Here is an 88,084-nt window from a genome sequence, read left to right as displayed (position 1 = left end):
TAGCAATTGTTTTTCCACCTTCAGTCCCCTCTAAATATCGTCTTATCGCTCGTATTTTTTCTTTTGAAGAAAGTTTAGCCATTAAAAAGTGCACCTCCGATTGTTAGACTGTGTCTAACAATCGGGGTGCACTTCAAAATAAGATGGCTTTTACTTGTTAGTCTATCGTTTCAACTTCACGTGGATTATTCATCTCTTCAACATACACAACTCTAAATCCATGATCTTCTAAATCCTTTAGCAATGTTTCTAATTCACTATCTTCAAACTCTTCTCCCAATGTAAACATTATTCTACGTACTAATAAAGCATCATTATCAAAAGTCATTAAGCTTTGAATACCAGTGTATTTCTTTAGCACTGTCGATAATTTTTGAATGGCCCCATTATAATCTTGTGTTCCAATCATGACAGAATATTTACTAGAATGGACTCCCCATGCATCTTCTAATAACTCAAAAACTTTTTTATGCGTTAAAATCCCCAGGAAAACTCCTTTTTCATCAACTACTGATAAATAAGGTAATTTTTTTATTGTAAAAAATACTTTAAAGAACGAAGAATCTTCTCTCACATATCCTTCTTTATCATTTAATATTTGTACTACACTCTCTTCAAGTGAACCTTTATATTCTAAAATATCTACTTTATATATATTCCCTAAGTATTTCTCTTTTTTTTCATCTAAAACTGGTACACAACGATACCCAGTTTTATTTAAATGCTCCAGTGCTTCCCCTATCGTAATGGAACTTGAGCAAAATAACACTTCCCTTTTCGGCACATAATTTCCTTTAATCCTCATAAACAGCCTCCTTATGTTAAAATACTTTCTGTGCCATAACTATATTATATTTTCAGAAAAAAATAAATGATTTATTTTACTTTTCTGAAAATTATTCATTTTTTCGTCATAATTTATTCATGAATCATTCACTTGTACTCTCTTCAGCATCAAAAATCCCTTCTGAATTCTGGATCACTTTACTGCATCATTGTACGGACCTAATTGCTTTTTAGAAAAACAATGATTTGTCTCCTTACTTTTCATTAACATATTTCCTTTTATAATTAAAAAATAGGTTGCTACTAGAAAATAGATCAGCCCTAATATCCAATCCAAATTTGTAGCTAGATTGTGTAAAAGAACATATCTCATATATGCATAACCAATCGGAACATGTAGTAATACAACCGCACCTAATCCCGGATTGTATATTGTTTTAGCTTTTATATTTGCAAAAATACCATGCCATATGAATTGAAAAAACCCCATTAAAATAGGTGCCATCCCAAGCCATATTATATTTTGAAAGAAAACCGGAAGTAAATAAAAAACATACGCAATCAAAATATTTATTACCATAGCAGATTGCGTATTTAATGGATAGCGATCTGGTATATCACTTTTAAATATAACTACATTAAACAGACCAGCGAAATAACCTGGCCAACGATACTCTTCAAATTGATGCACTAAAATGGCTACAAAACTTAACGCTAACAGTACTTTTATTTCACTTATTTCTCCCAAATTCGCGACTAAACAAACAACGACAACAATAGCCACAACTAACCCTATATCATACCAATGCTTTCTAAAGAAACTAACCATCTCTATCACCCACTATCTCAATTTTTATAAAAATAGCGTTCAAATAGGAAATCAATCTGTTTTTCTATAGGCAGTACTCTTATATCTGCTCCTGATTCAAGAATTGGCATCATTAATGCTGGAAGAAAAATGGATCCAAATATTTGCACTGTCATCATCATTAAAATTTCCTGATCCGCTTCATTTGTTATTTCGCTCAAAATATTCTTCACTTTACTAAAACCTAGCCTCTTCAAAAAATCTCCATATTCGTATTGAGATGTAAATACCGTAGTTCCCATTGCAATAATCTTCCTGACTAACTCAGGATATTGCCGAATTACTAGTACATAATCAAATAAAAATATTTTTAATCTTTCTTTCGCTGGTACTGTAATATCATCTAAAATAGAAAAAGTGCCTTGGAAGCTAATTAACAAAACTTTAATCGCCTCACTAATCAACTTTTCTTTTGAACCAAAATGGTAATTTACAAGCGCAATATTTATATCTGACAATGATGCAATTTTCCTTATCGTTACCCTTTCAAAACCTTCGTTTTTAATTAACTCCAAGGTTGTATTTAAAATCTTTTCTTTCGTTGATATGTTTTCATTTCCCCCCAACTTATCTCCCCCTCTAGAATTTATCGATTAAACAATGATTTAAACGCTGTTTAACTTTATGGTATCACTTTCCAATTTAAAAAATCAATTTAATCCTTTCGACATTTACCTACATTTCTTTTCATTCATCCCATACAAAAAACGTGAAAATGCTAAACTGTTCACGTTTTTTGTATGGATGCTGTTATATACCCTCTCCTGCTTTATATCCCCACATAAAATAAATTTCTAAAAATAATTTAAAACTATCCATATACCAATAGGTAAAGAAAAATATATTGTAACTTCCCCTGAAAAAAGCTAAAATAAGAATAAGAATTTTCTGAATATTCTAAGAGTAGGTGATTGTATGTCCTTATTGCGCTCACATATATGTAAATTTATAGTCGGTGTTTTGATTATTTTTGTCATAAGTCCCCTTCCAGCATTATTCATTACACATAATTACTCCTACTTAACTGGATTTGTAAGCATTTTTCATAATTTAGCACAGCCTTCTTCCATTTCAATTCCCACAATTGATTGGATGCATGAGCCTATCCTTTTCTCAGCAAATCAGCTTGTACATACACAAAATATACTACATACCTCTAACCATTCGTCACCACTGTTCCCCTACATATGGGAAATATATTTTTTATCAATCGTTCGTTTCACATTCACTCTTGTAATCGGTTTCTTTATAAGTCTAGGAATTGGCCATCTATTTTTAAAAGCACCAAACTCATTAAAAAAGTGTAGTTCTTTATTTCGCTGGATACCGTATTCTTTTGGCACTGTGATATTACAATGTTCAGTCCTATTATCACTTCTCTACATATCTAAATTCATAAAGTTTCCTTTCTTCTCTTCTTTTATCATCGTATGTAGCACTTCTATGATAATCGTTATGCAAGCAATTAAAAAATGGCTACCGTTCTTAAATACTACTAATGAATACGAAATAAAAAATTCATCTTTCCTTGTTGATACGTTATTTATTGCGCTTACTTCCAATCATAAATCTATTTTGAGTTCCATTATTCTTTCATTCGTTTTTATGGAATGTATTTTTCATACAAACGGACTATTACAATTTATCGTCCAATTTGGTAGAAATGCACCTATAGTTGTCACAATTGGTTTATTACTACTTTATATTCCATATAGCATCTTATCGTTTCTCCAAGCTTTATGGACAACAAACCATTCTAAACAAAACACGTATACTTTAACTAGAAGTATTTCGAAACCATAACATAGAATAACCGTCTACTTAAATTAAAAGTAGACGGTTATTCCTATTATATAGAGGACAAAATAACAGCAAATTAAAAAACTACTATAGAAACCTACCATTATTTACCCATTTTCTTTGACTAATCTTTTCATTTGGATTTATTATAAAAGTATAACATAATTACAGGAGGTGACATCTTTATTCCAAATTAGGAATAAAGAACACACTTGGACATATTAAATATTTTTCTCATCTTTATACTTATCCTTATTTCTGGTTTTTTCGTTGCTTCAGAATTCGCTGTCGTAAAAGTACGAAAAAGTCGAATTGACCAGCTTGCTAATGAAGGTAATAAACAAGCATTAGCTGCAAGAAGCGTTTTATCTAACTTAGACGTTTATTTATCCGCTTGTCAGCTTGGCATTACTATCACCTCTTTAGGACTTGGTTGGCTTGGTGAACCAACTGTGGAACATTTACTGCGACCACTATTTGAAAAAATCAATATTACTGGAACAATGGCTAACACGTTATCCTTTATTATTGCTTTTAGTGTGATTACTTTTTTCCATGTTGTATTAGGCGAGTTAGTTCCTAAGTCTTTCGCAATCCAAAAAGCTGAAGCAATCACATTAAAATTTGCAAAACCGCTTATTTTATTTGATAAAATTATGTATCCGTTCATTTGGCTTCTCAATAGTGCAGCTATATTTTTCACAAAATTACTCGGTTTAGAGCCTGCGAAAGAAAATGAACTTGCCCATTCCGAAGAAGAACTACGACTCATTTTAGGTGAAAGCTATAAAAGCGGCGAAATTAATCAAACCGAATATAAATATGTAAATAATATTTTTGAATTTGATGATCGTGTTGCTAAAGAAATTATGGTACCTAGAACTGAAATGGTTTGTTTATCTACTGAAAATACGTTAGAAGAAAATATGAAAATCGTTGCAACTGAAAAGTATACACGTTATCCTATTATTGAAAAGGATAAAGATGATATTATCGGAATGATAAATACGAAAGAGATTTTTCATAATCAAACAAAAGGCATTTACAAACCACTTGATGCCTACATACATCCTGTTTTAACTGTATTTGAAACAGTTCCCATTCGTAAAACGTTAATACACCTCCAAAAGAACCGCGTACAAATGGCGATTGTTATGGATGAATACGGTGGAACTGCTGGCCTTTTAACGATGGAGGATATTCTTGAAGAAATTATCGGCGAAATTCAAGATGAATTTGACGCAGACGAATCACCGATGATTGAAAAGCGTACTCCTAAGCTTACTGTTTTAGATGGGAAAGTACTCATTTCTGAAGTAAATGATATGTTTGGCCTACATATCGATGAAAGTGACTTAGATACAATTGGTGGTTGGCTTCTCTCTCAAGCAATTGATTTAAATATTGAAGCTGGCTATTCAGTTGAATATGATGGTTTTCAATTTAAAGCATTAGAACTTGATGGGCATCAAATTAAAAAGATTGCTGTACATAAATTAGATACTACAAAGGAGTTATAAAGTGACTGTTTTACTAACAATTTGTATCATTGCTTGTTTCATTGTTTCATTTCTTGCCTTTATATACCCCATTATCCCTGGCATCCTTGCCGTATGGGCTGGCTATTTCATTTATCATTTTGGAATAAATGGCGGAGAGTTAACGACATCTTTTTGGATTATTCAAGTCATTTTTACACTCTTCATTTTCGTTGCTGACTTTATTGCAAATGGATACTTCCTAAAAAAATACGGTAGTACAAAATCGGGCGAACGTGTTGGTATGGTTTCTATCATTGTCGGATCGTTCTTCTTCCCACCATTCGGGCTTATTATCATACCGTTCTTATCTGTATTTATTACGGAACTAATGCATAAAAAGGCGCCAAAAGACGCCCTTTTAGTCGGAATTGCAACTGTAGTCGGTTTTTTAAGTAGTACAGTAGCCAAAGCCATTCTCCAAATCATTATGATTATCATCTTTGTATGCTATATCATTTTTTAGCCATCCCTATTTTGGGATGGTTTTTTAATATGAAATACCTACTCGACTTTTCTCGTATAAGCTTTTATTACGTAAACTCCATGTAAAATGAGCTGTATCACCAACTGTGATTTTCGATCCATCTGTTGGCAACATATCTTTTTCCGTTCGATATACACCAGTTACATCACCGTCTATTAAATGCGTCGGACAAACAACAGTCCAACATAGTTTACTATTATTCAACGATTCATAAGCAGCTAAGTGATCTTCCGCAGCTGTTGTCATTTTTCTTTTCGATTCTTTTGATTGGAAACGATATATACTTGGATTTGTTCGCGCTTGTAAAATACCAGCAGTTCCTATTGTAACAATTTTCTTTATGCCCTCTTCTTCCATTTGCTTTATAATAATCGGTAAACTCTTCTCTAACGTCCCATTTCGATCAGTTCCAAGAGCACTAATTACAATATCACATCCTTTAATTGCTTCCTTTATATCATCTCCGCTTAATACATTTCCCTTAATAACATGCAACCTTTCATGCTCTGTTTCCACTCTACTCAAATCACGAACTAATACCGTTACTTCATATGAATCTTGTAATGCCAATTTCATAATTTGTGATCCTACTCTACCTGTCGCTCCTAATATGCATACTTTCATATATTATCCCCTCTTCAGTTCTTTCTCTCTATTTTTCCCTAATACATACAAATATACAACAAAAAAGCTTCCTCGTTTATGTGAGGAAGCTCTATTATTTATTTCTTTTCTTTCGAATCAGAAGACTTGTCTGTTCCGCTTGTTTCTTTATCTTTCTTTTCATCTTGCTGTGAAGTTGTGTCATCCTCTTTCTTTTTATCCCCATCTTTACTACAACCTACCATTAATAAAGAACTTGCAAGTGCCATAGCAGTTAATGACTTAACCCATTTGTTCATTTGCGTTTCCTCCCTTTGATAGAATATGTACAATCCCATATTACTCTTTTTTTTTAAAGGGAAGATTTAAAAATAGTAAAGATACAGTAAACTTTTGTAAATTTTCAGATAACATAACCAATCTTTAATCCTCCCATTCTAATTAGACATAAAAAAACTAAGGCGCCTTTCATTCCACCTTAGCTTTTCACGCGAATTTTTCACTTTCATATACATGTTTAATCTTATATTCCTTCTTCACAACATATTGCCAAACACTATAAGCATAACGATTCATTTTCACAAAACAATTTTCCAGAAAAGAACGAAACTCCGGGTTCGCAACTTCTACTGCCACTTGAGCAAACTTTAATGCTAATCGTTTCAAATGTGTAATATAACAAATAGCAATCCCAATATCCCCTGTATACTCATTATCTGTTTCCCTATCCATTTCAGTAAATTCCGGCCACATTTGTTTACAAGTTATATGTTGTATATTTTCTCCTTCTTGAAAATTCACTTGTTCATTATATGCTTGTAACATATACGGCAAATGATGCTGCAAAATATCTTTTAATTCTTCATCTCGAACCTTGCTCGTGTATTCTCCAACTTTATATATAAGTGTGTAACTATATGTCATCAATTCTTTCATACAATCCATTAAAGCGCCTCCCTTCCTATTTCATCTCTATACTATAAATATGATGCGATAACATTTGATATTCTTGCTAGAAACCAATCCCATCTACTAATTTTCTCAAAATCTTCTTCAGAAAATCGTTTTGATTTATGAAAGTCTTCTTTTAATCGACTCCAGACGTCAGCAACGACTGTCTTATCATATATGAAACAGTTAGATTCGCTATTTAAGTAAAAACTTCTATTATCAAAATTTGCTGTACCAATATCAACCATTTCCTCATCGATGATTGTTACCTTCCCATGAAAAAATCCATTTCGATATTGATAAATCTCCGCTCCAGCATCTAACATGTCTTTCAAATAAGGATAGGCAGCCTGTTTTAGCAATACTGCATCACTTTTAAATGGGACGAGGATTTTTACATGGACACCACGATTTAATGCATCTTTCAGCCCCTTCACCATTTCTTTACTCGGTACAAAATATGGTGTAGCGATAATTAAAGAATGTTTTGCCTTCTTTAAAAACGCTCCATACTCCTTCCATAAACCTTTTCCATTCGAAAATACGTATTGATATTTTACATTTCCTTGTACAGGTAACTCTTGGTGTATAGGCAACTTTTCTCCCGTATCTTCTTGCCAATCTTCCGCAAACTTCCGTTCCATATCAGTAGCTCCATTCCCTTCGATGCGTACATGATAATCACGCCACGGACCAAATTTAGGATCCTGTCCAAGATATTCCTTTCCGATATTGAAGCCACCAATGTACGAAACTTTCCCATCTATAGTAACAATGCGTCTATGATTACGTTGATGCAAAGAATAAAATAAGTTTTTTAATTTAGGTTTTTTACTAAATGTAAACTTCACGCCTTTTTCTTTTAATTGATTAATTATTTTTTTCTTAAGCTTATATCCGCCAATGCGGTCTACTGACAATTTCACATCTACTCCGCTAGATGCTTTTTTCTCTAATAACTGTAAGAATTCTTTACTTACCTCATCTTTACCCACAATATAAAAATGAATATATACATTCTTTTCTGCACGATTTATATCCTCAAATAAGCTTCTATATAACTCATCACCGTTCGTATATACTTGAAAATCCCCTGATCGGATTTTTTCTAATTCATATCCACTAGCCATTTTCTTCCCCATTTCCACATCAACGTTCATCCATATGAATACACCTATAAAACAAATTATTACAATTAAAAAGTGCTTCATGGATACGTTCCTTTCTCTAACTACTGTTATTCCTATATCTTTCCTTTTTTAAAACATTATCATACAAAAAATATGTCATTGCATGATATACGTCCATATCAAACAGGAGCTCATCTGCATATTGTATGTTGTATCTTAAAATAAAAGGAGGAAATAACAATGGGCTTCGCACATGGTAATGGATTTGCGCTACTAGTCGTATTATTTATCCTCTTAATTATCGTCGGTGCTGCTTGCTTCTGCTAAGCAGTTATTGTAGTACGATATGGGGATGAAAAAACTATAAAAGCGGACACCTATTTTTAGGTGTCCGCTTTTCATTTCAAAAATCTCCTAACCTATTACAAAATAGTACCACTAGGAAAGTATTTTACATCAAAAAGTTAGCAGTGTAGCTACCTTCTTACTCTCTGCCTTACGAATATGGCGCTGTTCTGCACGTAACACAGCAATTCGATGCAATTCTTTCTCCTCTTCTGTCTCAGGGATAACACGCGGTACAGGGACTGGATTATTCTCCTTGCTAAGCGCAACAAAAGTAACGAATGAAGTTGCTGCTACACGTTTTTTACCTGAAATTAAATCTTCTGCTACTACTTTCACAAATATCTCCATAGAAGTTCTTCCCGTCCAAATTACGAAAGATTCATAACTAACACAATCTGAAGAACGTACTGGATGTAAGAAATCTACCCAATCCATAGACGCTGTGACACATTCCATTCTCGAGTGTCTCGTTGCTGAAATTGAAGCAACCATATCCATCTCCGCCAATATCTTTCCACCAAATAGCGTGTTATGATCATTTAAATCCGTTGGAAATACTCGACTCGTTTTAAACACCCTTGATTCATTAGCTGTTTTACCCTTTACTTCAGTCATTGTTATCACCCCTTTAATTATTTATCCCTAATATCCCAATATACACTACAACTCATGAACTACACGTTTAATATTAACAATTTTTAGAACTTTTAGTCCATAAAAAAGAACCGATTTTATCAATCGGCTCCTCTAAATACATATTGTTCTTTCGGCTGTTCAACTTTATTCCATTTCGTTACCTCTAAAACAGGAATATTTGCATGGAACGGCTGATAAAATTCAGTTGAAATTTCTCCCTCTATCTGAATCCAATCATCATTTTTCCACTCTACACCTTCTGGTTTTTTAACTAACATACCATATACACCCGAATCCGCTACACAATGTATAATACCGAAACGGAATAAGAAATATTGTTCCTTTTTAGAAGAATCATCTCGGAAAACAAATCCTTTATAAGACAGGGTTTTACCAGTAAATTCACCAGGATAATTATAAATTGTCTCCATACCCTTTAAGAAATCTTCATCTTTTAAAGTGATATTATCTTTCGTAACAAACTCTTTCTTCCCTTTTTCCATTACACCACGGTATCCTTCTTTCCCGTAATAAATGCTCGTGTCAGGTCTTAGAAATTGCCTTGTCATAAATGGATCTTTACTTTCTGCTTGCGCTACTGGAAAATGGAATCCCTTCGCCTTAACAATATCGGAATCTAATGTTGCAATTGGGAAAAACAATCCTGTAATGATTGGAAAACAGAATAACGTGTAAGAAAACACTTTTTTCCACCATGTATTCTCATCTTTCGAATGATCATGCCCACAATGACTATGATCACAACTACAATCATGTTTCTCTTTTTCCTTTTGGTGCTCTTTTTGGAAAACGATAATAATTTGTACAATCGTTAAGAAACCTAAAATAATAGCAGCAGTTTTTGATAAATAGGCGTACTTCATATTTATATACTTCGTAATGTTACCGGAAATATGAAGCTGTCCAATTAAAATTGTAAAGCCTAATAATATATATGCTCGAAACATAACCTACCACCCCATCGCATAAATGAGTAGTGAGCTTGCATAAACAACAAGTGTAACTGTAACCGTCACAACAATTACAAATTTTGTTTTAAATGTCGCAAGCATCATAAACATATTTTTAATATCCACCATCGGTCCATATACGAGAAACGCGACAAGTGACGCTGTTGAAAATGTACTTTGGAACGAAGAAGCAATAAATGCATCCGCCTCTGAACAAAGTGATAAAATGAAAGCAAGTCCCATCATTACAGCTGATGAAGAAAACGGACCTTGTCCAATAGCAAGCAATGTTGAAGTTTGTACAAACGTTTGAACTGCAGCAGCAATTAACGCTCCTAACACTAAGTATTTTCCCATTGAGAAAAATTCCTCAACAGCATGTGTACATACATCCCACATTTTTGTACGTAACGGACGCTTATGATTCACTTCTGGGAAGTGATCATCTCTTAATTGATGTTCTTTAAACATAAATGATAATATAATTCCAACGATAATTGCTACGATAATCGCTACAATAGAACGATACCATACCATGTGCATACTACTTCCAAAAGCAACATATGTTGCAAATAATACAACTGGATTAATAATCGGTCCAGTTAACATAAATGCAATTCCTGCATAGGGTGGAACCCCTTTTCCGATTAATCGTCTTACAATCGGAACAATTCCACATTCACATCCAGGAAACATCATACCTAAAAAAGTAGCTAATAAAACAGACAGAAATCGGTTTTTAGGCATCCATTTTGCCACCATATCTTCTGTCACAAACATTTGAATGAATCCTGAAATAAATACACCAATTAGCACAAAAGGAAGTGCTTCGATTAATATTGAGATAAAGATTGTATTCATTTGCAGGAATGCTTTCGGTAATTGAAACAATTCCATGATGTATTTCCTCCAACTTTTCATTAACAATATGTAATTTTAACCCCATTTCATTATTTGAACAAGAGTTATATGGAATTCATAACCTTCATACACATTACATTTCACAAGTTATATTCTGTTCCAAAATTGAGATTTCATAGCAAAAAAAGCTGCGCTAGCAAAGTTTTATAACTATGCTAGCGCAGCTTTCCTATCATTAAAAGTAACGTTTCTTCCAAAAAACAAATGCTAAAGTGAAAGATAATGTTACACATATTATAAGTACAATTACAAAACCATGTGCTTCCCCTTCAAACGGAACCTTTACATTCATTCCAAAGAAACTAGAAACCATCGTTGGTAATGATAAAATGATTGTAATAGAAGTCAACAGTTTCATAACACTATTTAAATTGTTAGAAATAACCGAACTAAATGTATTCATCATTCCACTTAAAATGTGACTATATATTTCCGCCATTTCAATAGCCTGCTTATTTTCAATTAATACATCTTCTAGTAAATCTTGATCGTCTTCATACATTTTCAAAAATGTACTGTTTCGCATTAATTTTTGAATTACAATTTTATTTGCCTTTAATGATGTTGTAAAATAAACTAAACTTTTTTCAAGGCCGAGCAATGTGAAAATTTCTTTATTTTTCATCGACTTATTTAATTGGTGCTCTAAATCGATTGTTTTCCGATTAATTTGCTTTAAGTATCTTAAATAATAAGTAGAAATTGTATATAAGAGCTGAAGTGCGAAGCGCGTCTTTTTAAACGTATAAAATTCTTTAATACGTTGATTAATAAAGCGTTCAAAAATTGGATTTTCTTCTAAACAAATAGTAACAAAACAATCTGGCATTACAATCATACCTATTGGAATCGTGTCATAAATTGAATTTCCTTCTTCATCATGTCTGACTGTCGGAATATCCACGATAATTAAAGTATTATTGTCTTCCTTTTCAATACGAGAGCGTTCTTCATCATCCAAAGGGTCTTTAATGAAATCTAAGTCTACATTTAAAGTTTGTACTAGATACTGAATTTCTTCTTCTGTTGGATGAAGTACATTAATCCAGCAGCCCTTTTGCATTTCCTCAACCTCTTGTAGTTTTCCGTTTCGGTCTGTTAAATAAATATTTAACATACTATCACCCCGATTCTTTTTACATGTGGGAATCTACCTCACTTAAACAACAGTTTTTGAACCGCTATTTTCAGCATATGAAACAAACGATTAAATTTCAATAGAAAAATTATTTTGAAAACGTTTTTTTAAGAAAAATCTTGTAAACATAGAAAAAGACAGAGTGTTCTCTGCCTTTAAAAAAGCTTATGTTGCTTTTATAACATATTTAGAAAGCATCCACAAGTTAAAGCCGACTGAAATCGTATAGCCAGCGTATGTTGAAATGATAAAACTTACATAATCAAAATACGGTAGCAATACAATATTTAAAACTATCTTCACAGTTATTCCGATTACTAATCCTAGCACTGTTTTCTGTTGTTGATTAATTCCTTGTAACATGGCAGCGGTTACTGTAAATAGTGAGAATAGTATACAAGCAGGAGCATAATACTGCAAAATAATACTGCCCATCTCCGGATCATTTCCAGCACCAAATAAAAGAGTATACACTGGTTTTGCTAAAATCATCATTCCAATCGCCGCCGGTACGGTAATTCCTACCACTAATAAATTTGTCCTTGTAAAGTGTTTATACAGTAGTTTCTCATTTCCCGCTGTATAAGCTTTCGTCATCTCAGGTACAAGGGACATACTAAAAGCTGTTGCAACAGAAACCGGGATAAGTACAACCATCTGAACAAGGCCAATAATCGCATTAATCTTTTCTGCTTCTCCTTGCATATATCCTACTTGTATAAGTAGCTTATTAATTGTAAATGTATCAATCGTCTGATATAACGGAATCGCTAATCCAACTACAACGAAAGGAATAGAATATGTAAACAGTTCTCTATACAACGAAAAAAAAGTTTTCGTCGTTTGTGGTATACTGGCAATCTCTTTTTTCTTTAAATGTTTTCTCCTTCTTATATAATACGCACTTAAAACACTTAATCCACCTAGTGCTCCCATAAATGCTCCAAACGTTGAAATACCAACTGCCAACGAAACAGAAGCTTTTATAACATATAAAACGACAAAGCTTCCTATCAAAATAGTTAAGACCCGAAAAAATTGCTCTACAACTACACTGAGCGCAGAAGGTCCCATAGATTGAAAACCTTGAAAGAAACCACGTAACAAGCTCATTACAGGAACGAGTATTAACGCAAAACTTACAATTTGAATATTGTGCGTGACAGCTACCACACTATTCCCCGACTGATCATTTCCATCAATCACAAGTTTAGCTAAATGTGGTGCTAACATATATAATGCTAAACAAGAAATAACGCCCATAATGACCATGAAAACGATACCACTCTTTAGCACTCTCTTAACAGTGTGATAATCATTGAGTTGATCATATTTTGAAACCATTTTTGAAACGGCAAGTGGCAATCCCATCGTTGCAATACTAAGCATAATTGTATAAGGACGGTATGCATACGTATATAATACGTACCCACTCGTACCCACCATTGCTGTAAATGGTATAACATATATAAACCCTAACATTTTAGATATCATCGTTGCTATCGTTAAAAATATCGTTCCACGTAAAAACGGTGATCCTTTCATCACATTCCCCCGCTACGCTTTATTATTACACATTATGGACAACTCCTTTTTTTTAGAACCCAAACAATTAAAAAAGCCAATGAAAAATCATTGACTTTAACGCGCTGCTTTTTTCTTTTTTAAATACTTTAAACCGAAGTATAGAGCAACAAAGAGAACAGCTCCTATAATTATGTAATGTGTGTAATCAGATGCATACTCTTTAATGTGTCGCCAATTTCCACCAAGCTTTTCACCTAAGTATATAAATAGTATTGACCATGGAATAATCGCAACTACTGTATATAGTGTAAATAGTTTTAACGGCATTTTAGCTAATCCTGCTGGAATAGAGATTGCATGACGTACTACTGGGATAAAGCGTGCAGAAAAGATTACTCCTGCTCCGTAACGCTTAAACCAACCTTCCGCTATGTCTAAATGGTGTTTATTAATAAGTAGATATTTCCCATATTTCTCTACAACCGGACGCCCTCCGTAATATCCAAGCCAGTATAAAAAGATTTGGGCTAAAGTACCACCAATAGTTCCGGCGATAACTGCACCGACAAAACTAATTTTACCATCCGCTACTAAAAATCCAGCATACGAAAGTACAATTTCACTCGGGATAATTTCAATCATTAAAGCTAGTGCTACTCCAAAGTAACCTAGACTTGCAAAAAATTGCAATAACTGATCTATTATGCTTGCTAACATATTATTTTCTATCTCCTTTTTTCTTCACATACCATCCCATTATTACATAAAGGTTGCATTCTGCCAATATCTTCATTTTAACAATATGTACAATTCAAGCAGTATTAATCTATTATTTTTTCTTTCTGCGGGTCTTTCATGTAGGCAAACATTTCTTTAATTTGCTCTTCTGTATTTCTAGCAATTGATAAATCCGGCAATTTATCTTCACCAAAAAACTCTATTTCTTCTGTTTCAATACTAACTTTCTTTTCCCCACCAACAATATTACAGCCAATAAAAATCTTATATACATGCGTTGCTGAAGGCGATGGCTGATGCTTTTCTTTATCAAATATAGCTAGTAACTTAAAATGATCTACTTCATATCCTGTCTCTTCGAAAACCTCTTTTGCTGCTACTTCTGTTGGCGTATAACCAACATCAGCCCATCCACCTGGCAATGCCCATTTCCTATCACTTTTTTCTTTCACAAATAATAGTTTTTCATTTTGAAAAATAACTGCCCGTATATCAACTTTAGGTGTTTGATAGCCTGTCTCACTTGCAAATAAATTCTCTACTACTTCCCAATCTGTCTTTGTGTAATGTGACATCATTGAAACTGAAATGTCCCGTAATTGTTGGAAACGCTCTATATCATATACATCCTTAGAATACGTTAAACCCGCTTGAGCTATAGATTGTATTTGTTTTACCCAATCAATCCACTTGACCTTCATGTTTCCACATCTCCATTCTTTATTAAGTGAATATTACGTCAATTCAATTGATACATCTTTATTATACAAAAAAAGAGATTGATAATGTTCCAATCTCTTTCAAAATTAATCCAATTCATGTAAGTGGTCTTGTATATACTTCCTTCTTTTATTTATATATTCATCAATCATATCAGCTTCTTGATCAAATGTTTCTAATTTTTCTTTCATATATGGATCTTGTAGTAAATATGGACGAATCGATTCACACAAACCTTCTACTTTCGGCATCATAAACGAAACGGTAAATTGTTCTTCTAATATTTCTTCCAAAATACTTCGGTATTGTTTTCTAAATACAGGTATATCTAACAATCTTGCACTTAACGTATTATAACCTTGAATACGAATATATTCATGATTAAGTGGTCTCCCTTGTACATCTCGCCCCCAAGTCGCATCATAATCCCACGGTATCACTTCAAATAAATTTGTCTCATCGTTATGATATAGTGCATAGTTATGAACGAAGCCATCAAAGTTTTGCGTAAAAATAACTCCAGCTAACCATCGTAAATATTTATCTACATGTAGAAACTTCCCGATTTCTTTTTCATAATCTTCCCTCGACAAAGTATTTGCTTGAAATACAAATTCACTCAGTTGTTCTTCACTATTTTTATTCGAATATTTAAATTCATAACCCGCAAAGAGCTCTGTCTTAACATCTTTATCTCGCTCACTCATTAACGAAAAATTCGCATCATCATCTATCGCATAATAAATAGAACCACTCGGTAGCCCTCTATTTTTCAAAAAGTTTTCATCAACTGATTCTAACTGTAAATACACACCTTGAATTTGACCATTAATTTTTATAAATACATGTTGTGATTTTGGCGAAAGTACACCAATATCATGAAAAAAATCTAAAGATAATTTATTTCGTATGAGAGACGGATCCATAAACTCAGAATTCAAATGAAACTCTTTCGCGCCTTGAAATTTTTTCGGTTTATAAAACATAACATGATAAGATTTTTTCTCAAATTCGCGAATATGAGCCCCTCGGTATACGATATCAATGTCATACTTCTTTTTTCCATAAGTTAATTTTGCTGGCACTGGACTATCTGACCAAATGTCCTTTTTCAATTCCACTAAGTACATTGGATGAACAAAAAAATCATATGAAGGCAGCATATTTTCTCATCCCTTCTCAGTTCTCTTCATTCAATGTATGCGCCTTGTCTTGTCCATACATCCGCTATCATCTATTTATATAAAATTACACTCTTGTCCTGTTCAGAAAGAAGTCGAATCTCATATCATGTTAAGGAAAAAGAATACCTTTTCAATTTAACACTCGATAAGGAGGATTTCTATGAAACGTGATATTAGAAAAGCTGTTGAAGAAATCAAAAGTGCTGGTATGGAGGATTTCTTACACCAAGATCCAAGTACTTTTGAGTGCGATGATGATAAATTCTCTCATCATAAATGTACAACAGGGCGTAAATGTACAACAGGGCGTAAATGTCCAAGAACAAGATGTACTCGCGTAAAACATTGTACTTTCGTTACAAAATGTACTCATGTTAAAAAATGGACGTTTGTTACGAAATGCACTCGTGTGCGCGTTCAAAAATGGACGTTCGTTACAAAAGTTACTCGTAGAAAAGAATGCGTTTTAGTTACAAAACGTACTCGCAGAAAACATTGTACGTTCGTTACAAAATGCATACGCTTTGAAAAGAAATTTTTCTGGACAAAACGAAGTTTCTGTAAAAAATGCGAATTCTTCCCTCACGGACACGGTAGCTCTTGCGATGATGATTGTGATCATGGTAAAGGCTGTCACGATGACGGGCACAAATGGAATGATTGCAAAGGCGGACATAAATTCCCATCTTGCAAAAATAAGAAATTCGATCACTTCTGGTATAAAAAACGTAATTGCTAGTTTTTTATGTCCACCAAAAAAGGTCGCTTTGCGACCTTTTTTACGTTTACTGAAAATGACTTATATCTGCAAATTGTTTTACTTTACCACGGTTTTCATCAAATTCAATCACACTAAGACTCGCGCTATGCATAAATGGCTCTTCCCATACATGTTCAATTTCAAAGCCTGCAAAATGCCCTACGAGTAATTTCGCTGCTGCAGCATGAGTAACTATTAAAATATTTTCTCCTTTATGCTTTTCTAAAAGAAAGTGTATCCCTTCAATTACTCTTTTATGAACGGCCGCAAAGTTTTCCCCTGATGTTGACTGAAAAAGATGTGGTTCATTCCAAAATAAATGTACTTCTTCTGGATATTGCATTTCCAAGTCAGCAATTGTTTGCCCTTCCCATATCCCCATGTTTATTTCATAGAAACGTTCATCTTCTATAATTGGAAGATCGCGTTCCCCTTTAATCAATTCAGCAGTATGAAGCGTTCTTTCGCTTGGACTACTATATATGGCATGGAGTGGTAAATCCTTCATACGCTCCCCTAATTGTTTCGCTTGTATCATACCATTCTCTGTTAATGCTGAATTTTTCCGTCCTTGCATCCGCCCTGCTACATTCCATTCTGTTTCACCGTGCCTTGTTACATATACCGTTGTCTTCATTTCGCATGCCCCCTTACCATTTTGGCCGCGATTCCCACGGCTCTACTCTCCCTACAATCCATTCTGTGCATTTACTTTCAATTCCTTTTATAACTCCGTCAGCAATCTCTTCATGAGTAAGCCATCTTGCATATGTATCTTCTAAAATAAACCCTAATATAATTCTATAATAACTACATAATGTCCCACCTATTTTTTGTGACTTCGTACGCGATGCACTACTACTTAATATATGAAATAAACTATACTTTTCCGATGACAATTCAACTTCATTACAAATGAGTCGTAATGCATGCTTAGCACTCGAATGTACCCATGCAACTACTAATGTAATTGGACCATTCTGTTCAATTGTATTTGTAATAGATCGATTTAGACCATCGTCATTTTGATAATCTAAAGGAAGACATGTAATATTTTCTGGTGCCGAACTAGCTTGCTTAACATTTTCTAATTTCACTTCATCTCGTCCAATAACAGACACACGAAATCCTTGATCACAAAGCCACATAGAAACTTTCTTTAACATTCCTGTTCCACCAATTACAAGTGCATGCAACTTCTTCCCCCCTTAGTAAAATGTCATATGAGGTTTTTCTTCCCTATAATAATTTAGACGGTCTTGCAGTGTCCCTGAATGAAACTCGAACTTGTGACCGTCAGGATCAACAAAATATATAGACCTACAATCTCTCACATTACGTTCTCTTCCTTGTAAAATATGAACATTATTTTCTTCTAACCGATGTAACAGGCGTTCAAAATCTTTTTGTTCAACAGAAAATGCGAGGTGCGTATAAGATTGATGAATCTCCTTTCTCGGAATATGTGTTTCTTCATTAAGCGCTATCCATACTCCACATATATTAAAATATGCAAGTTTTCTCCCCTTGACTAATAATTCTCCTTCCAATACTTTCTCGTAAAATGTAATAGAGTTTTCTAAATTGGACACTGAAAAACAAAGATGATTGATTCCCTTTAACAACTCTAATTCCTCCTAAACAAATAAAAGATGAGCGAAAATTCACTCATCTTTTATTATACTATTTCTTTGTAATATATGCCCATTTATAACTAAAGTCGCCACCGAACGTATGGTTAGCAATACCATTTACATACGTCTTCTCTAAGTAAGCTGTACTTTGTTGGTACGTAGGAGAGATTGCAGCATCTTGACCAATTAAGATTTTTTCAGCTTCTGCAAGTGCTTTCCAGCGTGCTGCGTCATCTTTTAGTAGTTCTCCTTTTGATTTTGCTACTAAATCATCGTACTTCGGATTTGAATAATCCATTTCATTAAATGAGCTTCCAGTAACGAACATATCAATATATGTCATTGGGTCTGGATAATCTGGACTCCATGCAGATAATGAGAATTCATATTCAAATTTCTTTTCTAAATCTAACTTCTGCTTATATGGTTGTTGCTTCAAATTCACTTTAATACCAGGTAAGTTTTTCTCTAATTCTTCTTTAATAAAGTCGCCCACTTTTTTACGACTACCGTTATCATCATTTAGTAATTCTACTGTAATTGTATCTTGACCAAGTTCTTTCTTCGCTTCTTCCCATAGTTTTTTTGCTTTCGCAGCATTATCTTTACTGTCACGGAAATTTTTATTTACAGTACGGAAGTCTTTTCCATCTGGTCCTGTCGTAAACTTTTCAGGTACTAAGAAATACGCTGGCAATGATCCATCATTCAAAATTACATCCGCAATTCCTTTTTTATCGTACGCTAAATCAATCGCCTCACGAACCTTTTGATTTTTAAACGTTGCATTTTTTTGATTAAAACGTAGGAAATACATACGTGGGTCTAGCTTCGTTTTAAATTCATCTGGTTTATTCTTTTTATATTTGTCTACAAACTCAGAACTTAAAATGACACGGTCTGCTTGATCACTATCATATAAATTTACCCCAGTACTTGTCTCTTTTACTATACCCACATTAATTTCTTGTAATTTTACAGCATCTTTATCCCAATAATTTGGGTTTTTCTTTAACTGGTAACTTTGTTCATGTTTCCATTCACTCATTGTAAATGGTCCATTGTACAATAATTTATCTGCTTCTAATCCGTATTTATCCCCTTGTCCTTTTACATACTTTTCATTTAATGGGAAGAATGTAGGGAACGAAGTAAGCTCAAGGAAATAAGGTGCTGGTTGCTCTAATTCTACTACCAACGTTTTATCATCCTTCGCTTTAACACCTAATTGATCCGACGGTACTTCTCCTTTATTTACTTTCTGTGCATTTTTCACATCAAATAAAATAAATGCATATTCTGCTGCTATTGCTTTATCTAATGTACGTTGCCATGCATATACAAAATCTTGTGCTCGAACTGGATCACCATTTGACCATTTTGCATCACGTAATTCAAATGTATATGTCTTTTTATCTTCACTAATCTTCACGTCTTTGGCCATACCTGGAGTTGGTTTATTATCTTTATCTAGACGATATAATCCTTCCATTGCATTTACAAATACACGGAAAGATACAGAATCTGTTGATTTAGATGTATCCATTGAAGGAATTTCAGCTGTTTCTAGCAAATTTAAAACTTGTTTATCTGCCATTCCCTTACTTGATTCTTTCTTCGTTGTCGAAGCCTTCTCCCCATTCCCACATCCCGCAACCAGTACACTAGCCGATAATGCAACTGCAGCAATCGTTGTTACCTTTCTCTTCATTCTTCCTTCCCCCAATCTATATGTATAAGTTAAAACTTGTATAATATATTTTATTATACAAAAAATTCTGATTATTTTAAATATTTATTTTCATAAAAAGAAAAAAAGCGGTCAGAAATTGCTTTCCCTCCGCTTTGTTGAATAGCATTTACTTGCAATCCATCCTCTATTTCAAACGGATTTTGAACCTTGAATATTTCTTCCATCATCTTCAAAAACTCTTCTTCATTTTTAGATTCACCATTAATCGTAAGGGAATATGGTTCCACTTCTCCCAATTTATAATCAACAATAAATTGAATTGTCACCTTTTTCCTTGGCATCTCAGGACTCTCCCCCTGAAATTCTACTAATTCTAATCCTTCCGTTCCCCGATAGTATATCCATCCTGAATTTTGAAAATAATTTTCAAACGATTCACCAATCGAAAAGAACGGATATTCATAAAGCGAACTTGTACGTACTTTTTGTATAATATCTCGATCAGTCGGAAAAAAGAAATGACTGAAAAAAATACTAGCAACTGCTAAAATAGTAACGATTGTTGCTCCCATTTTACTCGTTCCACCACTATCATGGATCAGATAATTTTCAACCGATTCATCTTTAATTCCCCGTGCTTTTATTCGATATATACGCCTTTCTGCAAATTGATAATATAATCCATTTGCAAAAATCCCCATCCCAAATAGAATGAAAATGAGTAATAAAAACGTAAGAGGCACCATATTAATGATTGGCAACGCTACGTTGAACCCCATATAATAAGAAAATGCATCACATGCTACTAATAACAGTATAAATAAAGCAGCAGGTAAATAATACTTACGATATCCAAGCCAACCTACATTGAAAATAGCAGCCAAACCATTCCAGCTCCACCTAGCAATTCGCTTATTCTCAAGCTCCCATTTTCTTTTGTAATATGGATATTGTCTCCCTACATATACTTCTAATTCTTTGTCTATTAGCGAGCTTTCTTCACCTTGTTTATTATGCAAGTTCCGTTGACAATTTGCACAATTCAACTGATCATTAATACAAGGTCGCCCACAATTTATACATTTCAAAACAATCCCTCTTTCCATCCATACTTCATTTTAATATGCCTTCATGCTTCAATAACCACTCTTTCCTCCATAAACCACCTGCATACCCAACAAGTTTTCCACTCTTTCCTATTACACGATGACATGGAACGATAATTGAAATTGGATTCCGGCTATTTGCCCCTCCTATCGCTCGTACAGCTTTCGTATTCCCAACCTTATCTGCAATATCTAAATATGAAGCACTTACGCCATATGGTACGGTGTAAAGTGCTTCCCATACATTCTTTTGGAATGGTGTTCCTTCAGCAGACAATGGAACTGTAAACTCTTTTCTTTTTCCTTCAAAGTATTCATCTAATTCATTTATACATTGTTCAACAAGTTCATTTTTATGTTCTTCTTTTCTTTCTTCAACAAATATAACAGACGTAATCCCTTTCGTATTCGCTGTAATTTCCAGCAAACCTAATTCACTTTCATAATAAGCCTGATACATATGTCATCCTCCAATTCAATTCATATTAGCCATTGTAACACGAATAGACGAAATTTTTCGTATAAGCGTTTTATTAGGGAAACAAAAAAGAGGATGATACAATGTAAGAAAATTCAATCAAGGGGGATATTTGATGGAGCTTCAACTTTTTTCACCTTATACAATTAAGGACGTTACGCTAAAAAACCGTATCGTTATGTCGCCTATGTGTATGTATTCATCAGAGAATGAGGATGGCCGAGTAACCAATTTTCATCTCATTCATTATGGAACCAGGGCTGCTGGCCAAGTAGGCTTAGTTATGATTGAAGCAACAGCTGTGTTACCTGAAGGACGTATTTCTAACAAAGACTTAGGCATTTGGGATGATAATCTAATTGAAGGCTTACATAAGACGACAGCATTTATACATGATAACGGCGCAAAAGCTGCCATTCAACTCGCTCATGCCGGAAGAAAGGCTGAATTAGAAACGGACGCTTTAGCTCCTTCAGCAATTCCGTTTAACGATGGAATGAAAATACCCGTGGAAATGAGTAAGCAACAAATTAAAGACACCGTATTAGCTTTTCAAAAAGCTGCGTTACGTTCAAAACAAGCGGGATTTGACGTTATTGAATTACATGGTGCTCACGGTTATCTTATTAATGAATTTCTTTCTCCGCTTGCAAATAAGCGGACTGATGAATACGGGGGTTCACCTGAAAATCGCTATCGTTTCTTACGCGAAATCATTGACTCTGTAAATGAAGTTTGGAACGGACCGTTATTTGTTCGTATTTCAGCAAATGATTATCATCCTGACGGGTTAACAGTTCAAGATTATGTGCAGTATACAGGATGGATGAAAGAACAAGGGGTAGATTTAATCGATTGTAGCTCTGGTGCAGTTGTCCCAGCTCATATTGATGTATATCCAGGTTATCAAGTGCAATATGCCAAACACATTAAAGAGAATGCTAACATTGCAACAGGTGCAGTTGGATTAATTACGACTGGATTACAAGCGGAGCAAATTTTAAATAATAGCGAAGCAGATTTAATTTTTATCGGACGCGAGTTACTTCGTAATCCATACTTCCCAAGAATAGCTGCCAATGAACTTGGCTTTGAATTAAAAGAACCATATCAATACGGGCGAGCACCCGGAAAAATTAAAACTAATAAATAAAACCGAGAAGAATATGTAATACTGAATCTAAAATAATTAAAGATATATAAGATATACTACACGACAACACATGTTGTTTAACAATGTAGTTTTAAGGTGTATCAACACTTTGCTTGATACACCTATTTTTTATGTTTTTTATCACTCATTTATCACTACATTCATTAAGTCAACAAATATGTTATATCCTTTCTTTTAAAACTGCCCTCTTTACTTTAAGTACAATACTTCACAATTTTTTTCACCTAAATAAATTCAATCTCTTAAAAGTGTTATCCATGTAAAAAGATGCCACCTTATTAAAGAAAAGCGCTTTATAGTGGAATAATAAAATAGAGAAATAGAAACAACTTAGGTTATTTCCCTTCAAGTAACGCAACCGTTGTAGCTTAAAAATAAAGTTTGATTAAATTAGACCTTAAAAAATTGAAATTAATACATAATAAAACAACACTTGAAATTATTCATACTTGCTTTAATTGCAATATACGTTTGGACACAATTTAGACACAAAATATCCAATTCCTTGTACGCTAAGGGATCGGATATTTATTTTACTGTTTTATATAGTGTACAATTTCTCGCTTACGAGGTCTGTGTAGCAACCGAACCAAATCTTACGTTAAGTATTAGTGGACATCAAAAATAGTAATGACTAATCCAGATTAACATCCATCCGATTCACAATTAAATATACCAATATGTTAAATGGCTAAATAATACAAACGGTATGAAGAGAATTTCTACTCTTTTCATACCGTTTTAAATTTATTTATAAGTTTCATACTAAATTCGTGGAAAGATGGCAGCATCTCTTTTATAAACAAGGCTCAAAAGTTACCATACCTGACAACGGAAATATTAATGTAACTCTAGTTCCTTTATTCACTTCAGATTCAATGCCAATTTTCATTCCTAATTTTGAGCACAGTTTTTCGCATAGGTACAAACCCATTCCTGTACTTTTGCTAAATCTCCTTCCATTCTCTCCAGTAAATCCTTTTTCAAAAACTCTATTTATATCTTTAGTTATTATCCCTACTCCATTATCCTCTATAGTTAGTATTACTGAGTTAGCTTTCTTAATTGAGTATATACGTATCATTTGTTCCTTGTTATTTGAGTACTTTATGGAATTTCCTAATATTTGATTAACAATAAATTCAACCCATTTTTTATCACTATATACGATTTCATTAATATTTTTCATATCTAATTTTATTCTCTTATGAATAAAATCTCTATAATTTCTTTTAATTACAGTTCTTACTACATCATCAAGGTTGATTGGTTTTATAATATAGTCCTTACCGACATTATTGCTTCGAGAATAATACAGCACCTGTTCTACAAACCCTTCGATTCGATCCAATTGTGAGTCTATTTTATTAGTTACTTCATTTTGATTATTTTCAATTATTAGCTTTGTAGAAGCTATCGGCGTCTTAATTTCATGTACCCATGTTTCTATATATTCCCTATAATCCGATTGCATATCGCTATAATATTTTACATTTTCATGCATATCTCTACTTACTTCTTTCAGTATAGCGTTAAGCTTTTCCCCATGTATAAAGTTTGATTCCTTTACTACCTCTGGAAGTAGGTATTTTTTCTCCAAGTTTTCTAATATGCCATTAATCTCATTATAATAATTTTTACATTTTATAAATTCTATAGCCATATATATAATCAATGGAAAAAACCAAATACAAAAGACAAAAAATATTATAATGAACTGAACATTCACAGTCAGCAATATACCTGCTAGTATAATAAATACCAGTACATTAGATAGTATTACTACCATTTTATCTTTAATAAATTCACCTATATTCATGGCATTATATACCCTAAGCTTCTTCTTGTTGCAATTGGATTTTCTATACCTATCTCTTCAAGCTTTTTTCTTAATCTATTTATATTAACAGTTAAGGTGCTATCATCCACAAAATAATCAGATTTCCATAAGGTTTCTATGAGTGAATCTCTTTTTACAATATATCCGCGATTATTTATTAAGCATGAGAGTATTTTAACTTCATTTTTAGTTAACTCTACAGACTTGTCTTGATAAGTAACTGTTGCATTTGAGAGATTTAAATTAAAATCTCTATAAATTAAGATATGATTCGTCTTTAAATCTCCAGATGTCCTTCTTAAAATGTTTGTTACTCTTGCTAATAGTATTTCTGTATTATAAGGCTTTGTTATAAAATCATCTGCTCCTAAATTCATACTTATTAGTTCATCTACATCACTATCTCTGCTTGTAACCATGATGATTGGAACATCTGAAGTTTTACGTATTTCTCTGCATATATAATAGCCATCGAACACAGGAAGATTTATGTCTAGTAATATAAGGTCTACATTCTCACTTTCTATATGTTTGATAATATGATTAAAATCTGTGGGAGCCTTTACTTCATATCCATACTTTATAAAAAAATGTTGTAATTCTTCTCTGATGATTTCATCATCTTCAATCAGAATGATTTTTTTCATGACTTTTCCCTCCCTATACAGAATATAAGGCTATTACATCTTGAGAAACAAAGTGTAATAGCCCTAATAAGCATTATAAAATCAAGTATTACTTTTTACAATATTTTTATAACCGACATATGTCGTGTAGAAATATACTACATAAACTACAAGAAATACTAAGCCCGTCATCAATGCTGGTAAAATAATGTCTGTTTGTTGAAATCTGTTAATATAATAATTGACTACATAAATTCCAACTATAGAATGAATTATGGCAAGAAAAACTGGAAGACTAAAGTATACGAAAGTTTGAATGAAAATCGTTTTGTCGATCATTGTTCCGTTTGAACCAATTCGCTTCAAAGATTTATATCGATCTATGCTATCACTGGCTTCTGATAATTGTTGAAGAGCTAATACAGCCATACTCGTTATTAAAAATACAATACCTATATATATCCCAATAAACAGTACGATAGTTTTCAATCCCTTACTTCCTGCACAAACTTCATCCTTTGATTTGCCTGCTATACGATTAATATTTAATTTCGGGCCATTTTCGTCATAAAAGCCCCGTGCAACGTTATCATATTTTTTATTATATTCTTCTCTATTTCCATCTAAATAATTTACATTAAGTACGGATTCAGTAATTTTGTAGCCTGATAAAAACTCATCATTTATAACGATTGTGAAGTAATTAGTTCGCACATCATAAGTGTAAAGATTCTCTTGTATAACTTTAGCGTTTTTTACCAAATATTCTTTTTCTTTAATATTCACCTTATTGCTATTTTTTAATCTTTCATTTGTCGCATTAGCCAACCGGCTTTCATTTGATAAAAGTAAAATTTCATTGTTATTTAAAGTGATTTCCTTTTCACCTTTAAGATTTAAAATTTTATTATAATCAGATACTTTAATGAAATCTATATCGTTATTATAATCTTTACCTTCTGGTACAAAGTCCACCACTTCCATCCCTGTTCGATATACATTATAAGATACATATTTTTCGTTATTACTTATTTTAAAATTAGCTTTATTTAATACTTCTTCTATAGTGTAACTTTCATCCTTATTCTCCAACGTAATACTGGCATCAAATGGTGTTATTTCTTTCGTTGTGGCGTCCATCATTCTGTTAAAGCTGATTCCTGTAGATAAAGCCACCATTGTAAGGAATAACATTAAACAGATTACAGACATGGATATAAAATTTGTATTAACCTTACTATTTATTTGTTTGATGATAAATATATTTAAACCTTTAAAATAGACTTTTTTATTCTTCTTTACAACATATAATATAAATCCAGATAAACTAAAGAAAAACAGCAATGTACCTAATATGCCAAGAATGATTGATACCACGAGCATAGGATTAGTAAAATTCAATCCGATTTTTAGTACAGTCACATATGCATATCCAAGTGATGCTACACACATAATAAATGTGATTACATAGATAAGAGGATTTCTAAATTTTACATCTTCGCTTTTTCTACCTGCTGTTAACAAATCAATTATTTTGTATTTAGAAACAACATATACATTAAATAACATAACAAGTAAAAACATGATTCCAAAGTATAATACGCTTTTACCTATAGCACCTGTTGAAATTGCAAATTTATATTTATTGATGGGCAAGTCAAATAGCTTTAATGCAAATGTAGATAACCCCTGCGATACTCCAATACCTATTATAAGTCCACTCACTAAAGATATAACGCCAACTAGAAATGTCTCTGTTACTAATATTCTGGATATGTTTCTTCTTCCCATACCTAAAGTCATGTATATTCCTAATTCTTTTTTACGTTTTTTAATTAAGAAATTATTTGCATACAATATTAAACCACCTAATATTACGGATACAAATACTGACACATTTGAGATAGCGTTCATTACTGTAGGCACATACTTTCTATCTGAAGCGTTAATTTCCATAAGTGCCTTTTGTGATTCTATTGAGTTAAAGCTATAAAATATACAAACAGCCAGTGTTAGTGTTAAGAAATATATTGCATAATCTTTAAAACTTTTCTTTACATTCCCAATAGCAATCTTAGAGTACATTATTATCGTCACCGCCAAGAAGGGTTATAACTTCGATAATTTTAGTAAAGAATTCTTTTCTGAAATCATTCCCTCTTACCAACTCGATAAATATTTTTCCATCTTTAATAAAAAGAATTCTACGAGCATAGCTTGCTGTAAATGCATCATGAGTAACCATAAGTATTGTAGCTTTTAAATCCTTATTTAGACTTTCAAATCTTTCGAGTAATAATCTAGCTGATTTAGAATCTAACGATCCTGTTGGTTCATCTGCAAGTACTAAAGATGGATCTGTTACGATAGCTCTTGCCGAACCAACCCTTTGTTTTTGTCCGCCTGACATTTGATAAGGGTATTTGCTTAATACTTGTTCAATGTCTAAATATTTTGCAACTGCTTGTATTTTCCCATCAATTTTTGAACTTTTCTCACCTTTTATTGTTAACGCTAGGGCAATATTTTCATAAGCAGTAAGGGTATCTAATAAATTAAAGTCCTGAAATATAAACCCTAATTCATTTTTTCTAAACTTATCTAGTGACTTTGATTTTAACCGAGTAATGTCACTATTATTTATCATTATTTTTCCCGTAGTAACATTATCAATAGTTGATATACAGTTAAGTAATGTAGTTTTGCCACTTCCTGAAGGCCCCATTATCCCAACAAATTCTCCCTCATCTACCTTAAAACTAATATTATCTATAGCCTTTGTTACATTATCTTTATTACCATAATATTTTTCAATTTTTTCTACATTTAATATATTTCGCATTAATACTTCTCCTTTTTCATTATAAAAATTCTTTAACTCTCATTCATTTATGTAATTCATTTTATATAATTTCATTTATAGTATCGATGGAATTACATTTCATTAACATTACATTTTTGTTATATTGAGTGATACCTCTACATGTAAGTTATCAGAAATCGCGATGGTATAAGTAAGGATTATTCGATGCCTTACCAAAGAGGCAGATAAATGTAGGGGTATCGGTTCTGGTGCAAAAACGATAAGACTTATGTAATTATAGGTAATAAAAAACTCTAAATATTGATTAAACATACTTTATCTACGTTTTACAACCATATTAGAGAAAGAACTTTACTAATAATAAAATATCATTAATTTTCTCCCAAAAAAACATTTTAGATCAAAGGACCAATTATCCATTTCTAATCTAACCTAATCTTAAAGTTCAAATTTTATTTATTTAGAAACCCCCATCTTTTTTTGCTTTTTAAGCATAATCCCAATCCTAAACCAATTACCGCAACCACAATTGATTATAAGAAAGTGTCATTGTTCCCAGCAATAAAGGCATCTATTGAAATTGTTTTTTTCAGCTTTTGAATCGCATCAGCTGACATTCCGATTATCTCAGATTTATGTTCTTTTAACATTTCTGTACCATGAAACTGTGTACGATTCGATATCAACGTGACAATAAGACTTGAAGTTATTGCTCCAACTGTTTGCCCTAACGTACTGTTCATCGCAGTACCATGTGATACTTCTTCTTGCTTTAATGCATTGAGTGCATTTGTTTGAAGAGACATTTGAACCATCCCCACGCCAATTAAACGAATAGCATACGTTAAACAAATAACCCACGAAGCGGTTTCTAGTCCTAGATTCCCTAAAATTACAGATGCCACAATCATTAAAGGAAAACCGATTAGGATAAGTGGACGAATTCCAAAACAATCAAATAACTTACCGTTAATTGGTGCTAATAATCCCATAATCATCGCACCTGGAAGCATAATTAATCCTGATTTTAATGCTGTCATGCCTTGAATGTTCTGCAAAAATAACGGTACAGAAATCATCACCGAATACATTGCAAAGATAGTTGTAATTAGCACGAAAATAGATAATGTATATTTAGGGTTTAGGAAGATCTTAAAGTTTAAAATTGGTTTTTCTAAGAAGTTTTGACGAATGACAAAAGCTGCAATTCCTAAAACCCCTGCAATTAAACTAACAATAACTACTGTGGAATCCAAGCCTTCTTTACCCGTAGCACTAAAATACCCGAACCAGAACAAAAGCATGAATTACTAAACTATCTAGAATGGGCAGAAAAAACGAAGGGATTTTACGGGGAAAAAGGTTTTAATTTGGAAGTAATGAAAATAAAAAAAACCATAAAAATGGTTTAGAGTGTGATTACGAAAAACGAAGGATTACCTCCTTCGAACTAGGTAAAAAAGCAATAGACGCCCTTCTTGCGGAGGGCAAAGAAGTTACCTTGCACAATGTATCTAAAAAGACAAAAGAACTCGATGAACAAGGCCAAGGGATTCATTTTAATACTATAAGAAATCATGAAAAAATCTATGCGTATTATAAAGAAAAGAGTAAGAGTTATAAGAAAAAACAAAAAGAGATCGAAAAGCACCTTCCCTATCGACAAAATGAAAAACATGCTTTTCACGAGTTTGAACAATTAAAGTCTGACAGGAATTTAAAGAATGTTTACAGACAGTATATGCGTCTAACGAAGTCCGAATTAGCAACGCGTTTAATAGAAACTGAGCAGTATATCGTGAAAGGAAATCAGGCGTATTTGAAAAGGTTATTTGAGACGTATGAGGGATAAAAGTGGAATAAAATTGTCGTGATAAAAGGAGTGGATTCCCCACTCCTCTTTCATTTTAGTATAAGTGTTAAACAACGTGTATTTACTGTTAATCCAAGCCTAAAACTCTATTTCCTTTGTCTTTCAGTAAAAGTCATTCTTCTCGGTTTTATTTATTCTATCGTTGTAATTTCATTTGAATTATAAATATGAATACCAGATTCTTCACGTAGCGCTGTTATATACATTCCTTTCGCCACATCTTTAGCTGAAATTGGTTTATACTTTTTAAAAGCCCCTTTAAATATAAACGGAAGAATACGAGATAATTTCTCAGCCATTCTTTCCCCAAAACGATATTCTTGTCGATTTCCAACTAATAATGACGGCCTGAAAATATGTATGCCACCAATAACTAGCTTTTTCAGCTCCTCTTCCATTTTCCCCTTCACTTGCGAGTAAAAGAAAAATGATTTAGGTTTTGCTCCCATTGATGAAATAACAAGAAAATTTTGCACGCCTTGTTTTTCAGCTAAGCAGGCAGCTCGTAATGTATATTCATAATCTACTTTTTTAAAATTCGACTTCGACTTCGCTTTTTTTATCGTTGTTCCTAAGCAACTAAAAACATCATCTACTGCAAAAAATTCTTTGTATTCCTCTAATACTGAAAAATCCACCTGTTTCTGTTGCAATTTCTCATGCTGTAATTGTAATGGTTCCCTTACAAAAATAGTAACCGAATCGTAGTAATCTGAGTCAAGTAATAGTCGCGTTATTTCTTGTCCAACTAACCCACTTGCGCCAAGTACTAACGCTGTTCGCTTATTCATATATGTGTATACCTCTTTATTTACTATTCTCTCCTATAGCTAATCGTCGCTAACAGGAGTTTCCGTTCTCCCATTTTACCATAAGTAAAGCACTATGCGTATGCATAGTGCTTTACTTACTCTTTTTTCTCTTCTTTTTCTTCCGCTGGCAATTTTGTAATTGTTGTAGCATCCCCTAAATTACTTATTAGTCTTCTTAAAAAAATTAAAACAAAAGATAATGGCAAAACAACCGCAAGTATTAATAAGATAGCTTCCATGAAGTAACCCAAGCGCTCATCCCCTTTTTTCTGCTCCCTCCCAATATATGAAAGTAACATTGTCACATATGCACCAATCATAAAAATTAATACCTTTCTTTTTGACAGATTTATTACAAAATCAAATCGTAATGATTATTATTTATTGCAACTTTCATAAAGATGTATTATACTAGGTTCGCAAACTAAAACGTAATTATTCCGTTTTGTATTAAAACGATATTTTCTTCTTATATTTGGAGAAAATATAATTGTAAAAAAGAAAAGAGGAGAATTATATGCCTAAAAAATTAGCTCTATTTTCATTTATACTTATTTTCACACTCATCTTTGCTGGATGTTCTAACAACAAAGAAGGTGCAACGAAAAAAGATGGGAAACTTTCTGTTTATACAACCATTTTCCCACTCGCTGACTTTGCAAAAAAAATCGGTGGTGATTATGTAAATGTAGAAACAATTTACCCACCTGGTGCGGATTCTCATACATTTGAACCAAGTCAAAAGCAGACTGTACAAGTGGCGAAAGCCGATTTATTTGTTTATAACGGCGCAGAATTAGAACCATTTGCCGAAAAAATGGAAAAATCATTAAAAAAAGAAAACGTAAAAATTGTAAATGCATCTAAAGATATCGAACTTCGTGCTTCATCTGAAGAAGAGCAGCACGATCATGGAGACGGTCATAAAGAAGATGAACATCATCACGATAAAGACCCACACGTTTGGATAGATCCTACTCTTGCGATGAAACAAGCAGAAAAAATTAAAAATGCACTTGTAGAATTACAGCCTGAACATAAAAAAGAGTTCGAAAAAAACTTTGCAGCACTACAAACAAAATTCACTGATTTAGATGATCAATTTAAAGCAGTTGTTGCAAATGCAAAAACGAAAGAAATATTAGTTTCACACGCAGCTTACGGCTACTGGGAACAACGATACGGTTTGAAACAAATTCCAATCGCTGGAATTTCAGCATCTGATGAACCATCTCAAAAACAGCTTGCTGACATTACAAAAACAGTAAAAGAGCACGGTCTACAATATATTTTATTTGAAACATTCTCTACTCCAAAAGTAGCATCAGTTATTCAAAAAGAAACAGGTACAAAAATTTTACGCTTAAATCACCTTGCTACTATTTCTGAGGATGATGCAAAGAACAATAAAGATTACTTCACATTAATGGAAGAAAACGTAAATACTTTAAAAGAAGCAACAAACTAATCAACTATATTTTCTAGGCAGCTGAATATGTCATTCAGCTGCCTTTTTATGTATTTATCCTTGACTTGACCAAAATAACAAGTAAAATTATCCATATTAGCTTTTAAGCTATATTAATCTAGAAGGTGAGTTGGAATTATGACTCTTCACATTAGTGAAGTAACAGCAAAAAATTGGCGTTCAGTAGCTGCTTTAAACGTCGCAAAAGACCAGCAGCAATTTATTGAAAGCAATGCGTTTTCTTTAGCAGAATCATTATTTGAAGGAAACGGAACGTCAGTAGGTTTATATGATGGAGAAACACTTGTAGGGTATGCAATGTATGGATGGTATTGGGAAAAACGTAAAAGTGTCTGGTTAGATCGCTTTATGATTGATCAACAATATCAAGGAAAAGGATACGCAAAACGTTTCCTTCGCATACTCATTCAATTCTTACAAGAAAAATTTGAATGTAAAATAATTTATTTAAGTTTACATCCTGACAACAAACTCGCAATGGGACTATATGAATCATTTGGCTTCCGTTTAAATGGTGATATTGATGACGAAGGCCCAGTTGTAGGTGTTGTAATGGAATTACTAATAGATGAAAATACAAGCCTGTGAAAACAGGCTTTTTTATTATTTATTTATTAATGTCACATTTTCTATATTTAATTTTTTCTCCCTATGTGCTTCGCTTTTGCAATCTAGTATTATCTCCGTAAAATGCTCATTCGATTGAATTAGATGAATCATTTGATTGCTTAAACGTATTACTATTTCTTCTTCCTCATTTGTAACATCTGAAAATAGACAACTAATAATGTCTCTATCTTCATTTGTTATTTCTCCATATAATTTCACCGTATTTATCCCTGTAATTCCCTGTTCCAAACTATTTGGATACATATATTTCTCCATATATTCTCTGCTCTTTTGATCGTCCATTTGTTGTAGAAAGAATTGAAACGGCATCCCCTTCATCGGCTGTATGTATGCATTTTTCCACGGCATAGTTTTCTTAAATAAATTAAAAAACCACTTGTAGTGTAATGGTTCTGGTTTTGTAATTTCAATTCCACCTTCTATCATTTTCCCATACACTTTATCTATATTTTCAACATCAATTGCCAGTCCGATGAGTCCCCTATGGCCATCACAATATTTCTGAACCCACTCTTGTACCCAACCACCCCCATCTTTTGTTTTTACTCTTACTAATTCTAAATATTCTTTTCCAATCCATATGTTAGATACTTTAAACCCTTTCGTTCCCTTTCCACATTTCGGAACATATGGAAGCCCGATAGAATGTACATTTTTAATCGTTTCCTTATTTTCTTGTATTTCTTTATTTACATTTATAACAAGATGATCGATTTTCATATTCTTCCCACCACATTTTTAGTTTTTTAATAGTTTCTCTAACCTATGAATAAATCGAAGTTGCATCTCACATTGTTCATACATATTTTCGAAAATTAGTTTCACATACGCTGGCGCGTTATCTTTTAGTCTTTCTCCTTCCCTCATCTCTTCATAAGTAGATCGTATTTCACTTTTCTGCTCTTCTAGAGCTTCTAAAACCTCCTCTCTCATACCCTCTTCTTCTGACAGAAATGTTAACGCTGTATATAGATGTTTCGGAAACATAACTGAAGTTTTTTGAAACGACTCCTTTAATAACCTTTTAAATTCTTGACTTCCCTTTTCTGTAATACAATATATCGTTTTCGACCGTTTTCCGGTCATTTCAATTGCTTTAACTTGAATGAAATTTTCATTTTCCATTTTTTTTAATGCGTGATAAATAGAAGCTGGGAAAACTTCCGCCCATTTTTTACTTTGCACCATATTTAGCGCCTGCTGTATTTCATAACCAGATAGCGACTCCCTTTTAGTAAGCAATCCAAGAATCATTAAACGCACCTTTTTTCCCCCTACCCCTAACAAAATACTAAACGTTTAGTATTTTCAGATTATTTTAATACAAATTCCAATTTTAGTAAACAAAAAAAACAAAAATAAGCCTGCGATTTACGCAGACTTATTTCACACACTCTTGGAAATGTTCTTGGAACCATTCTTTATTAATATCTTTTCCGATGAACACTACTTCGCTTACTCGCTCTTCGCCCTCTTGCCACTCTCTATCGTACGAAGCAGCAAACAATGTATGTACACCTTGGAAAACAATTCTTTTATCTACTCCGTCAATAGATAATATCCCTTTGTAACGATATAAATACTCCCCTAGCTCTTGCACGACAGCTGACATCCACTCATTCAGTTTTTGTAAATCTAACGGACGCTCTTCACGTAGTACAAACGATTTTACACCTTCTAAATGGTTATGTTCTTTATGAGGGTAAATTTGTAACGTATCTTTCGTTTTAAACGTTTGAATTTGTAGTAACGATGGTATATCTACCTCACAGTTAGTCGTCTCGATTAATTTTGCAGTTGGATTAATTCCTTGCAGTTCATGTACGAGACTTTCTTTCTCATTTTCTTCAATTAAATCTAATTTATTTACTAACACAACATCAGCAAAGGCAATTTGTTCTTTTGCTTCTAGTCCCTTTTCAAAATGTTTATGTATATGATAGCTATCTACAACTGTTACAACACCGTTAATTTGGTATGCAGATTGAATAACTGGATCTAAAAAGAAAGTTTGAATAATCGGACCTGGATTTGCAAGACCTGTTGTTTCAATTACTAATCCATCAAAGTCCATTTTCCCTTCTGCTTTCACATCCAGTAATTGTTTTAAAGCAACAAGTAAATCTTCACGCACAGTACAGCATAAACAACCGTTTGTCATTTCCATAATTTCTTCTTCAACGTTCATAATTAATTGATTATCGATACCAATTTGCCCTATTTCATTTACAATCACTGCTAATTTCTTGCCGTGATCCTCTGATAAAATTCGATTTAATAATGTCGTTTTCCCTGATCCAAGAAAACCAGTTAGTATTGTTACTGGAATCATTCCTTACATCTCCTTATAGCTATATGTTTCTACATTATAGCATATAGAGAAAAACGTTTTTGTAGCAAAACATATTTATTGTATGTACAACCGGGTAACTATATAATAATATGTAGCAAGAAAGCCTTTTCAAAAATATTATCATTCATCAAGGGGGTACTTATAATGGAACGAGTTCAAATGGCCGAAACACTAGAATTTTCTCGTATTATTCAAGGGTTCTGGCGTTTAGCAGAATGGAATATGACAAAGCAAGAGTTACTTTCTTTTATTGAAGACTGTATGGATTTGGGGATTACTACTTTCGATCACGCTGATATTTATGGCGGATATACATGTGAAGGATTGTTTGGAGAAGCGTTACAACTCAAGCCTTCCTTACGCGAAAATATGCAAATCATCACTAAATGTGGAATCGCTCCCCCATCCCCTAAATTTCCAGAGCGATATGTTGCTCACTACAATACGAGTGCTGAACATATAATAAAAAGCGCGGAGGATTCATTACAAAACTTACATACAGATTATATTGATGTATTGCTCATTCATCGTCCTGATCCATTCACGGACCCAAATGAAGTGGCAGAAGCGTTCTCACGCTTAAAGCAAGAAGGAAAGGTTCGTCACTTCGGTGTATCTAACTTTTTACCTTCACAATTTAATATGTTAAGTTCGTATTTAGATTTCCCGCTCATTACAAATCAAATTGAAGTATCTGCGATGCAGCTTGAGCATTTTGAAAAAGGTACGATTGATTTATGCCAAGAAAAACGAATTAATCCAATGATTTGGTCACCTCTTGCTGGTGGTGAAATCTTTACTGGTCAATCAGTACGTGCCATACGTGTACGTGAAACTTTACAAAAAGTTGCTACTGAACTAGGTGTTACTAGCATCGATACTGTTATGTATGCATGGTTACTCGCTCATCCAGCTAACATGATGCCAATCGTTGGCTCTGGTAAATTAGATCGTGTGAAAACAGCCGCTCTTGCTACAAAAGTTAACTTAGACCGCCAACAATGGTTTACAATTTTCGAAAGCTCTAATGGACATCCTGTACCATAATAAACAAAAAGAAGAGCTGTTTCTTTACAGCTCTTCTTTTTCATATGTATTTCTCGTCATTGCAAATACACACATATCCCTTAATCCATTTCCATCCACCGCAACACTCGCGCTTTCTAAAGTACCCTCTAATTTAAAGCCTAATTTCTCTGGTATCGCTCTACTCTTCTTATTTAGAGAATCACAACGAATTTCTACGCGGTTTGCTTTCAATTCAGTGAAAGCATAATCTGTTATACCTTTTGCAGCCTCTACCATATAGCCCTTTCCACTAAACCTTGAATCAATCCAATACCCGATTTCAAATTGAGGTATATCCCAATTAATACGATGTAATCCGGCAGATGCAATAAATTCACCTGTTTCGTTCGAAAAAACTAGTAATCTCAAATCCTCACGCTGCAAAAATTGAATATGCGATTTTCTAATACTCTCTTCTATTTCTTCCTCTGTTTGCTCTTTTTGTGCAAAGACCATCCAAGGTTTTAATTCTTGTATTGAAGCTTGAATTGCGTCATATACAACTTTACCATCACCTGGTTTTGGCATTCGAATAAAAAGCCTGTCAGTATAAAATTCAGAAGGAAAATCGAATAATAACGGATTCACTGTAAACACTCCCTATAATTCTTTTATATATAATAATATCCATCTCAAGTTATACAGTAAAGAAATTTCTGAATTTTAAACTTTTTGATCATTCACTTCCATCGCTACACGAACTCCAGATTCAATCGCACCTTGAATCCATCCGTGATACAGCGTTGTATGATCACCAGCAAAATATATTCTCCCCTCAGGTTTTACAATGACTGGCTGTAATTCTGATTCTTGGCCAGCTTGAAATAGTGCAAACCCTCCAAGCGCATATGGATCTAATGTCCAACTCTTTGATATTCCAGACATGAACTCATCATATACTTGACCGCCTAATATTGTTGCTAAATTTTGTAGTGTGTAATAGATACGATCCCCCTTTGATAACCCATCCCATAACAACGCATCATAAGACCATGTATAGCTTCCTAACATCATAGCAGGCCCTTTCTCTCCGATTCCATGGCTTGGATAATACGCATAACGTATAGGAAGATCTGTTATAATTCTCCCACCTAATTGCCCTTGTTCCTCCCAAAAACGACTTTTAAATTGAATTCCTATTTTTGTAGCTGGCATATAATGCAATTCGCGAATTGTTTTCCACTTCGCATGAGATATCGAATCAAATGGATCTACTTCTACAAATCGCATTGTTGAAAAAGGAATTGTAACAATAACTAAATCCCCTGTAATACTACTATATTCAAAAGTTTCCTCGTTCCGGTAATAGGCTGTTACACTATTGGCTTGTTGATGAAGCTTCATTAATTTTTGATTATATATAATATTTCCTTCTAATTGTGGTAAAAAAGACTTTGGTAATCTATCATTCCCACCTATTATTTCGCAAAATCCGCTCTCCTCTTGCATAATATATAAAAAACGTAACGTCTCAACGAATGACCTTTCTAAAAAACCTTCTAAATCTAATAGAACACCTATCATCTCAATCGTTACTGGCGAAAAATACGTATTATATTGATAAGGATGATATTTTAAAAATTGACCTGTAGAATATTTCCCAAAATCCTTTACTACAATATCCCAATTTTTCTCTGGGTTCTTTTTTATAAAATTTATAATGGGCTGTACCGCTAACATTAATAGTTCCTCAGACGTTTTCCCAACTTCATTCATTTCCACAGGATATCTTAAAATACTTGGATCTTTTTCGTATTGTTTTAATGTCGTTTCCCGACCATTTACGTATATAATATCTGTCTCATTCCTATTAATAAAAGGGCTCACCTGTAGCCCAAACTTTCTTATATATGCCATCGTTAATGTATGCGAATACGGAATTCTCATCGCTCCAACATCTAAATATAATCCGGTATCTTCCATCCTAACTGTCTCTATGCGGCCACCTACACGGTTGTTCGCTTCAAAAACCTTCACTTCATGCCCTGCTGCTTTTAATAAAGATGCCGAAACTAATCCAGCCATACCAGCCCCTACTACAATGATTTGTTTCGGACGTGTCGTCTTCTTCAATCCCTTATTTATAACTTTTAACGTTTCATCCATCTCATTGTTAAACATTATATCTTTCTGCACAATCCCACCCCTTACTTCATGAAATACAAATTAGTGGTTTAGTGCATTTTATTCATAAATTCACTTAAACATAACACCACCACAATTTGAAAATTCACTAAAAATACATAAGGTGCAGCTCTCCCCCTTCCACATACTTCATATGATAAACATACAGATAGTAACTGTATGGAAAGGGTGGATACACATGAAACGTACTTACGATTATCAGGCTACAAAAAAACATTTAGAATTAAAGAAACAGCAGTTATGTAAAAAACTCACTAGCGTTAAACTAACTGAAGAAGAACGCAAGCAAATACATTTAGAAATTGATAACTACGAATATATATTAAACTTAGTCGAAATGAATCATTATGAACGAGGGTTTTTTCATTAAAAGCGGATAAAAAATTATTCACTTTTCCTTTTGAGCATTTCATTACGCATTTTTCGTAAGTAAATATATAATAGGATGTACATTAAGATTGAGAGGTATATTCTATGATCAAATTAAGTGTATTAGACCAATCACCTATTTCAGATGGTAGCACAGCAGCCCAAGCTATTTCACATACAGTTACGCTTGCACAAGAAGTTGAGAAACTCGGATTCACACGTTTTTGGGTATCCGAGCACCATAATTCAGTTAGCTTAGCTGGTTCAAGTCCAGAAATACTCATTTCACATATTGCCGCGAAAACTGACCGTATTAGAGTTGGTTCTGGTGGTGTTATGCTGCCACATTATAGTCCATATAAAGTTGCCGAGAATTTCCGCGTTTTAGAAGCACTTTATAAGGGCCGCATCGACCTTGGTGTCGGGAGAGCGCCTGGTGGTATGCCGATAGCAACTCGCGCACTTCAAGAAGGTAAAATGGTCTCACTTGATCAATATCCAGAACAAATTGCAGATGTTGCTATGTACTTACATGATCAAGTACCAGAAAACCATCATTATGCAAACTTAAAGGCTACTCCAGTTATCCCAACATCTCCTGAAATGTGGATGCTCGGTTCTAGCGGAGAAAGTGCAATGATTGCCGCAAAGCAAGGCGCTTCTTTTGCATTTGCACAGTTCATTAACGGATACGGTGGCCCTGAAGTAATGAAGGCTTACCAAGAACAATTCCAACCTTCCTATTTAGGTGATAAACCAAAATCAATCGTATCTATTTTTGTTATTTGCGGAGAAACAAATGAAGAAGCGGAGAAGATTGCATCAAGCCTTGATTTATCGATTTTACTATTAGAACTAGGAAAACGGACTACTGGTACTCCTTCTATTGAAACTGCTCAAAATTATTCGTATAGTGCTTATGATCTATTCCGCATAAAAGAAAATCGTCAACGTATGATTGTCGGTGATCCGTCTTCTGTGAAAGAAAAAATATTAAACTTAAGCAAAGCGTATAATACTGACGAATTTATGATTGTCACGATTACTCATCAATTTGAACATAAATTAAACTCTTATCGCCTATTGGCAGATGCTTTTAATTTATAATAACGAAAAGGAGATGCATCACATATGATGCATCTCCTTTTCTTACTACCAATCAATTGTTTTTGCTTCCTATATATTCAATAGCTTCTTTTAATAACTCATCAAAATTATGAGGATAATCATGATTTAAGTTAGGCACAACTTTATACTTATGTTCTATATTTTTATCCTTTAATAACGTTACAAATTGCTGTGTACCTTCAAAACAATCTTCATCTTGATCCCCACATATTATATATCCTTTTATGCTTTTATCATGCAATATTCCAATCATCTCTTCCCATTCTTCCATTTCCGGAAGCCACGGTGCCACAAAAATAAAACCGTTCACTTCTATTTCACCTTGTAACATGGAATGTAACGCTACTCTTGCCCCAGCAGAAAAGCCACCAATAATAATATTCCCAAATGTTTTATTCACTTTAATCTTATTGTAATGTCCTTTTAACTCATCTCTTCCTCTTTCGATATTATCCCACACATATCCATCTGAAAATTGAATTTGGGAAGATTGAGGCAATGCTAGCATAAAACCTTGTTCCATTACAGAGTTCCAATATGGTTCTATTATTTGTATATTTTCTTGATCCCCATGCAGTGTTATTAGTAGATTTTCAGTTTGTTTGCTGTATTTATATTTCACGTCTGCTTGTTCCGATTTCTTTGCTAATTCTTCTCTTTCTTTACATAATTGAACCATTCTATGAAACTCTTCAAATTTATGTAGTGGTTTTAAATCATCATCGGAAATTAAATACTCACTTCCGTACCAAAATCCATTTTCTATAATTGCTTTCTTCATTAAATGCAACGCTTCTTCTTCAAGTCCTGCTGCACTTGCTAATGCATATTTAAAATTATATATTTGCGCTTCATTACCCATTACATCTTTAGCATTATTCATTATATAAGAATACGCTTCAAAACTTCCTTTATTTGCATAACAATGTAACGTTTCATTTAATAACTTAATATAAGTCATACTATTTTTCATATAGAAATTCCCCCGTAACCTTTTATAATAATTGTTTCTCCAACATTCCTATCATTCTAGGGTCACGGTATAAGTAAATAAATTCTACAATTCAACTTAACAATACCTGATTCTCAGAATGATATTTAATAATTAATGTATGTATACGCATAATACACCACTCCTTCCTATCCACTAGTTGTAGTATAAAGTTAAATAGACTGAAAAATCAATGTTTTAATAACAAAAAAAGACAACAATATATTATTGTTGTTCTCATAACATCTGCCCACTATTCTTTTTTTTCTTATCTGGTTTACTTGAAACTAAATAATGCTTTTCTGAAATATATAAGTTTCTTTTTAATATACGATTTAAATATGGTCCTAGCTTCACTCCGCATATGAGGCGATCTTCACTATCTTCAACAATTGGGAACATTTCTTTTTCTGTTACATATTGATCTACGGCCTTTTGTACGATATCAATTTCTTTAACTAGGTTTAAATTTTCTTCTGTATGTTCAAATACTTCAAGCGTTTCCTTCGTTATCAGAAAAAAATTTGTTGGAAATGCAGGTAAATAGGGCTTTAACAAATCATAATTTACTGTGTAATCATCATTTACTAAAACTGTATAAACGATATTAGCATTCGTTTCTAGAAACTTCGCCATCGCTTGTTCTAATTCATCTTTCGTAATTTCCCTATCTTCTTTTCCAGTTCTGAAAAAGCGAAACATTGTATCGCCTCCTTTTTACTATATTATAGCATAAAAGAAAACTGAAAAATCACAAAAAACTCTATTGAAAGAATTTTTCAATAGAGTTTTTCTTTAATCAATTTATGTTTATTTTAAGAATGCACTTAACATCCACACATGTTGTTCTAATGTCGTATGAATTGCTAATAGCATATCAGCTGACGTTTCATCACCAGCTTCATCAGCTACTTCCATACCTTCTTTTAATTCTTGAATAAGTGCAGAAAAATCGTTTACTAAAGTTTGTACCATTTCTTCTGCAGACTCTTTGCCTGTCCCTTCACTCACAGTAGAAGCTGCTAGATACTCTTTCATTGTCGCTAACGGTTTTCCTTTTAACGCTAAAATACGTTCTGCTAACTCATCAATGTAAGTCCCTGCTTCATTATAAAACTCTTCAAATTTCTCATGTAATGTAAAGAAGTGTGGTCCTGTCACATACCAGTGATAATTATGCAATTTCACATATAACACATTCCAGTTTGCTACCTGCTTGTTTAATACTTCAACAACATTTGTTTTCGTACTCATACAATCCACTCCTCTTATCATTTTATAATTATTATCTTTTAATAACTTAATTACATTTTACCATAGATTTCCTACTCTTCCGAATGAACAGCTTATATGTAACAAAGTTTTAACAACCTTAATATTTCCCTAATATCATATAATTCATGTATTCTTTCAACTACTTCACATGTCTAATTGTCCAAGCTCACACATATGCATAATAGTAAGTCAAGCTCATCATAGAAGAAAGAGGGATAACATGGACAATCAACAATGGCAAGTAGCAAAGAAAGTCGCTGCTACTTATATCGGAACTGTCGTTGGAGCTGGATTTGCTACTGGGCGCGAAATTGTTGAATTTTTTACAGTTAACGGATTTTACGGAACCATTGGCATATGTATAAGTGGATTTTTTTTTATTTGGCTCGGCACAAAGATGATGTTACTTTCATCACAAATAGGGGCATTCTCAGCTCAAGAATTCAACAAATATTTATTTGGGGATGTATTTGGAAATGTCGTAAACACATTACTATTACTCGTATTATTTGGTGTAACGAGCGTTATGTTATCAGGAGCCGGTGCAGTATTTGAAGAACAACTCCGCCTCCCGAGACAACTTGGTATTTTCATCACGGTCATCGCCTGTCTCATTATTGGGAGCCGGGGATTACAAGGTGTTTTTGAAGTAAATACGCTTGTCGTACCTATTATGATGATCTTTATTATCGGACTCGCTATTACAACCTTTTTCCATAGTACAACACCTATTAGTAATACTATTCCTGCAGAGAGCTGGAATATGAAGTGGATTACTAGCCCTATTACATATGTCGCTTTAAATCTTTCGCTCGCCCAAAGCGTTCTCGTCCCGTTAGCCAGTGAAGTAAAAGATCGAAAAGCCATTTTGTGGGGTGGAATTTTAGGTGGTGCAGGACTTTCTTTAATTTTATTATGCAGCCATTTAGCTATCTTATCAGTCGACCAATTTTATCAATACAATATCCCAATGGCTGAAGTCATAAGAAGATTTAATGCAACTTTTCACTTTTTCTTTGTTCTTATTATTTTCGGTGAAGTGTTCACAACTTTAGTTGGTAATGTGTTCGGGATGACAAAACAAATGCAATCCATTACCGGATGGAAAAGTAATAACATTATTTACTTCATATTACTAATTAGTTATTGCTTTAGTTTCATTGGATATAGTGAATTACTTCATATTCTATACCCTATTATCGGTTGGGTGAGCATCATTTTACTACCGATTATTGCCTTTAAACAACTTCAAAAAACATAAAAAAACATCCGTGTATACGGATGTTTTTCATCTTCATTCACAGTCTTCACATACTTCCCAGTACGGCCCCATTTCTACTGCAAGATATGGCTTTAATTGCAAACGAATCATTCGACTTGGCATGCGTTCCAATACGAATTGAATGCCGTCTTCCTCTTCATCCAACTCAACTTTTGAAATAGCAATTCTTTGCATAGTAGTAATAGGGCTTCCATCTTTATATAAAGTGATTTTCACCTCATCATACTCATTAAAATACAATTCAACATTCATTTGCTTTTTTAACATTTCATCAACAATTTCATAATTATCATTTTGTTCCTGGATTATATATTTCCAGCCGCCTCTATCTAATTTTATCGGAGCAGCTTGGAATAATGTCATCAAATCCTCGTATAGCATAAGATAACCCCTCTCTTACTAAAAAACGATGAGTATTTTATATACCCTTTATCTCTATCACTATCCATGTTTATTGTACCATATATCACAAATCTTACCGCATTCATTTGCTTTATAAACACATACAAAACATATAGTATTTTCAGTTCACTCTCTATTCACTAGTATGTTCCCTTACTGATAACTTATCACTTTCCTTATTTCCTACACACTACTAATAACTCTTAAAAAACCACAAAAAAGAAGAGTAATTTATATCACTCTCCTCATAAGATTTTTCCTGTAACTGCTAATGCTAACACTATAATTAAACTTGCAAATAATAGCGATACAATTAAACTAAAAATCGGTAATATTTTCTTTTCATTCTTCTTAAATAATAACCTTAAACTAAAAATGATATTTAATGGAACAAATATAAAATAAAAGTATTTAACGATTTGTAATGAGCTATTTGAAAGTGTTTTAAATACAAACACTTCAATTAAAAAAGCAACAAAGAATAAAATGCTTAACCAAAACGAGACATAGCTAAGCCAAGAATGTCTTTTCGTTCCCCAATACACTCCCATACTGATCTCCTTTAAACGTAGTCTATATTATATTAATTATACACCCGCTTAACAAATTCCTCTATTTTTCGACAAACATTAAATACATTGAACCTCTAATCCGTTTATCAGCTAAAAAGACTGCCTCTAATAGCATTAATGCTATTTTGAGACAGCCTCCCCTTTTTATACTTTAAATCTTTCAATTAATACTTGTAACTCTTCAGCCATTTGAGATAGTGTACCAGCCGCAGAACCAATTTCTTCCATAGAAGCTAACTGCTCCTCAGCTGACGCTGCAACACTTTGTGTACTCGTCGCATTATTTTGTGCCGTCATAGCAATTTGACCAACCGAAATAGATACTTCATTTGCACCTTTTGACATCCCATTAGCTGTTTCAACCATCGTTTTAATTTGGTCAGCAATTTCATTTGTAGATTGTAAAATTTCAGTGAAATTTTGTTTTGTTTCATTTGCAATAACAAGTCCAGATTGCACTTCTTCATTTACATTATTCATAGATTTTACTGTCTTACTCATATCATCTTGTATTTCACAAATTAATTTACTAATTTCACTTGATGATACACTAGATTGTTCTGCTAATTTTCGTACTTCATCAGCAACAATTGCAAAGCCTCTTCCATGCTCACCAGCTCTTGCAGCCTCAATTGCTGCATTTAAAGCTAGAAGATTTGTCTGATCTGCAATATTTTGAATAACTTCTAAAATATCACCAATTTGCTTTGATTTGTTATTCAACAACTGAATAACAGCATCTGACTGTGAAACTGATTCCGCAATAGATTGCATTTGATTTACTGTTTTTCCAACTAGCTTTCCACCATCTTCTGCTTTTTCGCGAGTGTGAGCAGAAGCAGTATTAATAGATGATGAGCTATTTGCTACATGCTGAATCCCTTCTGTTACATCAAACAGTAACATAGCACCATTTTCTACGCTTGCTGTTTGCGTCGTTGCACCACTTGATATTTCATCCATTGCTAATGTAATTTGTTCAGTCGCTTCACTCGCTTGTCTCACACTTGCTGTTAACTCTTCAGATGCAGCTGCAACATGCCCTGCTGAAGTATTAATTCTTCCAATTAACGTTCTTAGTGAATCTGTCATTTCATTAAAACCTTTTGCAAGTTGACCGATTTCATCGTTTGAATGAATTTCAATTGTTTGCGTTAAATCTCCTTCACTTATTTCTTTAGAAGTGGCAACTAATCTCTTTAAAGGTTTTGTAATAGAAAGAGTTACTAAATAAATAAGTGCCCCTCCTACAACTAATGAAATAAGCATAACAATTAACATATTATAAAATACAGGCTGAGCAGCTTCAATTACTTCATTTGAGTACATCGTTCCACCGATTTTCCAACCTGTTTTTAAGTTTGTAGCAAATACCATTTTCTTTTCACTACCATCATACGTGTATGAAAAAGTGCCTTGATTATCTTCGTAAATTCTCTTTGCCCAAGAATCAGCTGCTTTATCTCCTGGTTTTTCTTGAGGATGCGCAATTATTTTTTGTTTTCCATCTAAAATGAAAGTATATCCTTTTTTACCAATATTGATTAATTTTGTTGTTTTCAATAAATTCTCTAAACTTAAATCTACCGCAACAACACCATTTTTATCTTCTGTTTGTTTCGCAATCGTTACGACAATATATCCATTTCCTTTCGCCTTATACGGTTCAGTGACCACGATTCCACCTTGTTTACTCACTGCATCTTTATACCAAGAACGAGTTGTTGGATCATAATCTGCTGCCATTTGTATATTTGGTTCTTGCACAAACTTCTTATCATTGCCGGCAACATATACTTGTTCAATATCTTTATTTAAATTAATATATTGAGATAATACCTTTCTTAATTCATCTTGATTATCTCCTTGATACATATCACTATGAATCACTCGTGCAAAGTTATTTACTTCGTTAAATTTCGCCTCAATCATTTGATTGATTAAATTATCTAATATTTTTATATTATCGTGAGCACTACTCGTAATTTGTGATTCAAAATTCTTTTTAGCCGTTTGATAAGACATTCCTCCAATAATAGAGACAGCCGCAATTAAAATTATCAAAAATGAAATTAATAGCTTTTTTGCTACTTTTATATCTCGAAACCACCTTAACAGTTTACTCATTATAAACCTCCTACATTTAAATATTAAGTTTTAAAGATAAATAACCAATTATGAATATATCCCATTCCCTATCCTCTATTTTTACAATTCGTTTTTGATAAACACCTTGTAAAGTTTAAACAAATATTCTCCCTTTGTCTATATATATGAATAATATTATTATAAAATTTACAAATACAAAAAACCAAAGGAATAGTCCTTTGGTTTTTTACATTTTTTTATGTTGTTTAGAAATCTTCTTCCACTTATCACGCTCAGCTCTTGCGAGAATAGCATCTTGTTTTCTCATAAAATACGCCAATTCTCTTTGCAACTTTTTATAGCTTTGCAAACGATTTATCGTCATTAGCCCGTTATCAATTGCTTTATGCACTGCGCATCCTGGTTCATTCTCATGTTTACAATCTCGAAAGCGGCATGTTTTTGCAAATTCTTCAATATCAGAAAATGTTGTTTGGATTGCATCGCTTCCTTCCCAAAGTTGTAACTCCCTCATGCCAGGAGTATCAATGACTAAGCTCCCACTCGGTAGTTGGAACAGCTCACGATGAGTTGTCGTATGCCGCCCTTTACTATCTTCCTCACGTATATCTCCCGTTTTCGCTATCTCAATTCCTACGAGTGCATTTAACAAAGTAGATTTTCCAACCCCTGATGAGCCGACTAAAGCAATTGTTTTTCCTGAAGCAACAAATTGTTGTAATGAGTCAATACCTCTATGCTCTAAACTATCGACGACGAAGACCGGAACACCAATTGCAACAGCTTCCGTTTCTACAATTTTTTGTTCCACATCTTCACATAAACTACTTTTTGTTAAAACAATAACAGGCATTGCACCACTTTCATACGCTAATAGTAAATAACGCTCCAACCTTCTTACGTTAAAATCATGGTTAAGTGCATTCACTAAAAATAAATAATCAACATTTGCTGCAATTATTTGTTCTTCAGTTCTATTACCAGCTTCTTGTCTTGAAAAAGAACTTCTTCTCGAAAAAATACGATGAATGATTGCCTTTTTCTCATTTTCTATTTTCTTTATATACACCCAATCACCAACTGCTGGGTAATCTCCTTTCGTTACCGCTTCATGCCGAAACTTCCCAGACAGCTCTGCCATATATTCACCGTCATTACAAATAATGCGATATATATGCTTATGCTCAAGTAAAATACGCCCTACTTCATAATTCTTCTCTACAGCTTGCTCTTCAAAAAATGAATCCCAGCCGAATGATTCTAAAATATTTTGATTCAAATCAATATCCTCCCTAGTTTGTACTAAGTGGAAGGATTGTGCGCTCACTTATAGAGTATCGCCCTTTCCGTCCACCTTTGTATTTGGTTTATTATTCATATAAGTTAATCTCACCATAATACATCACCCCGTTCTAATTTTAATTACTCTCATTATATGGAATATCCCATTAAAAAGCTACCTTATTTAACGTAATTTTCAAATAACTTATTTTTTAGCATTTTAATTTGTCCGCGATGACTAATTTCATCTTCTAGCACATGAAACCAAAGGTAGTGCTGATTATACGCTACGCCATTAGGCCACTTTCTTTCTGACATTAGCCATTCGTCATCCTGTTCACTCAAACACTTTAGTGTTTCTTCTCTCACTTTTTGCAAAAGTTGTACATAATACGGTATGTCATAGCCACGAATAGATTTCCCTGCTTCCCCTAAATACAGTGCATCTTCCCATATTTCTAATTCTTCTTTTGTAAAGTCACGATTTTGAAATGAAATAAGCTGATGGGCTTTTTCTATAGCTGCAATATGCTTTAATAAAGCACCAATTGAATTCCCACCACTTGGCATAATTAAATCTAATTGCTCAACTGATAGATTTTCTATTTCCTGTAATGTTACCGCCCTCGTATGCTCCAGCATACTTACTAATTCCCCTATATTTTTCGTATAACCATCTACACTTCTTATTCGATACTCTATATTCATATCACACACCTCTTTCTGCATTCATATTATTGTAAATATGATTCATATAATAGACTGAAATATATCAAAATTTTCCGTTATAATTAAATAAGGAATATATCCAAACAAACTTTCTCAATATACTTATATGAAATATTAAAAGGAATCAATATGAAAAAATCGAATCTTATTCACTAAAAGGAGTGGATTCGATGGAAATGTATCAATGGCTAACCGCAGTTCTCGTTGGTGGCATTACTGGCTTCGTTTCCCATCTAATCAATAACCAAGGTAAGTTATTGCTTCCACGCCGTTTGAAAACTTTTTTTCATTTTGGATTTTTAACTGATATTTTCACTGGTAGCCTAGCCGCACTCCTTGGACTCGTTTTATTCGATGTCACCGCAATAAAGGAAATTATAAAAGTCTCCATTGTGACTGCTATTTCCGGTCAAACTTTTTTACTTCACCAAGCTCTAGGTGGTGAGCAGGCTAAAAATACGCAAATTGGAAAAGCTGATGAGAAGATTCAAGAAATTGACAAATTATTGCGACGTTAGTCTATACTTTTTTTAAAAATTATTGTTATAATGAAAAATATATATTTTCTATTGCGTCGTTTGTCAGAAGAAAGGGTGTTTCGTATGACAAAAAAGAAAATAGAAGATTTCTTAACAAACACCGAAAAAGAGGAACTGCTAGAAAACTATAAATGTTTACGAGAAGCCCGCACAAAAAGCGAAGCTAACTATTTTGGTGAGGCAGTAGACCATCTATTAAATAAAGTAAAAAAACGAATTATTGAAGAAGCAGGAATACATGATGAAAATGCGGCAACAGTTCAATCTAAACGAAAAGCACTGTTTTAGCTAAAACAGTGCTTTTTATTACGGCATTTTTCACATTACTTTCACATCTATTTCACAAATATAAGTATTCCTATATGTTAAACTAAGTATATCCTTTTCCAAGGAACTATATGCCGATATATAAATCCCTATCTCTTTAGGGATTTTTATTTTTGGATTCCCCATAATTTTATTACAATACATTTCTATTATTTGTCTACTTTTTTTACCCCCTGCACTCAAAAGCTCCTTCATGTATTTCTTCTCTTTTTATATAAAAAGAGGGATAGTTCCCCATCGCCATCAAGCTAAGATTATATAAGTTTAATTTCACGTGAAATTTTTTCGTTTTTCTAAAGATCCAGTGTAAGTTCTTTAAAGATTTGCATACCAAATAAACCCTATCGGGTTTCAATTTTTTGGATTACGCTACATGATTGTGAGACATAGAAAAGTTGTATACGACGCCTAAGATATCAAAGACTGTTTTCTTCTCATACCTATGGGATTTTCGTCCATTTTTCTGTAAGAGATTAAACATACGAAAGAGAATCTTTGTTAATTCTTGGGTGTCTTTTTGTAAAGATTGATAAATAAGTGGAAAATAATCTTTGATGATATAAATTGCTTTATATTCACTTAATTCTCGTTTCTTCTTGATGAGGAGTAATTGGCGCATTTGAAACATGGTGGAGGAACAAAGAAGGATACTTATTAATTGTCCGTATAAGTGACACTCTAGTCGTTCTAATTTTACAGAATTACAGTGATGAATACGAAAAAATGATTTCCAGGTTTTAAAAATAAGTTCAATTTGCCAGCGTAAGGAATAAAAATCGTATACTTGTTCCTTTGGTAGATATTCTAAAGGAATATTTGTAATGTAAAAGTTAATTGCACTAAGCCTCTTACTACGTTCTTTATAGGTAATTTGCTTCTTATGTTCTTTAGATGCTAAATCCTTTTGCCTACGTTTCATTTGCGTTTCAGTTAATTTGTACAAAATGAGTCTTGCAGGAAGTTTTTGATGCATTCCAATATAAACCTCAGGAATTTCATATGTTTCACCTGACTGTAATTGGTCAATGAATTGCTCCATATCTAATTGGATGTACTCAGAGTGCTTTTTTATTGTTCCATTTTGAAAGTATTCAGGCTCTTTATTCTTCTGATATATACGTGTATTGAGCTTTAACCTTGAAATAAAATAGGCATTACACTCTTCTATAGTATGTAAGTCTTTTAAATCGAAGTATCCTAAATCACGTATACATACATCGTTCGGTTGAAGGGACGCTAAACAAGTAGAACCATACGTTTTATCATTGTGCTTTCCCGATCCTACATGAACATGAAGAAATTGACCACTTAGTAAATCATACTCTAGTTGAATTTTTACGCCAGCATTTTGCCCACTACCACCGGAACCTTGATATGTAGAAACGAATTTATCCGGAATCTGAAAATGTGTAGAATCCAATACACGAATACGCCGAAAATAGTTTGCATACAAAGTTGGAATCTTGCTAGAAGAACAAAATTGTTGGTGAAGTAAATGTGCTAAGAGTTGTTGTAAAAACTGAACAGCCTGAGAATTAAAACGCTGATTGAGTCCTTCGGGACTCATAGAAATACCTGTGTTAGCTTCTAATCGACTACATAATTGTGTCAATGAAGTATGAGCTATATTTTGACTTAACCAAATACATAAGGCTACTAAATCTTGTGCACGGTATCTACTTTTTCGTTTAACAAATCCTACATTTTTAGCTAATTGCTCTAAAGCATCAGGTGACATATATCGTTCCAACTCTCTAGAAAACAATTCTAATTCATCAAAAATCGATAAGTTCATATCAAACACGCCATCCTTTCCTATGATTCTACAGAAAGAATAGCGTATTTTTTTATTTTAGTGGAATTTTGTTTTGTTAGCTTGATAGCGATGGGGTATTTGCATTTCTTAGCTTGATGGCGATGGGATAGTTCCCTCTTTTTAACTAATCTTCTAAAATAGATTCAATCTCTTTCATAACTTTTTCATTCAATGAAACATCCACTGCTCTTACACTTTCTCTTATTTGCTCCGCTCGTTTCCCACCAGGAATAACAGTATCAATTCCTTTTTTATTTAATAGCCACGCTAAAGCTAAATGTGATACTTCAAGATTCATTTCTTTAGCTAAATCTTTTAACATCTCAACTTTTTTAAAGTTATTTTTATATGTATTTTCTTCAAATAGATTTACACTTTGACGCCAATCGCCTTCGTTTAATTTAAAATCTTCTGTATATTTCCCGCCTAGTATCCCAAAAGCAAGAGGCCCGTACGGTATAAATGAAATACCTGATTCTATACAATATGGCAAAAGTTCTTCCCCAGCAGCACGATCCAACATATTATACGGTGATTGTACAACATCTATATGTCCGTGCTGATTCGCTTCTTTTAATTGCTCTACATTTACGTTAGATATTCCAATTGAACGAATTTCCCCCTCTTCTTTTAGGCGAGTAAGTTCTCCAATTGAATCTATGTAACTTGTTTCAGGATTTGTAAAATGTAAATAATATAAATCAATATAATCAGTTTGTAATCTTCTTAAGCTATTTTCCACAGCATTTCTTAAATAGCTTGGTTCATTATTAATATGAACCTCTCCATTTAATAATGGCTGAATTCCACCTTTTGTAGCAAGTACAAACTCGTGGCGTTTTCCTTTTAATACTTCTCCTACCAATTCCTCTGATCTACCGAAACCGTATGAATCTGCTGTATCAAAAAATGTAATCCCTTGCTGAATTGCTTCTTCTATTAATCTTTTTCCTTCTTCCTCATTCACATCAGCATATAAATTATGTCCCCCAACAGCGTTTGTTCCTAACCCCAACTTCGAAATATTTAGTCCTGCCTTTTGCAATTTTGTATACTTCATTTTTTATCCCCCTATATTTCTATTGTTCGATTATATTCAAACAATAGAAATATACCACTTTATATGTTATAGTGCAAATATATTAACTTATACAAGCAGGTGAAAAAATGCGTACTCTCTATCATCCAAATCGAGAAGAAATTCAATTCTCTTCTGTCTTATATGCACTTAGCGATCAAATTCGTTTACAAATTGTAACTATGCTACTAGAGAAAAATGAACAATCTTGTGGCGCGTTAAACATTCCAATTGCAAAATCAACTTTATCTCATCATTTCAAAGTTTTACGTGAATCTGGTGTTATGTTTACACGACTTGAGGGAACGCAACGTTTCATTTCAATTCGTGAAGATGATTTAAATGCTCGATTCCCTGGTTTATTAGATGTTGTAATACATGCGACAGAACCATACTAAAAAACATCTCATATAAATATGAGATGTTTTTTAGTAATTACTATTCTTTTAATAAATCTATTAATCCATTCCCTTCAGATGTACGTTCATACCCTAAAGGTACAGTCCTTTTTATAAGTTGCGCGTATATTTCCGGCTCTGATAATTTTCTACCGTACTCTCTCTCACACTGCTTAATGAGAAGTGCTAACGCCCCAGCGACATGCGGCGTCGCCATTGAAGTACCACTTAATACCGCATATTTCCCCTCTGGATACGTAGACAGTATTTCATCACCCGGCGCTACTAAATCAATTTCTTGATTTGAATTACTAAAGCATGAAATTTTCCGCTCTAAATTAACAGCACCTACTTCAATTACTTCAGAATAAGCACCTGGAAAATCTAATTCTTCAGTATCATCGTTACAATCTCCATCATTTCCTGCAGCGCACACGACAAGTACGTTTTGTTTTACCGCATTTTGAATAGCTTCATGTAACTCTGGTACATCTTGCGGACCACCAAGTGACATTGAAATAATTCTCACTTTCTCTTTATTCGGTCCTCTCCAATTTACAGCATAATGAATGGCCTCAATAATTTGCTCATAACTTCCAGAACCGTCTCCAGCTAATACTTTTAAAACTAACATTTTAGCAAGTGGTGCGACTCCTAAAACACCCACTCCATTTTCAGTCGCTGCAATTGTCCCCGCTACATGAGTACCATGCCCATTATTATCAAGATAAATATTGGGATTTCCTTCATAATCTTTCGTGAAATTTCTCCCACCAATAATACGATCTTTTAAATCTACATGATTTACATCACAACCTGTATCTAAAACAGCAACGACAATGTCTTTTCCTTTCGCGCTCTTTTCCCATACTTGCGGAGCATGAATCAATTGTACACCTGGTGGAATTTCATTTACTTGTTCAACCACTTTATTTACAGTAAACGGAATTAATTTAATGCCTTTTTGTTTATTCGCTGTACTACTATTCATCGTAATCCCTCCTGAAAATATATTATTTTCATTTCAGACCACTATTGAATGCGTTTAGATTTAACATTCGTTTTATTCGTTCCATTTCCCTTCCTCTCAAATGTTTCTCAATAAACAAAAGAAAAGGACCCTTCGCATTATATTTAGGTTAGGTAAGTGAAACAGTTGAAATTAAAAGGACCACACATATTAAACATGTCTAATATGTGTGGTCCTTGTTTAGTTAAAATAATGATTTAGACTAAACATCATTGGTTTAATTGTATTTATCTATTCTTATGTTTTAAATTTAATAAAATAAAGATGTAGACTGTTGACTAAATTTCATTTTATACAAAGATTTTTTATTGTTAAAAATTTCTATTTATTCAGAGTCCAAATATTCCATAAAACCCCTCATATAATTTAAGTACAAAACTTCACAAATTAAAAATTATATATGTGTTTTGAGTTTGTATAGAAAGTCAAAAGCGAACTTTTCCTTTTCCTTGTATTTTTCAATATTTTCGGGTAAGTAACAATGATGTTTATTAAGTATATTTGTTTCTAGATATTCAATCGTTTCCAGTAAGGATTGTCCCCTGAGTGATCCAGTGATTAAAGATTTAACAATTAAAAATGTCTCTCCACCCTCAAGTAAATGTGCATCGTGGAGAATTTTAGCTTCTAGGCTTTCTGGTTTTCCATCCTTTTGAGAACCGTCTGCTACTTCTAGAATTCGTTTTATTTTTTCTCCACTAAACCCAATACCCTTAAAAAATTCTTCAATACTTATTCTTATCTCTTCTTCATATATTACTCCGTGAAAATATGCGCCATATTTAAGTAAATCCTCATCTACTTTATTTTTATATATTTTAGCCATTTCTAGAGATAAATTTAAAATTCTTTTTATATGTTCAACATTGTGCATTATATCTTTTTGAGCATAGTAAGGTAATATGAAATCTTCAATTAATTGAATAGTGTCCAATTTCAACAGCTCCTTTATTTTTAATAAATGTATTTGATTTCCTCCCACATTATAGATCCGTTTTCTTTAATTGAATAAACAAAAAACCGACAATAGTATACCAATCCTTTCTCAATTAAATCAAATATTAATACATCTGTAGAGTGATAATAAAGTTGTTTAATTCGCTATAATAAAGCAAGAGCCTTACTACATATCAAATGTAATAAGGCTTTAAAAAAGTTGTTTAAAACTGAATTGATCTAAAAGAATATTGTTACTTAAAATGATAATAAAGTTGTTTAATTTTTTTCAACTAAAGCACCTGTTACTTTAAGTACAACATTTCACAATCTTACACATTGATGTTAATCACATTTCTTTCAGAAAGGGGAATTATAGGTTAATTTGCGCCCCTGTTAGATAATGGGGGGCTGTTCATGTAGTCGTGGCTTCGCCACTCCTGCAAAGACGTTTCGTTTATATAAACGGCTATTCAACAAACTGGAATTTGGCGAACACGGATTATGCTTATACTATTCGCCTGTTCTTTTTGTCGTATATCACAACGGTTACAATTGAAACAAGAACAATCACAGCATTTGCGGCAATGGTTCCCGCCCAAGTCATAGTCATGGTGCCGAAGATGGGGGATGCCGCATTGAACATGGTGTGGAATAATACGCACATAAACACACGGCCTTTTCCTGATATTTTGTAGATTGCCCCGTTGAAAAACCGAAACGCAATGAGTTGAACTGCAAACATCCAAAAGTTAATGAGTCCCTCTCCGTGATTCGTCCCCGGAATGAAGAAGAGAGGGATATGCCATAAAATCCAAATGATTCCAACAAAAACAGAAGACAAAACAAAACCGTATTTTTTGTCAAGCTCAGGCTGCAATATGTACATCCAGCCAGCTTCCTCCAAGCCACCGATAATAAGATTACCAAGCAGGGAAAGGAAGAACGTATAAAATGGAAGCACCATTTCCGTGTGGCCTGAAACTGCAATATGTATCAAAAAATACAGTGCAAGTCCTGCAACAACGAACAAATAGAGAGATATGCTATTTTTGGCATAAAAAACAGTTCTCAACCATTCCTTGAAACCTGCTATTTTGTTATTTTTCTTCAGAACGATATATGAAGCAATAGCGGGCGACAAAATATAGATTGCAAAGGGGATATTCATCCCGAATTGCTGTAACGAGTGAACCCAATTGTGAACCGAATATCCGAATTGCCCAAGAGCAATCAAAGCACCTGACACAAGATAGGCTATGCAAAATGTCAGCATCGTAAATTGTACTGTGATTTTTTTGTCTGTCATGATTTCTTCACCTCACATTTTAAATGTATACATTAAATTTTAACGGATGGACGCTTTGACTTTTATCACCTAATGTTTGCTTTCTGCCAATTCAAAGTTGCGCTCCGCACAAAATATAAATAATCTCCATTACAAATTCTAATTTATCGACTTGTTTCTAAGCCCCAATTATGGCACTATTTCGTGGTACAGTTATTTTTCCGGTACTTCATTAGCTCATGCTTTATCAAGTAGTTAAGCATTACTTCCCAACTTATTAAACTACTTTATTATCACTCTACAACATCAAAAACTTCCTATAGTTAAATAAAAATATCCGTTCTATAAACAGCTTTATTATCACTGCACAGAAGAAGAATTATATCATCTTAAAATATTCCGTAAGTTTTTTGTTTTCTTTTTCGCGTAATCGTTTATTCTCCTCCTCTAATTGCTTATTTTTTTTTTCTAACTTTTCAATTCTTCTTTTGAGAGAAGCGATTACGGCATTTTGATTGTTCTCATCTCGTTTAATTCGAGAGTCTACAAATGTCTTTTCTTGTTGATTTCGTAAGAAATTGATACGCTCTTTGAGCTCATTATGGTTATAAAGCGTTGCTTTGCTCACCCCAGCTTCTGCTGCCACGCTATTAAAGTTAATTGCCTTAGAGCTCTTGGTTAGACGTTTAATCGCTTCCTCAACCTTGGCTATAGTTGTCTGTTTCCTTTTTTCGTGTAGCTGCCTCAGTTGCTCCTCACGGTCGAAATTAGCCACGCTTAACACCTTCCCTTTTCTTACGTTCTAATTGTCTCTTCATCCGGTCAAATCGTCCAAAAATGACATTTCCACCCTTGATTGTTTCATAAATGTTTTGGTATCTCTCCAAGTTCTTTTCGTTTGCTTTAACCATATCTTCGCGACCATATTCTTTTGAGGCTTCAATCCACTTTGTCGTCGTTTCTATGAGAAGCTCATACTTTTTAACATCAAAACTCGTCATACCTACAGCTAAATCAAAACAAGGCTTTCCATCGTTTGCTGTGAGACAAGGGGGTTCTGCTGATAATGGACAGTTTCCATTCACTCTGGCGCGACAAGTCCCGTAAGGGTTGTCCAATGCGTTTAACTTTTCGTCTTTCCACATCATATCCATGATGTCTTCAGGGATGTCTTCAGCTTCTGAGACCTGATGAATTTCCCCATTTAGGTCAAAGCTAAATACACCTTGCTTAATAACCTTCTCGAACTCCTTGCGTTTCGTATCATCCAATAAACGGGCATATCGCATCGTCATTTCAGGAGAAGCATGAGCCAATAGCCCCTGCACAGTTAAAATATCAGCTCCACCATTTAACATTTTCACCGCATAAGTGTGTCTAAATTGGTGTGATTTGAAGTGGAAGACGTTGCCTATTTCGTCAGTAATGTTCTTTTCGATTGCTAGTTCGTTAAGTTTGCTTTGCACCCATCCTTGTGAAAATGGTTTCCCCTTACGGGAACCATTGTACCGAACAAAAATATATTTATCAGGGTTGTTATCCTCATTGCTGAGTTCCTTGGAGTTGTGTATTAAAACGGCTATCATATTGGCTAATTGGTCGTCAATCGGAATTTTATGACCTTTTACATATGTTTTTTCAATATCGGTTTGAATAGAATATTTGCCATTTAGCTGAACCAAACAGTCCTGTGTTAATCCTAATGTATCGCTGATACGCAATCCAGTTTTAAAAGCAACCCACACGATAGGTTGTACGTCTGGATGAAGGTCGCTAATGTTTTCAAATAACTGCTCCAATACATGTTCAGGAATGTAATCAATATCGTCATCTGATTTCTTATCAAGACGTGGATAGTCCTCAGAGTAAAGTAATTTTGCAGTTGATTTCTCAGGTGCTATACTGTAATCAAAACGTTGGGTATCTTTCAAAAATGTATTAACACGTTTTAGGTTATCAAATATGTGTTGTTTTGGATTAGCATTTTTATTTTTCAAATTATTTCGGGCATAATGACGAAGAAACTCCAAATACTTTTCGATATGCTGTCTTGTAAGACCATTTAAATCATTCCATTCAGGCTCTAGCTCACTAATGAAATTTAAAAACTTAGGAACATTTCTTAAATATTCACGAGCTGATGACCACGAAAATTTTCCACCACCAAGTAATCTAGTTTTGATATATTTTTTTAAATACTGTTTAAAAACAGCGTTTTGAATACTTGTGAAGTCAAGAAAATAATGCGTTACCGATGCATTATATGTCACCCCATATTTGTCATATAACACCCTAACATTCCATCTATCTTTCTCCCATTCTTCACGATCATCTGTTATATTGAATAATTTTCCATACAGGGAACGAAAGAAGTTCGCTGTAGTTGTTTTAACTTCGAGTTCACCATATTGGATACTTTTCTTTGTTTGGGTTGTTTTTACACCTTTGTTGTTCAACCACAAAATCCACTGTTTCTCAGTCTTTTCAACATCTAATTCAAGGAGAGAATGGAGGTGGGAATGCTTTTCGTTAAGAAATAAAACTAATTTGTTTATGGATGTTTTGTAGCCATAAACAAGGCTGTAAAAACTCGGTTCATCGTTAAACAACTTATGATAGAAAACAAATTTAAGTTCTAAGCCAATGGTATAATTTTCGATACAGAACTTTATATTTTTAGTTGTTCCTTTGTATTTATTGAATTGCTCTTCAAAATTAGGAATTTGACCAATATCGTTAACGTTCCAAACGTCATTGACTAAAAAGTAATCATCTTTCACAAGTCTTCTTTTTACCGTGCCATCACTGGACACATCTTTAACCTCGTAAGAGGAGAGGGTGGAGGTAATTAAGTTCCAATATTCGCTTTGTGGGAGTGAATTATTTGCTATGATTTTATCCAATGACTTTCCTCCTAAAATGCCAATCTCGTTTAAAAAGGAACTGCTTCATCAGGAATACCTGATTGAAAGTCTTCCTCTTTGTTCTCTTTTCTTCGCCCAATCTCAAAGGCAGGAGAAGCCTTCTCCCAATCCTTGCGGATATCATCTTCGGAAGGGTGGACGTATAAGTTCATTGTTGTCTGTATTTGTGCATGACCTAGGCGCTCTTGCACCATCTTAATGTTTTTCGTTTGAAGGTAATAAATCGTTCCGTGAGTGTGTCGGAACATATGCGGAGTAATATGTATGCCTGTTCTCTTCTCAACCTCTTTGAAGGTCGCATAGACATCAGAATAGGTAAGGGGCTTCCCGGCATTCTTCCCCCAAATTTTCACAAACACAAAGTTATGGTCTGGATTATATTCATCAAGCACTTCGTACAAATAATCGTCGTATAAATCCATGAGTCCTTGAGAGATATCTATTCTTCTCTCTCCGGTCTTCAATTTACCTCCGTTTGGTAGTTCCCCTCTATCTATCAGTTGGATTTTGTGTTTTCTTTGTTTGACATCAAATTGAAAGTCTTCGAGAAACAGGGAGAGAACCTCTCCAATACGCAATCCACTTTCAAAAAGCAACCGCACCAGAAATTTATCCCTAATGTTCGTTGTAGATTGATAGATTAAATTAATTTGTTCTTTTGTAAATACTCTTACTCTTTCTCTCGGTTCATCTAATTTAAGGACGTTTTTAGATATTGGTTTCCCTTCATTTACGTGATGTAAGAAACCCTTGTACCCATTTCCACCAGCGCCAATGAACATCTTCTTCATAAGCTTTTCCACAAGATCTGAGTCAACTAAATCATTTCGGTATAGGTAATCATAAAAGGATGTCACGACCGTAAGGTAATTGTTTACTGTGCTTTCCCTGCGTTTAGCTTTTGTTGTTTTATGAGGTACAACATTATTGTTTTCGTAAGGGTTTCTAAGCCAAACAACAAAGTTAGATAGTCTCTGAAAGTTGATTTCTTGATAACCAATCTTTACTTGTTCCAGATATGTAAAGTAATGTTTTAAAGCCGTACAGTAAGTCTTTAAAGTATTGCTGCTACTCTCCCTGTTATGAAGGTATTTCATATACTTTGCAACAGGTTCAACAGGTAACCCATTTGTGTCCAGTAGAAGGTAGGCTTTTGTATTGTCAACAGATATCTCTTCCACTCTCATAAGAATACTCTCCCGTTAATCATTATTTTTAATAGTAGTTCTACCCATAGAGCCTACCGTCATTGTTGTTTTTAAGGTCCTCGCACCGAGGCTCTGTCCTCCTCCCAAAACCAAACAAACATTTCTAATTATATATCCATATTATACTCATTAAACCGAATATTCAATCTTCATTTATTTCATTCGTTATGTAAATAAAAAAGGATAATCAGCCCTCATAATGGACTAACTATCCTACACATTATTACCTTAATTTAAATTAAATGGTCCTTTTCTTTTTCAGTTTTTCAAAAGAATAATATAAAGTGAAACTATAATCAGTGGGGGGTGTTCATCCCCCACTGATTATTAGCCCTCACCAATCGGGCGTTTACGGGCAATTGATCTCCCACCTAACTTCTTTGCTTCAGCCGAGTTTTGAGGTGGGAGTTTTACTGCCCACAAATAGCGGGATAAATTAAGACTAAATCTTACTCTTGTTCAAAAACTGCTCAATTTCTTTTATTACATGTTTTGCGCCTTCTATACTAACAGTAATGTTTCCATTTGCTAATGAAATATTTTGATCTGAAACATCACCTGTTATTTGACAAGCATTGTATGGTTGATATTTTTGTAAAATGACTTTGTCTTCTTCTACAAAAATTTCAAGTGGTGATTTGATTTGTATTCCTAATACATCCCGTAATTCTTTAGGAATAACTATCCGTCCCAATTCATCTACTTTTCGAATAATTCCTGTTGCTTTCATGTTACTCCCCCCTTACTCTCTATTATTTTTTTCACCTCGCTATTTTTATTTTATCACTATATATTTGGTAATGCCTTACTCTTTTTAGAAAATATAGTACAAAAGTTAAAAAAACACATTTAACGAATATTCAATCTTTCTTTCAATTGTTTTAAATAACGCGATCGTATAATTAAGAAGTATACAACTTGAATACCTACGAAAATACTTAATACAATTGTATTTTCTTTAAACAGTGAGTACTCAAACATTTGTCCTAACGCAGTTAATGCTACTGCCCCGTGTAATGTTGCAACTCCAACTGGAACGAAGAATAAAAGCGCTAAGCGGATTGTGACTACTTTCGATAATTCCCCTCTCGTCAATCCAACTTTTCGAATCATTTCAAATAAACGAGTATCGTCCTCCAAATCTGAAAATAAACGGAAGTAAAGGAAGCTTCCTGCACAAACGAAAAATACAATACCAATAAAGAAACCTACAAATAAAATGGGTCCTGCGATTTGTAGACTTTGATTTTGATCGTACTCTTCTGCACTAAACGTTGAATGTTCTTGATAAGGCTTAATCTGATTCGTAAGCTCTTTACCAACCTCAATTTCATCTTTCGCGGATTGTGTTTTATACATATAATCTTTTTCTTCTTTAAATCCCTCTTGTAATGAATCATATTGATTTTTAGAGATTACATACACATTACCTCTTAGTATTTTACTCAATGAAGAAGTATTAACTTTTTTCACATTTAAAGGTTCATTCATATTTGGTAAAGTAATTTCTTTTCTTTCTTTCATCGGTGGTCCGGGTATTTCGACTGACAAAAATAAAGCCTCTTTATTTGATACAGTATTAAATGGTTCTCCTGTTAACTTTGCATATTCTTTATAATCTGATTCTTTTATAAAAATGGCGCTTCTTAACGACTGCTCCTCCGTTTTCTTCGATGAAATATTTATTTTTGAAGCTGCTATATTATGTTTCTTTAATCCTTCGTCAATGATTTTCAGATGCTGTGACTCATTGCTATTACCTTGCTTAGACTGATAGTGAAACGCAATTGGTCTGTCCATAATTTCTTTCGTCATCGAAGCAAACCCAACCAATGTACCTATTGCTGAAAATGCTACTGTTGAAATAATCGTTACAATAAAGAACATTCTTGCGTTATCTCTCATACGGTATGCTAAATCTGACAAAGTAATAATATTTGTCTGTGTCCAATAGAAACGTTTACTTTTTTTACATAGTCTAATAATAAAGACGCTCAACTGCTTGTACAGCAAATACGTACCAATAATGACTACCGTTGTAACAGGAATCATCATTATAAATACCATTGCACCATGTGACATAAGAGCTCCTGCATAACCAGCACTAAGCAATACTACTGCTAATATAGAAGAAATTATAGATGCCTTCGGTTCTGGCTTCGCCTCTGCTGATCCTCTAAACAATTTCATAATTTTATTTTTACGAACCATTCCTGCACTAAACAATGAAATGATCATAAATAATACGAAAAACATAATACTCGTTACAACAATCGCTTTCATCGGTATGTAATAGGATAAAGAGATATCTAGTTTTAATATCATCGGAGCTACAAATATTAATATTCCTGAAAACAACATACCTGAAAGAATCCCAAAAATTATTGCCCCTATTCCAATCATGATATTTTCAAAGAAGATAAGACGCTTTAATTGATATTTCGTCATACCTAGCATCATTAAAATTCCTAGTTCACGCTTTCTCGTTTTCAAAAACATTCCCATTGAATATAAAATAAAGAAAAATGTAAATAAGTAAATAATGGACTGCGCAAAAGACATACTTACGAATACGTACCGTCCTAATTCTCCCGCACTTAATGCTGGATGAAACGCAAAAAATGAATACACAAAAAAGGCCATAATTGCAAATGCACTACTCAAAAAATAAGCTGAGTATGTTCGTCTATTTCGCGTTACATTTCGAAATGCGAGTTCTCTAATGTTCATACTACTTCTCCGCCCTTCTACTAACTATGCTTTTATATTAGTAAAGTACGGAAATAACTTCCATCGATTCAAATGACAAAAACCTTACATTATTGAAAGGTTTTAAACAATTGCTTATATAAAACAGTTTCATTATAATGACTACATTCATACACGCATCCTATTGTATATTCGTTAGTTTTGCGAAATAATAAAGGATAGAAGTATGTACCAATATACATATAAACTTATTTACCGCTTTAATATGAATAGGAGGAAAACATAATGACATTACAAGAACAAATTATGAAATCATTACATGTTCAGCCTGTAATTGATCCGAAAGTAGAAATTCGTAAACGAATTGATTTCTTAAAAGATTATTTAAAAACTACAGGTGCAAAAGGATTTGTACTTGGAATTAGCGGCGGACAAGACTCTACACTAGCAGGACGTTTAGCACAGCTTGCAGTCGAAGAAGTTCGTAATGAAGGTGGTAACGCAACGTTTATCTCCGTACGTCTTCCATACAAAGTACAAAAAGATGAAGATGATGCACAATTAGCATTACAATTTATTCAAGCTGATCAGTCTGTTGCTTTTGATATCGCTTCAACAGTTGATGCCTTCTCAAATCAATACGAAAACTTATTAGGTGAATCATTAACAGATTTCAATAAAGGAAACGTAAAAGCACGCATTCGCATGGTTACACAATACGCAATCGGCGGACAACAAGGACTACTCGTTATCGGAACTGATCATGCTGCTGAAGCTGTAACAGGTTTCTTCACAAAATTCGGAGATGGCGGTGCAGATTTATTACCATTAACGGGATTAACGAAACGCCAAGGACGTGATTTATTACAAGAATTAGGTGCAGACGAGCGACTTTACTTAAAAATGCCAACAGCTGATTTATTAGATGAAAAACCAGGTCAAGCTGATGAAACAGAGCTAGGCATTACTTACGATCAATTAGATGACTATTTAGAAGGTAAATCCGTTCCAGCTGACGTTGCTGAAAAGATCGAGAAGCGTTACAAAGTGAGTGAACATAAAAGACAAGTACCAGCATCAATGTTTGATGATTGGTGGAAATAGAACATAAAAAAGAAGCTAATCTCATTTAGCTTCTTTTTTATACGTTAACGACATACCCCTACTCTTTTCTCTAATAAATCCTGCAAGCAATCTTCATGTTGTTTATTAAACAATGGCGGCATTTTGTCTAAAGGGAAAAACTGCAAATCTAACGTTTCATCACCGTCTATTTTTGTATTCCCTCCAACGATTGAAAACTTAAAGAATATTACAATTGCCTGTGCCTGATCTCCATTCGGATATGTTTGAAAATATTTCGTATACACACCAATGAGCTCATCAATTTCCACATCATATCCTGTTTCTTCTTTTATTTCTCGAATCGCAGTTTCTGCCGCAGATTCCCCGATTTCCATTGCACCGCCTGGAAATCCCCAGGCATTAAAGTCTCCTCTTTTTTGCAGAAGCACTTCACCAAATTCATTAAATACACAACCTCCTGCAAAATTCAAAATAACATAATCATGCCCTATTTTTTCACGTAATTCCTTTATATAATTCGCCATCTGCTTCTCCTTTTTATCCATCTTCCATTATTCTTTTTTATCTTTTTCAAGCAATTCAATAATCCGATCTAACTTCTGATTCATATTAATCACATGTTGTTTTTTCATAGTGTTGTTTTGCAATAATCTTTTAATGAACAGAGTAAATGATACAAAAAACAAAACGATAAGTCCGATTACTAGACAAAAATATATCAATGCAAATATATTATTTTCGAACAAATTCATTCAGCTATCACATCCTCTATTTTCAATTATTTTATCACATAATTCTAAATAGTCACTAGAATTATAATCAAACGCAAAAAGAGCACCTTTTAAAGATGCTCTTTTTCATTAATACGTAAATGTAATTGTCGCTAATGAATAACCTGCCATTGCACTATATGGCGCAACTTGATAAGATACACGCTTTGCACCTTTTGGCCAAGCTATTTCATCTAGTACTTTCTTTATATCTTGCATCGTTCCATCCATTGACTGCTTATATCGTACTTCTACTTTTTCTGGCTTGGAAGCAAATTGTTGCTGTAATTTTTTCTTAAACTCATTGTAATTTTCCGCTCCGTATTGTGCAGATAAATACTTTAAATTTGTTTCATTTAACATTTGTTCATATACAGCAGTTTTTGAACTACCGACTTTTATTTTGCTTATTAATTCGTTGAAGTAGCTTGTAGTTGCCGCTGGATATTCACTACGATCCCATTCATGGTCCTTGCTTAATTGTTCATCAGACATATTAAAATATGAATATGTTACGCGCCCAGCTTTATCAGGAACTGGATCATCGAATGTAGTGTCAAGGTGGTACCACTTGTTATCAATGTTCACTAAATTCCATGCGTGAGCTTGTCCATTCCCTGTACCTGTTACAATATGATTTTGAATACCTGCTTCTTTTAGTAATTGATATGTTAACAATGTATATCCTTGGCAAACGGCAGAACGATTCGCTAACGCTTCATACGCTGTATATGCTTGATAAGAAGTATCATATGATACTTCTTTCACAACATAATCATGAATAGCTTTCACTTTTTCATGTTCATCCATGCCTTGTTTAATAATAGAATTTACAATTGCTTTCGCCTGAGACTTTACATACTGTGTTTGCTCTTTTGATTCACGATACTTCACTTGTAATGTAAATGTATAATTCCCTGGCATCCCTTTTATAGAATATTTAGTAGACGCTACATTATATTTTACATACTCATCAGCATCTACAATTTTATTAAACTCGCCATACAATTGGTCCATAATATTTCTAGCATTTCTATCTTTTGTTTTATATGTGATTGTAATATTTTCTTCTCTATTATCAATCTGTTTTTTTAATTCTTTTCTGAAATCATTTAACAACTCTGCATCTGATTGTGTTGTCACTGTAGTCGGATTCGTAGCCGCATAAGATACAGATGACGCTTGTAAGCCTCCCATTACTATAGTTGAACAAAGTGCGGCAGCTGTCACATACTTACTTGTCTTTCCCATCTTGTCACTCCTTACATTCTATAACTATACAAAAAAGTATCGTATAGTTTCAGAGTATACAATACTTTTCAAAATAGGTCATATGAGATTATGCATATTTAACATTTTTAAAAGGGTTGTTCTTTTAGAAAAAGAACAACCCTTTTTTTAGCAAGTTTGCAACACACAGCATGTATTTTCAAAATGGCGATTTTTCAAGTCTTCATTTCCAATACAGAAATAAAGCATCCCTAAATCTCCCCACATCATATTACAATTTTTAGTATCTGAATCAATTTGGAATAAGAGCGTCATATGCTGTGGATCTATCCCCATATATTGTCCAGTCTCGTACAATACCTCATCTTGTACAGAGAATGGTTCTCCAAACATTTGATGATTATCATAGTTGTCTGGGATTAGCTCTTCAAGTAATTGCAAGAAACGATCTGAATCCGCCTCATCTTCAATGAAAAGCTCCGGTAATTTATACGTCAGTTCAAAAGTAATTGCACACTGGTTATATTTCGCTTGTATTTCATCTGCTCTACGTAATTGCTCTACAGGGATATCATAATAAATTACACGTCCAGCTTCGGTTGGATCCACATCTTCTTCAAAGTAATTTTCAATACTAAAGAAATATAACATCCCTGTCTTAGGAAGATTGTGATCCATACCAACGTTTTGTAAATCACTTAAATTAAATTGTGCGATAAAACGTAACGGATTCTCTTTGTATGTTGGATATTCAAATGTATTTGGCAAATCAGGAACTCCGCCCATTTTCGAACTGCCTATCGCAATTATTTCCTGTTGTTTTGGCACAACTTTTACACAAGGAAATACAGTATTAATAAGTTCCTGTTTCAAATGTGTTAGTTCATATTTATCAATTAATATTTCAATTTTCTGTTCCATAAATTCTCCTTACATTTACATACTTATTTGTATCATAGCACAAAGATTATACTTCATTCATTGTAAATTCAACAAGCCCTCCAAAAAACGGGCTTATCCCTCGTACGCGAACAAGTTTAAAAAAGCATAGTATACATTGTTCCTACAAACACGATAGTTCTTTATTTCTTCCAGTACATTTTCCCCTCGTTCATTTTTATTTTTAATTTAAGGAGGAATTCCACATGGGTTACGGATATAGTTGCGGCGGTTACGGCGGTGGTTACGGTTACGGCGGTAGTTGTGGTGGCGGTTGTGGTTATGGAGGTTTCGCTTTATTAATCGTTTTATTTATCCTTCTAATCATCATCGGGGCTAGCTGTTGGGGCGGCTTTGTAGGCTGCTAGTAAACTTAAAAACTATTGTAAAAAAGCACGTACAATACGTGCTTTTTTTCCATTTTCATTTTTTAGAAAGGAAGTATGTTCAATGAAAATTGATGGTGTTTTTGAAGGAGGCGGTGTACGCGGAATTGCGCATGTGGGGGCAATTTGCGCGTTAGCCGAAAAAGGATATGAATGGGAGCGCGTAGCTGGAACATCAGCTGGTTCAATTATCGCAGCGCTTTTAGCAGCTGGATATTCTTGTTCCGAATTAAAAACAATAATAACCGACATTGATTATAATAAATTTATGAAGAAAACTTTTCTTGATAGAATCCCGTTTATCGGTAAAGGAATAAGTGCATGGTCTACTCTAGGTATTTATTCCAATGTATTTATAGAAGAGTGGCTTGAAGAATTACTGCGAAAAAAGGGCGTTCACTTATTTACAGATCTACCTGATTTAAACAAACTCAAAATTATAGCTTCTGATATAAGCAACGGTAAAATGGTTGTCTTCCCCGATGACTTACCAAACTACGGATTTTTAAATTATCGCTTCTCAATCGCTAAGGCAGTAAGAATGAGTAGTACAATCCCTTTCTTCTTTGAGCCAGTAAAATGGAGAACACCAAAATGGAAGCAGCCTTGTTATATGGTTGATGGCGGGATTTTAAGTAATTACCCAATTTGGATTTTCGACTCCCCTACCTCTCCTCGCTGGCCGACTTTTGGATTTCATTTTGTAAAAGATGAAATTCAAGCTGATCCTGCCCATTATAAAGAACCTATTTCCATGTTCAAAGGACTATTTAAAACAATGATGCAAGCTCATGATTTACGGCATTTAGATAAAGAATCAAAAGCAAGAACAATTACAATTCCTACAGGGACAATTACAAGTACAAATTTTGAGTTAACGAAAGAAGAAAAAGAATGGCTGTACAATTCTGGTTATAACTCCGCAAATAAGTTTTTACAATCTTGGAACTTCAGACAATATGTTGATGAATATAGAGACGGAAATCAGGATCGAAAAACGAATCGATTTTTCCGTCAACTTGACTCATAATACTTTTATTTTCATACGAGAAGACTTGACGCTTTAATAGTAAATAAGCCTAGTAATTTCATATATTACTAGGCTTATTTATCTCCTACATACCACACATTGCTTAAGGATAAGTTAACCCTTCAGCTTCTTCCGCGGTAATTACTATGTAACGGTTTCCGGTTCTTAATCCTAACAGTTCTGCTTTTTCAACTGCATCCTGTTTTGTCTCCGCATAAGCAGCTAAATATTTATCCCCATCGATAATTTGGCAAATCACATATTGTTTCATGTTTTTCTCCTTTTACCCTTTAATTAATTGCGCAATCTTTTTTATTCCAACTTCAATTTCTTCTACAGTTGCATAGGAATAAGAAAGACGTAAAAATTGGTTAGCACTTCTATCATACAAAGTGCCTGGGTTTAACAACACCTTTTCTTGTAAAGCTTTTTCAAATAAACTACGATTCGAAATTGGTAGATTTATATGTAGCCAAATGTAAAAGCTTCCTACTGGCTCATGCCAAGTTGCAATGCCACTACAATACTTTTCTAACATACTTATCATAAAATCTCTACGTTTTTTCAATGCACTTCTTACAAACTGTAAATGTTCATCATACAATCTATTTTCAAACCACTCCGCTGCAATCTGCTGGGATATAGAACTTGAACCATAATCAGTTTGCATTTTTATATCTGCTAATCTTTGAATAACTGATTCTGATCCAACAACCCACCCAATTCTTAAACCAGGACTAATGACTTTGGACATACTTCCAATATGTAGCACGATACCATTTTTATCATATGCCTTTAAAGGCTTTGAAACTGGTGCATCGAACCATAAATCTTGATATACCGCGTCCTCAATAATAGGTAATCCAATTTCATTACATATCTCCATCACTTCTTCCCTCTTCTTAGCGTTCATACTAAAATTGGTCGGATTATGAAAAGATGGGATTGTATATAAAATAGATGCGTTAAATTGTTTCTTATATTTTGTAATGTATGAAGTATTTATACCATTCTCATCCATTGGTATTCCAATCAAGCGCATTCCTGCTGATTGAAATACATTAAGCGAATATAAATATGATGGTTTTTCTAATAAAATTGACGCTCCTTTCGGAAGAAGCCCCATAGAAATAAGCTGCAATGCTTGAATTGCCCCTGAAACAATTAAAATAGAGTCAGGAGATACATATACCCCATGCCCTTTTAAATATTCCGCAATTTTTTCTCTTAAATGGAGATTTCCTTTCGGTTCCTCATACCCAAGTGGAACATTTGATTGTAAAATTTTATTAATAATACCCTTCATCTTTTTCTCAGGCAAGAGACTCGGTGAAAGTTCACCTGTTCCTAATCGAATTACATTGGGAGTAAATTCAGCTTGATTAATCTCTTGTACAGCAGGAAGATTCGGATAATGAAGTCCTGTTTCTACGTAAGACTGCCAGTTTGGAGGCGGGGCATATGTTGAAGTATTCTCACTATTTTTTATAACAATTGTTCCCTTCCGTCCATTCCCCTCAATATAACCTTTTGCTATTAACTCATCGAAAGCCATTACAATTGTACTTCGGTTCACTTCAAACGCATGCGCCAAAGCTCTTTGTGAAGGTAATTTAGTTCCAATTGTCCATTCCCCATTAACAATTCTCTCTTTTATATAAGATTCTATTTGTTTATACAAAGGAATAGATGAAGACATATTAGGTTTCCAAACGAGCCTTTCCATTATCTCACCTCACATATTTTATGGTTGGTAACCTATCCAACCATATGGATGGATACAAATTTTCATTTCTTCTATACAATATAGACTATCATAATTAATCAAATTAAGTAGGAGGTAATCTGATGAGTGAAGCAATTATTCACGGTATCATCCTTGCATTTGGTCTTATCATTCCATTAGGTGTCCAAAATGTTTTCGTCTTTAACCAAGGCGCTAGTCAACCAAATATTTGGCGAGCTGCTCCTGTAGTCTTGACTGCATCTATATGTGATACATTATTAATATTAATTGCTGTACAAGGTGTCTCTCTTGTCCTCTTAACTTTCTCTTGGTTAACAACCACCTTGTATATGATTGGATTTTTCTTTCTTATGTATATGGGCTGGGTTATTTGGAGAAGCGATCCTTCAAATGATGTAAAACAAGAAAAAAGCATGCCTTTAAAAAATCAAATTATTTTCGCCGCATCAGTTTCATTACTAAATCCACACGCAATTTTAGACACAATTGGTGTAATCGGAACAAACTCTATACAGTACATAGGAAGTGAGAAATGGGCTTTCACTTTTGCAACAATTATAGTTTCTTGGATCTGGTTTATTAGTTTAGCTTTTGCTGGAAAATTTCTAAAAGGATTTGACTCGACAGGAAAAACGATTATAGTATTAAATAAAATTTCAGGGCTAATCATATGGGGAGTCGCACTTTATATGTTAAAACAAGTTGTTTTTCCTAACTAATTAAAGAGAATTGCATGTTATGTAATTGGCATGCAATTCTCTTTCGCATTATGAAGTTGGTTCCGGTTTCTGTTTTAACATCATTTTATCTTTTGCTGGTTTAATCCAAATAATTGCTATGACAGCACCAATAGCAGCGAAGATGCTCGTTAAATAAAACACTTCATGGTCTGTCCCTTTCATAAAAAAAGAATACAGGGGTGGTCCAGCTGCTACACCGATAAATCGCATTGAACTATAAAATGACGTAACTGTCCCCCTCTGCTCTTTTTCAATCCCTTGTGTAATAAGAGCATCTAGACATGGTAACACCATACCAATTCCTCCCCCCATAATAACGAGACAAAGAAGTAGCAAATAGATTCCTTTTAGAAATAAAGGTAAGAAGACAGATGCAGCAGCCAGTAAAAATCCAATATAGATACACTTTTTCATAATATCTTGTTTATCTCCAATTTTTTTACCAGCCATATATGAGCTAAGTGATAGTACAAGTAAAGGAATAGCGAGTACACACCCTTTCCATATACCATGAATATCGTACTTCGACTCCAGTATAGTTGACAGATAAAAAAGTATTCCGAATAAAATAAGCATAATAATTGCACCTAGTATAAAAATGGCAATTAACCATCTTCCCTTTTCTCGAAACGTAGAGATAATAGATTGAATAAATTCTTTAAGTGGTGGGACTTCTTCTTCTTGTTTCTTCGCCTTTACTAGTACCAGTAGTAAAACAATCGATATTACACATAAAACTGGAATCGCCCAAAATGGTAAGAACCATACAATAGCTGCAAGAGCTGATCCTAATATGGGACTCAATACTTTTCCAAATGTATTTGACGTCTCAATGATTCCTAAACCTGCACTAACCTGTTTTTCATCTTTGTATAAATCACCGACACACGGTATGACAACTGGCATAGCACCAGCAGCACCTATCCCTTGAATTGCTCTTCCGATAAGAATCCAAACGTAAGGGTTATCAACTTTCCATGATACCCATCCCGTTATCGCTCCTCCAATAGCTGCAATTAATAAACTTGGAACCATTACCATCTTTCGTCCCCATCTATCTGATAAATAACCAGCAATCGGTATAAGTATAATTGCAATGATAGAATAAATTGTAATTATCATGGATACTTGGAAAGATGAAATATGTAATTTCTTTTCAATGGTTGGCAGGATTGGAATAAGCATTGAATTACCTAGCGTCATAACAAGTGGAACTGATGCAAGTGCAATTAAACAACAGTTTTCTTTTTTTAACATGTTGATTTCGGAACCTTTCATCATATATTTCTTACCATATAATAGCCCTGCTGGAAATTATGTTTACATTCCACCAGGGCTATTTCATCTTTACTACTTTCCATTTACAACAAAAGAAATTGGGTAAAATATAGCATTACTCCTATTCTTTGAATCCTGTTCACAATATATCCATACCAATTAATTGAAAATAAAAAAGAAAGGAAGAATCCTTCCTTTCTCCTATAACCTTCTACATTTAGCGAGTATATCCGCCACCAAGCTGTTGTTCTGCCATCGCTACAAGGCGTTTTGTAATTTCACCGCCTACAGAACCGTTTGCACGTGAAGAAGTATCAGCTCCAAGCTGTACACCAAACTCTTGTGCAATTTCATATTTCATTTGATCTAGAGCTGCTTGTGCTCCATGTGATGCTAATTGATTAGCGTTACGATTTCTAGCCATTACCGATCACCTCCTTATATATATTAAACTGTATCAAATCCGAAATTAAATACATGGTAAATTTTGGTTATTGATAAAATAAAAAAAAGTCTCCTAAACGAGACTCTTTCATCATTTCACCTTATGAACTTACTACTTCTAATTTTCTATTCGTTAATGCTTTCATTTCTTCTTTCAATATATCTTTCGCATTATGCCCAAACCATTCAAGCGAAGCAAAATGATCAGTATCTCTCACTTCCCGGATGATTTCATCATAGTTTACAATACCTTCAAATAATGGAACCATTCCTATACGACTTCCAGCAGCGGCATATACATTATTTGGTTCAAACACGTGTAAATACTCCGCTGATGATATATTCTTAAAATGGTAATGTTGTATCCACGGCTTTAATCGATGAAAACTATCTACAGGGTCTGCACCAGACTCCCATATATGAAGAAAATCAAGGTTTATTTTTAAATATGGATGATTTACTTCTTCTAACAATTTCAAAGTAGACGGCAAAGTATCCGTTAACGTATTTGGATGTGTTTCTAATAGTATATACATATTATGCGGAGCAAATAGATCACAAATCATGCGAATTCGCTTCACATACTCTTTGCTCTCTTGTTCCGAGAAATCCTCACTACCTTTTTGCCCGGCAAACGTACGAATTTTATTTGTATTAAACCAATTAGCTAGTGTTACCAGCTGTTCACATTTTTCCATCGTTTTTTGAAAATCCGCTAATAATGATATGTCCAAGTAATCACTTATCATCGTAACTTCTAAATTTTTATCCTTTAAATAATCTATTTCTCGTTCTGTCGTTTCACGCTCTTGTATATATAAATTTTGTGCATGGGTCCCCCACAACTCAATTCCTTCAAAACCGTTTTCATATGCAAATTGAACAATATCAGTAAATGAAATTAGTTGATGGCGAAATGAAATTGTACATAGCGAATATTTCATTGGTTTGAACTCCCTTATCTTAAATTCAATGAACTTGTATTAGTTAAGAAAGACTGATTTGTTGTAATTTCTTTCCATAACAGAAACTGTTTCTCTAGTTCATCCTTGATTTGCAGTTCAATTGTATTCATTTCATCAAGTTTTTCAACAATTGGTAATAACATATCTTTATTATTTGTCATTGCCATTTTAATAGCACGGTACTGTACATTTGTAAATCCTTGTACAATGTCTTCCACTCGATCACACCAATAATCAAATTCTTGCTCCGAATATTGTAAAGTTTCACGGAAGTATGCAAAGGCATGTTCATAGCTATATTTACGTATTGCCAATACGGGTATTTGCTTTACTGCCGTTACGAGCCCGGAAAGTGAATACCCACCCTCTTCATTTACCATTTTTATTATTAATTTTTTTAATTCCATTGTTAGTTCATTATCATCTTTTTTGAATGTTTCCATGAAATAACTTTCTACCATCTCTTGTGTTGGCTCCTGAATTCCTTCTATATCAATGAAATAGCCTCCACCAAATGGGTTGTCTTTAACAGAATGGAGCACTTTTTCTCTTTCCATATTCCCTTCCCAGCGAAAATCAGGATCAAGCATGAACCATTCATCTTCTTTCTCTGTCTTCGATATCATTAAGTAATGCGGAAACGGTTTTTGATGAAACTTATTTTCTCTCTCAGGCAATAAAGACATATCAACCATTACAATTACGTAACGATTTTCCGGCTTATTTTCTACTAATTCTAAAAATGTTTCTACATTGCTACTTTTATCTTTTGAATGATCGTACCATTCGTTCACTTTTATCCCATACAATTTTTCATACCAAAGCAAGTAATTGTCATGGTTAATGTTTTCGGAATGATAAGAAATAATCCCGCCTTCTGTTATATCAAAGTCTCCATCCCATAATCCGAAATAAAATGGACGGAAATCTATATCACTACGCCTTTTTATAATTTCACAAAAACAACTCACTAAACAGTGAACTTTAATTGAAGTCATACTCTCATCCACTTTCTCAAATTTAATTATTCATATTTACTGCTTGTAACGGCTTTAACTCTTCCATAAAGTCAAGCAAAGATCCTACTGTAAGAAACGCCTTTGGATCTATCTCATCTTCTGGAACACATAACTTTAATTCCATTTCAATGTATACAATAAGCTGTAACATCATTACCGAATCTATATATAAATCTTGATTTAAACGCATCGTTTCTTCTAAATGTGTTACATTTTTCAGTTCCATTTTTTCTCTCATAATACTTAAAACTGCTTCTTTTAACATTTCACGACTCATGTTGTTATCTCTCCCATCTCTAATAACTTCCGACTTACTTTCCCTGTTTTATTTTTCGGAATCTCTGCTACATTTTCAATTTCATGTGGCACTTTATAAGACGGTAAATGCTGTATGCACCATTCTCTTATTTGTACTGGTTCAATACGAGAGACTACTTTCGCTTTTACTATTTCTCCCATCACAGGATGCTTGCCCCGGTATACAATTGCCTCCTGAATACCTTCTAATCGAAGCATCGTTTCTTCCACTTCTATAGGAAATACCTTTAGACCGGACACATTAATAACATCATCTATTCGCCCCATGAAATGAAGGCCTTGCTCAGATCTATAACCTAAATCTTTTGTATAAATCTCCTTTTCAGCAATTTTCACTACGATTTCTTCAGGTTCATCTTCATTTGAACCTATGTTAATACTTACATGAGGAAGTGGTTTTCCTAAATCCAAATGTGTTTCCATAGCATGACATATACTAATGCAACCAGCTTCAGAACAGCCGTACTGCTGCATCATGTATTTCGTCATGCCCTTTAACTTATAAAATACCGTTTCTGGCAAAGGTGATCCTGATGTCATAATTTTATGAAACTGAAAAGTCCCTTGTGGAAAACTCCCCATAATATGTAACATAAGTGGTACTGCGTATATGATATGTTTTTCGGTATTACGAACTATATTTAATGCGAATTTAGGGTTTTTATTTGTAATGATTATAGGCTTACTACCTCTCGTAATTGCTGATAACGTGCCACAAATTAATCCGTATGAATGTGAAACTGGAGCCATTACAATTGGCACTTCGTCTTCTTCACATTTTAAAGCTTCATTGTAAGCGGCAATTTCTGTTTCAATTTCCGTCCATGCTCTACGAATCAGTTTTGGCTCTCCTGTTGTACCTGAACTATACTGCAATAAAGACGGTTCTTCTTGTAATAGATTTGGAACTTCTAATTTTGTAAAGTCGTTACTTTCTCCGTATAAAAGTGCAGTACACTTTGCGCGCTTTGCCATTTCAATAGCTGTATCCTTTGGCGTATCTTCATGAATAAGTAGTACAGATGCTCTTTTTTCTTTTAGGAAAAACACAAGCGTAATAATATCGAATGGATCTTTCAGACAAAGTGCAAATCTATTTCCTTCTGCTTCTTGAAATTGTTCCACTCCCTCGTAACCTTGTAATCTCAATTCAAAATCATATTTGCTAAATTCTTGTTTATTAACGATTAGCATGATTTCCCCCTGTAACAACTGATTTTTGTATTGTAAGTTGCTTTGCTCTATACAATGGATTTGGAACTTCATGAACAAGCGATTCCACATCCATATATAAACGACGCTTCGTTAATTGCTCTGCATGAAATGTAGGTGCATATAATTGTAATGCTTCAAAACGTTCTTTCAAATGCGAAAATCTTTCAAAATGATCTTCTATTTCTTCAACAAGAATGATCCAAAATTGTTCCTCTTTCAACTGATACTCATCTGCCAGCACGAAAGCCAGTTCACCTAGATTGAATAGGAAAAGCGCATCTAAAACCATTTCTTGTAAACATTCAATACGGTCCATTTCAAAGAAATCATTCATTTGACCATTCGCATATGTTTTATGCATTTTAGTAAAGTCAGGACATTTTTCGAGTTCTTTCAAAAATGGACGATAAAACTCCAGTCCTTCATGAAAATCTTTTAGTGCAATACGGACTGGTATTCCCTCTTCATGAACTAAAATCATGTTTTGTCCATGTGATTCTAATGCGACTCCATGCTCTACAACGAGGTGTACAACTGGGATAATTGCTTTTTGAATAAGCAATTGTAACCAGCTTTCTACTCCATATCTCTTTAACCACAAATCAATAGTTGGTGTCCCATTTTTTCCCTTGGCATATAAACCGTTAAATGGGATTGCCTCTTCTTTCTTATCTAAATATTTGTGAACGCTTTCGCGCCAAATACATCCTAATGAGCCATACGTAGCTTTTTTATTCGCATCGTACGTAACACTCGAAAATTCATTTAACAAAATTAAACGCGATTCATCCCTTAAATAAGGGTCATGATTTACTATATCTTTTAACCAATTCGATATAGCAGGTGCACTCACAACCGAATGTGGTTTTAATGTACGGATAGTTGAAGTATTGAGTAAATTCATTGATAACTTTACATATGGTTTCTCTCGATTCGTAACATTTCTTAATGTCCGCATCGACTGCTGCGCGCAATAATCATCTTCTGATTTCCCTAAATAAATAATATATTTATCCTGTATATGGTCAGTATAATTCGGAATAATAAAGTTCTCCCACTGCCAAGGATGAACAGGTATAAACATGTACTTCTTCGAATCACAGTCCATTGTTCGAATACGATCCATATACTCTTCGATTTTCTTTTCACCAATTTCTTCTTTAAAGGTACAGTTATAACTCTCTTCACTTTCATATCCTACAGTCGTATATTTCTCATGAACTGCAATCCATATAATTTTCATTGGTTGCATAAATTCAAATCCATATTGAAAATTATCACGATATTGAAACCCGATGCGTGCTTTATAACTAGGATGATACGGGTGTCCATCTATTAAATGACTTTCAAGCTCATCATAAGATTTCGCAAGATAGTCTTCTTCACAACTTCTCTCATATTGTGCAATCGTATCTTTAAAGATTGTTTGTTCTAATTCTTGAATAAAAGAATCCAATTTCGTTCGATCCACTTGAACAATCCGAAAAATCTCCTGTAAAAATTGTGAAACTGATTGTATTTCTTCTTCCTCATCTTGAACTCTCATTATTAATGAGTCATGTAAACAAATACGCCCAAATGTCATACGTTCTTGCCCATAGCATTGGTACATTACATTTTGATCCTTTTCATCAAGACCTTGTATAATAAAAAGTATTTGCTCTCCCTTTTGTATACGAATCGGCGTAATGATTTCTTCATAAATTAACGATTCTACTAATTGCCGGAATACTCTTCTTCTTACTGAAATGTACTCTTTTGATTGGAGTGCCTTCAATATTTTTATGTGATAAACTTCTTCTTTCATAAATCCCTCCGCTATAATACGGAATATCGAATTCCATTATTTGTATTACGTGAAATTTTAGCACTACTTATGAACGAACAGCCACTTCTCTAACGAGTGGATTATCTACTTGTACATAAATTGCTTGCTCTAAAGAATTTGTCAGTTCATCAACATCGAAAAATCTCGTTAGCAAATTTGCTTTACATGCCAATTTATTTTCTTCCAACAATTCACTTAAAAATGTAGAAGGTTCACGGTTATATGGAAGGAACTCTTCAAGTACAGACCTTAATTCCGAAAGAAGAATTTCCTCCTTTATTAATCCTGCTGTACCAAAACCGTTAATTAGTCCAAACATATGATTAAAAATTAAATAGTAACGAAATCTTTCATCCACAATGTAATCGTCATATAAATTCCCAGTACGTTCGCCAATACCAGATAACTCATTATTAAGCTTCTCTTTCATTGAATTGCAGAAATAAAACCCTTGATTATCACGGAAGTAAAACTTAACTGGATAACCATCTTTCAATTGAACAACACTATTTTGTTGATGCGCTTCTAATGCAACGCCATAACGTAAATACATCCATACCATCGGCTTTAAAGAGATATTCATATATCGTCTAAACCACTCTAAACTTACTTCTTCACAGCTTCTACCTTCTAAATCCGCTAAGCGATGGATAATATTTGCTAAACGAGTTCTTTCACCCGGAATTGCATCTTGTACTAATCCAGCGATAAGCGTTGCATCATTTTCATTTTCACTATAAAATGTGTTTTCTCGAATAATCACTTCAAATCCAGACTCTTGTGCCCCGTATTTTAAAGTAATAAAGGCCGGATCACATATAAAATCAAATCCTGGAAACTTTTCTAGCACCTCTCCAATTTTAGTATTCAATATTTCCTTACCTTCAAGTCCACTCTCAAGTTCCTTCAATTTATTAATACGCATTGAATTCGTGACCTTTACAGGGAATGAAAACTTGAACATATACTTCGAATGAGGATGATATAGCGTTCTAAGTGATGATGTCGCCATATAACACTTACCTACTGGACCGATATATTCAAGTACACCTTGATTCATCCAATTTTGCACATAAGATTGATGTAATAGCCATTCTGCTTGTAGCGGATGGATTGGAATTAATGAATATTCATCTTCTTGACAGTACTCTTCAATAAATTCTTGACCTACCTTTTCATCGTTCTTTAATTCCTTTTTTATCATCGCCGTTGTAGAATCTTGTAACAATGACTTTTCACTTACTATACTTTTATGTGCCCTAAAATAGTGAAGTTGGCACTCCCCTTTTAATTCAGGAGAATACATTGAACTTTTCCAATCCAATATACCTTGTCTACTCTTTGGTGTAGGATGAGTTAAATGTCCAAATAATAAAGATTGCTCCGCCTCTATAAAAGTCGTATGGAAACCATATAATTCAGCTGTATCCTGCTCCCTTCCTTGTATAAACTTCTCAATATTTTGACAACTACAGATAACTCGAAGCATAAGTTCATCAGGATTCGTACCTTCTCCATAGTTAATAGACATTTCCTTTATTAAAAACATAATAACCGTAATATAATCTGCTTTAATAACATTTTTATTTTCGCCAATTTGGTAATAAAATTGTTCTCCAAATAGATGACGGTCCGTTGACGATTTATATATAACTTCCCCATACAAAGTAACGTTTTGTGCCGATAACCGACAGCATAAATAAGTGGGGATAGCGTCTCTTTGAAATGAATGGCAGAAAATATTTTCTATCCTTTTATCCTCCGTAATCCATTCTCCACTTCCTGTTTCTCTTAAATAACAATTTAAAAAGCTTTGTATTGTTGCATGTTCCGCGATTTGTTTCGCATGCTGCATACTGCTCCTCCTCTTTTAGACGAACACTATCATTTTTTGGTGAAACTTCTGACAGTTGAATTTTATTATCAACTATGATTTTAATTGATAATGATAATCATTTCAAGATATATTTCAGAATTTTTTTATCTGACTAAACTTTTTACCTTTTCAAAACATTTAATCCGTCAACAAAAAAATACACCAATATAATTATTGATGTATTTTTTCATTCTTGTAGATTAAGTTTACATAATAATATTATCGCATTCTAAATTAATAGTGATTTGTATAAACAATCCATATCTCGCCAAGCATATGCTATTTCTTCTACATTTAGTCTTTCTAAAAGTTTCGTGTCAATTTTTTCCGGATTATATTTTTCATAAAACTTTTTAGAAGGATTATTAGAAACTACCCAAACTAAAAGAGATTCCATATTATCTTTTTTACAATCAAATAGTAAAGCTTGAAATAATCTTTGTCCTATCTTCATTCCTTGATACTCTTGTAAAATGTATATTGCATATAATTCCCCATCACAATTATATGTACCTGTTCTTTCAACTCCCCCATCGATAAATCCAATTATTTTACCATTTAACGTTTCTGCTACAAACCTAAATTGATGCCCGTCTTCTTTTTGAAATATACTTTCCCATAGCTTTTCTCGTTGGTCATACGTTATATTGTCTAAAATTTCATTAGAGAATATCCCCTTATACGTTGTTTTCCAACTATCCACATGCACTTTTGCAATTGCCGAAATATCATCTTTTATTGCCCTTCTAATATGTATCTCCACCATACTCATCCCCCTTAGAAAATAATTATAGCAAAATGTTTTGTATGCATTAAAAAAAGAGTGAATTTTCATCACTCTTTTTATCTACTTTCAACTTCTACTGAAACAACATGATCGATTTCTTTTAAAGAACTATATAATTCAGTTGTATATAAATCTTCTGGAGCTAAAATGACCATTTCCAATTGCTGAGATGCCCCATTATCAATATCTTTAATTTTCACTCGTTTCACTTGCATATTTAAATTTTTAATTTGCTTAAAAATCCCGTCTAACTCTCGATGTTTGTTTACGGTAATTTTTATAGATAAGTCCTTTTGTCTTAATGAATAAGGGCCTGCAATTTTCACAATTTGCGGAAGTACGTTAATCGCTAATATAATTAAAATCATAGCAACCGTCGCTTGTATATAAAACCCTGCACCAATCGCAATACCTAGTGCTGAAGCGGCCCATACCATAGAGGCTGTCGTTAATCCTGAAATAACGTCATTATTTCTTCGTAAAATTACCCCTGCTCCAAGAAAACCGATCCCACTAACAATTTGAGCGGCGAGACGCATTGGATCCATGTTTGTATGACCCGGTACAGAATAAACATTCACTGATTCAATTGAAACCATTGTAATTAAACAACTCGCTACGGAAATAACCATACTTGTTTTCACACCAAGCGGTTTATTCTTTAGCTGCCTATCTATTCCGATGAATAATCCTAAAAAGAGTGCTAAACCTAATTTGAATAAAAATTCATATGACATAATTCCTTCTCCTTACTTTACAATGTTTCCCTTCGAATATTTCACTATAACTCTTTTATGATATCAATTCCAGTCTTTTCTATTCATTTAAAGTAAAAAACCGAAAAAACATTTTTGACAATGTTTCCCCGGCTTTTTATTATAATTAAGATCTTTCTTTATTTTTGTTCTTTAATTTTAATTTGTGCATCTTTATAAAATGCTAACTTATTATCATTATACTCTTTTGTATGTTTATTAAATTGTTCTTTCGCCTTTTGCGCTTCCACATTTAACTCATTAACAGTTTTAACTTTTTCACCAATTTCTTTTAACTTCGTTTCTTTTACTTTTAATTTTTCATACAGTTCTTTTTCAGTCGCTAACGCCTTCGTGTAATTCTCATTCATCTTTTGGAAGGCATCATAACGATTTTTATACGATTCTTCTACTGTTTTTGCTTGTTTTTGTAATTTCTTATCTTCGAGTTTTTCAATATTATTTTGAACGGATGTCGTTTCTTTCTGCGCTTTTTCTAACTGTTCCTTCTCGTTTTTCAATACTTTTTCACGCTCGTCTACATTTGCAGTAGCTTGCTCTATTTTCTTTGAAACTGCTTCATTATGCTCTTTACCTTCTTGTAAAATTTGAGAATAAAGTTCTTGTCCTTGCTTTTCTAACTTCTCTAATTTTTTTGTGTCATCTGCTAAAGATTTTTCCTGTGTAGATGCTGCTTCAAAAGCCGTAAATAAATTTTCTTCTGGCTTTTCACCGAAACAACCTGATAATAATCCTACTGATAATGCTCCAACTACTGCTACTTTTCCATATTTCAACTTCAATTCCTCCATTACATACGGTTATCATGCCAGAGGTTCACGGGGAAGTGATTCTCTTCATGATATGCTTCAAACTCATAACCCTTTTCTTTTAGACCCTTTAATATTGCTGGCACAGCTGCGACTGATTGCGGATGAATATCATGCATTAAAATGACTTCTTGAGGATTTGTTGCACCAGCTAATACATTTTGAGCGATTTGTGCTGCCGCTGCATCGACTGGTACTTTATTGTATTTCCAGTCTAAAGAATCAATTGTCCAGTCCCATACTTTAAGACCACCCTCTACTACTTTGTTTCGAAGGCCTTCATTTAAACCAGGCTTCGACCCGTATGGTGGACGTGTTAATTGAGGTGATTTTCCAATAATATTTGCGATTAAGCTTTGATCTTCTTTCATTTCATTAACATATTCGCCATTTTTATATAACTTCGCAAAATTGTGTGTCATACTATGCATTCCAACATAATGACCCTCTGCATTTTGACGTTTTACTAAATCAGGAAACGCTTTTACATTCGCTCCGATTAAAAAGAATGTCGCCTTCGCATCATGCTGTTTTAACATATTTAATAATTCAGCCGTATATTTTCCTGGCCCATCATCAAATGTAAGATAAGCAACTTTTCTTTCCATTCCGTTAAAACGACTTGGCGCCGTTTTATTCATTTCAACTTTCGATTGTTCACTTGCAAGCTGCACTATATTTTCTTGCTTAGCAACAGCTTTTGCTGGTGAAGTAATAGATTGAAACATGAAATACCCAATAGCTACTATTGCAATCGCTATTGAAACAACTGCAACTCGTTTAATTTTAAAAGCCTTTTCCATTCTATCGAATTCCTCTCCCTATTAATCTTATATATAAATCACCCAATATAATTATACATCTATTTATTTTATTACACTATATAAACAATCTAAAATATGAATTATAATGGGAGTTTTATCAAAATTGTTGTTCCTGCCTCAACAAACTCTTTATTCTTTTCATACCAATTCTTGATTGCACTATGTACAACTTTCAAGAAGATTTGTTTTAACCTGTTTGCTCTTCATCTTCTATCAATTCAATTCGCTTTCAACTTGCAATGAGATGAATTTATTTTCTCTATTTTAGGAGTTAATTACCAAATTCTTTCCTCTAGTATATCGTACAATTGCACCTTTTGTTTATATAAATTAAAATGATTTGACTGTAGACGTGAAAAAACTAGTAGCCCTTCTACTAAAAATAAATGAAGCAATCCATTTCCATAAAAAAAGATTGGCTGAGGCCAACCTTTTTTTATACTTATTCATTTCGAGTTGGTTTTGGTGTAACACCTAAATGCTCATTTAACTTAGTCGAAATATCTTTCACATTTTTTTCGTTTGGAATGTAATAATAAATACCACCAATACGCTTATCCGTTCCTTCTATTTGCATCTTTTCCATTTGCAAATCTGATCCTGCCATATTTTTCGTAATAGCAAGCATATCATCAAACGTTAAGTTTGTTTTCATATTTTTATCAACTGCATCAAGTAAAGAGCCCATTTTACTAATTGATTGAACAGACATTGCTTTTTTCGCAATTGCTTCAATTACAAGTTGTTGCCTTTGACCACGCATTGCGTCACTGTCAATTTTACGCGTTCTAGCAAGTGCAAGGGCTTGTTCACCATTTAAATGTTGGTAACCTTTTTCTAAATGGATCATACCTGCTTGGTCTTTACTATCTTGTTCTGTGAAAGTAACAGGTACATCAATATCAATACCACCAATTGAATCTACAATTTGTACAAATGACTCAAAGTTAAACTTCACATAATAATCAACTGGTACATTTAAAAATCTTTCCACTGTATCTCTTGTACTTTCAACACCACCAAATACGTGTGCGTGTGTAATTTTATCTAATTTCTTTCTAGATGGAATATAAACACGTGAATCACGAGGAATGCTTACTAATTTAACGGATTTATCATCTTTATTAATTGTCGCTAATAAAAGTGCATCTGTTCGAACCGCTTCACCATATTGGCTTTTTCTCATTTCGCTTCCATCGACACCCATGATTAAAATCGAAATATTATCCTTTAAAGGTTCCACTTCTTTGTCCCTTTTTGATGACTTATCAATTTGTGCATATGCATCACTTACAACAGCTTTTGCTTTGTTATATATAAACGATCCATATCCTACTCCTCCAAAAACAAGTAGGAAAAATGGAATTAAAATGAACCATTTTATTGATTTTCTTTTAGAACGTTTTTTACTGCTTCTCGTATCTTGTTCTAATTCAGAGCTCATGTTCATTCTCCTCTCTTTCTCTTTTCCTAGTATAATGTATGTCTAGTAATCTTCATATTGAATTTCCTTTCAATCACCTTACATTTTTGTAAGGTTACATCATGAATCCAATATGTATTCCATTTCACATTATACTCTCGTGCTTATTTTTGGCAAGTCACTATTTATCAACTTCAAAAATTTAACACTTCAAAACGTTCAAATTTACAGATTTATCATTCTGTTATTTGCAGGTAGTAAGACTTTCACCTCATAATTTATCAGGAATAAAAGAGTCAAGTTTGGGCCGTGAAATTTTGATTGGTGATGACTAATAATCAGTGAGGGATAAATCCCCCACTGATTAAAATTTCACTTTATTATTTCTCATTTGGTGTGTATATCATTTGCTTCCCATTATTATAAATTAAAGCTGATTTTGCTTTTATTTTCGTTTTTTCTATTTCCACATCATCATTAGAGAAATTCACAATAATTTTAATCTCTTTTCCATAAGAAGCAGATTGTACTAACTTATCTTCTGACAAATATGCAAAGTTCGTCATTTCTTCTTTTACTGCCTTTTCATGAACATCATTCCAAACTTTCAGATGCTCTGTAATTTCTTTTTTATGCTTATTCCACTCTACTTCATCTAAATGGTACAACGGAGGAACATTATACAATAACTCATATAACATACGATTTCCAACCTCGTCCATTACCTTCAAACTTCCCCATTCCCAGTGGTGCGTTGTAATAACCGAATCATTGTATACTAGTTTATATAATGGCACCGAATATACTGGATTTAAATATACTTGCTTATATTCTTCTTTTAACGGTACTTGTTTTGCATATTTTTCTGGAACATTTTGATTTGGTGACCAATATCCACCGACATAATACGGGCTTGTTTTATTTTTTCTCATATCTTCATCGTCCCACTTAATAACTGGTGTTTCAATTCCATGAGCAAATGCAATCGTACTACTTGCAAAATCATTTCCGCCCTCAGAGCCAACTACCATACCTTTTTCTTGTGCAATATAATCCATTCGTTTTAATCGTGCTTGTAAATCTTGTTCTTGTGTCGTTAAATGTTTTGCCGAATAGTCATCATAAATTTCGCCCGTCGCGTCACAATCAATAAACCATGAATTATATTTAGGGCCATTTTGTAATATATCGTTCATTCGTTCTTTTACACTAGGAAGTGATAATGTCGGATTTAATTTTCGGCCTCTCCCTAAAAACCCTTGCACTTTCTCACCATTTTTCTTCGTTACAGTGGCTTCTTCATATAACGATGGGTCATTAAAGGAAGCTGTGTTCCAATTTTTATCACCTTTTTCGTGAATAGAATGGTAAGAATCATACGGACCAACTAAATATCCCATTTCCTTAGCTTCTGTAACGAAATTAGGCTGCATAAATCCTTGTTCCCAGTTCGGTAGACCAATCCACGCTTTGTCTATCCCTACTTTTTTCATTTCCTTTATTATATCCGTTCCATCTGCTTTACCCCATTTACTTACTTCTTCAACTGCATCACCGAGTACTGACTTTAATAAATGTTTATTTAAGCTATACAGCTCTGTCTTCGATAAGTGATCTACACCTTTCTTTAATAACACACTAGCTTCCTGATTAACTTTCGGGAAAATATCCTCTTTATACAATTCCTTCATAGATAATACTTCGTTTGTATAGCGTAAAATAACATTTTTTTGGTACTTATCGATAAAGTCTTGTTTACTCACCTGCTCAAATACATTCAATTCCCCAGGCTCTGAACTATTCTTTTGAATAAGCTCTTTTATATGGCTAAACACCGGGCTATTTATTTGCTCTCTTAGCTTCGGCCAATTCACGTTACTTTCTGATAAACCATTTTGATTCCAAAAGTAAAAATGAGCTGCCCCGTAAAGTTTTTCGATTTCTTTATTTTTTCTTGCCTTTTCTTGTAATGTTTTAAATTCACCTTTTCGAGCAATATTATCCTTATAGAGTTTAGCAATACTTACTGCATCATTATTTGTCACATATAATTGAAATCCATATTTTTTATTTTTATTTATACTCGGGAATTCATGTGTAAAATCAAACCCTATTTTCGGATCTGAATGAAATTTCAATTCATTATTAAACATATTGTTCGCAATATATACGATCGAATATTTAGAACCATTTAATGCAAAAAACTTCATAGAAAGTGATTCAGCAAATGAATATGCATCATCCTTTAAAAACTTCTTCCAATTCTCATCATTACTCGGAATTTGCTTACCTTCCCATAACGGAAGTGTATAATTTTCAGCTTGCACTTTTGGCCATGTAAAACTTTCTGCACCAGTCGATTCCACTTCAATATTTAAGTGGTCTTTTTTCTTTTCTAAATTTACTTTTACTTTTTGATCCGGATATTCCCATGATGTATGATCCTTGTCTTTTTTCAAATTCGATACCTTCATTTTTGGTAACGGTTGTGATGCCTGTTCTTTTACACCATCATGTTCTACAGTTAACGTAAAAGTCTCAGGATTTACATCGTAAGTAAAATCTTTATACGTCGCTTTCTTTATTTTAGACTCTTGTAAAGCATCATTACCTTTTACATCACACCCGACTAAAGTCGAAAATGACAATGTTGTAAGAAGACATATCGCTATCATTTTTTTCATCTTCTGCACCTCCACCAATGAATATACAGGAGGTTTGTTACAGGAATATGGCAAAAAAATAATAGAGCTAGCATTATGCTAGCTCTATTATGAGCAAAAAAAATTTACGTATAACTATAATCTGTTTAAAGAAAATATGTAATACAGTGGGACTTTAATCCTTGTTTTTTTATTCTCACTAATAATTAGATCAAGCAAATCTAAATTCCATCAAGCTTTCCTTAACTGAAAAAGTAACTATATATAATATATCCTAAAACTAGCACTAAAATTAATATCCCTGTACCTTTCCAATTCATACCACCTGTCATATCAGCGGGGCTACCTGATTCCGCCCTGTTGAGTCCATCATTCAAAGAACCGGTAGGATTATTTTTCAATTCACCTTGTCTCATGCGTTCTCTTTTTTCTTCTGGTGACTCTTTTGAACTCATATAATCACCTCTAAAATTAATGTTCATTCCGAAAAATCCCCTTTAAAATAGATTCTCCATAACGTAAAGAAAGCTAGCGATGCTAGCTTTCTTTATAATCCAATATGTTCTTCCTTATTTACAGTAATCCCTTTATGATCAATTTCAAGCTCACATACTTTCATAGCTGCAAATACTCTCGCTAATTGGTCAGCTATTTCTTTACGCTTCTCGTACGGAGTTAAAATAAAAATG

Annotated in this window: 94 protein-coding genes and 1 pseudogene (1 of these 95 running past the window's edge); 20 read left to right on the top strand and 75 right to left on the bottom strand. The window is 33.6% G+C overall.

Going from position 1 to position 88,084, the window contains the following annotated elements; all coding sequences use genetic code 11:
- Window positions 1–157 precede the first annotated feature (157 nt).
- The 3 genes from cbpA to ABH957_RS09090 form a co-directional block, all read right to left on the bottom strand.
- Entirely contained in the window at window positions 158–805 is a 648-nt protein-coding gene (gene cbpA / locus ABH957_RS09100; protein WP_002012458.1) for a cyclic di-AMP binding protein CbpA, read from the bottom strand.
- 174 nt (window positions 806–979) lie between these two features.
- A complete protein-coding gene (locus ABH957_RS09095; RefSeq protein WP_002086041.1) occupies window positions 980–1,624 on the bottom strand; it encodes an HXXEE domain-containing protein in 645 nt (214 codons plus the stop codon).
- A gap of 8 nt (window positions 1,625–1,632) precedes the next feature.
- The gene (locus ABH957_RS09090; protein ID WP_404443186.1) at window positions 1,633–2,220 is read right to left on the bottom strand and encodes a TetR/AcrR family transcriptional regulator; all 588 of its coding nucleotides are present in this window, start codon (window positions 2,218–2,220) and stop codon (window positions 1,633–1,635) included.
- Between the two features lie 349 nt (window positions 2,221–2,569).
- Between ABH957_RS09090 and ABH957_RS09085 the strand changes: the two genes are divergently transcribed.
- From ABH957_RS09085 to ABH957_RS09075, 3 genes are all read left to right on the top strand, one after another.
- Window positions 2,570–3,457 carry a hypothetical protein gene (locus tag ABH957_RS09085; protein WP_404511016.1) on the top strand — a complete coding sequence of 296 codons (888 nt, stop codon included), beginning with the start codon at window positions 2,570–2,572 and terminating at the stop codon, window positions 3,455–3,457.
- A gap of 209 nt (window positions 3,458–3,666) precedes the next feature.
- Entirely contained in the window at window positions 3,667–4,974 is a 1,308-nt protein-coding gene (locus ABH957_RS09080) for a hemolysin family protein (protein ID WP_113938292.1), read from the top strand.
- Window position 4,975: 1 nt separating this feature from the next.
- Entirely contained in the window at window positions 4,976–5,458 is a 483-nt protein-coding gene (locus tag ABH957_RS09075) for a DUF456 domain-containing protein (protein ID WP_000217328.1), read from the top strand.
- A 24-nt stretch (window positions 5,459–5,482) separates the two neighbouring features.
- On the opposite strand, the gene ABH957_RS09070 is transcribed toward ABH957_RS09075, so the two are convergent.
- The 4 genes from ABH957_RS09070 to cls form a co-directional block, all read right to left on the bottom strand.
- On the bottom strand, window positions 5,483–6,103 hold the full coding sequence (locus ABH957_RS09070) for an NAD(P)-dependent oxidoreductase (RefSeq protein WP_404443191.1): 621 nt from the start codon (window positions 6,101–6,103) through the stop codon (window positions 5,483–5,485).
- 98 nt (window positions 6,104–6,201) lie between these two features.
- Window positions 6,202–6,381 (bottom strand): hypothetical protein, encoded by a 180-nt coding sequence (locus tag ABH957_RS09065; protein ID WP_002065008.1) that lies wholly within the window; start codon window positions 6,379–6,381, stop codon window positions 6,202–6,204.
- Between the two features lie 187 nt (window positions 6,382–6,568).
- Window positions 6,569–7,027 carry a spore coat protein gene (locus ABH957_RS09060; RefSeq protein ID WP_404443194.1) on the bottom strand — a complete coding sequence of 153 codons (459 nt, stop codon included), beginning with the start codon at window positions 7,025–7,027 and terminating at the stop codon, window positions 6,569–6,571.
- Window positions 7,028–7,059: 32 nt separating this feature from the next.
- Window positions 7,060–8,244 carry a cardiolipin synthase gene (gene cls, locus ABH957_RS09055; protein WP_404443197.1) on the bottom strand — a complete coding sequence of 395 codons (1,185 nt, stop codon included), beginning with the start codon at window positions 8,242–8,244 and terminating at the stop codon, window positions 7,060–7,062.
- 159 nt (window positions 8,245–8,403) lie between these two features.
- Between cls and ABH957_RS09050 the strand changes: the two genes are divergently transcribed.
- Complete coding sequence (locus ABH957_RS09050) at window positions 8,404–8,490, top strand: YjcZ family sporulation protein (protein WP_000505094.1); 87 nt, start codon at window positions 8,404–8,406, stop codon at window positions 8,488–8,490.
- 129 nt (window positions 8,491–8,619) lie between these two features.
- Here ABH957_RS09050 and ABH957_RS09045 read toward each other — a convergent pair whose 3' ends face one another.
- The 8 genes from ABH957_RS09045 to cotH all read right to left on the bottom strand — a co-directional run bounded on the left by ABH957_RS09045 (window position 8,620) and on the right by cotH (window position 16,325).
- Window positions 8,620–9,126: an acyl-CoA thioesterase gene (locus ABH957_RS09045; RefSeq protein ID WP_002012448.1), complete on the bottom strand. Its 507-nt coding sequence runs from the start codon at window positions 9,124–9,126 to the stop codon at window positions 8,620–8,622.
- A 119-nt stretch (window positions 9,127–9,245) separates the two neighbouring features.
- Window positions 9,246–10,115: a TIGR03943 family putative permease subunit gene (locus tag ABH957_RS09040; protein WP_002012447.1), complete on the bottom strand. Its 870-nt coding sequence runs from the start codon at window positions 10,113–10,115 to the stop codon at window positions 9,246–9,248.
- Between the two features lie 3 nt (window positions 10,116–10,118).
- On the bottom strand, window positions 10,119–11,015 hold the full coding sequence (locus ABH957_RS09035) for a permease (protein WP_000418719.1): 897 nt from the start codon (window positions 11,013–11,015) through the stop codon (window positions 10,119–10,121).
- A gap of 199 nt (window positions 11,016–11,214) precedes the next feature.
- The gene (locus tag ABH957_RS09030; RefSeq protein WP_000932392.1) at window positions 11,215–12,156 is read right to left on the bottom strand and encodes a magnesium transporter CorA family protein; all 942 of its coding nucleotides are present in this window, start codon (window positions 12,154–12,156) and stop codon (window positions 11,215–11,217) included.
- A gap of 186 nt (window positions 12,157–12,342) precedes the next feature.
- Window positions 12,343–13,722, bottom strand: coding sequence for a putative polysaccharide biosynthesis protein (locus ABH957_RS09025; protein WP_404454982.1), 1,380 nt, complete (start codon window positions 13,720–13,722; stop codon window positions 12,343–12,345).
- Between the two features lie 96 nt (window positions 13,723–13,818).
- Window positions 13,819–14,421, bottom strand: a complete 603-nt coding sequence (uptA, locus tag ABH957_RS09020; protein WP_000881203.1) for an undecaprenyl phosphate transporter UptA — start codon at window positions 14,419–14,421, stop codon at window positions 13,819–13,821.
- Window positions 14,422–14,525: 104 nt separating this feature from the next.
- Window positions 14,526–15,143, bottom strand: coding sequence for an NUDIX hydrolase N-terminal domain-containing protein (locus ABH957_RS09015; RefSeq protein ID WP_404491394.1), 618 nt, complete (start codon window positions 15,141–15,143; stop codon window positions 14,526–14,528).
- Between the two features lie 105 nt (window positions 15,144–15,248).
- Window positions 15,249–16,325: a spore coat protein CotH gene (gene cotH, locus ABH957_RS09010; RefSeq protein ID WP_000937998.1), complete on the bottom strand. Its 1,077-nt coding sequence runs from the start codon at window positions 16,323–16,325 to the stop codon at window positions 15,249–15,251.
- 181 nt (window positions 16,326–16,506) lie between these two features.
- On the opposite strand from cotH, the gene exsB reads away from it, so the two are divergent.
- Window positions 16,507–17,085 (top strand): exosporium protein ExsB, encoded by a 579-nt coding sequence (gene exsB, locus ABH957_RS09005; RefSeq protein ID WP_404454979.1) that lies wholly within the window; start codon window positions 16,507–16,509, stop codon window positions 17,083–17,085.
- A 46-nt stretch (window positions 17,086–17,131) separates the two neighbouring features.
- Here exsB and ABH957_RS09000 read toward each other — a convergent pair whose 3' ends face one another.
- The 6 genes from ABH957_RS09000 to ABH957_RS08975 all read right to left on the bottom strand — a co-directional run bounded on the left by ABH957_RS09000 (window position 17,132) and on the right by ABH957_RS08975 (window position 21,999).
- Window positions 17,132–17,743: a phosphoserine phosphatase 1 gene (locus ABH957_RS09000; RefSeq protein ID WP_002012438.1), complete on the bottom strand. Its 612-nt coding sequence runs from the start codon at window positions 17,741–17,743 to the stop codon at window positions 17,132–17,134.
- 13 nt (window positions 17,744–17,756) lie between these two features.
- Window positions 17,757–18,302: a short-chain dehydrogenase gene (locus tag ABH957_RS08995; RefSeq protein ID WP_404454976.1), complete on the bottom strand. Its 546-nt coding sequence runs from the start codon at window positions 18,300–18,302 to the stop codon at window positions 17,757–17,759.
- 12 nt (window positions 18,303–18,314) lie between these two features.
- The gene (gene fosB / locus ABH957_RS08990) at window positions 18,315–18,731 is read right to left on the bottom strand and encodes a FosBx1 family fosfomycin resistance bacillithiol transferase (protein WP_033730260.1); all 417 of its coding nucleotides are present in this window, start codon (window positions 18,729–18,731) and stop codon (window positions 18,315–18,317) included.
- Window positions 18,732–18,789: 58 nt separating this feature from the next.
- Window positions 18,790–20,451: a peptide ABC transporter substrate-binding protein gene (locus ABH957_RS08985; RefSeq protein ID WP_002126994.1), complete on the bottom strand. Its 1,662-nt coding sequence runs from the start codon at window positions 20,449–20,451 to the stop codon at window positions 18,790–18,792.
- A gap of 71 nt (window positions 20,452–20,522) precedes the next feature.
- On the bottom strand, window positions 20,523–21,521 hold the full coding sequence (locus tag ABH957_RS08980; protein WP_404454973.1) for a DUF2628 domain-containing protein: 999 nt from the start codon (window positions 21,519–21,521) through the stop codon (window positions 20,523–20,525).
- A gap of 25 nt (window positions 21,522–21,546) precedes the next feature.
- Window positions 21,547–21,999 carry a methylated-DNA--[protein]-cysteine S-methyltransferase gene (locus ABH957_RS08975; protein WP_002031467.1) on the bottom strand — a complete coding sequence of 151 codons (453 nt, stop codon included), beginning with the start codon at window positions 21,997–21,999 and terminating at the stop codon, window positions 21,547–21,549.
- Between the two features lie 133 nt (window positions 22,000–22,132).
- Between ABH957_RS08975 and namA the strand changes: the two genes are divergently transcribed.
- Window positions 22,133–23,170, top strand: coding sequence for an NADPH dehydrogenase NamA (namA, locus tag ABH957_RS08970; RefSeq protein WP_088005267.1), 1,038 nt, complete (start codon window positions 22,133–22,135; stop codon window positions 23,168–23,170).
- Window positions 23,171–23,987: 817 nt separating this feature from the next.
- Here the strand turns inward: namA and ABH957_RS08965 are convergent.
- The 5 genes from ABH957_RS08965 to ABH957_RS08945 form a co-directional block, all read right to left on the bottom strand.
- Window positions 23,988–25,010 carry a sensor histidine kinase gene (locus ABH957_RS08965; protein ID WP_016126795.1) on the bottom strand — a complete coding sequence of 341 codons (1,023 nt, stop codon included), beginning with the start codon at window positions 25,008–25,010 and terminating at the stop codon, window positions 23,988–23,990.
- Window positions 25,007–25,678, bottom strand: a complete 672-nt coding sequence (locus ABH957_RS08960) for a response regulator transcription factor (protein WP_000720526.1) — start codon at window positions 25,676–25,678, stop codon at window positions 25,007–25,009. Before ABH957_RS08960 ends, ABH957_RS08965 begins: the two co-directional genes overlap by 4 nt.
- Before the next feature lie 81 nt (window positions 25,679–25,759).
- Window positions 25,760–27,742 (bottom strand): FtsX-like permease family protein, encoded by a 1,983-nt coding sequence (locus tag ABH957_RS08955; RefSeq protein ID WP_404511014.1) that lies wholly within the window; start codon window positions 27,740–27,742, stop codon window positions 25,760–25,762.
- Window positions 27,732–28,499 (bottom strand): ABC transporter ATP-binding protein, encoded by a 768-nt coding sequence (locus ABH957_RS08950; RefSeq protein WP_404511012.1) that lies wholly within the window; start codon window positions 28,497–28,499, stop codon window positions 27,732–27,734. The genes ABH957_RS08955 and ABH957_RS08950 overlap by 11 nt, the downstream gene beginning before the upstream one ends.
- 515 nt (window positions 28,500–29,014) lie before the next feature.
- Window positions 29,015–29,737: an MFS transporter gene (locus ABH957_RS08945; RefSeq protein ID WP_404511010.1), complete on the bottom strand. Its 723-nt coding sequence runs from the start codon at window positions 29,735–29,737 to the stop codon at window positions 29,015–29,017.
- Between the two features lie 245 nt (window positions 29,738–29,982).
- Between ABH957_RS08945 and ABH957_RS08940 the strand changes: the two genes are divergently transcribed.
- The gene (locus ABH957_RS08940; protein WP_404454968.1) at window positions 29,983–30,333 is read left to right on the top strand and encodes a hypothetical protein; all 351 of its coding nucleotides are present in this window, start codon (window positions 29,983–29,985) and stop codon (window positions 30,331–30,333) included.
- A gap of 152 nt (window positions 30,334–30,485) precedes the next feature.
- On the opposite strand, the gene ABH957_RS08935 is transcribed toward ABH957_RS08940, so the two are convergent.
- The gene (locus ABH957_RS08935) at window positions 30,486–31,145 is read right to left on the bottom strand and encodes an oxidoreductase (protein WP_003188777.1); all 660 of its coding nucleotides are present in this window, start codon (window positions 31,143–31,145) and stop codon (window positions 30,486–30,488) included.
- A 116-nt stretch (window positions 31,146–31,261) separates the two neighbouring features.
- Entirely contained in the window at window positions 31,262–31,486 is a 225-nt protein-coding gene (locus ABH957_RS08930) for a hypothetical protein (RefSeq protein WP_002012427.1), read from the bottom strand.
- Window positions 31,487–31,683: 197 nt separating this feature from the next.
- Here ABH957_RS08930 and ABH957_RS08925 point away from each other — a divergent pair, with 197 nt between their 5' ends.
- Both ABH957_RS08925 and ABH957_RS08920 read left to right on the top strand, forming a co-directional pair.
- Window positions 31,684–32,634, top strand: coding sequence for a metal ABC transporter substrate-binding protein (locus ABH957_RS08925; protein ID WP_088293937.1), 951 nt, complete (start codon window positions 31,684–31,686; stop codon window positions 32,632–32,634).
- Window positions 32,635–32,772: 138 nt separating this feature from the next.
- The gene (locus tag ABH957_RS08920; RefSeq protein WP_002031458.1) at window positions 32,773–33,243 is read left to right on the top strand and encodes a GNAT family N-acetyltransferase; all 471 of its coding nucleotides are present in this window, start codon (window positions 32,773–32,775) and stop codon (window positions 33,241–33,243) included.
- Window positions 33,244–33,258: 15 nt separating this feature from the next.
- On the opposite strand, the gene ABH957_RS08915 is transcribed toward ABH957_RS08920, so the two are convergent.
- The 3 genes from ABH957_RS08915 to ABH957_RS08905 form a co-directional block, all read right to left on the bottom strand.
- Entirely contained in the window at window positions 33,259–34,005 is a 747-nt protein-coding gene (locus ABH957_RS08915) for a VOC family protein (RefSeq protein ID WP_199663066.1), read from the bottom strand.
- A gap of 18 nt (window positions 34,006–34,023) precedes the next feature.
- A complete protein-coding gene (locus ABH957_RS08910) occupies window positions 34,024–34,548 on the bottom strand; it encodes a PadR family transcriptional regulator (protein ID WP_404511008.1) in 525 nt (174 codons plus the stop codon).
- Between the two features lie 118 nt (window positions 34,549–34,666).
- On the bottom strand, window positions 34,667–35,617 hold the full coding sequence (locus tag ABH957_RS08905) for a CobW family GTP-binding protein (protein ID WP_404443233.1): 951 nt from the start codon (window positions 35,615–35,617) through the stop codon (window positions 34,667–34,669).
- A 165-nt stretch (window positions 35,618–35,782) separates the two neighbouring features.
- Between ABH957_RS08905 and ABH957_RS08900 the strand changes: the two genes are divergently transcribed.
- The gene (locus ABH957_RS08900) at window positions 35,783–36,685 is read left to right on the top strand and encodes an aldo/keto reductase (protein ID WP_404443236.1); all 903 of its coding nucleotides are present in this window, start codon (window positions 35,783–35,785) and stop codon (window positions 36,683–36,685) included.
- Between the two features lie 24 nt (window positions 36,686–36,709).
- Here ABH957_RS08900 and ABH957_RS08895 read toward each other — a convergent pair whose 3' ends face one another.
- Together ABH957_RS08895 and ABH957_RS08890 are read right to left on the bottom strand one after the other, a co-directional pair.
- On the bottom strand, window positions 36,710–37,294 hold the full coding sequence (locus ABH957_RS08895) for a GNAT family N-acetyltransferase (protein ID WP_002126982.1): 585 nt from the start codon (window positions 37,292–37,294) through the stop codon (window positions 36,710–36,712).
- 75 nt (window positions 37,295–37,369) lie between these two features.
- Window positions 37,370–38,842: a flavin monoamine oxidase family protein gene (locus ABH957_RS08890; RefSeq protein ID WP_033730283.1), complete on the bottom strand. Its 1,473-nt coding sequence runs from the start codon at window positions 38,840–38,842 to the stop codon at window positions 37,370–37,372.
- Between the two features lie 187 nt (window positions 38,843–39,029).
- Here ABH957_RS08890 and ABH957_RS08885 point away from each other — a divergent pair, with 187 nt between their 5' ends.
- Window positions 39,030–39,221 carry a DUF3896 family protein gene (locus ABH957_RS08885; RefSeq protein ID WP_282914753.1) on the top strand — a complete coding sequence of 64 codons (192 nt, stop codon included), beginning with the start codon at window positions 39,030–39,032 and terminating at the stop codon, window positions 39,219–39,221.
- A 104-nt stretch (window positions 39,222–39,325) separates the two neighbouring features.
- Complete coding sequence (locus tag ABH957_RS08880) at window positions 39,326–40,327, top strand: LLM class flavin-dependent oxidoreductase (RefSeq protein ID WP_404511006.1); 1,002 nt, start codon at window positions 39,326–39,328, stop codon at window positions 40,325–40,327.
- Between the two features lie 52 nt (window positions 40,328–40,379).
- On the opposite strand, the gene ABH957_RS08875 is transcribed toward ABH957_RS08880, so the two are convergent.
- The 3 genes from ABH957_RS08875 to ABH957_RS08865 all read right to left on the bottom strand — a co-directional run bounded on the left by ABH957_RS08875 (window position 40,380) and on the right by ABH957_RS08865 (window position 42,593).
- Window positions 40,380–41,321, bottom strand: coding sequence for an alpha/beta hydrolase (locus tag ABH957_RS08875; protein WP_404511004.1), 942 nt, complete (start codon window positions 41,319–41,321; stop codon window positions 40,380–40,382).
- 255 nt (window positions 41,322–41,576) lie between these two features.
- A complete protein-coding gene (locus ABH957_RS08870; RefSeq protein WP_000488199.1) occupies window positions 41,577–42,041 on the bottom strand; it encodes a DUF3939 domain-containing protein in 465 nt (154 codons plus the stop codon).
- Between the two features lie 108 nt (window positions 42,042–42,149).
- Window positions 42,150–42,593, bottom strand: a complete 444-nt coding sequence (locus ABH957_RS08865) for a Dps family protein (RefSeq protein ID WP_002126976.1) — start codon at window positions 42,591–42,593, stop codon at window positions 42,150–42,152.
- Between the two features lie 241 nt (window positions 42,594–42,834).
- Between ABH957_RS08865 and ABH957_RS08860 the strand changes: the two genes are divergently transcribed.
- Window positions 42,835–43,875, top strand: coding sequence for a YkvI family membrane protein (locus ABH957_RS08860; protein ID WP_002064968.1), 1,041 nt, complete (start codon window positions 42,835–42,837; stop codon window positions 43,873–43,875).
- A 33-nt stretch (window positions 43,876–43,908) separates the two neighbouring features.
- Here the strand turns inward: ABH957_RS08860 and ABH957_RS08855 are convergent, their stop codons facing one another.
- The 5 genes from ABH957_RS08855 to ABH957_RS08835 form a co-directional block, all read right to left on the bottom strand.
- On the bottom strand, window positions 43,909–44,277 hold the full coding sequence (locus tag ABH957_RS08855) for a DUF3979 family protein (protein ID WP_002126974.1): 369 nt from the start codon (window positions 44,275–44,277) through the stop codon (window positions 43,909–43,911).
- A 266-nt stretch (window positions 44,278–44,543) separates the two neighbouring features.
- Window positions 44,544–44,849, bottom strand: a complete 306-nt coding sequence (locus tag ABH957_RS08850; RefSeq protein WP_404511002.1) for a hypothetical protein — start codon at window positions 44,847–44,849, stop codon at window positions 44,544–44,546.
- 165 nt (window positions 44,850–45,014) lie between these two features.
- Window positions 45,015–46,997, bottom strand: coding sequence for a HAMP domain-containing methyl-accepting chemotaxis protein (locus ABH957_RS08845; protein ID WP_404511000.1), 1,983 nt, complete (start codon window positions 46,995–46,997; stop codon window positions 45,015–45,017).
- A 208-nt stretch (window positions 46,998–47,205) separates the two neighbouring features.
- On the bottom strand, window positions 47,206–48,258 hold the full coding sequence (gene rsgA / locus ABH957_RS08840; RefSeq protein ID WP_002126970.1) for a ribosome small subunit-dependent GTPase A: 1,053 nt from the start codon (window positions 48,256–48,258) through the stop codon (window positions 47,206–47,208).
- A 182-nt stretch (window positions 48,259–48,440) separates the two neighbouring features.
- Entirely contained in the window at window positions 48,441–48,968 is a 528-nt protein-coding gene (locus ABH957_RS08835) for a DinB family protein (RefSeq protein WP_404510998.1), read from the bottom strand.
- A 191-nt stretch (window positions 48,969–49,159) separates the two neighbouring features.
- Between ABH957_RS08835 and ABH957_RS08830 the strand changes: the two genes are divergently transcribed.
- Together ABH957_RS08830 and ABH957_RS08825 are read left to right on the top strand one after the other, a co-directional pair.
- Complete coding sequence (locus tag ABH957_RS08830; protein ID WP_000426317.1) at window positions 49,160–49,507, top strand: DUF4257 domain-containing protein; 348 nt, start codon at window positions 49,160–49,162, stop codon at window positions 49,505–49,507.
- 84 nt (window positions 49,508–49,591) lie between these two features.
- On the top strand, window positions 49,592–49,816 hold the full coding sequence (locus tag ABH957_RS08825) for a hypothetical protein (RefSeq protein WP_002012407.1): 225 nt from the start codon (window positions 49,592–49,594) through the stop codon (window positions 49,814–49,816).
- Window positions 49,817–49,846: 30 nt separating this feature from the next.
- Here the strand turns inward: ABH957_RS08825 and ABH957_RS08820 are convergent, their stop codons facing one another.
- From ABH957_RS08820 to ABH957_RS08810, 3 genes are all read right to left on the bottom strand, one after another.
- Complete coding sequence (locus ABH957_RS08820) at window positions 49,847–50,050, bottom strand: hypothetical protein (protein WP_002012406.1); 204 nt, start codon at window positions 50,048–50,050, stop codon at window positions 49,847–49,849.
- 169 nt (window positions 50,051–50,219) lie between these two features.
- The gene (locus tag ABH957_RS08815; RefSeq protein WP_404510996.1) at window positions 50,220–51,650 is read right to left on the bottom strand and encodes an IS4 family transposase; all 1,431 of its coding nucleotides are present in this window, start codon (window positions 51,648–51,650) and stop codon (window positions 50,220–50,222) included.
- Window positions 51,651–51,795: 145 nt separating this feature from the next.
- Entirely contained in the window at window positions 51,796–52,731 is a 936-nt protein-coding gene (locus tag ABH957_RS08810) for an aldo/keto reductase (protein ID WP_404510994.1), read from the bottom strand.
- Window positions 52,732–52,838: 107 nt separating this feature from the next.
- Between ABH957_RS08810 and ABH957_RS08805 the strand changes: the two genes are divergently transcribed.
- Window positions 52,839–53,147 carry an ArsR/SmtB family transcription factor gene (locus ABH957_RS08805; protein ID WP_016102179.1) on the top strand — a complete coding sequence of 103 codons (309 nt, stop codon included), beginning with the start codon at window positions 52,839–52,841 and terminating at the stop codon, window positions 53,145–53,147.
- A gap of 40 nt (window positions 53,148–53,187) precedes the next feature.
- Here the strand turns inward: ABH957_RS08805 and ABH957_RS08800 are convergent, their stop codons facing one another.
- From ABH957_RS08800 to ABH957_RS08765, 8 genes are all read right to left on the bottom strand, one after another.
- Window positions 53,188–54,138: a serine protease gene (locus tag ABH957_RS08800; RefSeq protein ID WP_404510992.1), complete on the bottom strand. Its 951-nt coding sequence runs from the start codon at window positions 54,136–54,138 to the stop codon at window positions 53,188–53,190.
- Window positions 54,139–54,571: 433 nt separating this feature from the next.
- Complete coding sequence (locus ABH957_RS08795; protein WP_404510990.1) at window positions 54,572–55,159, bottom strand: HD domain-containing protein; 588 nt, start codon at window positions 55,157–55,159, stop codon at window positions 54,572–54,574.
- A 462-nt stretch (window positions 55,160–55,621) separates the two neighbouring features.
- Window positions 55,622–56,422, bottom strand: coding sequence for a CPBP family intramembrane glutamic endopeptidase (locus tag ABH957_RS08790; RefSeq protein ID WP_000130117.1), 801 nt, complete (start codon window positions 56,420–56,422; stop codon window positions 55,622–55,624).
- 358 nt (window positions 56,423–56,780) lie between these two features.
- The gene (locus tag ABH957_RS08785; protein WP_113710322.1) at window positions 56,781–57,176 is read right to left on the bottom strand and encodes a DUF6262 family protein; all 396 of its coding nucleotides are present in this window, start codon (window positions 57,174–57,176) and stop codon (window positions 56,781–56,783) included.
- A complete protein-coding gene (locus ABH957_RS08780) occupies window positions 57,169–59,304 on the bottom strand; it encodes a tyrosine-type recombinase/integrase (protein ID WP_264540612.1) in 2,136 nt (711 codons plus the stop codon). Before ABH957_RS08780 ends, ABH957_RS08785 begins: the two co-directional genes overlap by 8 nt.
- Before the next feature lie 29 nt (window positions 59,305–59,333).
- A complete protein-coding gene (locus ABH957_RS08775) occupies window positions 59,334–60,512 on the bottom strand; it encodes a tyrosine-type recombinase/integrase (protein ID WP_113710320.1) in 1,179 nt (392 codons plus the stop codon).
- Between the two features lie 463 nt (window positions 60,513–60,975).
- Window positions 60,976–61,263 (bottom strand): AbrB/MazE/SpoVT family DNA-binding domain-containing protein, encoded by a 288-nt coding sequence (locus ABH957_RS08770; RefSeq protein WP_002012401.1) that lies wholly within the window; start codon window positions 61,261–61,263, stop codon window positions 60,976–60,978.
- A 119-nt stretch (window positions 61,264–61,382) separates the two neighbouring features.
- Window positions 61,383–63,263: an ABC transporter permease gene (locus tag ABH957_RS08765; protein WP_404510987.1), complete on the bottom strand. Its 1,881-nt coding sequence runs from the start codon at window positions 63,261–63,263 to the stop codon at window positions 61,383–61,385.
- Window positions 63,264–63,527: 264 nt separating this feature from the next.
- On the opposite strand from ABH957_RS08765, the gene nadE reads away from it, so the two are divergent.
- A complete protein-coding gene (nadE, locus tag ABH957_RS08760) occupies window positions 63,528–64,346 on the top strand; it encodes an ammonia-dependent NAD(+) synthetase (protein WP_215556074.1) in 819 nt (272 codons plus the stop codon).
- A 44-nt stretch (window positions 64,347–64,390) separates the two neighbouring features.
- Here nadE and ABH957_RS08755 read toward each other — a convergent pair whose 3' ends face one another.
- The 4 genes from ABH957_RS08755 to ABH957_RS08740 all read right to left on the bottom strand — a co-directional run bounded on the left by ABH957_RS08755 (window position 64,391) and on the right by ABH957_RS08740 (window position 67,249).
- Window positions 64,391–64,852: an NUDIX hydrolase gene (locus ABH957_RS08755; protein ID WP_404510985.1), complete on the bottom strand. Its 462-nt coding sequence runs from the start codon at window positions 64,850–64,852 to the stop codon at window positions 64,391–64,393.
- A 27-nt stretch (window positions 64,853–64,879) separates the two neighbouring features.
- Entirely contained in the window at window positions 64,880–65,080 is a 201-nt protein-coding gene (locus ABH957_RS08750) for a DUF4083 domain-containing protein (RefSeq protein ID WP_002141377.1), read from the bottom strand.
- A gap of 108 nt (window positions 65,081–65,188) precedes the next feature.
- Window positions 65,189–66,349, bottom strand: a complete 1,161-nt coding sequence (locus ABH957_RS08745; RefSeq protein WP_404510983.1) for a transglutaminase domain-containing protein — start codon at window positions 66,347–66,349, stop codon at window positions 65,189–65,191.
- A 147-nt stretch (window positions 66,350–66,496) separates the two neighbouring features.
- A complete protein-coding gene (locus tag ABH957_RS08740) occupies window positions 66,497–67,249 on the bottom strand; it encodes a YwqG family protein (RefSeq protein ID WP_113938259.1) in 753 nt (250 codons plus the stop codon).
- A 224-nt stretch (window positions 67,250–67,473) separates the two neighbouring features.
- On the opposite strand from ABH957_RS08740, the gene ABH957_RS08735 reads away from it, so the two are divergent.
- Together ABH957_RS08735 and ABH957_RS08730 are read left to right on the top strand one after the other, a co-directional pair.
- Window positions 67,474–67,635, top strand: a complete 162-nt coding sequence (locus ABH957_RS08735; protein WP_002012392.1) for a YjcZ family sporulation protein — start codon at window positions 67,474–67,476, stop codon at window positions 67,633–67,635.
- 82 nt (window positions 67,636–67,717) lie between these two features.
- The gene (locus tag ABH957_RS08730; RefSeq protein ID WP_113938257.1) at window positions 67,718–68,683 is read left to right on the top strand and encodes a patatin-like phospholipase family protein; all 966 of its coding nucleotides are present in this window, start codon (window positions 67,718–67,720) and stop codon (window positions 68,681–68,683) included.
- 103 nt (window positions 68,684–68,786) lie between these two features.
- Here the strand turns inward: ABH957_RS08730 and ABH957_RS08725 are convergent, their stop codons facing one another.
- Both ABH957_RS08725 and ABH957_RS08720 read right to left on the bottom strand, forming a co-directional pair.
- Window positions 68,787–68,954, bottom strand: coding sequence for a DUF3933 family protein (locus ABH957_RS08725; protein WP_002012388.1), 168 nt, complete (start codon window positions 68,952–68,954; stop codon window positions 68,787–68,789).
- Between the two features lie 12 nt (window positions 68,955–68,966).
- Complete coding sequence (locus tag ABH957_RS08720) at window positions 68,967–70,409, bottom strand: aminotransferase-like domain-containing protein (protein ID WP_404454948.1); 1,443 nt, start codon at window positions 70,407–70,409, stop codon at window positions 68,967–68,969.
- A 122-nt stretch (window positions 70,410–70,531) separates the two neighbouring features.
- Between ABH957_RS08720 and ABH957_RS08715 the strand changes: the two genes are divergently transcribed.
- On the top strand, window positions 70,532–71,149 hold the full coding sequence (locus ABH957_RS08715) for a LysE/ArgO family amino acid transporter (RefSeq protein WP_002031419.1): 618 nt from the start codon (window positions 70,532–70,534) through the stop codon (window positions 71,147–71,149).
- A gap of 48 nt (window positions 71,150–71,197) precedes the next feature.
- On the opposite strand, the gene bcbE is transcribed toward ABH957_RS08715, so the two are convergent.
- The 17 genes and pseudogenes from bcbE to thrB all read right to left on the bottom strand — a co-directional run.
- Entirely contained in the window at window positions 71,198–72,427 is a 1,230-nt protein-coding gene (gene bcbE, locus ABH957_RS08710; RefSeq protein ID WP_404510981.1) for a bacillibactin exporter BcbE, read from the bottom strand.
- Between the two features lie 238 nt (window positions 72,428–72,665).
- Complete coding sequence (locus ABH957_RS08705) at window positions 72,666–72,872, bottom strand: alpha/beta-type small acid-soluble spore protein (RefSeq protein WP_000113539.1); 207 nt, start codon at window positions 72,870–72,872, stop codon at window positions 72,666–72,668.
- 121 nt (window positions 72,873–72,993) lie between these two features.
- Entirely contained in the window at window positions 72,994–73,836 is an 843-nt protein-coding gene (locus ABH957_RS08700) for a sugar phosphate isomerase/epimerase family protein (protein WP_404510979.1), read from the bottom strand.
- 14 nt (window positions 73,837–73,850) lie between these two features.
- A complete protein-coding gene (locus tag ABH957_RS08695) occupies window positions 73,851–74,855 on the bottom strand; it encodes a DUF6005 family protein (protein ID WP_219302051.1) in 1,005 nt (334 codons plus the stop codon).
- A 22-nt stretch (window positions 74,856–74,877) separates the two neighbouring features.
- Window positions 74,878–75,153 (bottom strand): petrobactin biosynthesis protein AsbD, encoded by a 276-nt coding sequence (gene asbD / locus ABH957_RS08690; protein WP_242308669.1) that lies wholly within the window; start codon window positions 75,151–75,153, stop codon window positions 74,878–74,880.
- Window positions 75,150–76,388, bottom strand: a complete 1,239-nt coding sequence (locus ABH957_RS08685; RefSeq protein ID WP_404454944.1) for an AMP-binding protein — start codon at window positions 76,386–76,388, stop codon at window positions 75,150–75,152. Before ABH957_RS08685 ends, asbD begins: the two co-directional genes overlap by 4 nt.
- Window positions 76,375–78,216 carry an IucA/IucC family protein gene (locus ABH957_RS08680; RefSeq protein WP_215577001.1) on the bottom strand — a complete coding sequence of 614 codons (1,842 nt, stop codon included), beginning with the start codon at window positions 78,214–78,216 and terminating at the stop codon, window positions 76,375–76,377. Before ABH957_RS08680 ends, ABH957_RS08685 begins: the two co-directional genes overlap by 14 nt.
- A gap of 67 nt (window positions 78,217–78,283) precedes the next feature.
- Window positions 78,284–80,092: an IucA/IucC family protein gene (locus tag ABH957_RS08675; protein ID WP_404510977.1), complete on the bottom strand. Its 1,809-nt coding sequence runs from the start codon at window positions 80,090–80,092 to the stop codon at window positions 78,284–78,286.
- Window positions 80,093–80,342: 250 nt separating this feature from the next.
- Window positions 80,343–80,879: a GNAT family N-acetyltransferase gene (locus ABH957_RS08670; protein WP_002012376.1), complete on the bottom strand. Its 537-nt coding sequence runs from the start codon at window positions 80,877–80,879 to the stop codon at window positions 80,343–80,345.
- A 77-nt stretch (window positions 80,880–80,956) separates the two neighbouring features.
- The gene (locus tag ABH957_RS08665; protein WP_002012374.1) at window positions 80,957–81,637 is read right to left on the bottom strand and encodes an MgtC/SapB family protein; all 681 of its coding nucleotides are present in this window, start codon (window positions 81,635–81,637) and stop codon (window positions 80,957–80,959) included.
- A gap of 158 nt (window positions 81,638–81,795) precedes the next feature.
- The gene (locus tag ABH957_RS08660) at window positions 81,796–82,452 is read right to left on the bottom strand and encodes a YkyA family protein (protein ID WP_002086134.1); all 657 of its coding nucleotides are present in this window, start codon (window positions 82,450–82,452) and stop codon (window positions 81,796–81,798) included.
- Between the two features lie 14 nt (window positions 82,453–82,466).
- On the bottom strand, window positions 82,467–83,288 hold the full coding sequence (locus ABH957_RS08655) for a peptidoglycan-N-acetylglucosamine deacetylase (RefSeq protein ID WP_404454932.1): 822 nt from the start codon (window positions 83,286–83,288) through the stop codon (window positions 82,467–82,469).
- A gap of 134 nt (window positions 83,289–83,422) precedes the next feature.
- A pseudogene (locus ABH957_RS08650) lies at window positions 83,423–83,689 on the bottom strand (sensor histidine kinase); the annotation flags it as partial.
- A 62-nt stretch (window positions 83,690–83,751) separates the two neighbouring features.
- Entirely contained in the window at window positions 83,752–84,753 is a 1,002-nt protein-coding gene (locus tag ABH957_RS08645; protein ID WP_002126935.1) for an LCP family protein, read from the bottom strand.
- 359 nt (window positions 84,754–85,112) lie between these two features.
- A complete protein-coding gene (locus ABH957_RS08640) occupies window positions 85,113–87,416 on the bottom strand; it encodes a glycoside hydrolase (RefSeq protein ID WP_404454929.1) in 2,304 nt (767 codons plus the stop codon).
- A gap of 221 nt (window positions 87,417–87,637) precedes the next feature.
- Window positions 87,638–87,850 (bottom strand): DUF6366 family protein, encoded by a 213-nt coding sequence (locus ABH957_RS08635; protein WP_404454926.1) that lies wholly within the window; start codon window positions 87,848–87,850, stop codon window positions 87,638–87,640.
- A 92-nt stretch (window positions 87,851–87,942) separates the two neighbouring features.
- Window positions 87,943–88,084, bottom strand: partial view of a homoserine kinase gene (gene thrB / locus ABH957_RS08630; RefSeq protein ID WP_219302045.1) — the final stretch only. Its footprint extends 752 nt past the window's final position; 142 of the gene's 894 nt are visible here — the last part of the coding sequence; the start codon falls outside the window, past its right edge; the stop codon is at window positions 87,943–87,945.

Source organism: Bacillus sp. RC242 (assembly GCF_044908245.1).
GTDB lineage: Bacteria > Bacillota > Bacilli > Bacillales > Bacillaceae_G > Bacillus_A > Bacillus_A mycoides.
The sequence above is the reverse complement of the archived record's forward strand: the minus strand, read 5'-3'. Positions and strand labels throughout refer to the sequence as shown.

Bases quoted from the DNA above. Each gene is read 5' to 3' on its own strand.
- ABH957_RS08900 (WP_404443236.1), top strand. From the start codon at position 35,783: ATGGAACGAGTTCAAATGGCCGAAACACTAGAATTTTCTCGTATTATT.
- ABH957_RS08750 (WP_002141377.1), bottom strand. From the start codon at position 65,080: ATGAATTTGTTCGAAAATAATATATTTGCATTGATATATTTTTGTCTA.
- ABH957_RS08975 (WP_002031467.1), bottom strand. From the start codon at position 21,999: ATGTATCAGGCTTATTATGAAAGTGAATTAGGTTTGCTGGAAATTACA.
- cls (WP_404443197.1), bottom strand. From the start codon at position 8,244: ATGAAGCACTTTTTAATTGTAATAATTTGTTTTATAGGTGTATTCATA.
- ABH957_RS09030 (WP_000932392.1), bottom strand. From the start codon at position 12,156: ATGTTAAATATTTATTTAACAGACCGAAACGGAAAACTACAAGAGGTT.
- uptA (WP_000881203.1), bottom strand. From the start codon at position 14,421: ATGTTAGCAAGCATAATAGATCAGTTATTGCAATTTTTTGCAAGTCTA.
- ABH957_RS09050 (WP_000505094.1), top strand. From the start codon at position 8,404: ATGGGCTTCGCACATGGTAATGGATTTGCGCTACTAGTCGTATTATTT.
- cbpA (WP_002012458.1), bottom strand. From the start codon at position 805: ATGAGGATTAAAGGAAATTATGTGCCGAAAAGGGAAGTGTTATTTTGC.
- ABH957_RS08860 (WP_002064968.1), top strand. From the start codon at position 42,835: ATGGACAATCAACAATGGCAAGTAGCAAAGAAAGTCGCTGCTACTTAT.
- ABH957_RS08805 (WP_016102179.1), top strand. From the start codon at position 52,839: ATGCGTACTCTCTATCATCCAAATCGAGAAGAAATTCAATTCTCTTCT.
- ABH957_RS08960 (WP_000720526.1), bottom strand. From the start codon at position 25,678: ATGAAAAAAATCATTCTGATTGAAGATGATGAAATCATCAGAGAAGAA.
- ABH957_RS09070 (WP_404443191.1), bottom strand. From the start codon at position 6,103: ATGAAAGTATGCATATTAGGAGCGACAGGTAGAGTAGGATCACAAATT.
- ABH957_RS08815 (WP_404510996.1), bottom strand. From the start codon at position 51,650: ATGAACTTATCGATTTTTGATGAATTAGAATTGTTTTCTAGAGAGTTG.
- ABH957_RS09045 (WP_002012448.1), bottom strand. From the start codon at position 9,126: ATGACTGAAGTAAAGGGTAAAACAGCTAATGAATCAAGGGTGTTTAAA.
- ABH957_RS08880 (WP_404511006.1), top strand. From the start codon at position 39,326: ATGATCAAATTAAGTGTATTAGACCAATCACCTATTTCAGATGGTAGC.
- ABH957_RS08725 (WP_002012388.1), bottom strand. From the start codon at position 68,954: ATGAAACAATATGTGATTTGCCAAATTATCGATGGGGATAAATATTTA.
- ABH957_RS09060 (WP_404443194.1), bottom strand. From the start codon at position 7,027: ATGGATTGTATGAAAGAATTGATGACATATAGTTACACACTTATATAT.
- ABH957_RS09000 (WP_002012438.1), bottom strand. From the start codon at position 17,743: ATGAAGACAACGGTATATGTAACAAGGCACGGTGAAACAGAATGGAAT.
- ABH957_RS08950 (WP_404511012.1), bottom strand. From the start codon at position 28,499: ATGCGAAATATATTAAATGTAGAAAAAATTGAAAAATATTATGGTAAT.
- ABH957_RS08700 (WP_404510979.1), bottom strand. From the start codon at position 73,836: ATGAAATATTCGCTATGTACAATTTCATTTCGCCATCAACTAATTTCA.
- ABH957_RS08695 (WP_219302051.1), bottom strand. From the start codon at position 74,855: ATGACTTCAATTAAAGTTCACTGTTTAGTGAGTTGTTTTTGTGAAATT.
- ABH957_RS08680 (WP_215577001.1), bottom strand. From the start codon at position 78,216: ATGAAAGAAGAAGTTTATCACATAAAAATATTGAAGGCACTCCAATCA.
- ABH957_RS08790 (WP_000130117.1), bottom strand. From the start codon at position 56,422: ATGACAGACAAAAAAATCACAGTACAATTTACGATGCTGACATTTTGC.
- ABH957_RS08730 (WP_113938257.1), top strand. From the start codon at position 67,718: ATGAAAATTGATGGTGTTTTTGAAGGAGGCGGTGTACGCGGAATTGCG.
- ABH957_RS08925 (WP_088293937.1), top strand. From the start codon at position 31,684: ATGCCTAAAAAATTAGCTCTATTTTCATTTATACTTATTTTCACACTC.
- namA (WP_088005267.1), top strand. From the start codon at position 22,133: ATGGAGCTTCAACTTTTTTCACCTTATACAATTAAGGACGTTACGCTA.
- ABH957_RS09085 (WP_404511016.1), top strand. From the start codon at position 2,570: ATGTCCTTATTGCGCTCACATATATGTAAATTTATAGTCGGTGTTTTG.
- ABH957_RS08715 (WP_002031419.1), top strand. From the start codon at position 70,532: ATGAGTGAAGCAATTATTCACGGTATCATCCTTGCATTTGGTCTTATC.
- ABH957_RS08865 (WP_002126976.1), bottom strand. From the start codon at position 42,593: ATGAGTACGAAAACAAATGTTGTTGAAGTATTAAACAAGCAGGTAGCA.
- ABH957_RS08820 (WP_002012406.1), bottom strand. From the start codon at position 50,050: ATGAAGGAGCTTTTGAGTGCAGGGGGTAAAAAAAGTAGACAAATAATA.
- ABH957_RS08845 (WP_404511000.1), bottom strand. From the start codon at position 46,997: ATGAGTAAACTGTTAAGGTGGTTTCGAGATATAAAAGTAGCAAAAAAG.
- ABH957_RS08655 (WP_404454932.1), bottom strand. From the start codon at position 83,288: ATGGAAAAGGCTTTTAAAATTAAACGAGTTGCAGTTGTTTCAATAGCG.
- ABH957_RS08920 (WP_002031458.1), top strand. From the start codon at position 32,773: ATGACTCTTCACATTAGTGAAGTAACAGCAAAAAATTGGCGTTCAGTA.
- ABH957_RS08800 (WP_404510992.1), bottom strand. From the start codon at position 54,138: ATGAATAGTAGTACAGCGAATAAACAAAAAGGCATTAAATTAATTCCG.
- ABH957_RS08640 (WP_404454929.1), bottom strand. From the start codon at position 87,416: ATGAAAAAAATGATAGCGATATGTCTTCTTACAACATTGTCATTTTCG.
- ABH957_RS08825 (WP_002012407.1), top strand. From the start codon at position 49,592: ATGACAAAAAAGAAAATAGAAGATTTCTTAACAAACACCGAAAAAGAG.
- ABH957_RS08905 (WP_404443233.1), bottom strand. From the start codon at position 35,617: ATGATTCCAGTAACAATACTAACTGGTTTTCTTGGATCAGGGAAAACG.
- ABH957_RS09015 (WP_404491394.1), bottom strand. From the start codon at position 15,143: ATGAAGGTCAAGTGGATTGATTGGGTAAAACAAATACAATCTATAGCT.
- ABH957_RS08740 (WP_113938259.1), bottom strand. From the start codon at position 67,249: ATGGAACAGAAAATTGAAATATTAATTGATAAATATGAACTAACACAT.
- bcbE (WP_404510981.1), bottom strand. From the start codon at position 72,427: ATGTTAAAAAAAGAAAACTGTTGTTTAATTGCACTTGCATCAGTTCCA.
- ABH957_RS08770 (WP_002012401.1), bottom strand. From the start codon at position 61,263: ATGAAAGCAACAGGAATTATTCGAAAAGTAGATGAATTGGGACGGATA.
- ABH957_RS08985 (WP_002126994.1), bottom strand. From the start codon at position 20,451: ATGAAGAGAAAGGTAACAACGATTGCTGCAGTTGCATTATCGGCTAGT.
- ABH957_RS08850 (WP_404511002.1), bottom strand. From the start codon at position 44,849: ATGGGAGTGTATTGGGGAACGAAAAGACATTCTTGGCTTAGCTATGTC.
- ABH957_RS08670 (WP_002012376.1), bottom strand. From the start codon at position 80,879: ATGGTGGAGATACATATTAGAAGGGCAATAAAAGATGATATTTCGGCA.
- ABH957_RS08810 (WP_404510994.1), bottom strand. From the start codon at position 52,731: ATGAAGTATACAAAATTGCAAAAGGCAGGACTAAATATTTCGAAGTTG.
- ABH957_RS09065 (WP_002065008.1), bottom strand. From the start codon at position 6,381: ATGAACAAATGGGTTAAGTCATTAACTGCTATGGCACTTGCAAGTTCT.
- ABH957_RS08685 (WP_404454944.1), bottom strand. From the start codon at position 76,388: ATGCTAATCGTTAATAAACAAGAATTTAGCAAATATGATTTTGAATTG.
- ABH957_RS08955 (WP_404511014.1), bottom strand. From the start codon at position 27,742: ATGTACTCTAAGATTGCTATTGGGAATGTAAAGAAAAGTTTTAAAGAT.
- ABH957_RS09040 (WP_002012447.1), bottom strand. From the start codon at position 10,115: ATGTTTCGAGCATATATATTATTAGGCTTTACAATTTTAATTGGACAG.
- ABH957_RS08735 (WP_002012392.1), top strand. From the start codon at position 67,474: ATGGGTTACGGATATAGTTGCGGCGGTTACGGCGGTGGTTACGGTTAC.
- cotH (WP_000937998.1), bottom strand. From the start codon at position 16,325: ATGCTGCCTTCATATGATTTTTTTGTTCATCCAATGTACTTAGTGGAA.
- ABH957_RS08705 (WP_000113539.1), bottom strand. From the start codon at position 72,872: ATGGCTAGAAATCGTAACGCTAATCAATTAGCATCACATGGAGCACAA.
- ABH957_RS08665 (WP_002012374.1), bottom strand. From the start codon at position 81,637: ATGTCATATGAATTTTTATTCAAATTAGGTTTAGCACTCTTTTTAGGA.
- ABH957_RS09025 (WP_404454982.1), bottom strand. From the start codon at position 13,722: ATGAAAGGATCACCGTTTTTACGTGGAACGATATTTTTAACGATAGCA.
- ABH957_RS08745 (WP_404510983.1), bottom strand. From the start codon at position 66,349: ATGGGAAAGACAAGTAAGTATGTGACAGCTGCCGCACTTTGTTCAACT.
- ABH957_RS08935 (WP_003188777.1), bottom strand. From the start codon at position 31,145: ATGAATAAGCGAACAGCGTTAGTACTTGGCGCAAGTGGGTTAGTTGGA.
- ABH957_RS08645 (WP_002126935.1), bottom strand. From the start codon at position 84,753: ATGAGCTCTGAATTAGAACAAGATACGAGAAGCAGTAAAAAACGTTCT.
- nadE (WP_215556074.1), top strand. From the start codon at position 63,528: ATGACATTACAAGAACAAATTATGAAATCATTACATGTTCAGCCTGTA.
- ABH957_RS08765 (WP_404510987.1), bottom strand. From the start codon at position 63,263: ATGAACATTAGAGAACTCGCATTTCGAAATGTAACGCGAAATAGACGA.
- ABH957_RS08675 (WP_404510977.1), bottom strand. From the start codon at position 80,092: ATGCAGCATGCGAAACAAATCGCGGAACATGCAACAATACAAAGCTTT.
- ABH957_RS09035 (WP_000418719.1), bottom strand. From the start codon at position 11,015: ATGGAATTGTTTCAATTACCGAAAGCATTCCTGCAAATGAATACAATC.
- ABH957_RS08830 (WP_000426317.1), top strand. From the start codon at position 49,160: ATGGAAATGTATCAATGGCTAACCGCAGTTCTCGTTGGTGGCATTACT.
- ABH957_RS08885 (WP_282914753.1), top strand. From the start codon at position 39,030: ATGAAACGTACTTACGATTATCAGGCTACAAAAAAACATTTAGAATTA.
- ABH957_RS08870 (WP_000488199.1), bottom strand. From the start codon at position 42,041: ATGTTTCGCTTTTTCAGAACTGGAAAAGAAGATAGGGAAATTACGAAA.
- ABH957_RS08915 (WP_199663066.1), bottom strand. From the start codon at position 34,005: ATGAAAATCGATCATCTTGTTATAAATGTAAATAAAGAAATACAAGAA.
- ABH957_RS08855 (WP_002126974.1), bottom strand. From the start codon at position 44,277: ATGCTATACGAGGATTTGATGACATTATTCCAAGCTGCTCCGATAAAA.
- ABH957_RS08835 (WP_404510998.1), bottom strand. From the start codon at position 48,968: ATGAATATAGAGTATCGAATAAGAAGTGTAGATGGTTATACGAAAAAT.
- ABH957_RS08720 (WP_404454948.1), bottom strand. From the start codon at position 70,409: ATGGAAAGGCTCGTTTGGAAACCTAATATGTCTTCATCTATTCCTTTG.
- ABH957_RS08775 (WP_113710320.1), bottom strand. From the start codon at position 60,512: ATGAGAGTGGAAGAGATATCTGTTGACAATACAAAAGCCTACCTTCTA.
- ABH957_RS08875 (WP_404511004.1), bottom strand. From the start codon at position 41,321: ATGAAAAATAGTATGACTTATATTAAGTTATTAAATGAAACGTTACAT.
- ABH957_RS08930 (WP_002012427.1), bottom strand. From the start codon at position 31,486: ATGATTGGTGCATATGTGACAATGTTACTTTCATATATTGGGAGGGAG.
- ABH957_RS08635 (WP_404454926.1), bottom strand. From the start codon at position 87,850: ATGAGTTCAAAAGAGTCACCAGAAGAAAAAAGAGAACGCATGAGACAA.
- ABH957_RS08755 (WP_404510985.1), bottom strand. From the start codon at position 64,852: ATGGCGAATTATATAAAGGAATTACGTGAAAAAATAGGGCATGATTAT.
- exsB (WP_404454979.1), top strand. From the start codon at position 16,507: ATGAAACGTGATATTAGAAAAGCTGTTGAAGAAATCAAAAGTGCTGGT.
- asbD (WP_242308669.1), bottom strand. From the start codon at position 75,153: ATGAGTCGTGAAATGTTAAAAGAAGCAGTTTTAAGTATTATGAGAGAA.
- ABH957_RS08965 (WP_016126795.1), bottom strand. From the start codon at position 25,010: ATGAATATAGGTGAATTTATTAAAGATAAAATGGTAGTAATACTATCT.